The organism is Chryseobacterium carnipullorum (genome assembly GCF_003815695.1).
Lineage (GTDB): Bacteria > Bacteroidota > Bacteroidia > Flavobacteriales > Weeksellaceae > Chryseobacterium > Chryseobacterium carnipullorum.
In genome coordinates this window covers 3197211-3312553 of record NZ_CP033920.1, presented here as the reverse complement: position 1 = coordinate 3312553, position 115343 = coordinate 3197211, and the positions used below count along the sequence as shown (strand labels likewise).

The window sequence follows — 115343 nt, the reverse complement described above, 5'->3', positions numbered from 1 at the left end:
ATATCAGCGCTTCCTTGTGAAGTCCAGGTTTTAGTTACTCCGTCAAAAAGGGTTGCTTTTGCAGGTTCGCCAGTAACGTGGGCAAAATATTCAGTTCTGATGCCAGCTACAGACTGTGTTCCCGCCCCCTGGCTTTTATGTAAACTTCTGCTTAATCCTGCCAGTTCACCATAGCCCATTCCCAGTTGTGCATCATATTGCCCAACGGTAACTTTCAGTTGATTTTCAGCGGTCGTATTGACCCCACCAAAGCGGAAAGTATTCCACAATACGCGTTTTGGCTGCCATGCATTAACATATTTGAGTTGATCCGGGAAAGCCGTTTTATCGCCTGCCAGCTTAAAAGCTTTTTCCGCCACCACAGCCGAAGCCGCATGTTGTCCGTGACCTGCCGCAGCAGTGGGAGGAAAACGACAAATGATCACATCCGGACGAAATTGACGGATCACCCAAACGACATCCGCTATAATGCTATTTTCATCCCATTGTTTAAAAGTATCAGTCGTATTTTTAGAGAAACCGAAATCAATCGCCCGGGTAAAAAACTGTTGGGCGCCATCTAACTTTCTTGCTTCTAAAAGCTCATGCGTTCTGATTAAACCCAATGCAGCCCCTTGTTCTGTGCCCAATAAATTCTGACCACCATCACCTCTGGTTAAAGACAAATAGCCCGTTTCTACATTTTGGTCGTTGATTAACCAGGAGAGCAATCCTGTATTTTCATCATCAGGATGAGCCGCAAGGTATAAAACTTTAGGCAGCTGTTTAAGCGTTTTGAGCTCGCGGTAAATTTCAGATGATTTGGAAGGCCGGACCTGCTGGGCCGAACAAAAAACCGTATAAAAGCCAAGAATAAATACAGTGCTTACTTTTTTGAACATTTGAATTTGCTTTGCAGGGCAAATATAAGTAAATCATCTTTCTTTCAACCTTAAAAGATTTAAACTGTGAATTTCACAAAAAAAGCTGTTTAATTTTTTTATTAAACCAAAAAAGCCACAAAAGATTGAAACACATAAGTGAGCTTAAGAGAATATCCTGGCGCAAAATAAGTCCACATAAGTTTTAAAAAATCTTTGATTTTTTTCTTCAGTGTACTTTTATGCTGTATTATTTTAAGCTTTCTAAAGTGTACTAAAGTGTTCCAAATAATAGATTGTATGAATTTCATTGTGTTGGAAGAATTGGAAACCTGTAAAAGTGTAAACAGGTTTTTTATAAAAATGTTAATGCTACTTCTTATATCAATAAACCAGATTGATGATAAAACATACAGTACTCAATAGATCATGTTTGAAATTATTTTTTGATTAAAAAGATAAACGCAAAGTTCATTAATGATTCCGCTTTATTGTAAGTAGGCAAAGTGATGCGACTTTGTCGCTGATGAAGCGGTATGCGTGTACACCCACTTCGACGAATCAACGAAGTTGATTCTATCCTTTGTTCACTTACAATCAACAGTTTCAAAAATGAAAACTTTGCGTCAGAAAAACACATCATCATTATATTAATCACCTTTATCAACAACTCTCAATCTTTTTTATCCTGAATTGGTTTCAGCCATTTTCTTGTCTCTCCTCCTTTGAAGAATAAGGTGCGCCGCTTCCAGCATTTTAACCGTATGAATGTAGGGCATCACGATATTCCTTTCCGGTAGATTTTCATAGACGCCCATTGAGAAATAGACGATTCCGGACATAAAATAATCAAATTCTTTGAGGGTGTATTCCCTGAATGCTTTTTTGAAAACCAGCAGAGGATTCCGGTATTCCTTCTCCGAAAGCAGGCCAAGAACCAACGGAGAAATCTTCTCCGGCTGGTTATTGACAGCCCATTTCCTTTCCTTCAGCATGATGAGATACCCTGCCCGGATCAGCGACCTTATCGACTGATGAAACTGGAAGATGACCGCCGGATCTTCATGGATCCAACTATTCCTCTTTACCGCATAGTTCATCATTTTGCTTAGTATTTCTTTGGAAACATCCAGCTCATTGAACTGAAAGAAGGTTTCCATCAGCTGCAACCCGGAGTGCTTTTTATCTGCCCGAAACCGGGGAGCAAAATCTGTTTTTATCTTTTTCATTGTTTGTATTTTTTTATAAATGTAAGAAAAGAAATCTAATTACGGTCGATCGACCGTGATTTTTTATTATTTAATTATTTCATTTGCTTTATGACGGATATAAACGAAAAAATTTGTTTATACATTACAAAAAAATGGTTGATACCTTGGCTTCAAGAAGGCAAGTCACAAAATTCTTTTGCCAAAAATCATGGTGTAGAAGAAAGTACCATTAGAAAAATTAAAAGTGAAGAAACTTACAGAATACCCGTTGAAACACTTTTTAAAATATGTGAAGCAAGAAAAATTAGTTTATCTGATTTCTTTAAACTTATAAATGAATAAACCCGGCAACGTTTTAATCAAGCTACCACAAAAATGATTATAAAATTGTTATAAGACTTTTAATTTTATGAAGCCTTTATTTATAAATAAAGAACTGAAAGCAGACTCCAAATTAACCCGAGATTTAAATTCCCAAAATGGAAATGATTCAGAAGTTATTTCTGCTGCTAATCTTATTCAAGCTCTCAATGCTGAGTTAAGATGGGGAACTAGAAATGAAGATAATTCGAAAATTGATTTGCTTTTGTCTTTCAATCATCCTTGGATAATAGGAAAAAGAACACTTCTTCTATGTCAAGTAAAATCAGGTTCATCTTTTGGAAAAATCACTAACAATACAATTAAGTTATATTCAAAAGGAATAAAAGAAGCTCAAAAATCCCAAAATGATATTTGTTTAGTTTGGTACGACCATTTGACTAGAGAAAATTATTGGGCATATATTCATAGTAACAGTATACCAAAGGTTGTTGAACTTGGAAAAAACCATATTTTGTCTCCCGCAACTAAGTTTGAAGTTGCAAGATGTATAAGTAGAAGCAATAAGCTAAAAAATTTCAATTCAAGAGGAGTAATTCTAAACTTCAAGAAAATCAAACTAATCCCTATTTCCAAACACAGAAAAAATATTAGAACTTCATATAAAAATATTAAAAAAATCAATAATCCACTTTATGGTAATATAGAAATATCTAAATATGGATGGAAACATATGTTTAGAAAAACTCGATTAAAAAGCTACAAAAACGATTCTTTAATTGTAATTCCATATTTAAAACAGCTACTATCTTTTCAACCGGATAGACATTGGGTTATTTCATTTGAAAATAATAAGCATAATCAATTTACTATCTTAAAATATGAACATGTTCTCAGATATGAAAAAATAAAGAACAATGAGAATGATAAAACCTATGAGGTTGTAATAAAATTGATTGAAGAAGTTGGGTTTCCTACAAATTGGAAAAACGAAAACTTACTATCACAAAAAGTATTCAGAAAAACTGTATTAAAAAGTTGTAGTTTAAAGAAAATGGTCTAATGCAAGATGCAGATGTGTTCGTACAAATTTTGATTTAGCTATAAACAAATATTGTACACCTAAAGGTACCATTAAGCATCTTCCTTTAAAAGAATTCATTAGACCATAGCTAATTTAATAAAAAAAACAGATTGTTAGATATTTCAGAAATAAGGATGATGTAAATTGATATTATAAGATTTTTTGACACAAGCAATACACTACTCTCCAAAGTCTCCCAACTTTGAAGCAAGGCCATCTCCCTTTAAAATAAGCAAAAGCTAATAAGCAAATCCAAGTCTATTTTTAACATACTTACTTTCTTCCTCTCTTAATTTTTGATTGGTCATGATCTCATGTTCTTTATCTTTTTGAACAACCTTAAACCAACTTATGGCAGGAATCATCCCGCTAGAATGTAATTCTAGTCTGATGATGAACTCATCTGTTGGCTTTCGGTGATTATTAATATATTGGCTAAGTACAGTCGGCTTAACACCTACTTCAACAGCAAAGTCCTTATCTTTTTTATCCTGTCTGCTAACATATTCATTTAAAAAAAATCCAAAACTAAGAGCTTCCACATATTGGCTGTTATCTGTATAATCTTCCAATTGAAACTTTAGCTGTAACAATCCGGAATACATTTGTTGCCTGTGCGTACGATTTTCAAATTGGTTTCGGCGGGCTTTCCAAAAATCATCTTCCTCTTTTTTCTCCTTCGCGCTCAAAACTTTATCCGCAGGGAAGACAAAAGCATCCGCAAGTTCTTCACCTGTAAACTTTGAAAAATTGGTTTCCTTAATTTCTTTCCTGTTTGTCTTCATAATATTCCTGAATTAATTGTAATGAATTTTCTCCTTCAGTGATCAAATACATTTTAGTGGACTGTAGTCCATATTGCTGCATATAATGTCTCTCAAGCTTTGTTTTTGGCTTTAAGCAAACAAATCCTTCAAACCCTCTTTTAAATGCTTCTTTACAGACAAATGCAATAAGGCAGCCCGCAATCCGGCTAAATTCCTGCGCTTGACCAACATTTTCTTTGGAGGCCGCCAAAAGCCTGATTTCCAAAGCATAATCTTGAGACCGTTCCTCCATAGATAACAGCCCTATGGGTTCTTCTTTCCCCTCTACGGTTAATTTATAAACATGAAAGGCTTTTTCTTTGTTCCAATTAAAATCAAACCGTTTAGTTTTATTAATTTGCGAAATTTCAGCAGCAGCAATTTTAGTTATTGTTGCAGCCTGTTTCTCACCCGTAATTTTATTTAATACGTACATTGCTTAACAAATATACAAAAAAAAGTTTACATTATATGTAAACTTTATCACAAATTAATTCTTTTTCAGGCAGCTTGCTCAACTTCAGCTAAGGTATATTACCAGCTCTTCAAAGTCTCCTGACTTGAAGCAAGTGTAAAGGAAATGATCTTATTTACTACTTCAAAGTCGGGAGAATTTCCACACTGGAGCAAAATATTTTGTCTTATTTTTACAAAAAAACTAATGGACAAATTAAGTTTTCTGGAAGTTATTGCTGCGATGGCTGTTTTTGTATCGTTGCTGCTTGCCGTATTTTTGTTAACGGTAAAAACAGAAAGAAAACTGGAAAACAGATTATTTGCAGCGTTCCTTATCATTAATGCCATTGATATCAGCGGAATTTTTATGCATCTTTTTGTGGATAGTTATAATCTGAAAGCTTTCAAAATATCTGCTTACTTATTGGTCATGCCTCTTTTCTATCTCTACGTGAATGCCGTTTGTTATTCTGATTTCACCCTAAAAAGAAAGCATTTGCTGCATCTTATTCCTTTCATTGTTGCCAACTTAATGTTGGTTCCAAAGCTTTATCTGGCTGAAGGTACCGCAAAAGAAGACTTCTTTACAACGATGTGGAGCTCCCCTGAAATGTTGGTGTATCAGCTCATCGGGGAACTGCAGTTTTTCTTTTATATCGTTGCCGTATTCATGATCCTCAAAAGATACAAGAAGATTTATCTTGAAAACTACACGAATCCCAACACTTTGCTGTACCAATGGCTGTTTCAGCTTACCCTCATTTTCTTGTTCATCCATGTCTGTATTATTTTTAAAAATATCATACGGTATACCGCATACAACGATCTGTTTATCTGGCTGCACATTCTGGCAGGCACTTCCTTTTTATTGGCGGCCTGCTGGTTTATCTTAAAGGCATTACATTATCCTGAGCTTTTTCGCAGAATTGATTCCACCTTACAACCGACAAAAGATTTTGCAGAAACGCTGGAAACTGAAAATACAACCGACGAAACCAAAAGCTTTCAGATCGAACAGCTTAAAAAATTTATGGTTGAAAAAGAACCATTCTTAGAGCCTTCATTAACGATTCAGGAATTGGCAGATCAGGTGAATATCCCTGTTCGTGAGTTGTCTGTATTAATTAACCATCACCTCAATCAGCACTTTTTTGATTTCGTGAATGAATACCGCGTTAAAAAAGCAATGACCCTTCTGAAAGATCCGACAAAAAAAGAATATACGGTGCTGGAAATTTTATATGAAGTGGGTTTCAATTCAAAATCTTCTTTTCATACCTCATTTAAAAAATACACGAACACAACGCCAACCGCATTCAGAAACAGTTGATAATTAAACTATTGTAAATACTCAGACTTTGGATTGCAGATAATCGGACTCATTTTATTGATTAAAATGAGTCCGACTTTTTTATACGGACTTTTTCCAGGATTCTCCACAGCATATTTGCATCAGATTATCAATATCAAATTAAAATTCTGACCATGAAATATGTAACCCTTATTTTACTTTTTGCCTTACTTGGATGTAAAAGTGTTCAGCCCATCCATAACCAAAATGTTGAAGATGCCATTACAAAAAATGCGCTTCAGTTATTGGAGGACAAAAGATTTCATTCGGTTTCCATTGCCGTGCTTAAAGATGGAACATCCACCATCAAACATTTTGGAGAATTAACGATTGGAAAAGGAAACAAACCCAACGATTCTACCCTTTATGAGCTGGCTTCTGTAACGAAAACCTTTACCGGGTATATCGCCGCTAAAGCCGTACTTGATCAAAAAATACATTTAGAGGATGATATCAGAATCTATCTTGACGAACCTTATCCCAATTTAGCATTTAAAGGTGAACCTATAACAATCAAACACCTGATCACCCATACCAGTGGATTTCCAAACTTCCCTATAAAAAGTGAAAATAAAAAGGCATTTTTGGAAGGATTAAAACTCATCAACATTGAGACGAAACCCGGAGAAGTTTATTCCTATTCAAACACGGCTCCGGAGCTGACCGCGTACATCCTTGAAAAAGTGTATCAAAAACCATTTGAGGAACTGGTCATTGAATTTGTCTTGAAACCCAATAGTATGAATCAAACCAAGTTTACCCTCAATGAAAATGACAGAACAAGACTGGTCAAAGGCTATAACGATAAAAATGAATTAATGCCTAATTTCAACAGAACGTTATGGGGTGGCATTTCAGGATTGCACTCTACGACTACGGATCTGGTGAAGTATATGAAACTGCAACTAGACAAGTCGAATCCTATTGTCAATGAATCTCATACAAAATTATACAAAGAAGGTTCTGATTTTTGGGAAGGGTATCACTGGTACATCATAGAAAATGACCATCAATTAATATACAGACATCACGGAGGGATCTACGGAATGCAGAACTGGTTTGTGATTTATCCTAAACACAATATAGGGATATCCATATTGACCAACACCAGCTTTCATGAAACAGGAGAAATTTTAGAAAAAGTAGTGGATCAATTGTATGATGACATCAATGGAAACTAAAATTAAACAGCTCATAACAGCAGTTTGTAAAGTTTCATCATCTTCTTTTCCCTTTCACATAAAGGATCTGTAATCCTCTCTTGATCTGTTAATAATTTGACTTAAACGAACGAAATCATCAGTAAAAGAGTTTGAAGATCAATGTCGTAATAGAATCTAAATAAAAGAATCCGTCTCACAAATTGGTTGTGAGACGGATTCTTTTTTATCTGTTGATCCATCCAATTCGGATGATCTGTGAATTTTTGTAATTAAATTAACTTGTAATTTTTGCGGTTTTTTTTAAAAATTTAAACTTAAAGTAAGATACCGCGGAAAGTATGAACATAAAAGCCAAACCAAGATAAACCCATAGCGGAACCGGAACCGGATCTCCTGCTGCATAAGAATGTAAACCACTTAGGTAATAGTTGACCCCAAAATAAGTCATTACAATACTAGAAATAGCCAACATGGAAGCTACATGAAATGCCCATCGGCTTCTTAATCCCGGAACCAAACGCATATGCAGTACAAAGGCATAAACCATTACCGAAATAAAAGCCCAGGTTTCCTTTGGATCCCAGCTCCAATATCTTCCCCAAGATTCGTTAGCCCAAATACCCCCCATAAACATTCCTATAGTCAGAGCGTAAAGCCCTATCGTTAATGCCATTTCCGAAACGATGGTAAGTTCTTTTAAGGTATGATCGTTGTGCAGTTTGAAAGATTTTTTCCCTGCAACAATGTAAAATAGCAAACAAATAATGGCAATGACAAAAGATAATCCCAAGATCCCATAACTGGAAGCGATGATCGCAACGTGAATAATCAACCAATATGATTTCAGAACCGGAACCAGCGGTGTAATTTGCGGATCTAGTGCAGAACCTCCGTGAGCAAATCCCATCATCATCACTGCCACCGTAAATCCTGCTGCAGGAATCAGTGCATTAGAATTTCTGTAAAGTGCCAGACCTGCTGTAATTCCTACCCAGGATATAAAGATGATCGCTTCATAACCATTACTCCAAGGTGCATGGCCGGAGATATACCATCTTCCGATTAATCCTAAAAACTGGAAAAAATATCCAACGCAGCCAATAACGATCAGTACCTTGATGATTTTATTTAATATTTTATTTGGTTTGAAAAGCTCGATGAAGCCAAACAATAGAATTAAACCACCTACTAAGGTATAGAAAATCAAAAGTTTAAAATTGATATTTACTTTATTCATAAATACCTCCAGTTCCACTTTTGTTTTCGATGGAACTACATTTTTCCCCCATTTTTGCTGATAGTCTGACAGCTTTTGAAGTTCTGCATCTGCTTTAGCCCAATTTCCATCTTTCTGCGCTTCCAAAACTGCTGAGAAATACGGTCCCATAACGGCCTGACTTTCCGGATCCGGTTCAAAATTCTGACCCAGCCAAGAGTGCCAAGTAGAATTCGGATCGTTTTTAACAGGGACAATCCTCATAAACTGACCGCTAAAGAATTCGTTAAAGGCCTGAACACGATCGTTCAGATCGATTACTGCCAAATCATATTTTGACTGTTCTGCAGGTTTTTTACGGAAAGCTATATTGTAATCTTCTTCCAAAACGTAATGTAGCTGTCCATTTTCATCTACAGGGAACATATTCATTAAAGAAGTGTAGTCATCTTCGTTCGCTTTTACTTTTTTCTTCAGTATATCGCCACCATTAATAATTTTGATCATCGGAACCATTGTCCAGCTAGGCGTATCGGTGTTTATAGATAGAAACCACTGGTCTGCCGTTAAATATTTTCCGTCCGAACCTTTGAAGGTATCGCTTTTATAAAGTTTTCTTAAAACGTCAAGCGCTTGCGTACTCATAGGAACAATTCTTCCTTCATAATTCTGAACCAACAAATAAGAAAACTTCTCGGCATGCTCCTTAGAAATTTTGGTTTTTGCAATGGCTTCATCAGCAGAAATCGTTCGTATTTTATTGAAGGATTTTGCCACCGAATTCTGTTCAGAACCTGAATTTGCACTTTGCATTGCTTTTTCGTGCTCTGCCGTGGTGTGTACCGTTCCATCAGCATGACGATGTTGGTTTTGATCTCCTGCTGTTGTACTGATTGGTGTTTTCGACGATCCGTCGGAAGTGCCATGAGTTTCAATTTTTTGAGCATTCAATCCCAAAGAAAGAAGTAATGCTACGATGACAACCATTTTCTTTTGGCTCATTTTCTTCAGTTGCTGGTTAAGTTTCCAGAAATGAGTTCCTTTCCAGAAGAAGATCACAAACATTCCTGAGAACAGAAATGCGTATCCGATATAAGTAATAAGCGTTCCCCAGAAATCGTGGTTTACAGAAAGTACGGTCCCCATTCTGTCCGGATCAAAACTGGACTGGAAGAAACGGTAGCCTTTATGGTTAAGAACGTGGTTCATGTAAATTTTATATGGAGTTTCTTTTCCTTCTTCAATGATTTTTACGTGGCTTTCATAAGCACTTGGAGAGTTACTTCCCGGATAGGTTTCCATAACGAAATCATGAAGTTTCAAAGCGAAAGGCGTATTATAGACTTTAGGCCCGAAACCCACCATTATATTCAGTCCGTCCATGGTTACCTGCTTGAATGCGTTTGGATTTCCTTTTTCTACGGAAAGATCAACCAATTGCTTCGTTTTAGGTCCCTGAAGCTCGATTCTAAGCATGTCAGGTACCATAGCATCTTTCTTTCTGTCTCCCTCATACGCCATCAGTCTTCCTTTTTTAAGGCCTTCAGGAACAACCAGTTTCAATTCATTAATCGTATATAAGCTTCTCAGTACCAAAGGCTGGAATTCATCTTTCTTGGTACTTCCTGTAGCCTGGGTTGCCATGGTCATAAAGGCTGCATCAACAGGTGTTTTGATCAATATTTTCCCGTCTTCTTTTTTAAATTCTACAGCACCGTCAATCGCTCTGTTGAATGTTACCAAAGTTCCGTTAATAGATTTTGTTTCTCCCGGTTTGATGTAGATATTCTGTCTTCCTGTACTTCCTGTGGAAACCAGATGAAGATATTCAGTCCCATTGGGCTCAGCAATTAAGCTGTCTTTTTTTCTCTGGATGTAGTCTTTTGTAAACACCTTTACTTCCTTTCCGTGGAAATCATAGGTTGCTTTAAAGTCTTTATGCAGTGGAGACATCAGATAAGGAACATCCTGATAATTGAGAACGTCTCCTTTCTCTTCGACCTGGATCTTAAAGAAATTCTTGTCGGTCACAATTTCATTGGAAGTTTCGCCTTCCCTGATGTGCATTGTTCCTTCAAAGCTGATATATCTTGTAATAGCCCCTCCTACAAAAATAAGGATAAAAGAAAGGTGAAATACCAGAACAGGCCATTTTTCTCTTTTCCAAAGACGATACCTTGCGATATTTCCTACGAAGTTGAGAATAAGCAGAACCATGACTAATTCAAACCATTTTGCTTCATAAATTAAAGCTTTGGCGGTAGGGGTTCCGTAATCGTTTTCTAAAAAAGTGGCATAGGCCATGGAAAATGCGTAGACCAAAAGCAAAACCGCCATTGTCCTTGTAGAAATTAATATATTCTGGAGTTTTTTCATAATCAAATAGGAGTTTGATAAATTACTTATATATATTTGATTTTAAAGAGTTATAGAGGGAAGTTTTACCATGGAATCAAACGACTGCAAATATAAATATAATTTTCCAAAGCCGCTAGTGAAGTGATTACTTATTCTTCACGAAAATTTATCTTTTTCATCGTATGGGTTTTGAAGGTGCAAAAGTCTTTTATTCTTCAACAATCTTTCATGAAACAACCCTGGAAAGATGTGTGAACGTCATTTTACTCCTATTTAAACCCATCAGGTAAAAAACTTTCACGGCTTAGTTTTTGATTAGATTTTCGCGGATCTTTACAATACATTTTTGAATGAAGAGCCAGTCTTTAGATGTGCTATTCTTATACTCTATCCCCAGAGTTCTATTGCAGGAGTTTTCAGCGTATCTATTTGTCCCGGTTTCTGTTCATGATATTCACAATCTGCCCTGTCAATCAGTAATATCCAACTGTGCATGATTGAAGACAAAGATGATCGTTACAAAATTCTCTGATTTGATTTGTTTAGGTCGTTATCAAACTAAAAATTCTAAAAAGGACATCCCGGAAAAACGACAAAAGAAAAATTTTCAGAATAATTTTTCAGCTTACACAATTTGAGAGATACTTTGCATCATTTTTTGTGCAATAATCTTTGATTTTTCATGGATGAAAAAATGATTTCCTTCCAGGATTTCAAAAGTGCAATCAGCATCTGTTTCATTCCCCCAATCTTTCATCTCTTTTATTGAAGTCTTTTCTGCTTGTTCTCCTATTTCTTCGTTTCCCATTATTATATTCATGGGAATTGAAAAAGGTTTATCCATTTTAAAATAATTATAATTCTCAATCGCTCTAAAATCGTTCTTTAAAATGGGATAGAAGATTTCCAATAAGTCTTTTTGGTCAAAAAAATCATTGGGCATACCTCCCATTTTTTTTATCTCGTCCCAAAATAACTCTTGAGGAAGAGCTGATTTCTTATTCTTAAAACGATTATGCTCCGGCGCCCCTCTTCCAAGAAAAAATGTACATAATGGTAATTTCAAATTATTTTCGCGAAGCTTTTTCATAAGTTCATAACCAAGAAGACATCCCATACTATGACCCAAAAGCAGATATTCCTCTTTAATGATATGTTGACGTATCTTCACAAATAGATCGTCGACCATGTCAGGGAGATTGTCCAGTAAGGGTTCTGTAAACCGATCCCCTCTTCCTGGCAGCTCTAATGTAATCCATTCAAAACCAGGAGACATCTCTTTTTCTATTTTATTAAAACTGTATTTATTACCACCAGCAAAAGGAATGGCGATAATTTTCGGCTTAGCCGTCGTAGTACTGTTCATATATTTTCCCTGGAATGTATTCATAAATAGGCGATGGTTTTAGTCTTAGAAAGCAGGTGCAAATATAAGAATTTTAAGCATGTTTATTTTCGTAGGGCCCATTAATAGACCAATTTTAGTTTGCTTATAATGATGGACTCCCATAGTAACAAAGGGTATAGTTTATAGATATTCTTTCAACTCTGTAGCGGTTAATAACTAAACGTTATTAATTATTCTTATGCCGATTTCAGCTTATCATGTTTTATGTAATATCCCAACTCAATGGAAAACTTTTACTATTTGGTATTTGTATTGATTTTCATTACAAATGAAAATCAATATTGGTCTATTCAAAAGGTACAGATGGTCAATCTGTGCCTTTTGAATAGACCAATATAGTGCTCGTAAAGAAGTTGCTGCTCTTTATCAATCTAAATTCTTCCGGTCATCAACATTTTCGCTTTCTGATACAAGTGAATTCTATCTATTGCCGGCTGAAATCCTTAGTTTAAAGGCAGACTGTATTCTTTTGCCATCCCGACAAGTACTTTTCTTTTTCCTTCAAACGGTTCTCTACCGTGAGTGTATAACATATTGTCCAGCAATAACAAATCGTTTTCCTGCCAATCAAAACTTATCTTAGTTTTATCATAGACTTCTCTTATTACGTCTAATACTTTAGGATCGATCGGGCTTCCATCACCAAAGTAGGTATTTCTAGGTAAATTATCTTCCCCTAATATTGCGATTAAGTCTTCCCTCAATTCACTATCTAAATTGCTTACATGAAACAGATGTGCCTGATTAAACCATAATTTATCATTGGTATCAGGGTGAACAAGAGTAGCCTGATTTATTTGTTTTGTTCTGAGTCCATTGGGAGTCCATTCCGCTAAAATGTTATTGGCTTTACAATAAGCTTCTACTTCATTTTTATCATGAGTCTGAAATACTTCTTCCCAAGGCAGGTCAATATTAGAGTAGTTTCTAACATACATAATTTTTTTTCTTTCAAATTCCTCTCTGATTTCTGCCGGGATTTCGTTGTAGGCAATTCTACTGTCAGAAATAGGAGTATTCCCCATCTTATCTGCCTTTACTTTACATAAAAACCCTATTTTAGATGGCCATTTATTGGAGTAAGAATTCTCATTATGCTGTGGAATCCATTCGGTTTGATGGTATTCGGTAGCTGTGAAAATTTTATTTCCCAATTCTGTACGTGGGGTGGATCTGAATGTATAATCAATAAGCTCCGCTCCCAGCAATAAGGAAAGAATTCCCCCAAAATCATTTTCATTCACCTCATTAAAACCTCTGATAAGAAGAATTCCGGTCTTTTCTAAAATGGTTTTTACTTCTTCCTGATTTTCCTTTGCCCAATCCAATGGTGATACTTCCTTGTTTTCAACATGATACACCATATCAATCCCATTAAAGGATTCTAATTTCTCTGCGTCCATTTTTCGTTTATTTTCAGTTATTAATTTTATATTACTACTTTTTAAGGGGTTCCACTATGAGTTTTTAAGAGTTTTTAAATGTACACCTTGTTACAAAATAGGTCTTTTGGGTGGATTTAAATTTCACAATAACAGATTCCTGAAAGAATGCTCATCAGTAGGTGATTCTTCCCGATAATTTTGATTTATTGTAAAAATCTCCGGCATTGGCTATTTTTAATTAGACTAATTATTTGCCAATATGCTGTCAATACTCATTGTGTATTGTAACAGAAGTTGTTTAGCTCAACACAAACTGACGTATCCTGCTGACTATCAAACAAATACAGTTACAAACAACCGAAAAGCAATTTACAAATTTATTTTGAAAAAATTAATTAAAACACTAAAAACTGTGTTATTTTCAATCTGAATCTGTATAAGCAATTAACAAACAATTTATTACATAAATCATCTCAGCCAATTTAAGTCAACGCTATAGAGAAATAAGGTTTGGATGATGTAACTTTTTAAAAAGGTTTTTATGCCTGAAATGATCTGGAGCAACCGATAGCAGAAACCACCATTCCATACAATCTTTTCACCAGTTCGTGAAATAGTATATTTTCTCCAAATGAAACCCAAATAAAGAAAAAATATTCCGAATATTTCTGAGTCTCCAAACGGTATAAGTTTTACAAAAATATTTTTTTTTCTTATCTTTGAAGATTAAACGAAAAAGTATGCTTTCCTTGAAAAACAGGCATATTTATACACTTCAATAATTCTATGTACCATGAATAATTTAGATGAAATATTAAAAAAATTTGGTGAGTCCAATACCGACATCTGCTCTATTGTTACTTTTGGATCATTTTTCCATTTAGACCGTAAAAAATCTTCAGATTCTTTATCAGATTTAGATGTTTTTGTATTCACAGATGACGTTAAAAAATACAATAACCAAAATAAGACTGAATGGCTATCCAGTTTTCCAAATTCAGTCTTGTCAGTTTATCTTCAACAAGGTGAGGCTACGGTACGCCCACGCGTTTTGTTTGACAATCTTTTTTGCATGGATTTAACAATAATTGATAAAAAATTATTGGTGTTAGCAAAAAGATACATTCAATTGAAAAAATTCAAGGCTTTTCGTTTTTTATTTAAAGCACTGCGAGTAGACAACTATATTGCCTCGTTTTCATACAACTTGTCTTCAGGATACAAAATTGCTTACAGTCGTGATGAATTTTATCCGGTAATCAATCAGCTTGTTAAAGAGTATCAGTTTGAGACTATCGAATTTAATGAAGAAAATTTTAAGGTTAATTACAATGGATTTTGGCAAATGTGTTATAAGGTTTACATTGGAATTAAAAGAGATGATATGCTTTATGGTGTTCTGGCCAATGACAATGTTTTAAAAAAAATAATCATAGAACTTCTGGTTTGGAAGGAACAGCTAAATCCTCACAGAGAGTCTGCAATTTTTAAAGGAAAGCATATTAAAAAATGGGGAAATGATTACTACAAAGAGATCATGAATGATTTAATGTTTAATCATAAAAAAGAAGAAGCCTACGCAACGCTGTTAAAAAATATTTCATTTTACAAATCTGCTTGTAAAGGGGTAAGCGATTGGCATTTACCTGATCTTGAAAAAAGCATCATTTCTTTACTAGAAAGCGAAATCAAGACATTATCTATTCAAAATGAGCGTAATGATGCTCCCGTGCTCACAACAATATAATTTACCTTTTATTAAATAAATTTTTACTGGTCCTGCTGAGAAACAACCCACCAGTACCAACAATAATTTTTAAAGAACAAAAAAGGGCGATTTTTTTAAATCGTCCTTTTTTATATTCTTTGGTAAGCAAAACAGATAAAAAAACTACTTTTTATTTGAAAAATGAATATCCCATTCAATAAAATACATGCTGTTCTTAATGGTTAAACCGAACATTAATCTCTAAACTTTTTGTAGGACCAGCACCGCATTTTCCAGCCTTTTAAGACAAAGAAAAAGTTTTATGAAACGTGTTTCATAAAACTTCCTCATCTGAATTTATTCATAATGATTACAAAATCATTTTTCAGTTTTATGCCCCTTTTTGAGAGGGGCTTAAAATCTGTTTTCTTCTTTTCTGTTCTCACTGCAATCCTGACTGAATATCAATTCATTAAATTATTTTTAGTCAAAACCTTAGTATACAAACTTTTATTGTTTAATGTTTAAACAGGCTCTATCACGTCACTGAGACAGAGCTTGTCATATTATCCTTTTAATAATTCTGTAATCTGTTTTATATTATTCTTATTTGTTAAAATGTTATGGTGATTTGCAGGAATTGGATATACCGTTACTTGTTGGTGAGTATATTGATTCCAGTTATAATTAAATCCGATATTATCCACAATTACTGGTTCTCCGTTGATTTCTTCAGTCTTATGAATCGCTTTAAATAGTGAAATATCTGTATTTAATTTCTCTTTATTTATACATTGGTATGAGCGACTAAACTGATAATTGTTAAATCTTACTTTCAATCTTCCTTTAAATTCCTTTTCATTCTTTGGTCGTAATTTTTCACATATATGATTAATTTGCTCATCTACACTACCTTCAATAAATAAATCATTTGAATTGAAACTTTCACTATCAAAATCAAAGTCAAAACCAATCCCATCACCATCTTTAAAAAATTCAACTAAGGTCTCCAGCAAGTTTTTAAAAGCCTTGTCTTCTTCTTCGATGTTACCATTTATTTCAGATTCAGGTTTTCCGTCAAAAAAGATTAACTCATCAACTTCAAATCCTTTTTCTTTCAGTTGTAATGCCATTTGATAAGCTATTATTGCTCCAAAGGAATAACCTCCGAGTCGGTAAGGCCCATGCGGATCTACTTTTTGCATTTCATCAACAAACCGTGTTACCATTTCCTCAAGCGACTCTGCCAGCTTTGATTCTCCGTCTAAACCAGGACTATGAAACCCGTATACAGGTTGATTGCTTCCCAGAGATTCAGTTAGTCCCCCATAGACATGACATGTTCCTGATCCGTCTGGTGCTAAAAACAGCGCTTTTTTATTTCCGGATTTCTGTAGGGGAATCAGAATATCATTATCAAATAAGCTTTTTGCATTCATGTTAGCTGCTAGCTGGGAAATGGTTGGAAATTCAAAAAGTAAGGCGATCCTCATATCTGTATCAAATATTGTATTTATATGAGTAACTATTTTAAATGCCAATAAACTATGCCCTCCTAACTCGAAGAAGTTATCATGGATGCCGACCTTTTCAATTTTTAACAGTTCCTGCCAAATCTCAACCAATCTCTTTTCTGTTTCTGTTCTTGGCGCAACATAGTCTTTCGCAGATAATGCAGATGAGTCTATATCCGGCAATGCTTTTCTATCCAGCTTGCCATTGGAGGTCAACGGCATCTCGTCCAGTTTTACCCATAATCGGGGAATCATATACTCTGGCAGGATTTCCCCTAATTGTAATTGCAGCACTTCCTTATCCAGTTCTGTCTCCATGACTACATAAGCAACCAATCGGCTGTTCCCTTCATTGTCCTGCTTTGCCAAAACACAGGACTGTGTTACTCCCTGTAATCGGGACAATGTGTTCTCGATCTCACCAAGCTCGATACGGTAACCTCTTATTTTTACCTGATCGTCCTTCCTGCCTAAAAACTCAATATTCCCGTCAGGGAGCCATTTGGCTAAATCACCCGTCTTATACAAACGATCACCTTCTTTGAAAGGATTGGCAATGAATCTTTCATGGGTCAGCTCCTCATTGTTCCAATAGCCTCTTGCTACTCCTGAACCTCCTATGTACAATTCTCCGGCAACTCCTACAGGTAAAATATGATCGTTTTTATCCAATACATACAGATGGATGTTATTGATACCATTACCAATAGTTACTCTTTGTGAACTTCTTAGTTTCTGAGCAGTAACCCAAATAGTGGCTTCAGTAGGCCCGTATAAATTCCATACTGTTGTACTTATATCGGTAAGGTTATTTTTTAAGGATTCATTGATGGCTTCTCCCCCTGTTAAAATGCATACATCTTCCTTGTTTTCCCAACCATTATCTATCAACATTTGCCATGTAGATGGTGTCGCTTGCATAAAATCAGGCTGATAAGCTTCTATCGCTCCTTGAAGTTTATTCCCATCTCTAATGCTTAGTTTATCCAGTATTACCACTTTTGCTCCCAGTAATAATGGAGTGAACAATTCAAGATAGAAAATATCAAATGTATAGGTTGTCACCGAAAGAAAAACCTGTAAGTCTTTCATTTCTAAACGATCAACCATTCCCGAAAGGAAATTTGACAGATTAAAATGAGTGACAGCAACTCCTTTAGGTTTTCCAGTACTTCCAGAGGTGTATATAATATAGGCCAGGTTGGATGGAGAAGCCACCCTTTCTATTTTAGCCTTGGATACTTTATCAAAACGATCCCATTCACTATTCAACAGAATAACATCCAGGTTGTCTTTATATTGATCTGAATCGCTATCGCTAAGCAATATCTTAACCCCTGAATCTTCCAACATATACTCCTTACGGGATTGTGGATAATCAGGATCTATAGGAACATAAGCTCCGCCTGACTTCAGAATTCCCAGGATACCGATAATCATGTCCAGGCTGCGGTTCATGCAGATACCTACCAGATTTTCTGCAGAAACTCCTTTATTGATAAGGTCATGAGCCAGCTGATTGGAACGCTCGTCCAATTCCCTGTATGTAAGACCCTCACCTTCATAAACCACTGCTATAGCGTCAGGAGTTTTTACCGCCTGCGCTTCAAAAAGGTCAACAACGGTCTTGTCTTTCGGGTAGTCTACAGCGGTATCGTTGAACACCTCTAGTAACTGGTGTCTTTCTTGTCCGGTGAGCATCGATAAATTGCCTACCTGAGTGGCTGGAGATGCAACAATGGATTGTAAGATTTCCTGATAATGGAAGAACATTCTTTGGATTGTTTCTTCTTTAAACAGATCCGTACAGTAGTTCATATTCACAGAAAAACCAGCCTCACTCTCCTCTATGGTTATTGTTATGTCAAATTTTGCAGTGACCTGCCCTTGTGATTCATAATTGCTCAAAGTAAGCCCATCCATCTCTATCTGCACTGCATCCGGTGTGTTCTGTAAAACAAACATCACCTGGAACAGAGGAGTTATACTCATATCCCGTGTCCTTGTAACACGTTCTACGACCTTCTCAAAAGGAACCTGCTGATGGTCGTAGCCATCCAAAGTCGTTTTCCTGACCTCTTTCAGTAACTCCAGGAAAGATGCATCCCCTTTAATCTGGGTACGGAGAGCCAAAGTATTGACAAAGAAACCGATCATCCCTTCCAGTTCCTTTCGGGTACGGTTGGCTACTGAAGTGCCTACACAAATATCCTCCTGTCCACTGTATTTATTCAATACGACCTTGAAAGCAGCTAACAAAGTCATGAAAGAAGTAACACCTTCCTCCCGGCTCAAAGAGTTAATTCCTGTACTCAAGCTCCTGTCCAGCGCAAAAGAAAGAGTCGCTCCCGAGACACTCTGCAATGCAGGACGTCTGTAATCGGTGGGCAACTGTAATGTACCTACACCCTCTAATTGGTCCTGCCAATAAGATAACTGATCTTCGATGATAGCGCCTTCCAGATTCTTTCGCTGCCACAGTGCATAATCAATGTACTGCAAAGGCAATGTTGGTAAGGCTAATTGACTGCCAGAAACATAAGAGCGGTACAGTTCCACAAACTCACCGATCAATATTCCCTGGGACCAGCCATCACTGGCGATATGATGGAACACCCCTGCAAGGACGTACTCATTATTCCCCAAATCATACAGGCAAGAACGGAACATATAATCTGAATCGAGATCAAAAGGAGCTGATAAAAACGCTTTTAATTCTTCCGTTAATGCGGAAGCGCCATGAGCGATCTTTTTAAAAGAAAGTTCCCATTCATCCGGTGAAAGGACCTCCTGATAACCCACTCCTTCTTCTGAATAGATAATTGTGCGAAGTACTTCATGACGGGTAACGATTTCTTTAAGGCTCAGGAAAAGAGCGTTCTTGTCCAAATCACCCGAAAGTCTCAGCGCAAAGGGTATATGGTATTCCACACTCCCCTGCAATCGGTCTAAAAACCATAAACGTTCCTGACTAAAGGATAAGGGTATCCTGGCTGGTCTTTCCTCAACTTTGATAATCTCAGGCAGCAAAATTCCTTTTTCCTGTTGTAGCAGGTAAGCTCCCAAGGTCCCTATAGTAGTATAGGCAAAGACGTCGCGGATCGTCACTTCTACATCCATCTCCTTTCGTATCATGGATACCAAACGAGTGGCCAATAAACTATGGCCACCTAGTTCGAAGAAGTTATCATGGATCCCCACCTTTTCAATTTTTAACAGCTCGTGCCATATCGCTGCCAATTGTTCTTCTATTTCTGTTCTTGGGGCAACGTAGGCTTTGGTGGACAAAGCAGAGGAGTCTATATCCGGTAATGCCTTCCTGTCCAGCTTACCATTGGAGGTCAACGGCATCTCGTCCAGTTCTACCCATAATCGGGGAACCATATACTCTGGCAGTCTTTCCTCTAACTGGGATTGCAGCAATTCCTTGTCCAGGCCGTTCTCTCTGGCCACATAAGCCACCAATCGACTGTTCCCATCACTGTCTTGCTTTGCTAAAACACAGGATTGGGTTACTCCCGGTAATCCTGACAATATGTTTTCGATCTCGCCCAGCTCAATACGGTATCCCCTTATCTTTACCTGGTTGTCTTTCCTTCCTAAAAACTCAATATTTCCATCAGGCAGCCAACGGGCAAGATCACCTGTTTTGTACATACGCTCTCCATCTTTGAACGGATTGGAAATGAACCTATCATTGGTTAACTCTTCGTTGTTCAAATAGCCTCTTGCCACTCCGGAACCAGAAATAAACAATTCTCCTGTAGCTCCCACAGGTAATAATCTCCCTTCTTCGCTCAAGATATACATCTGTGTGTTGGCTACTGGTCTACCAATATCCGATGGCATAGTATCTTCGTCCAGCTCGTGTTCACTTGATGTTATCGTTGTTTCTGTAGGACCAAATTCATTGATAATTCTTATGCCTTTATTTCCCCATTTCTTATATATTTCTCTGTCAAATACATCTCCTCCACTGATTATTCTTTTCAAATAATTTCCTTCTACATACGGTAGCTCTCTTAAAAACGACGGCACTGCGTGTAAATGCGTAATCTTTTTTTCTACAAGTAATTGAACAACTTCTTCTACATTGAGCAATTTAACTTTGGGTACAATATGTAAAGTAGCGCCATTGAGCAATGGAACAAAAATTTGTTCTACTGACGGATCGAAAGAAAAACTAAAAAATAACAAAAACTGGTCTTCAGCAGTAACCTGGTAAAAATCTTTTTGACAATAAAGAAAGTTGGATATATTTTTATTCTCTACCATAACACCTTTTGGCCTTCCTGTACTTCCGGAGGTATAGATAACATAGGCCAGGTTATTTGGTGAAGCTATTCTTTCCGGCTTTTCTACCGCATACTTCCCCGTTATATTATCCCATTCATTATCCAAAGATATAATATGCAGATGATCAGTATTTGTGAATAGGTTTGCACAATTATGAGCACTAAGTAAAACTCTAACTTTTGAATCCTCTATCATGTAATTGATGCGGGATTGTGGATAATCGGGGTCTATAGGCACGTAAGCTGCTCCTGATTTCAAGATTCCCAGGATACTGATGATCACCTCCAGACTGCGCTCCATAGAGATTCCTACCAGATCTTCTACAGATACTCCTTTATCCATCAGGTAATGAGCCAACTGATTCGAACGCTCGTCTAATTCTCTGTAGGTCAGACTCTCGCCCTCATAAACTACGGCTACAGATTCCGGGGTGTTTTTCGCCTGCTCTTCAAACAGGTCAACCAGCGTTCTGTCTTGCGGATAGTCTACAGCGGTATTATTGAATACTTCTAATAATTGATGAGTTTCCTGTTTCGTTAGAATTGACAATTCCTCAACTGTTATTTGCGATGGCTTATCCATATGATTAAGCAATTCATTCAATGCTTCTTCCATGTAGAATACCATAGCAGAAGGATCAATTCCTACAGAAGATATATCGAATGTTAAACCAAAACCATTGCCGTAGTCTTCTACTGCTAAATTAATTGGATAATTTGTTCTTTCTGTAGCTAATAAAGATTTTATCCCTGTATCAAAAGGAGTATCCAAACTATAGGCTGATTTATCTTTTGTCTGATGGCGATAATTAAACAAGGCGCTGAACATCGGGATATCATTGGGAATCCCGCTCCAATTATGAACGTTTGATAAAGGAGTATGTTCATGATCCAAGAGCGATTGTAAACGGCTATTTGTTTGGGCAATGTATGAAGGGATATCTCCTTTGAGATCCAATAACACAGGCAGGGTATTCAGAAACAAGCCCATAGAAGATTCCGAACTTTTGGATCCTTGCAACCTTCCCATAAGTACCGAACCGAAAAGAGCATAAGCTGCACCACTGCATCTTCCCACAACAAGGCCAAAGGCCGCATGGAACACTACAGCCGGGCTCATCTGCAGGTCTTTTGATATTTTTCTAATACCATCACATAATTCAGAGGACAATATCGTTCTTGATGAAACAACATTGGTACTGCCATCCATCTTAATGCTTGATAAATTAAAAGGATAAGTGGGTGATTCAATCTTTCCGAATAGTTCACCAAAGTACTTTTTGCTTTCCTCCAATTTCTCCTTGTTCAAGGTATGCCCTATAAAATCTCGGTATAAAGCGGGAGTCGGGAGTAAATCTGCACGTCCTGACAGATAAAGCTCAATCTCCTCTATCATTTTAACTCTGCCTATACGGTCGGTCATCAAATGGTGATAATAGATCACCGCGTAATATGAATCATTAGCTACATCATCGGCTATTTTTGTTTGTAATATTGGTGCTTTTGATAGATCTATCCATAAATTTTTATGTTCAACTGCCTGTTCTACCTGTGGTAAAATTTCTTGAGTGGTATCTATAGTCAACTCCTCTACATTCAATTTCACCTCCCGCAATACGACCTGCACCGTTTTAGAAAGTTCATCGCTTAAAACACAGGTACGCAACACATCATGACGATTAATAACAAACCTCAAGGCATCGAAAAATCCTGAACGATTGTCTGATGATGGGAAAGATAATAAAATAGGTAATACATAAGGATCACCATTATTTCTATCACTCATCAGATGGTGAAAATAAATACCTTCCTGTAAAGGTGACAGTGGATAAATATCCTGAATATTGGCAGCGCCTCCCGGAACATGGTCCATGATGGTATCCAGTTCATTCTGGCTCAAATCCACCAGGGTTACCATCGAAGGAGTGATATACTCACAATCTTTTACAATACCATTCTCAGGAACCTTATATCCTTCTTCAGTAGAAGTTAATTTCGTACTCAACTGAGCGATTGTAGGATCTGTGTAAAAATCTCCAATATTCACCGTGTAGCCTAGCTTTCTTATCCTTGCTATCAAACGGATCGATAATAAGCTTTGCCCTCCCAGTTCGAAGAAGTTGTCATAGATACCTACCTTTTCAACTCCCAACAATTCCTGCCAGATCTCAGCTAATTTTTCTTCGATTGCTGTTCGTGGAGAAACATAGGCTTTCGCGGACAAGGCAGAAGAGTCTATATCCGATAATGCTTTTCTATCGATCTTGCCATTGACAGTAAGTGGCATTTCGTCTAGTCGTACCCACAACCTCGGAACCATATATTCAGGTAAACTTTCCTGTAATTGTGATTGCAATGCCTCTTTGTCAAGATCTCCATCCAGTACCACATAGCCAATCAGTCTTTTGTCGTCATGTTCGTCCTCTTTGGCCAAAACACAGGATTGGATGACTCCCGGTACTCCTGACAATACATTCTCGATCTCGCCCAACTCAATACGGTATCCGTTGATCTTGACCTGGTCATCCTTTCTGCCTAAAAACTCAATATTCCCATCAGGCAGCCATTTGGCTAAATCACCCGTCTTATACAAACGATCACCTTCTTTGAAAGGATTGGGAACGAATCTCTCAGCGGTTAATTCTTTCCGGTTCAAGTACCCTCTTGTCACTTGAGCACCGCCTATACATAATTCACCAACCGCACCTACGGTCACTAAATTTCCATGGGTATTGACTATATAAATCTGAGTGTTTGAGATGGGATGACCTATGGTGATATTTTCAATTGATTCGTAGTTGGTCACGTCAGAAACAACACATCCTATCGTAGCTTCAGTAGGACCATATTCATTGAATACTCTTGCTGACGGATGCAGGACTCCTAAATTTTTTAAATCTGAATGTGTTAACTGTTCGCCCCCTATAATGTAAGACTGTATCTTTGAGTTATCTAATTCCTTGAAAAAGGACAAATGAGCTGGAGTTAATTTGATGGAATTAATCAACTCGTTTGAAACTACATCTGCAAAAACATCACTCACATTATTATCCTTGTAAATATATAATGCCCCTCCTGTAAGCAAAGTTAAGTAGATACTTGTCTGTGTTAAATCAAAGGATAGAGAACTAAATAGAGGAAAGCTGTAACGATCATTACCGGTTCTGTAACGATCAATAGAATATAATACGTAATTGAGCAGATTCTTGTGCTCCACCATAACACCTTTAGGCTGTCCTGTACTACCGGAAGTATAAATGATATAAGTTAAATCATCTGGCGACGGGCTGTACTCAGCATTAGCGGTACCATTTGCCAAATGATCGAATTGAGTGTCAATAGCAAATACAGGCACTTCGTAATCCGATACATCAGATAAATTTTCGGATTCGATGATTAAGAGTTTAACCCGGGCATCTTCTACAATAAATTTTTTCCTAGCGGATGGATATGCCTTATCAATAGGTAAATAACATGCTCCTGATTTTAGAATTCCCAATATTGAAATAATTGACCAGGTGCTGCGATCTAATAAAATACCAATAATATCTTCCGATACGACTTCACATTCTGTCCTGAGATAATAGGCTAGCTGATTCGATTTTTCATCCAATTCTTTGTAAGTCAAGCTCTCTCTATCACAAACTACGGCTATGGCCTCGGGGGTTTTTGCCACCTGTGCTTGAAAAAGATCTACTACGGTCTTGTTTTTCGGGTAGTCTGCAGCGGTATCGTTGAACACCTTCAAAAGACGGTGTTTTTCCTCTCCGGTGAGCATCGATAGATTACCAGTCTGTGAAGATGGGGAGCTAACAATCGATTGTAATAGCTCTTGATAATCAGCGAACATCCTTTGGATCGTTTCTGCCTTGAATAAATCTGTACAGTAGTTTATACCCACATTAAATCCTTGAGCAGTTTCACTTACCGTTAGCGTCAAATCGAATTGTGAGGTATGCAGTTGTCGTTCTCCGTAACCAGATAACTTCAGTCCTTCTATTTTTTTAATTTCTGTATTTTCAGAATCTAACACATTCTGCAACAAAAACATCACCTGAAACAGAGGGTTTACACGGGTATCACGTGTTTTAACGACACGATTTACAATCTTCTCAAAGGGAACGTGCTGGTGAACGTAGGCATCCAAGGTCGTTTGCTTAACCGCTTGTAAAAGCTCGCGGAAAGATGAATCCTCTTTTACCTGGGTACGGAGAGGCAAGGTATTCACGAAGAAACCAATCATATTTTCCAGCTCCTTCTGGTTACGGTTGGCTACTGAAGTACCCACACAAATATCCTCCTGGCCGCTATATCTGCTCAACAGGACTTTAAAGGCAGTCAACAGGGTGATGAAAACGGTAACGCCCTCCTCCCGGCTCAAAGAGTTGACCTCCGCACTCAGGGCACTGTCCAGTGCAAAAGAAAGGGTCGCTCCAGAGACACTCCTCACGGCCGGACGTGCATAATCCTTCGTTAGTTCCAAGACACTTACCTCTTGTAGTTGCTGTTCCCAGTAGGATAATTGCTTGTCGATAACAGCACCTTCTATATGTTCTCTCTGCCACAGCGCGTAATCTGCATACTGTAGGGATAATGGCTGTAAATTGAATTCTTTACCAGAGACATAGGAGCGATAAAGCTGAATGAACTCACCAATTAATATATTTTGGGACCAACCATCACTGGCAATATGATGAAACACTCCTGCCAGGACGTATTCATTCCCTCCAAGATCATACAGGCACGAACGGAACATGTAATCTGAACCCAGATCAAAAGGCATTGACAGAAAAGATTTTAATTCTTCCGTCAATACAAAAGAATCGGTAGTTACATCTTTGAAAGAAAGCTCCCAATCATCCGGTGGAAGGACTTTCTGATAGCCCACCCCTTCTTCTGAATAGATAATTGTGCGAAGTACCTCATGACGGCTAACAATTTCTTTAAGGCTCAGGAAAAGAGCCTTTTTATCCAAATCACCCGAAAGTTTCAGCGCAAAGGGTATATGGTATTCCACACTCCCATACAATCCGTCTAAGAACCATAAACGCTCCTGACCAAAGGATAATGGAATATGCTCATATAAATTTCGATCGTAAACTTTTATTTCTTCGTATGAGGTAATAAATGAAGAACGATTTCTTTTTTTATAAATATTTAAGTAGTCGACTATGCTTGCTTTATTGTTTTTTAAAACTCCTAAGAAATCGGCATCTATATTTTTCTTTTCAGATTTTATAACTAAGCTTCCTTCTTTTAGTTTTACAGATATTCCTAATGTCTTTGCTTTTTCTAATATTTCAAAAACTTCCATATTTTTATTGTACTCTAATTATTTTAAATATAAATTTCATCATCAAAATCTCCGTCTTCCACTTCTAGAGCGAGATATTGAATATAATTGCCTAACTGCTCAATACAATTATATTCAAAAACGTCCTGAATTGAGATTTCCATCTCAAATTCTTTTTGAACACTAATAATCAACTTAACGGCTAATAGACTATGGCCTCCCAGTTCGAAAAAGTTATCATATATACCGACTTTCTCTACTCCTAAAAGCTCCTGCCAGATCTTAGCTAATCTTTCTTCTGTCTCTGTCCTTGGCGCAACGTAGGCTTTCGTGGAAAAAGCAGAGGAATCTATGTCCGGCAATGCCTTCCGATCCAGTTTTCCATTGGAGGTCAGCGGCATCTCGTCGAGTTCTACCCATAATCTCGGAACCATATATTCCGGCAAAGTTTCCTGCAATTGGGATTGCAGGGCTTCCTTGTCCAGCCCTCCTTCCATCACTACATAAGCGATCAGTCTTTTGTTACCCTGTTCATCTGCACTGGCTAAAACACAGGATTGAACGATTCCAGGTAATCCTGACAATGCGTTTTCGATCTCACCCAGCTCAATGCGGTAACCTCGTATCTTTACCTGATCATCCTTCCTGCCTGTAAACTCAATATTCCCGTCAGGAAGCCATTTGGCTAAATCACCGGTCTTATACAAACGATCTCCTGCTTTGAAAGGATTGGCTACGAACTTTTCATTGGTCAGCTCCTTATTATTCAAATACCCTCTCGCTACTCCTGATCCTCCGACAACCAGTTCACCGACAACCCCTATAGGAGCTGGATTCATGTGTTTATCCAGTATATAGGCATAACTGTCTTTGATCGGTTTACCAATTGGAAGCGTATGGCCTGTGATTTCGATAATATGGGATGTAGAGAAAGTGGTATTCTCGGTAGGCCCATATCCGTTAACCATCGTAAGTTCCGGGTATAGTTCTTTTACTTTATTTGTGTACTTGTATAAAACAGTATCTCCGCCCACCAATAAATACTTCAACGACTGGAAAACACTTACATCTTCCTCTGCGATTTGATGGAACCAAGAAGCAGTCATCCATAACGTGGTGATCTTATTCTCCAAGATCAATGTTTTGAAAAGTGTTATGTTCAATAGAGTATCAGTCGTTGTTAATACCAATTTCCCTCCGTTTAATAAGGTTCCCCAGTATTCTATGGTCGTTGCATCAAAGGATATCGACCCTGTGGACAGCCAGACTGTTTGATCAGTTAAACTGATATAATCACAAGTCGTAGATAAACTGACGATGTTTTTATGTTCAACCTGAACCCCTTTGGGACTACCCGTACTTCCGGAGGTATAGATCACATACGCCAGATTATCAGGAGAAATGGTTCTTTCTATTTTACCACTGGAAACTTTGCTTAAAGTATCCCAATCGCTATTCAATACAATAACGTCTATACCTTCTTTAAAAGTAATTGTAGAATCATTATCACTAAGCAATATCGTAACCCCTGAATCCTCCAGCATATACTCCTTACGGGATTGTGGATAATCAGGATCGATGGGTACGTAAGCTGCTCCTGACTTCAGGATTCCCAGAATACCGATGATCATCTCCAGGCTGCGGTTCATGCAGACCCCCACAAGATCTTCCAAAGACACTCCCTTATCCATAAGGTAATGAGCAAGCTGGTTGGATTTAGCATCCAATTCCCTGTACGTAAGACTATGCCCGTCATAAACCACGGCTATAGACTCAGGAGTCTTTGATGCCTGTGCCTCAAACAAATCAACTACCGTCCTGTCCTTGGGATAGTCTACAGCGGTATCGTTGAATACTTCTACCAATTGATGAGTCTCTTCTTGCCTTAAAATTGACAGTTCTTCAACGGTTGTTTGCGAGGGCGTATTCATATGGGTAAGCAGCACGGTTAATGCTTCTTCCATATAGAAAACCAAAGAAGAAGGATCAATCCCTATCGGTAAGATATTGAAGGACAGACCAAAATCATGACTGTAGTCATCAACATCCAAATAAAACGGATAATTGGTGCGGTAGTAACCAGATAACAATTCTCCGTCAAAACCAGAGACCTTATCTAAGTACCCTGCTTCAGAATGACGGTAGTTCAACAAGGCACTGAACATAGGAACATCATTGGGAATACCGCTCCAGTGATGAACACTCGATAAAGGAGTCTGTTCATGATCCAACAGGCTCTGCAAATGCTTATTCGTCCGGGAAATGTATGAAGGAATATCTCCTTTGAGATCCAATAAGACAGGAAGGGTATTCATAAACAGCCCCAAAGAAGATTCGGACCCCTTAGCTCCCTGCAACCTTCCCAAAAGAACTGAACCGAACAGAGCATAGTCTGTACCGCTGCATCTTCCCAAAACAAGACCAAAGGCTGCATGGAACAATACAGCAGGACTGATCTGAAGATCTGAAGACAACTTTCGGATACCATCGCGTAATTCAGCAGATAACATCACCTGGGAGGAAACGATCGTGGTACTCCCATCAATCTTCGTATCTACTAAATTGAATGGATAGGTGGGCGATTCAATCTTTCCGAATAATTCACTAAAGTATTTGTTACTCTCATCCAATTTATTTTTATTCAAGGTGTGCCCTATAAAATCTCTGTATAAAGAAGCTTTAGGAAGCAGACCTGACTGCCCGGACAGATAAAGACTAATCTCACCTATTATTTTTGAGGTCCCGACGTGGTCCATCACCATATGATGGTGGTTTAACACCAGATAATACTTCCCGTTAACCGCATCATCTGCGGCTTTCACTCTTATGGCAGGGGCTTGGGTAAGGTCCATATACAAGTTGCCGGATGTCTGCTCCTGCTCGACCTGAGGTAAAACATCCCATCTCTCATCTATGGCAAGTTCCTCTACCTTAAGTTCAGCTGTTCTCTGTACCACCTGGACAGCCTGAGCAAAACCTTCACTCAGAATACACGTGCGAAGAACATCATGACGATTGATAACAAACCTCAAGGCTTCAATAAATTCAGAGCGCTTTTCTAACGAGGAAAAAGACAATAACTGTGACAATACATAAGGATCTCCTTTGGTGGCATCGCTCATCAAATGATGGAAGTAAATACCTTCCTGTAAAGGAGCCAACGGATAGATATCCTGAATATTGGAGGGCCCTCCAGGAACATGGTCCATAATGGTATCCAGCTCATTCTGGCTCAAATCCACCAGGGGAACCATCGAAGGAGTGATATACTCACAATCCCTGACAATACCATTCTCAGGAATCTTATAGCCTTCTTCGGTAGAGGTTAATTTTGTGCTCAATTGAGCGATAGTGGGCCCATTGTAAAAATCGCCAATGTTTACCGTATACCCAAGCTTTCGGATCCTCGCTATCAAACGGATCGATAATAAGCTTTGGCCGCCCAGTTCGAAGAAGTTATCGTGAACGCCTACTTTATCAATTCCCAACAACTCCTGCCAGATCTCTGCTAAGCTTTTTTCGAGCTCTGTCCCTGGAGCAACATAGGCGTTCGTGGACAAAGCAGAGGAGTCTATATCAGGTAATGCTTTTCTATCGAGCTTACCATTGGAGGTCAATGGAAGCGCGTCCAGTTCTAGCCACAACCTCGGAACCATATATTCAGGTAAACTTTCATGTAATTGTGACTGTAGCGTCTCCTTGTCAAGATCTCCAGCCATTACCACATAACCAATCAATCTTTTGTCGTCATGTTCGTCCGATTTGGCCAAAACACAGGATTGGACAACTCCAGGTAATCCTGACAATACATTCTCGATCTCCCCCAACTCAATACGGTAGCCGCTGATCTTGACCTGGTTGTCCTTTCTGCCTAAAAACTCAATATTCCCGTCAGGCAGCCATTTGGCTAAGTCGCCCGTCTTATACAAACGATCTCCTGCTTTGAAAGGATTGGAGATGAACTTTTCATGCGTCAGCTCATCATTGTTCAAATAACCTCTTGCCACTCCTAAGCCTCCTATGCATAATTCTCCGGCAGATCCTATTGGACATAAACGATCTTCGGAATCCAATACATAAACACCCGTAGTCCCAAAAGGAACGCCTAATGGAATCGAACGGGACAATTCCCGGGTGAAATCAACTTGATGAATCAGTTTTCCTATGGTGGTCTCGGTAGGACCATAATGGTTGTAAACTTCACAACGCACATCATTTGAGGCCAAAAGAGAGAAAATACCATCGGTAAAGGCTTCGCCGCCCAGTATCAGGCACTTATTAGGAACAAGTAACGTATCATTAGATTGTAAGCTCTTCCAGTGAGAGGGAACCATTTTTAAACAGTCAATATCCAGAACGGAGATTCTATCTGCATCGATCAATTCATCGTCAGAGAGCACATAAAGCGTTCCTCCTGTTAACAATGAGGGATAAAGTATCGTATTTCCTAAATCCGTGGCGATACTGGAAGTGGAACCAAAACTGCGGCATGACGAAATATTGGTCTTGGACAAAAGTCCATAAAAATAATCTGTTAATGATCTGTGGGCGATCTCAACCCCTTTTGGCATACCCGTACTCCCGGAGGTATAGATGACATACACCAGATTATCAGGAGAAGCGATCCTGTCTAACCTGGCAACAGAATGATGACCCAGATTATCCTCCCAATCGGTATCCAGTTCTATAACTGCTAAAGATTCACGGGATGAGAAAACAGCGCTGTTGGCAGCATCACTCAGCAGGATCCTGACTCCGGAATCATCCAGCATATAATCAATACGGGACTGAGGAAAATCAGGGTCTATAGGAACATAGGCTGCTCCTGACTTCAGGATTCCCAAGATACCGGTGATCATCTCCAGGCTGCGGTTCATGCAGATACCCACTAAATCTTCTGCAGAGACTCCCTGATCCAGAAGGTAGTGAGCCAACTGGTTGGATTTTTCATCCAATTCCCTGTACGTAAGACTATGCCCATCATAAACAACAGCAGTAGTATCGGGAGTCTTTCCAGCCTGTGATTCAAACAAATCAACAACTGTCATGTCCTTAGGATAGTCTATCGTTGTAGTATTGAATTCCTCTAATAATTGATGGGCTTCTTCTTTCGTTAGAATTGACAGTTCCTCAACTGTTGTTTGCGATGGCTTATCCATATTTGAAAGCAATGCTTTCAATGCTTCTTCTATATATAATACCATAGCAGAAGGATCAATTCCTACAGATGAGATATTGAAGATTAAACCAAAGTCATGACCATAATCATCAACATCCAAAGAAAACGGATAATTGTCTCGGGTAAAGCTTGATATCAATTCTCCATCAAAGCCAGGAACCTGATCCAGATGGCCTGATCCAGAATGTCTGTAGTTCAATAAGGCACTGAACATTGGGACATCATTAGGAATACCGCTCCAATCGTGAACACTTGATAAAGAAGTCTGTTCATGATCCAAAAGCTTTTGCAAATGCTTATTCGTCTGGGAGATGTATGAAGGGATATCACCTTTGAGATCCAATAATACAGGAAGGGTATTCATAAACAGCCCCAATGAAGATTCCGAGCCTTTAGCTCCCTGCAACCTTCCCAAAAGAACTGAACCGAACAAAACATATTCTGTACCACTACATCTTCCCAAAACCAGACCAAAGGCCGCATGGAATAATACAGCAGGACTGATCTGAAGATCTGCCGACAGCTTTCGGATACCATCGCGCAATTCAGCAGATACCATCACCTTTGATGAGATGATTGTAGTATTTCCATCAATCTTGGTATCTATTAAATTAAAAGGATAAGTAGGTGATTCAATCTGTCCGAATAGCTCACTAAAATACTTTTTGCTCTCATCTAATTTATTCTTATTCAAGGTATGACCTATGAAATCTCTGTATAAAGCCGGAGTAGGAAGCAGACCTGTCTGCCCTGATAAATAAAGCCCAACCTCTTCTATTATTTTTAAGGTTCCAATGTGATCCATCATCATATGATGGTGATCCAACACCAAATAATACTTTCCATTGGCCACATCACTAGCTACTTTCACTCGTACTGCCGGTGCTTGGGTCAAGTCCATGTACAAGTTGCTTGTTTGCTCTTGTTCAACCTGAGATAAAATATCAAGCCTTTCATCTATTGATAACTCCTCTACTTTCAGGTCTACTTCTCTCAGTACGACCTGAACGGTCTGAGTAAATCCTTCATTCAGCACACACGTGCGAAGCACATCATGGCGGTTGATGACAAACCTCAAGGCATCTATAAATCCTGAACGCTTATCCGGTGATGAAAAAGATAATAGAACAGGTAATACATAAGGATCACCAGTATTTCTATCACTCATCAGGTGGTGAAAATAAATACCTTCCTGTAAAGGAGCCAATGGATAGATATCCTGGATATTGGCCGCACCTCCCGGAACATGGTCCATGATGGTATCCAGTTCATTCTGGCTCAAATCCACCAAAGTCACCATGGAAGGAGTGATATACTCACATCCCTCTACAATACCATTCTCAGGGATCTTATATTCTTCTTCGGTAGAAATTAACTTCGTACTCAATTGAGCAATAGTTGGGCTTGAAAAAATATCTCGAATAGGGATGCTATATCCTATTTCTTGAACCTTGGAAATCAACCGAACTGCCAATAAACTTTGGCCTCCCAGTTCAAAGAAATTGTCATGGATACCTACTTTTTCTACTCCCAAAAGATCCTGCCAGATCTCAGCTAATCGTTCTTCCATCTCTGTCCTTGGTGCCACATACTCTTTCGTGGACAAGGCAGATGGGTCCAGTTCCGGCAATGCCTTCCTATCTAACTTTCCGCTTGATGTCAGGGGCATCTCGTCTACTTGTACCCATAACCTGGGAACCATATATTCCGGTAAAATTTTCTGTAATTGTGATTGTAATGCCTCCTTGTCCAGATTTTCCTCCATAACCACATAGGCGACCAGCCGCTTGCTCTCTTTAATGTCGTGTCTGGCCACAACACAGGATTGGCTCACACCCGGTAAACGGGACAATACATTCTCGATTTCACCTAGCTCTATCCGGTAACCGTTGATTTTTACCTGATCATCTTTCCTGCCTAAAAACTCGATGGTACCATCAGAAAGCCATCTGGCCAAGTCACCAGTCTTGTACATCCGTTCTCCATCTTTGAAAGGATTAGATACGAATTTTTCATTGGTCAACTCCTCATTGTTCAAATAACCAACGGCTACATTGTCTCCTCCTATGCACAATTCTCCTACAACGCCTATCGGACTTATATAGTCTGATGAATCTAAAATATAGATACTTGTATTAGAAACAGGATACCCTATATAAATCTTTTCCAGAGAACTTATATCTTCTGGTACAGACCAACCACTTGCGTGTACAGATGCCTCAGTAGGACCGTATAAATTATCAAACCGTACTTTAGGGAATTGCGCCCTAAATGAACGAACCTGCTCTACAGTCAACGCTTCCCCACTACATAAAACCTTAGATAAAGAAGGACAATCACCGATAGCTATTTCTGCTAAAAAGACCTCTAGCATCGAAGGGACAAAATGAATGGTGGTCACTTTTTCCGTTTCTATCAAATCTTTTAGATAGGTAACATCTCCCTGTAATCCTGGACGTACAAAAATAAGTTTTGATCCATTGATCAGGGGCCATATCAACTCCCATATCGATACATCAAAACTAAAGCTCGTTTTTTGCAGGAGCACATCTTCTGATGTCAACCCGAAAGTATCCTGAGCCCACAGAAGACTATTTAACATCCCTTTGTGAGAGTTCATAACTCCTTTCGGCTTTCCTGTACTTCCAGAGGTGTATATAATATAGGCCAGGTTGGATGGAGAAGCCACCCTTTTTATTTTATCTCTGGATACTTTATCTAAAGTATCCCAGTCATTATTCAATAAAATAACGTCTATATCATCTTTAGCCTGAAGAGTAATTGCACTATCACTATTAGTAAGTAATATCTTAATCCCCGAATCCTCTACCATATATTCCTTACGGGATTGTGGATAATCAGGATCTATAGGAACATAGGCTGCGCCTGACTTCAGAATTCCAAGGATACCAGTGATCATCTCCAGGCAACGATCCATGCAGATGCCTATCAGATCTTCTGAGGAGACTCCTTTATTGATCAGGTAATGAGCCAGCTGATTGGAACGTTCGTCCAATTCCCTGTATGTAAGACTCTCACCTTCATAAACCACTGCTATAGCGTCAGGAGTTTTTACTGCCTGCGCTTCAAAAAGGTCAACAACGATCTTGTCTTTCGGGTAGTCTACGGCGGTATCGTTGAACACCTCTAATAACTGATGTCTTTCTTCTGCGGTAAGCATTGATAGATCACTTACCTGAGTGGATGGAGATGCAACAATGGATTGTAAGATTTCCTGATAATGGAAGAACATTCTTTGGATCGTTTCTTTTTTAAACAGATCCGTACAGTAGTTCATGTTCACAGAAAAACCGGCCTCACTCTCCTCTATGGTTATTGTTATGTCAAATTTTGCAGTGACCTGCCCTTGTGATTCATAATTTCTCAAAGTAAGCCCATCCATCTCTATCTGCACTGCATCCGGTGTATTCTGTAAAGCAAACATCACCTGGAACAGAGGAGTTGTACTCATATCCCGTGTCCTTATAACACGCTCTACCACCTTCTCAAAGGGAACCTGCTGGTGGTCGTAAGCATTCAAAGTCGTTTGCTTAATTTCCTGTAAAAACTCACGGAAAGATGCATCCCCTTTGATCTGGGAACGAAGAGCCAAAGTATTGACAAAGAAACCGATCATCCCTTCCAGTTCCTTTTGGGTACGGTTGGCGACAGGAGTACCCACACAAATATCCTCCTGGGCGCTATATCTGCCCAACAAAACTTTAAATGCAGCCAAAAGGGTCATGAAAACGGTAACGCCCTCCTGTTGGCTTAAAGCATTAATTCCTGTACTCAAGCTCTTGTCCAGTGCAAAGGAAAGGCTCGCTCCCGAAAAACTCTGTAAGGCAGGACGCCTATAATCGGTGGGTAATTCTAAAACATTTACTCCTTGCAATTGATTTTCCCAGTAGGATAATTGATTGTCGATAATAGTACCTTCCAAATGCTTTCGCTGCCACAGCGCATAATCAACATACTGCAAATACAATGACGGTAAACCGACTTCCTTGCCAGATACATAAGAACGATAAAGTTGAATGAACTCACCAATTAATATATTTTGGGACCAACCGTCACTGGCAATATGATGGAACACTCCCGCAAGGACGTATTCATTATTCCCCAAGTCATACAGGCACGAACGGAACATATAATCTGAATCCAGATCAAAAGGAGCTGATAAAAACACTCTTAAGTCTTCCGTTAGTGTAGAAGCGTTAGTTGTTATATCTTTAAAAGAAAGTTCCCATTCATCCGGTGAAAGGACTTTCTGATATCCTACCCCTTCTTCTGAATAGATAATTGTGCGAAGTACTTCATGACGGGTAACGATTTCTTTAAGACTCAGGAAAAGAGCCTTCTTATCCAAATCACCCGAAAGTTTCAGCGCAAAAGGGATATGGTATTCCACACTCCCCTGCAATCGGTCTAAAAACCATAAACGTTCCTGACCAAAGGATAAGGGTATTTTTTTGATAAGTTTTCTATCAAAAGGATTTATCTCTTCTTTATCAAGTCGTCTATAGGTGGTTTCGGTTGCATCAAATTTATTGAAATGTTCAATAATAAGTTCCTTATTAAGCTTTATCTCAACAAGCAAGGCATCATCGATATTTTCATTTTCTGAATTTAAAACCAGGGAGCCTTCCTCTAATTCTAATTTAATACCTTTATCATGAGCCTTTTTAATAATATTTAAAGCCTTATTCATTATATTGTAATTTTCTTTTTGTAAAACACATCTGAGCTTTCTTTTTCCTTTATTTTCTTATGTTCTATATAAGTAGCCAGTTCACCTATATTGACAAAATTGAAAATATCTTTAATCAAAATTTCAGTTTCAAATTCTTTAATAATAGTTGAAACCAAACGAGTGGCTAATAAACTGTGCCCTCCCAGTTCGAAGAAGTTATCATGGATTCCTACCTTTTCAATTCCCAAAAGCTCCTGCCAGATCTTAGCTAATCTTTCTTCTGTCTCTGTCCTTGGCGCAACGTAGGCTTTCGTAGAAAAAGCAGAGGAATCTATGTCCGGCAATGCCTTCCGATCCAGTTTTCCATTGGAGGTCAGCGGCATCTCGTCGAGTTCTACCCATAATCTCGGAACCATATATTCCGGCAAAGTTTCCTGCAATTGGGATTGCAAGGCTTCCTTGTCCAGCCCTCCTTCCATCACTACATAAGCGATCAGTCTTTTGTTACCCTGTTCATCTGCACTGGCTAAAACACAGGATTGAACGATTCCAGGTAATCCTGACAATGCGTTCTCGATCTCACCCAGTTCAATGCGGTAACCTCGTATCTTTACCTGATCATCCTTCCTGCCTATAAACTCAATATTCCCGTCAGGAAGCCATTTGGCTAAATCACCGGTCTTATATAAACGATCTCCTGCTTTGAAAGGATTGGCTACGAACTTCTCATTGGTCAGCTCCTTATTATTCAAATACCCTCTCGCTACTCCTGACCCTCCGACAACCAGTTCACCAACAACTCCTATAGGAGCTGGATTCATGTGTTTATCCAATATATAGGCATAACTGTCTTTGATCGGTTTACCAATTGGAAGCGTATGGCCTGTGACTTCAATAAGATATGATGTTGAAAAGGTGGTATTCTCGGTAGGTCCGTATACAATGATGACTGTAAGGTCCGGGTATAATTTTTTTACTTTATCGGTGTACTTGTATAAAACAGTATCTCCACCCACCAATAAATACTTCAACGACTGGAAAACACTTACATCTTCCTCTACGACTTGATGGAACCAAGAAGTGGTCATAAATAAAGTCGTGATCTTATTCTCTAAGATCAATGTTTTGAAAAGTGTTATGTTCAATAGAGTATCAGTCGTTGTTAATACCAATTTTCCTCCGTTTAATAAGGTTCCCCAGTATTCTATGGTCGTTGCATCAAAGGATATCGACCCTGTGGACAGCCAGACTGTTTGGTCAGTTAAACTGATATAATCACAAGTAGTAGATAAACTGACGATGCTTTTATGTTCAACCTGAACCCCTTTAGGTTTACCAGTACTTCCGGAGGTATAGATCACATACGCCAGATTATCAGGAGAAATGGTTCTTTCTATTTTACCACTGGAAACTTTGCTTAAAGTATCCCAATTATTATCCAATAGAATAACATCCAGGTTACTTTTATATTGATCTGAATCATTGTCAATAAGCAATATCTTAACCCCTGAATCCTCCAGCATATACTCCTTACGGGATTGTGGATAATCAGGATCGATGGGTACGTAAGCTGCTCCTGACTTCAGGATTCCCAGAATACCGATGATCATCTCCAGGCTGCGGTTCATGCAGACACCCACAAGATCTTCCAAAGAGACTCCCTTATCCATAAGGTAATGAGCAAGCTGGTTGGATTTAGCATCCAATTCCCTGTACGTAAGACTATGCCCGTCATAAACCACGGCTATAGACTCAGGAGTCTTTGATGCCTGTGCCTCAAACAAATCAACTACCGTCCTCTCATTAGGATAGTCTACAGCGGTATCGTTGAATACTTCTACCAATTGATGAGTCTCTTCTTGCCTTAAAATTGACAGTTCTTCAACGGTTGTTTGCGAGGGCGTATTCATATGGGTAAGCAGCACGGTTAATGCTTCTTCCATATAGAAAACCAAAGAAGAAGGATCAATCCCTATCGGTAAGATATTGAAGGACAGACCAAAATCATGACTGTAGTCATCAACATCCAAATAAAACGGATAATTGGTGCGGTAGTAACCAGATAACAATTCTCCGTCAAAACCAGAGACCTTATCTAAGTACCCTGCTTCAGAATGACGGTAGTTCAACAAGGCACTGAACATAGGAACATCATTGGGAATACCGCTCCAGTGATGAACACTCGATAAAGGAGTCTGTTCATGATCCAACAGCTTTTGCAAATGCTTATTCGTCCGGGAAATGTATGAAGGGATATCTCCTGTGAGATCCAATAAGACAGGAAGGGTATTCATAAACAGCCCCAAAGAAGATTCGGACCCCTTAGCTCCCTGCAACCTTCCCAAAAGAACTGAACCGAACAGAGCATAGTCTGTACCGCTGCATCTTCCCAAAACAAGACCAAAGGCTGCATGGAACAATACAGCAGGACTGATCTGAAGATCTGAAGACAACTTTCGGATACCATCGCGCAATTCAGCAGATAACATCACCTGGGAGGAAACGATCGTGGTACTCCCATCAATCTTCGTATCTACTAAATTGAATGGATAGGTGGGCGATTCAATCTTTCCGAATAATTCACTAAAGTATTTGTTACTCTCATCCAATTTATTTTTATTCAAGGTGTGCCCTATAAAATCTCTGTATAAAGAAGCTTTAGGAAGCAGACCTGACTGCCCGGACAGATAAAGACTAATCTCACCTATTATTTTTGAGGTCCCGACGTGGTCCATCACCATATGATGGTGGTTTAACACCAGATAATACTTCCCATTAACCGCATCATCTGCGGCTTTCACTCTTATGGCAGGGGCTTGGGTAAGGTCCATATACAAGTTGCCGGATGTCTGCTCCTGCTCGACCTGAGGTAAAACATCCCATCTCTCATCTATGGCAAGTTCTTCTACCTTAAGTTCAGCTGTTCTCTGTACCACCTGGACAGCCTGAGCAAAACCTTCACTCAGAATACACGTGCGAAGAACATCATGACGATTGATAACAAACCTCAAGGCTTCAATAAATTCAGAGCGCTTTTCTAACGAGGAAAAAGACAATAACTGTGACAATACATAAGGATCTCCTTTGGTGGCATCGCTCATCAAATGATGGAAGTAAATACCTTCCTGTAAAGGAGCCAACGGATAGATATCCTGAATATTGGAGGGCCCTCCAGGAACATGGTCCATAATGGTATCCAGCTCATTCTGGCTCAAATCCACCAGGGGAACCATCGAAGGAGTGATATACTCACAATCCCTGACAATACCATTCTCAGGAATCTTATAGCCTTCTTCGGTAGAGGTTAATTTTGTGCTCAATTGAGCGATAGTGGGCCCATTGTAAAAATCGCCAATGTTTACCGTATACCCAAGCTTTCGGATCCTCGCTATCAAACGGATCGATAATAAGCTTTGGCCGCCCAGTTCGAAGAAGTTATCGTGAACGCCTACTTTATCAATTCCCAACAACTCCTGCCAGATCTCTGCTAAGCTTTTTTCGAGCTCTGTCCCTGGAGCAACATAGGCGTTCGTGGACAAAGCAGAGGAGTCTATATCAGGTAATGCTTTTCTATCGAGCTTACCATTGGAGGTCAATGGAAGCGCGTCCAGTTCTAGCCACAACCTCGGAACCATATATTCAGGTAAACTTTCATGTAATTGTGACTGTAGCGTCTCTTTGTCAAAATCTCCATCCATTACCACATAACCAATCAATCTTTTGTCGTCATGTTCGTCCGATTTGGCCAAAACACAGGATTGGACGACTCCAGGTAATCCTGACAATACATTCTCGATCTCCCCCAACTCAATACGGTAGCCGTTGATCTTGACCTGGTTGTCCTTTCTGCCTAAAAATTCAATATTCCCGTCAGGCAGCCATTTGGCTAAGTCGCCCGTCTTATACAAACGATCTCCTGCTTTGAAAGGATTGGAGATGAACTTTTCATGCGTCAGCTCATCATTGTTCAAATAACCTCTTGCCACTCCTAAGCCTCCTATGCATAATTCTCCGGCAGATCCTATTGGACATAAACGATCTTCGGAATCCAATACATAAACACCCGTAGTCCCAAAAGGAACGCCTAATGGAATCGAACGGGACAATTCCCGGGTGAAATCAACTTGATAAATCAGTTTTCCTATGGTGGTCTCGGTAGGACCATAATGGTTGTAAACCTCACAACGCACATCATTTGAGGCCAAAAGAGAGAAAATACCATCGGTAAAGGCTTCGCCCCCCAGTATCAGGCACTTATTAGGAACAAGTAACGTATCATTAGATTGTAAGCTCTTCCAGTGAGAGGGAACCATTTTTAAACAGTCAATATCCAGAACGGAGATTCTATCTGCATCGATCAATTCATCGTCAGAGAGCACATAAAGCGTTCCGCCTGTTAACAATGAGGGATAAAGTATCGTATTTCCCAAATCCGTGGCGATACTGGAAGTGGAACCAAAACTGCGGCATGACGAAATATTGGTCTTGGACAAAAGTCCATAAAAATAATCTGTTAATGATCTGTGGGCGATCTCAACCCCTTTTGGCATACCCGTACTCCCGGAGGTATAAATGACATACACCAGATTATCAGGAGAAGCGATCCTGTCTAATCTGGCAACAGAATAATGACCCATATTATCCTCCCAATCGGTATCCAGTTCTATAACTGCTAAAGATTCACGGGATGAGAAAACAGCGCTGTTGGCAGCATCACTCAGCAGGATCCTGACTCCGGAATCATCCAGCATATAATCAATACGGGACTGAGGAAAATCAGGGTCTATAGGAACATAGGCTGCTCCCGACTTAAGGATTCCCAAGATACCGGTGATCATCTCCAGGCTGCGGTTCATGCAGATACCCACTAAATCTTCTGCAGAGACTCCCTGATCCAGAAGGTAGTGAGCCAGCTGGTTGGATTTTTCATCCAATTCCCTGTACGTAAGACTATGTCCATCATAAACCACAGCAGTAGTATCGGGAGTCTTTCCAGCCTGTGATTCAAACAAATCAACAACTGTCATGTCCTTAGGATAGTCTATCGTTGTAGTATTGAATTCCTCTAATAATTGATGGGCTTCTTCTTCTGGTATGATTGAAATATTGTTAATGGGTTTGTCAAGACAGGATTCAAATTGTCTAAGAATAAAAAGCAATCTATTAACAAGCAAATTTATTTCTGCATCATTAAAATATGTTTCCTGATAATCTATATGTAATTCTAAAGGTGCTTCCTGACCATAATCAAACCAACGAATTGCAAGAGGAATTCCCAAATCTGATGTACTTTTCAATTCTTTTACCTGTATCTTTAAATCAGAATCCACTGAATCTGAAAAAGGAAGGAGCTCATAGTTAATTAAAACATCAAAAAGTTGCAATCTATCCTTAGAAAGTAATTTCAAGGATCGATTTAAATGAGAAACAGGATACAATCCATGTCTAAAATCATTTCTTTGACTTTGTTTTACATTGGAAATGAGATCTGACAGTAGCTGATTTGGGATAAATTCGCCTTTAAAGGGAAGTATTCCTGAAAACATTCCCACTATTTTCCTATCATCCCTGCCTCTTCTTTTATGATTAGAAAGTCCGAAACAAAAACTCTTATGCCCGGTTGTTTTTCCAAAATATAATAACAGTGCAGCAATCGTTAACTGAGATACATTGGTTTTGGTCTGTTCGACCAGACGTTGTAGTAGTCTTTCATCAGATGTAGAAATTGGAACTAAAAACGAACGAGCATTATCATTTTTTTGCCCTTTCTGAGTCCATATTAAATCTGGAATATCTTTAAATTTCTCTTTCCAATAGGTTGCATCATTGCTGTATTGTATAGACTTCCAATAATCTAGATTTTGTCGCACCGCTTCTGCATATGAAGGATATTTTTCCTCCAATACATTATGCCCATCTAAAAATTTCCTATATTCAGATATAAAATAATTGGCAAAGATGGCAAATCCATATCCATCAATAATTAAATGATGAAAACAGAGGAAACAATAATGTTCATCTTCTGCTACTTTAATTAATGCAATACGATATAGTTTTTCCTGTTCAAGATCAAAGGCTATATTGAATTGATTTTGCATCCAATCCAAAGCTACTTTTTGAGCCTCCGGTATTGATGAAAAATCTAATGTATCGATATCTAAAGGTATAGGCGTATCAACTATATATTGAGCAGGTTCTGAGTCCGTAAAATCAAATTTGATTTTATGAAAATCAAAGATTTCTGAACAACCTTTTAAAATTAATTCAAATTTAACACTATCGAACTTCCCTTTATAAATGCCGTATCCACCTACATTATATAATGGGCTTTGCGGGTTGGTTATCTGCTTATAATATACATCTTGTTGTGAAAGATGTAACTTCATTTTTTCTTTCATTCTAATAAATTACCTGGGGTGTGTTGTTCTACAATAAAATATTTACAGAGATCACTATTTAAGGACATACTGTATATTAAGTACATGTTGTATTTTCAAAAGAAAGTATACTTTTTCTTGATGGATCTGGTTTTGCAATAGAAAAATACCGGAAAGCAAATGAAAGGTTTAAGCTCTTGAATCATCTGCTAAGTCAACGATAAATTGCTTTGCTAAATATTCTTTAACAAGGATTCGTAAACTGATCTGTTGAAAATGTTAACTTTTGTTATTGACCATTAAAAATCTATAAGATTAATTGCCTTCTGTTCTTAAAGGCAGTAAAATACCTACATTGATTTTTCAGGTATAGGATAAATGTTTTTTTTAATGGTTTATTAACAATTTACAATGAATCTGGAATTATATTGCTTCGAAAATAAAGTTGAGTGAGCCGTTTAATTTCATTATTGGGAATTCAAAAATTCTTTTCTTCACCATTAATGTTGTTACAGGGGTGTTATCCGCATCTGTATTGAGCTCTAAGTTTCGATGGACTTTTATTGCTTGTGCAATATCAGTAATTTTTTCCATGTGTTAAATAATAATGAGTTTCTATAGTAGCAGATTAATATTCTTACTACAAATGGTTTATAATTTTTTTTGACACTTGATCATTTGCTATTTTAGATTTTGAAAATCTATAAGAAATATGAATCTTGTCTCAGGGTCAAATATATTAAAAATTTTGTTGAATAACAGGTGAACAGGCAATAATTTAATCGTTTTTAAATTCATTCAGTCCTGTTTTCATAAACCAGAAATCATGATATTTTCATGTATAAGTCACTAAATCAAGACAAAAAACATCAACAATTACAACTTACTACGATTTCCTTATCAATAATCATAATTATTTAAAAATACATCGAAAAAACATCACTTCTGCAATAATAATACTAAGCCATGAGTGATATTCATCAAAAATCGTAGTTACGACAGTGCTTTTTGATGTTGAAAGAAAATCTATTTACAAAATCTAGAAAGATTGCGAACAATTTCTCCTATTCGAAAAATCCGACGGATTTGGGCGCAGCTTCAATTTTTACAGTATTGATAAAAAAAACAAATCACTGACTATAATTCACCGATATTCAACTTTTTTACATTAATAAAAACAGTACTTAAATCTTTCTCTGCAGCAATACAACAATGGTATTCCTTATGAATATCAAGTTTTTTGATAAAATATTTTACATTAGAAATACATGTTTGATGATTACATATTTCAAAGGATTTCAAAGGAATCTGGAGTCCCATTCCATTTGCTTTTATCAAAGATTCTTTTTCTGTCCAGTAATTAAAAAAGCTTTCAACATGATTCTCTGATTCCTGAATACGCAATAGCTCATTTTTTGTCATCTGATCGCAGAATTCCAGATAGTCTATACCATAATTTGAAAATTCAACATCAATTCCTACTGGAAATTCTGAGATAGCACAAACTACTAAATTTTTTGAATGGGATATATTGAAATATATTTGATGATCTTGTAAAAATGGTTTTCCATTGTTACTGACATTAATTTTAAAATCGTTGATATCGTAGTATTTACTTAGTCCATATTTTAAAAGAATCCTGCCCAATACAGAAAGCTGTGCGTCTTGCCATTTTCTATATTTTAAGAACTTTTTATCACTATTTCCCCCAAATATTTCCAGATATTTATTTAAAATATAATGGTGCTTTTCTTCCTCAATAAATACATACAGTACATTCATAAATCATTATCATAAAAACCGTTAAAAGCAGTACGAGAAACCTCATCATGAGTTACTGCAATAATTATTTTACCTTCTTTTATTAATTTCGGAATTACTCTTTTATAAAAATATTTTATAAAATAAGGATCCTGACCGGTAGCCATTCGGTTGGAACAATTATAGGCTTTTTTTCTATTATCGCAAAAAATCAGAGATATCTTTTTAGGCTACCCTTTGGAAAAACTAAGTCGGGTTGATTTATTCTGATCCTTTCCAATTACCGCTATCATTTCCATCATTTTCAACGCAATTAATATCCACTGAATTATGACTAATGACTTTATAAAAATGAACTTTGTCTTTGTGTTTTAATTCAGCTCCACCTGATTCCATAAAAGTGTTTAAAGATAATTCTGTTGAGATCACAAACTGCTAAGCGGCCCCTTTTTTAATCTCCGGATCTGTTATCTGTATTTATTGATTATACAAATTAATAATTCTATTTAGTAAAAATCATCTCTCAATCCCTTACAGCAGGCATTAGCATTAATATAAATTAGTTTTATCAATCCGCATGAAAGAGGTATATTTAAAAAATAATTACCATGACTTGCCAAAGCAATTCTTTAAAACAACTTTTATAAAAAATTGATTTACACAACACTTTTAAATATTGCTATTTTTCAGGGAATTGTATTAGGCCTGGTTATTTTAAGGTCTTCCCTATTCAATAGTCAATCCAATAAATATTTAGCCTATTTACTATTTGCTCTTTCCTTTGTTTTACTAAATTATGTTTTTGAAATAGAAGATACATTTACTGCGTATCCTTTTCTACATTTTTTTGACGATATCGAGTGGGTATTTTTATTGCCGGTTTTCATATTTCTGTTCATTATCAACCGGATTGACGATACAGTAAAGAGCAGGCAGAAGCATTATTTGTATTATATTCCATTTGCCTATTCTTCTATTGTAAGTATTACATACGATCTAAGTAATGTTGCAGGAATTTTTAAAATCCCGGATTCAAGCATTTTTATAGTCAATATATTTAGGCTGATTCAGCTTTTATTTGCCTTTATCATTATCCCGTTTCTGCCTCTTTACTCTTATTTTATGATCAGGCATTTAAAAGATTCACAAGAGAAAAAATGGGTCATTACTTTATTAACCCTTATCTATTTGTTGTTATTAGTCTGGCTTATTACCTATATGACTGGTCTTTTTTTTGGATTAGATATTTCCTCTACCATGAGCGTGCTGGCTTTATGTGCAACATTTGTAATGCACTGGACAGCCTATATTGGCATTTACAAATACAAACTTGCCAAAAACAAAGAGGCTATTTCCCATTTTCTAAATAATGATTCAGCGGTTTTGTATCCCAATCTGCCAATGGCAGAAGATAGTACACCACAAGAATATAAGGAATCTATCACGGCAGATAATCTTTATTTTCAAAAACTGGAACTTCTTTGCAAAGATGAGCACATTTATACGGACAGTACTTTAAACAGAGAAAAAGTCGCTGAAAAGCTGGGCATAAGCGCGGGATATGTTTCACAGATTGTGAACACAATAACAGGCGATAACTTTGCTCATTACATTAATCAATATCGTGTGGAAGCGGTAAAAGAAATGATATCAGATCCGGAATATGAAAACTACACTTTGCTGACGATGGGATTAGAATCCGGGTTTACTTCAAAAACAACTTTTTATAAAGCCTTTAAAAAAGTAACCGGTCAGACACCCAATGAATATAAAAATACCAGCAAATAGGTACCATTTTATCCATTTTTAAGGTTTTGAAACCCGTTCTAATTTGATTTATTTGAGTTTTGCAGTTAAATAATTCAAATTAATCTTTTATGAAAAAAACCTTCTTACTCCTCATCATTTTGTTTGCTTTTTATTCTGTGAAGGCTCAAAATGAAAACAGAACTGCTGCAAATCCTTATGAGAAAAAAAATGAAATTAAACTTAATCTTATCTCCCCGTTCATTGGTGCTGTGGAAGCAGGTTTTGAACGGCATCTCAACAAAAATTCATCATTGGGAATCTCTGCACTTATTGTGTATGATGATAAAAAAAATGAGGATATGAATTACTACGTCTCTCCTTATTACAGATATTATTTCGGAAAAAAATACGCTTCCGGTTTTTTTGCCGAAGGATTTGGAATGTTCACTTCCATTGACGGAAAAAAAATATATTCAGCAGATCAACTGACATTCACTGAAAATAAAGATGTTTACGATGCTGCACTGGGCGCCGGGCTGGGCTATAAACTGGTCACAAAAAAAGGATTGGTTTTTGAAGCCAATGCAAGCTACGGAAAACTCTTGTTCAATGCAGACAAAATAGATCATACCGTAGTTGCCAAATATGGGTTGAGTATCGGTTACCGATTCTAATATGAAATAGAGCTAAAAACTAAAGCATAACAATCCTTAGTTTTCGGTGAATCCAGTACAAAACTGAAATATGGATAACATCATCTGTAAAAGTGCTTGAAGTTATTCTACCAAGATCATATAAGTCAAATGACGCCACTTGAAGATAAAGTGGCGTCATTTTCCATGGTATCAGAGTGAGTGATTTTAATTACAAAAAATGAAGAAATACAAACCGAGCTTTTGAGCTTACTCATTTGCGAGACAATCTTGTTTTGTGAAAGATCTTGCTCATTTGTAAAAAATTACACTTTCTTACAATTTATAGACTGCTTGCCCTGGGTAAGTTTTATACCGATAACTTTTCCTTTTTCGTTAAGTAAAAACTTGAGTTCTGCTCCATTTTCAAAAGAATAGAACTCATTTTCGCCAGTTCTCTTCAGGAGTGCTTTTCTGCTTTCTTTACCTTGTTTTTCATGGTTGTACATGGCAATAAATAAATGATTTTTTCCTGCCTGCGTTATTTGAAATGTACCCACCGTAATAAGTCCTGCCAGTTTTGCTTTATAAATTCCCTTATATATTTCTGTAGAGGGTGCGGTTTCACTGGAATAGGCTGTGAAGTCTGGATTTTTATATTTTTTCTGATAGTATTTTGAAACAATCCCTACTACCATATCATTCAGTTTTATATTGGTTCCGTTTGCCAGAATAACAATACTAAAATTGTCTTCAGGAAAATAGGCAATACCTGAGTGGAATTCATCGATCCGTCCTGTATGCCCATATCCTGTTTTATTATAAAATGGTGTTCTAAATAAACCGTAGCCAAGGGCAACCTGAGGATTTGTCTTTTTCATTTGTTCCAACGAATTTTCGGAAATCAAAGTCCCTTTAAAAAGTTCGTGCATTAATTTCGATAAATCTTCAGTGGTAGAAACAATATTACCTGTTGCAAAAGTGAAACTTGGATGGGTATCAGATTCCTTTGACCAGTTTTCGCCATCAAACTTGTAAGATTTAGTTCTTTTACTATATTGGGTCTGGTCTTTTTCACAGTAGGTCCTGCGCATCCCTATTTTATCTAAGATTCTTGCTTTGATATTTTCTTCATAGGATCTCCCCGTAATATCTTCTATGATGTATCCCAGCAGCAAATAATTTGAATTACTGTAAGAACTCTCTTTTCCCGGTTTGAAATCTGGTTTTCCTTGTTGCAAGAGCTTCAACATATCGTCTCTGGTGTAATTCTTACTTTTTTGGTCATAGTAATCTTCCCATTCCAGATAATTGTAGATCCCGCTGGTATGGTTCAGCATATTTCCTATCGTAATCATTTCAGCATTTTTTATGCTTGGGAAATATTTACTGAGTCTGGAATCAAGTGATAATTTCCCTTCTTCGATCAGTTGAAAAGTAATAATGGCAGTGAAAACTTTTGTAATAGAACCAATCCTATATTGGTCCGAGCCCTCTGCAAACTTATTGAATTCGCCCTTGTAAATGGTTTCGCCATTTTTTTGAAGCAAAATATTTCCGGAAAAAGCATTATGCCTTTGAAAATTAGTCAATAAGCTGTCAATTGAACTTTTTAAATCAGGTTTTTGGGCTGATAATACACTAAAAAAATTCAGGATAAATAGCAAGCAGATCTTTCTCATGTTTTAATATTATTTTTTTATATCATGCAAATAACGAAAGCTTTGCACTGCCCTTTTTAATATTTTTGACCAACCACATGAAAATCCGGATATATAAATTAAGATATTCTTTCATTATTTTTGTCCCGAAATAATGCCTATTGGTGTAAAATGCGATACACCACTAAAGAAAATATTTAACTTTATGGTTTTTATTACAATATATGAAGTCACTGAAGGTATACACGATGCTCAGAATACTGCTTAATATACTTTTTATTGGATTTATTTTGTTTTCCAGCGCAAATAATAATGATAAAAATCTGCCTTTAGCTTTTATAGTATTGTACAACATGATGCTTTTTGTACCGGCCTGGGTTAATAATTTCTGGCTTCTTCCGGATCTTAGAAAAACAAAAAAAATAATACCCTATTTAATTTCGGTAATAGCTGCTTTTTTTATTTCAGTCCTGGTAACAGGATATTACCTGCAATGGCTTTATCATCGATTTAACACTAACGAATTAACGGATTTCACCTCATTAGCTGCAACATCTTCAGCTCCCGGATTATTAGAAAAGCATCAATCCTATTTTGATGTTTTTCCTGGAATGATTATCATCATGTTTGCTATGGCAATGGGGTATTCGCTACAGGAATATTTATTAAAAGCCAAAAGAAATGAACAGATTCAGGCACAACAAAGCATTGCTGAACTTAGTCTCTTAAAATCTCAAATCAGTCCTCATTTTCTTTTTAATGTATTGAATAGTTTATATGCCTTATCCCTGAAAATGTCAAAAGAAACCCCCGATATTATCTTAAAACTTTCCGACATTCTGCGGTATTCTTTATACGAATCTCAATCACAAGAAATTTCTATGACGAATGAGATCCATATTTTAAATACCTACATTGATATTGAACGATTGAGAATGCCTTCCCATGCGCAGATCTCTTTTTATCACGAAGAAATAACAGATGCGGTAAAAATTGCACCCATGCTTTTATTACCTCTAGTAGAAAATGCTTTTAAACATGGCACCGATTCTACGATTGGTACTTCTTATATCGATATTACTTTATATTGTGATGACCATAACCTTACATTTAAATGTACCAATAGTTACAAGGAAACCACCGCAAAGGATTTTGGGGGAATAGGAATTGAAAACATACAAAAACGGCTTACACTGCTGTATCCGTCAAAACATTTATTTAAAATTGAAAAAGGTAAAAGTGATTTTAGTGTTACCCTTGAAATAAAATTGTAAAGAATGATGAAAATAAGATGCTTAGTAGTAGATGATGAACAACTTGCTCAGGAAGTTTTGGTTCATCATATTTCGAAATTTGAAATTTTGCAGTTGGAAGGGGTTTGTAATAATGTCTTTGAGTTGATCAGTTTTTTAAATAAGAATAAAGAAATTGATTTGATCTTTTTGGACATCAAAATGCCTGAGATCAGTGGGACTGATTTTGTTTCTATTTTTAACAATCCTCCTGCCATTATATATACTACAGCCTACCATCAATACGCTTTGGATGCATTTAACCAAAATGCTATAGACTATTTATTAAAACCTATTTCTCTGGATCGTTTTTCTAAAAGTGTCCAGAAAGCAAGTCAGAATTTAGTAAAAAATCAGCAGTTCAATTCTATGATCAGTGGAAAAGATGATGAAAGTTTTTATGTAAAAAGTGATAAGCGACTGGTAAAAATCAATCCTGCTGACTTGATTTATATTGAAGGGATGCGCAATTACATTGGTTTATACACAGAAAACAGTAATGTGATCGTTCACGGGACCTTGACGACTATTGATGAAACCTTAAAACATCTCAGTTATATTTGCCGCGTACATAAATCTTTTTTTATTAACCTCAACAAAATTAATTACGTAGAGCAGCATGTGATATTGCTAACCAATAAAAAGACCATTCCTATAGGATTAAGTTATCGTGATGAAGTGTATAAAAAATTAAAAATAATGTAAGCTTAAGTCAACGAAACTTTATTGTACATCTGATTTTCTAAAATATTTGATGGCTGGTCTTCGGGATATTTTCTAAATAAGTAAAAACGGCAAACATCTGCGATATTTGCCGTTTTTAGTGCCTTATGCTTTCAACTTTAGAAGAAAAAGCGTTTATTACTGCTGAAGTATGGGACACTACATCTGTAACAAACCCCTCAGTTCAGGACTTATTATGAGTTACTTGAATAAATTGTATCTTTTTCAGACACCGCTTTTTCATTTTTATCCCCCACATATACACAGATACCTCCCACCCAGGTTTCCAACACCGGAATGTTCCGCATTTTCATATATTGCAGGGATGGTGTATTCAATGAAAGAGGATCTTGTTCCAATATAACAAAATCAGCAAAGTATCCTTTATTTAGTGAACCCACCCATTGATCTGCATAGCATTGCCATGCGGCATCATAAGTAACTGCAATCAACGCCTGCTCGGGAGTAAGGCGTTCGGTGCTGTTTAAAACTTCAATATCGTTTGGATTCTTTTCCATTATTCTGGTAATCGATTGTTCCATCATTCTTAATGGCCCTAGCGGGCTTACTTCATTGTCACTGTGAAGTGTAATTCTCATACCAGCAGCAAGCGTTGAACCGCAAAGATCCAGCATTTGGGCCTTTTCACCGAATATCACTTCTTTAAAAGCATATCCCCAGTAGCCTACATGCCCGATCAGGAAACTTGGCGACACTCCCATTTGCAGCATATTGGTTATATGATCTGCGGTCAGAAGGGAGCAGTGCTCAATACGGTTGCGAAGCTCGGGACCTCTGTATTGGGCAAGTGTACGCTGATAAGCATTGATTGCAAATGTCACCGCCTGGTCGCCATTGGCATGAACCATCAGCGGCCATCCTTTGCCAGCTACCACCGTATTGATTAATGTATTATAATTTGGAGGAATGGTTTGTGCGGGAATACCTGCCTGTGAAAAATTAAATACCCCTGTATTATTGGCAGGATCGCACAGGTATGGAGCACTTTGATAACCGGTAAGGCCCTGATTGGAACCATCTGAAACCACTTTAATATGTCCGCAATAGACCGGTTTGTAGTGATCCGGTTCTTTATAATGATCCAGTTTATCAACCTCTTCCTGACTGGAACAAAGATAAGCGCCGCCTGTTCTCACCCATTCCGTATGGGTCTCGAAATATTTGCTTAGAAGCATTTCTGATACTTTATTCAGTCCGGCATCATACATAAAGGTAACTCCTCTTGAATTGGCCAATTTAAAAAGATGGGTAAGATAACTATTAATCTGTATGCTCATCGCGATGATCTGCAGCTTTACTACGTTCAAGGCAGGGGTCATCTGCAAACCTTCCTGTAACTGACCTTTGGTCTCACTAATATACTTGTCAGCGCTGCCATATTGCTTCTGTATCTCACTGCTGTTCTTAAAAACATGCTCTAATGCCTTGGTATTCAGATAAAGCGTATGCATGGAAGCACTCAGCAGCATCATAGGCGTCTGATTATTGATACCATCAAGTACTGTATTATTAATTGTTATCAACTCTTTTTTTCCATTTTTCTCCTCAAAAGGCATTAATGACGGATCTAATCCTCTTCCTAAAATAACAGCTCCCGGAATTTTAGGAATATGTTTATTTATGATTATTCCCACAGAGGTCAAATCATATACAGCCAGCAAATCCTGCCCTTCAAAAGGACTTACATTTAGCCAGCCCTGCATCATGGCGGTAGGAATCATATGAACATGTGGCTCGATCAGGCCAGGGAGTAATGTTTGATTTTCAGTTAATTCCCTTTTTTGATATCCCGGATGATTTTTCTCCATATAGTCTTTTACATCTGCCTCTTGACCGGTTATCACGACATTTCCATCCGCTATTCCAATAGATTCCACGGTTTCTGTGGAGCCTCCAATCATAGGCCGGATAATTCCGCCACTAATCATCAGAGTTTGTGGTTTTTCGTGGGTTGCTTTTCCGGAACCTGGATTTATTTTCGTAAGATTCTCTGCACTGAAAAGTTCTTCTTTAAGGATTTCCAAAACAGGATTGTTGCAAGAGCAATGGGCGCACCCATGCGTGTGTTCATGTTGGTTTTTCATAGGAGTAATTTGGTTTTAGTTTTTATATCAATTGAATTCTGTCCTTATCCAATTTTAATTATAGACTGCTTTTATGAAAGAGCATAGCTTACTATATGATTAGAATCAAAAATATTTCAAGTATATTATATTTAAATAAATATTTATGGGTGAATAATTTTCATTCATTTTCATGTATTAGTTCATTTTATAAAAATAATAAAAATATTCTTTCGATCTGTATATTTTTCACTAAGTGTTGATTAATTTTTTCTATCCGGAACTTTAAATTACAGTGAACTGATGTATTTCTCAGTATTTCAAGAAAACTCATATTTCCAAATGTACCTACCTGATTTTACAATCTGATTATTAACAATCCTTTTTTTAGTTTTGAACGTTCTGGATTGCTCCCTTTCTCAGAAATACTACTTCCTGTTTTAGAAATCACCTATGAAAGATATCATCAACCGTATTTCTCTCTTCTGAAATAAGCGTAAAATATCAATTTCCGGAGTCTTTAAATGATTAAATTAGCACCGAATTAAAATGCGCTAAGATTTCTATGAAAAATATATTCTATGTTTTGCTTCTTTCAATGGTAACCCCTGTGCTGGCACAAACTAAATTGGAAAAAGCAATTACCAATCTTGAGAATAATTACAAACAGGAAAAAGTATATTTACTTACCGACAAATCACAATATGCAGCTGGTGATAAAATCTGGTTCAAAAGCTTTGTATTTGATGGGTATAACCGTTCTGCAGTATCTACTACCCTATTTGTTGAACTGTACAATTCTGACAAAAAACTGATAGACTGGAAAACGATACTTCTGACCAACGGTGAAGGCAGCGGAGATTTTCAACTAAAAGAAAACCTTCCTGAACAAATTTATTTTGTAAGAGCTTACACTCCCTACATGACGAATTTTAGTGAAGATTTTCAGATTGTAAAAACGATTCCGGTTTACAACCCTAACTCTACTGAATCATTGGTGATTTCAAAAAGCGCTGACTGGTCTGCAAAAGCAGTTCCGGAGGGAGGAACTTTTATTAATGGTATGCCTACAAAATTTGCCGTTAGATTATCAAGCAATACTTCTCTGCCAGACAACTGGACCGGAAAAGTAGTTGACAGCCAAAACCCTAAAGTACCGCTAGCTACCTTCAAATCTTTTGACAGAAATGTTGCCTCTTTTAAAATAACGCCTGCTTCAGGAAAAAAATACCAGGTGATCATTCAGGATAATGCAGGAAAAAGCAAAACAATAGAGCTTCCACAAGTTGCGGAAAGCGGTCTCAATTTAGAAGTTTACAGCTCTACGGAAGGGATTAAATATACTTTAAAAGGCCTCAATTTAAAACAACAGCTTCAAAATTATAAAGTTGTAGGAACAATCAGTAACCACCTTGCCTACAAAGCCAATATTAAAAATATGACCAATGAAGTTTCAAGCATTATCCCTACAAAAATCAGCAATGGCGCTAACGGTATTTTGCAATTAGCAATTTTTGATGAGCAAGATAATCTGGTGGCCCAAAGACTTTGCTTTATAAAACCCGGGCAATTAAAAATTGAGAAAGCAGAAATTATAGCTCAGAACATCAAACCAAACCCAAGATCTTTCAATAGTATTGATCTTTCCCCGGAGTCTTATTTTAAAAATTATACAGTTCTGGTAAGTGAGGAGGATGGCACCCGGAATCCGGAAGAAGAAAATATTCTGAGCGGACTTTGGTTGACAGGAGATTTTACTACAAAAATAGACAGTCCGGCGCAATATTTTTCTAAAGACGCCAATACTGAAGCGCTAGATGCGCTGCTTATTTCTGAAAACTGGAAAAGATTTGACTGGAATTCATTGCTGAGCGGAGCTGTACCAACCATTACGACCAATTCTCAAAAATTTCTTTCGTACAAGATAAAACCTATTAAAAACGGTTCCCAACTGATCAATACCAATGTCAGTTTACTATTGAAATTAGGAAAAGAGGAACCTGTCATTAACCAATTTACAACAGATCAGAACGGATATGCTTATCTAAATAATCTTAACTATGATGAACCTTTGGAGGTTTCATTATTTGTAAATTCAGAAGATAGCAAAGAATCAGGTACTGACAATTTATTTGTCACGATAGAACCATTAGTGACCCCCACCTCATTCAAAGGCAATTTTCCGGGTACAAAATATACATTGGTAAAAGCCGGTGCCAACCAACCTCTTTCTTCAAGCATTTCCAGAGCCATCAATACTCAGAAAAACATAAAAAAAACCGCAAGTACTGATGTACAAATTGAAGAAGTAAAACTGGTTGGGAAAAAGCAGGATCCTAAAGAAGAGTTAGACAAACAACTGTCCACCGGAATGTTTACTTCTATGAACTCTACTATATTTGACTTCTTGAATGAAGATCAACATGTTGCCGGATCCAGCAATATCTTAGACTGGCTACAGGGAAGAGCGGCCGGTTTAACATTTCAAAGAAATAATTCGGGAGTCAATGTCCCTTACATTCGCGGCCAGCAGGCCAAGCTTTATTTAGATGAAATCCCCACCGATGCTTCTATGATTGCGAATATACCCGTAAGCAATATTGCTATGGTAAAAATTCTTAAAGGCGCAGGATTAGTAGGCGATGCTGTTGCCATCTATACGATGAAAGGAAATATGAAGTCTAAAAATAATGAAAAAGATATAAAAAAGAACAACTCATCTGTCATCAAAGGATACGATCCACCTTCGGAATTCCCTGTTGAAATGCTGGATAATGATGATCCTGCAAAGAAAATTGAAAATGACACACGGGAAACCCTTTACTGGAATCCTAATTTATTCGACAGCGACTATGTTCCTCCAAGAATTAAATTTTTCAATAATGACAGCGCAAAACAATACAAAGTATTGATCATAAGCTTTGATGAAGAAGACAATCTTTTGTATGATCAGGAAATCTTCAAATAATATCCTTTTCTGTATTATAAAAGCTTTTCAGTTTTCCTGAAAGGCTTTTTTCTTTAATTTTTTAAAAGCCAAGGTTGTACAAGCTCCCTTATGATTTTAAGAAAAGTAAAGGGTGGCGGTTTCACCCCTGATGAAGCAGCCCGCTTCATCGAATCAATCCTTGATTGATTCACTCTTTTGCCTCCTATTATATACATGATCACCGTAGACCTTTGCGTCTATGAAATTTCTATTCATTTGTTCTATTTTTTTCCTCTCAACAATAAGATGTGCCACATCCAGCATTTTTCTCAGATGAATGTACGGACTGACGACATTTTATTATCCGTAGTTTGAAGAAGTAGGAACTTCAGATATATTGAGTCAACTCGACAATCTTATGCTTATTAAATATGAACATCCATTTTGGGAATCTTTGTAAATTCTAGATACTTTAATTCATCTCACTACCCTAAGAAACTGATTACACAGTGTTTATTAAGAACTATCTTCTCCAAATCACATTTTCACATCATTTATTTGTGTATCTTGTCTATCCATTTTTTACCAAAATATTTTAAAACCAAACACCTTATTTTATGAAAAATCTAAAAAACTTACCACGAAAGCTCACCAAAGGAGATCTGAAAAAAATTCTTGGCGGAGATGGTCCTATTCTGTCTCAACCAATGTGTACTCCAAGACAATGCGAACTTTTTGATAGGAGATGTGATTACCGTAACAGTTGCCCTCCCCTATATCCCGATCCGGTTTAAAATACAATCCGGTTCAAAGGAAAAATAATACATCGCCCGCAAAATATTATCTTATTGGCGGGCTTTTTTGTGAAATAAACCGGAGGCCTATTCTTTTGTGAACCTGAAGACTTACTCTTAAACGGCATCAGAAGCCAGCTCCCAAGAGCATTAATCAAACTTAATCTCGATTTATTTTTTAAATCCTTATTCCAAAGCGACTTGGAGCAGGATTTTCAGTCAATCGTAGTTTTACTACAATTTTACAGATTTAATGAAAAAGTACGGTTCGCAATCTATTTTTTATCTAAATTCGGTGACATAATACCAAATAAAACGCACAATATATTATGAAAAACACCTCAAATTCTGAGAAAGTTTCAGAAAACCATATTTCGGGTATCAACCGTGTGGTAAAACTGGAAATTGTGGTTGAGGGCAAGGCTATCAATCACTTTAAACACTTTCGTTTACAACAAAGTGCAAGAAAGCACCATGATTTTGAACTGATATTGGCGCATGATTCTTTAGGCGAAGTACAAAATCACAACCTTGAACAGGCGCAAAAGTTTTTGGGAAAAAGAATCACCATTGTTTTTAAATATAAAGATGCTGAAAGTGAAAGCCCCGAAAGAACATTTGTGGGTCTTATTACCAAAGTTGCCTTCAGTCAGGAAAAAATGAGTCTGGGAAATATTATCTTAAAAGGAAAAAGCCCCACTATTCTCATGGATTCAGCTCCCCATACCCAAAGTTTCGGGGGAGACCAAATGGTGAATACCAATATTATTGCGAACAGGATCATCAAGGAGACTCTGGGATCAAACAAATTTGATTTCAGGATAGATACGCAGAACAAAAGTTATATCAGCTACAGTTCACAATACAACGAAACCCATTACAATTACCTTACAAGGATTGCAGAAGCCTATGGAGAGCAGTTTTATTATGATGGTGAAATTCTACATTTCGGAAAACTTCCCTCTTCTGAAAAACCGATCCAGCTGGTGTATGGAAGCAATGTGAATGATGTGAATGTAGAACTGAAAGCCGTTCACACCAAGCCGGAATATTTCGGCTATAACAGCAGCAGCCATACTAAAATGGTGGGTGTGGATGACCGTATACAACATTTGGGAGAATTGTCTTCCAAAGCTTATGACCTTAATGACAGTATTTTTACAACCCGGTCACTGACTCCTACTCCCATCAATGCCAATATGTTTCGTGATGTGGATGATTCCCAGAAGAGTGCAAGAGGAAGTAAAGCCGTAGAGGTCTTTACCGTTTCAGGACATACAACAGTACCATTCCTCTACATTGGATGTGTTGCAGATCTGGCCATGAGAAAGACGGACAGCAATGACACTTCGCATTTTACAACCCTTATGGTTACGGAGGTAAGTCACGAAGTGGATGCAAGAGGATATTATACAGGAAGCTTTGAAGCCATCGCTGAAGGAACCGGTTTTATGCCAAAACCTGATTTTGAAATGCCTAAAGGAGAACCGCAGGTAGCCACCGTAATATCCAATGTAGATCCATTGAATCAGGGCAGAATCCAGGTCCGGTTTGACTGGCAGGTGAATGATACGACCCATTTTATAAGAGTGATGAGCCCGGATGCAGGAGGAACAGATGCCATCACCCAAAACAGAGGTTTTGTAGCCATTCCGGAGATTGGCGATCAGGTGATGGTGGGATTTGAATACCACAACCCTGATTTTCCATTTGCGATGGGCGGAATGTTTCACGGGAAGGTAGGCCTGGGCGGTGGTGTGGACAATCATTTGAAATCCATACAGACGAGAAGCGGTATTATGGTGCTAATGAATGATGCAGAAAAAAGTGTCACCATTAAAGATCCAAGCGGAAATACTTATTTTATGGATGGTCAGGGTAACATTCATGTTACTGCACCGAAGAACATGACTTTTACAGCAGGAGAAGATATGAAGATTTCAGTGGGAAGGAATATGATAACTAAGATCGGACAGGACAGCACCCTGAATATTGGAAATGACCATACCGAATCCATTACAAAGAGATACACCCAAACCTCTGAAAATAAAAGTGTAACCGTTAAGAAAGATCAAACCGAAAGCACAGGCAATACCTTTAAAAGTATTTCCGGAGAAGCCGATATACAGACTTCTAAGGGCGATTTAAAACTGAGAGGATCATCATTAGCCGTATTCCAGGGAGGAAAAGACGTAAAAGTAAGTAAAGGCTAAATGCATGGCGGACGATGAAAGTAAATTTTCATTGGTTGCCAGAGAATATAACTACGGCCTCAACAATTGAATGCAATCCAAAATAGTAACACATGGAAGATCAGAATACTTCAGCGCATGATCGTAAGCTTTCTGAAAAAAGAGCAGAAAAACAAAAAAAAGCTAACGAAGATTCTCCTTTAGAAAAAAGAGAAATGGTAATGCATGGAGCAAAATTAAAATGTCCCTATGCTCAGGCACCCGGAGATCTAAAAGTTACCTCTAACGAAATAAAGCTACAGGATCAGTTATGGGCTACAGATGGCGATGGAAACAACATGATAAACCTTCAATTTAAAGGAACTTGTGGACACCCCAAATGGCCTGCCAAAAACATGTCTCCTCCTCCCTGTATGAGCGTTATAAAATTAAGTCCATGGCAAAACCTGGGAACCTCTACTGTACAGGCACAAAAAGTTTTGGTAAAAGAGTCTTTTATTACTTGCAATCCTGAGTTTAATGCTGCTTCTCCAAAACCGGTTCCACAAGTGGAAAGTATAAAAAGTGAGATTCAAAATGATGAAACTCCTAAAATTATTGATGCCTATTTCGTTAAATGGATTTCAGAAAAAGGTGCTCCTGTTGAAAAGGAAGAGGAAGTGTACAACAAAAAACTGGGTAAAAAAGTTTCTGTAAAAAAGAAAATAGAAACAACTAAAATATCTACAGAAAAAATATCAGAACGGGGACTAAGTTATCAGGTTGCCTTAATTGTTGAGACTGAAGGTCTTTCAGGAAAAAAAATAAAAGTCAAGATTAAAAGCGGGAAAAATAAAGTCTTAACAGATGTTGATGCTGATGTGAGTTTAATTGATCTAAAAGATGTGGAAAAAGTTACAGATGCTTCAAAATATGCGGGCATAAAAGCAAAAAGTGAATTTGAAATAGAGGTTGATAATTTTGCAAATGATCCGACAGTCGAAAATTCAGCTCAATTCAAAAATAAAGCAGTTATTAAGCTGATGCTCAATCAGCGTGCTGATGATTTATCCTTTAATTTAGCAAAACTGATAGCAGCAAGTGCTGACAAAGAAGCATCGGTATATATTGAAGTAACTTCTGATGAACCAAAAATTGAATATCTGGGTACAGAAGGAAGCGGCAGCTTAAAAAACACCTTTTTAAATGGAAACTACTTCAAAATAAAATATTTTGAACAGCCATGGATTGTTAAGGCCCGTGAAGAACAGGAACTGGGCGTTTCAGAAGCCACGCATTGTAAAAAAATAATAGATGAATATCATGCCGTAAACCGACAGAATAAACCAACGGCCTGCGCCAATACCGATAATAGTTCCTGGTGTGCATCATTTGTGGGTTGGTGTTTAACAAACAGTAGATTTTCTGCCCAACTAGATCCGGGGGCCTATTCATACGGACATGAAAAAACAAGATATAGAGCAGGGTTTAAGAAAAATCCAACAGATAAAAAGGGTCTGGCAAAAGAAGAATTTGATGAGCCAATATGGGGAAAACTTATATCCGGTAATCAACCGTTATTAGGTTCAATATGTGTTTTATTAAATGGTCATCACGTAAGTATGGCTGTTGGAAAGAGTAATGACGGTAAAACAATATATTATTTGGGAGGAAATCAGGGAAACAAAGTTTGTGTAGGAACTTTTGGACAAAGAACTTCTACCATATATCCCACAGAATATACTAAAAAAGATGCAGATGATGAATTACCAATTTATTATACAAAAAATGAAAAACTTAGTAACTAGTTTTATATTATTTTTCTTTATTCCAGTTTATGGGCAAAACTCTGTTCATGACAGTTTGAAAATGTATTATCAGGATTCATTGCTTGTCAATAAGAATTTTAAAGACGGATCCATATCAAACAAACTTACTGTAAAAGTAATTAATCCCTGTAACTCTGAAAAAGAGAGATTTGACGGAGCTGTAACCATTATCATCGCCGCTATTAAAAATAAAAATTACAACGATAGTATAGTTTATAATTACCCCTATGCGCAATCCGGTTTAATCAATTTAAAGACAAATAATATATCTGTTTATACAGTAAATAAACATCAGGCTGTCTTAATACCTTTTACCTATTGCGGGAATTGGGACAACGACACAAAAGTCTCCTACATTGTATTTTATAACCGTAAAAATTATCTGTATCATATAAAATATTATTGTGGAGAAGATGGTAAATGTAAACTCAATGATAAGCTGAACATTACATTAAAAGACTTACCCTCAAAATTAAAATCAAAAATTATTAAAGACTTGCAAACAAAGTATCATAAATTAAGTGATTTTCAATAATGAGCTCAAAATAAAACATCATGAGTGAAGAACAACAAAAAGATGATTATTCTGCCAATCCCAATCAGAAGGTTTATGATATGCCGCACCAGGTGGATCATGAAGTGAATGTGATGAAAATATATTTTTCGAAGCAGGTTCCTAAAATGATTTGGGAAACGAAGGAAGAAACATATACCGTAAAAAGCGGAGGTAATGTATCTGACGTCAAAAAGAAGTATGAAAAAAAAGGAAGAAGGAACCTTAAGGCAGATAAAGAAGATTCTGTACAATTAAAGGCAAAAGAATCAGTGAAAATTACCTGGGAAGAGGAAGTACAGGAAATGAAAGATGGAAAGCCCGTTTTTGATTATGAAAGAATCGATAAAACAATCATTAAAAAGAAAGTATGGGTTGTAGCAGAATGTCAGGGAACCACTGGAAAACTCTCTGTTGAGATCCATGAAAATAAATTAACAAATCCGGAAAACGTATATGAAAACCCTGTCAAGTTTTTAGATGGGGAGGAAGAGAAAAGCAAAATTGAATTCAGTATCAATGGAACCTTAGTATACGCTAAAGAAATAATACTGCGTCCCAAAAGTGACCCAGATCTGAAAAAATTGATAGAAAAGTTTAGTAAAAGAGAGAATGTAAATGCTTTTTTATATTTCAAAGCTGAAGTAACAGGAACAGAAGATGAAGTGAAATTTCCAGATGAGACGCATGAGTTTTTAAATAAAGATAGCGAACGGTTTGAGATTACAGGAACTCCTTGTTATTGCAACAGAGATATCACCGTTGATGAGATGATAGACTTAATTTATCATTTGAGAGATAAACAAAATTACAAGTCAAAAAGAGATTCATTTTTTACTAGTGGCAAAGAAAAAATATTAGCCATCGGGATTACCAGCGGAAAGATCTCTGAAAACAGAGATAAAATAAAATTATTTACCGATGAAATGAACACGATGTTTAAGAAGTTCAAAATTAAAACATGTAAAAGAAAAATACATTTTATAGGTCAAATGTATCTGGAGACCATAAGCTTTACCTATACTTTTGAAAGTAGAGACTCCGTACCGGATAACTATAAAGGCGGTGTCGATTTTCAGGGGAGAGGGATGAAACAAATAACCCATGACTATAATTATCTGGCCTATTATGACTATGTCAATAGTACTACCCATTCAGAAACTTATATGAAATTCAGATCGGGCTATGAAAGCGTTGGCGAGTGTGTGAAAAACAGGCCTAAAGCTCAGGAAAAAGGTCTCGATGCAGCCTTTTATGAAGGATTGAAAACTTATGCTAAAAACATTTCTGAAAATTTATTCCATGCTTTTAATTCTGCCGGCTGGTATTCTACTATTTATAAAACCGCTACTATTAATGCCATGGATGAGGGATTGGAGGATTCAAATGTTGAAAAAGTAACAACAGCTATTAATGGAGGACAAACTAATATCGCTGAAAGAAAAAGTTATACCAAATGGACCAGAGAATTTTTTAAATATGATACAGAATGCGTAAACAAATAATATACCTGTTTTTCTTGCTTTTTTATTCTTTGCAAAGCTGCCAGAGTGTACCATTGAATAATGATATTCCGGTTTTACAGAATAAGAAAAAAGTAGGGTCTATCAATCAGGCTACTGATTTTAAATGTGACAGCTGTTACACTTTAAAAAAGATGAAAGTAAATGACAAAAATTTTACCTTCAAAATACCTGTCTCTCTAAATAATATTAATGATGAGAACATTCTTCAAGAGGATTATGAGCTTTTATCTGATCAATCGAAAGACGGTTTGGTAATCAAATATAACAGTCTCTATAATTCAGATTCATACATTTTCCGGATTGGAAAAAATAAAAACAATATTGCAATTACTAAAACAAGCAAGATCAGTTCTTCAGTTAATCATCATAAAATTGCCAAAGATGACTATGTAGATTATCCTGCAACTTCAATATGTGAAAAAGAAGGCAGTCATATTTTGTATGATGATCGGGAGATTAGCTTGAATAAGTATTTTATAAATTCTGATAAAAATTGTTTTTTATGCCCCTCAAAGTATAGTGTGAAAGAATGTTTGGAGAAAAAGAAAATCAATGCCAAATTTAAATGGCAATAGTAAGGTGGTAAATGAATGAAAAATTATAGACCAATGTTTCTCATAGATGTTAAATTAAACTTTTTAGAAGGAAAAACGCAAAAATAGTTCAACAGATGCAACAGGATTGTGACGGATCATGGAACAAAAAAAACCAGTGGGTTTCCTCTGGCGGGAAAGTCGTTTTTAAGTAAAAACAATGGTTTAATTGGCAGCAGCAAATTGTAAAATGAGTAAAAAATTATGGAGCCCGTATTTCCCATCAATATTAAATTGAACCTTACCGAAGGAAAGAAATTTTATCGATATTCCTATAATGAATATACCACCATCAACGGACAAACGCACAGAAGCGAGCTCAACAAAAATTTTCATGTTACGCTGAAGCTTTTAGAAAAAGAAAGATTTGAATACCATATCGAAATTTTCGACAGAGTGCACAGAGATAAGGAACTCTCACTTTCTGAAAAAGATTTTTTAGCCAGAATTGCAGAAATCAATGATGAGGTAGTGCTTATAACGGACGACTATGGAAAATTAAAAAACATACAGGAATTATCAGTTCTTCAGAATAAAGTAGAAAAAACGGTAGAAAAACTCTCCAGATCCTATGTGGGAAAACATGCAGAGGATACGTATCAATTTTTAAAAGAATTTTACCAAAAGGAACATTTAGTGGGCCAGGATTTTTTAAAAAATAATCATTTTGGAATGATCGTCCATCAATTTTACGGAAGGTATGACCGCGAAAATACAACTAAGTATACCGTACGCTACCGCAATTTTATGCCCCATACGGTAATAGATATAGAAGAGCGGGTACGGCCGGAGGACATGCGTTGTGATGATGAATTAATGCTCTTACAGTATAATGGTCATATTCCTTCAGATAAAAACTGGGAAATGTTTTATGGGGAAATGAAAAGAAAGGAAATTGCTTATCATCATGAAACAGACGTTCCGAAGCTGGACAAATATAAAGGGCAGATTTTACTGGATTTTAAAACCAAAGAAGTTTTGGAGCATAAACTTACGATAGAATTTTCCCTGGGAGAAAACTACCAAAAGAAAATCATCTATCATATCAAAGAAATAAGCGATGAAGAACTATAAAAAATAAGATGGATTGAAGAACTGCACGAGCAGCGGATGTCTGACCTCTACCTAATAAAACCTCAGATAATTCCCGTCAGGAAATAGCAAAAACTCCCGTATAAAAAAAGAAAAATAATATGGCGACACGTATTACAATAACAGATTCCGGGCAAACCCAAACTTTAAACGGCCCAGTGGCTCCGGATACTCCCGACAATTCATTGCAGCGTATTACTGAGGTTTATTTTGCCAAAAAAACCACAACAGACAATGGGACAAGAGTCAATTTCACGAAAATTGATTCTGCTCATGTACAGCAAGATGATCAGAATCAAAATATTCCCTACGATTCCATATTGGGAAAAACGGTGTATCTGGTCATAGAGACCAGCAATATGACCGACTTGAGTATCGATGCGGTGATAAGACCTTCAGCCAATACCATGACGGACAATACCGATACCTTACAGTTAATGCGTTTTGTATCCCCTGACCGGTATGAGGCACAGAGGTTATTTACCGTACGGGTAGGAAATCTTGATGCCCTTAACAACAGAAATGGCAGACATGATCATTACACGAATGTAAATGATCATATCAATAAGGCAATCATTAAACTTCAACTAAGGCCCGATGGAAGAGCTACTTTTGATGACTGGACCAGAAGACTGGGAGATCAAACTATTAATCTGGAAGTAGCGGTAGAAAGAACAGACAATAATCCCTGTGCGTATGGAGATGGGCAGGAAGAAGTCAATGGAGCCGGTATTTTCTTAAATGATGACCGGGGGAGATTCAGAGTGGTCAATAAAAATATATATACCATTTATCATGGCAGTAATACCTACAATACTTTACGGGTGATTACTCCAAATCCGGAAAGAAGAAGAAGGATTCAGAAAGTTCGCAATACCCATTCTACAGAGGTGATCTTTTTTTATTACGACCAAAACGATAATGAGCACAGGATCTGTGCCAGAACGAAGGAAAGTGTTACCAGAAAAAGAAGAGTCAATACAGTTCCACCGCTGGCCCAAAGAGGAAATCTTTTGGAAACAATAGATTTCACCGCAAACAGGGCTGCCGGAGAACAGATTGATGCCCATCAGTTATTGGTATATTCTAACGGAACCTTGGGTGATGGAGCAACGGACAAATGGTACGCCAATCAAACAGACAGTGTAGATTTGGTGAATATGGATATTTTAGGAAACCAGGGCGTAGGGCCACAGATTTTTGAGGCTTTCCATTACAATCAAAACGGAGTGGTCATCCGGTATGGATTTCAGCATACGCGAAGAAGAAGCATTCAGCCGGATTTATTTGCCGGTTTCTTAGGGGCATTGGCTCAGTTCAGACAGGAAGGACACGATCATTATATCGTATCTCAGGGCTTTTCTTATTCTGATGCTTCGTGCTATCCCAGTGCAGAACATGTGAACGGAGAAGCGGGAGACTTGAATTTATTGACGACTCTGCAAAATGGAGTCAATACCATCCTTACGGCTGCCAATTTTGATTATGACAATCAGGTTATTCTTCGGAATATTCTTTTTGAGTTTGGATTCGAATCCGGGCGATCAGAGAATTTTTCCAATACTTCCAATACCAGTGCGGAAGACAATGCGAGTACAAGATTACCTCACACCACGCATACCGCCACTCCGAGACATAATAATCATTTGCATGTTCACGGTTTCACCCCAATATCAGATATCTATGCCTAAAATTACTATCGCTTGCTTCAGCCTTTTGTTTTTCCTTTTTTCCTGCTACAGTAAGGCGCAGACAGAAAATAAGGTAACCAATAAAGAACCCCATTCAACGGATAAAGGATCAGTTTTATTTAACACCAATAAAGCGGATTGTATCAGTCTGCCATTCGGGTATTCAGATCTTTCAAAACGAAAAACTGTTGACTCAGTTCTGTCTGCGATACAGGATGAAAATAAATTAAAGGAAATCCATGGATTACAATTTGAAAAATTAATCCGGAAAGATCTTGTATGGCTTCCTGAAGCGTACGATGTTCTTCTGCCCTTCAGTACGAGTGTCAATGAAAAAAATGATCCTATTAAAACAGCCTCTCGCTTTCTGTGTAACGGAGACTATTCAGTGTACTTTATGGCGGTCTATAATACCGTCCGTTACGCCGAACCGTTTATCGAAAAAATATATTTGGTTTCAACGAAAGACGGTAAGCTGATCGATATGAAGAGAATCTATCTTAACCATCAGGGAGAAATGGGATTTGCCAACTATACTCTATTCAATATTGATGAAAATAAGATCATTGCTCTGCAGGATTATGAGCTGACTGAAAATCCTTTTCAATTAAAACCATTAAAAAAATACCAGATTCTGCCCTCCGGAAAATTTGCCCGATACTTTGATAAGGATGGTTCCTTTAAAAATGATGAAGAAAAAGGTCTGGTGAAAAATCACCATAAAGAAGGAAAATGGATCGAAACCCAACCCAACGGATCTCTGGATGCACAAAAATATCCGGAATTTACCGATTCGTATACGTATCTGGAAGCAGAATATAAAAAAGGTTTACCCACTGGAACATGGAAATTTCACAAATTACTGCAACAATATAATGAAAAAACAGGGGAACCTCTGCTGAATACCCGAAAGAAAGGATCATTGATCTATACAGAAACGTATCGGGAAGGCGCATTAGAAAAGCGTGAATTTCATTAACATTCCAGAACTTTAACAGTCTGATAAACGTATGCCTATTACTTTGTTGGAATATCGCAAAGGCGCAAGGTTTTTCAAGCTGTATAGATATTTAAGGCGCAAGAAAATCAAAGATTTTAAGCTAGGTATTTATTAAGGAATAAATCGTATTCGATTCTATCATATAAGCTCAAGCTTTTTTTAACGCAAAGTTCTTATAAGACACTGAAGATTTTAGGGAAGCAAAGGTGGCGGATGCTCCGCTGATGAAGCGGACAGATAAAACGATCGCTTCATCAAATCAATCATGGATTGATTTCCTCTTTGCCTCCTATTCTATGCATTATGATAGTAAACCTTTGCGTTAATGAAATTTCTATTATCATAAAACTTATGCCTATTACTTTGTTGGAACATCGCAAAGACGCAAGGTTTTTCAAGCTGTATAGATAGTTTAAGGCGCAAGAAAATCAAAGATTTTAAGCTAGGTATTTATTAGGGAATAAACCATAATCGATTTTATCAGATCAACTAAAGCTTTTTTTAATGCAAAGTTCTTATAAGACACTCAAGATTTTAGGGAAGCAAAGGTGGCGGATGCTCCGCTGATGAAGCGGACAGATAAAACGATCGCTTCATCAAATCAATCATGGATTGATTTCCTCTTTGCCTCCCATTCTATGCATTATGATAGTAAACCTTTGCGTTAATGAAATTTCTATTATCATAAAACTTGTGCCTATTACTTTGTTGGAACATCGCAAAGACGCAAGGTTTTTCAAGCTGTATAGATAGTTTAAGGCGCAAAAAAATCAAAGATTTTCAGCTAGGTATTTATTAGGGAATAAATCGTATTCGATTTTATCAGATCAACTAAAGATTTTTTTAACGCAAAGGTTTTATAAGACACTGAAGATTTTAGGGAAGCAAAGGTGGCGGCTTCACCGCTGATGAAGCAGCCTGATAAAACGATCGCTTCATCGAATCAATTAAGAATTGATTTCTTCTTTGCCTCCTACTCTATGCATGATTATAGTCAACCTTTGCGTTAATGAAATTCTATTCGTTAGTTTACTTCTTCCCTCTCCTTTCCAAAATAAGGTGTGCTGCATCCAGCATTTTAGTCAGATGAATGTATGGACTGATGATATTCCTCTCCGGCAGATTATCGTAGACGCCCATTGAAAAGTACACCATTCCGGACATAAAATAATCAAATTCCTGTACGCTGTATTCTCTGAATGCTTTTTTAAAGACCAACAGAGGATTTTGGTATTCTTTCTCCGAAAGCAATCCAAGAGCCAATGGAGAGACATCTTCCAACTGAGTATTGGCTGCCCATTTCTTTTCCTTCAGTGTAATGAGATACCCTGCCCGGATAAACGACTGTATAGCCTGCCGAAACTGAAAGATCACAGACGGATCTTCTTTGATCCAGCTATCCCTTTTTACCGCGTAATTCATAATGCTGGTTAATCTCTTTTTAGAGGCAGCCAGGTCATTGAACTGAAAAAAGGTCTCCATGAACTGTACTCCGGAGTGCTTTCTGCGAACGGCCCAAAGACGGGTTTCGAAGTCTGTTCTGTTCTTTTTCATAGGTGTATTTTTTAATAGGTGAAAAAATAAATGTGTGTTTTTTTAATTTGCTGGCTGTAAAGGAGGAAGTCCCACCAATGCCTGAACTTCCTGCCCATACCAACCAAGGATAATATGATAGAATTTGTGTTTTTCTGAAAGCCCGAAAGCCGCAATAGGTTGTACACCCCATTGTAACAGATCATGATACTTTATCTGGTAAAGCTGGCTTAGAAAAAGATGATTGTAGAAACGCAGAACAGCATGAAAATAAAAACGGCATGGGACTCTACAATATCCATTCTGAGGTACTGGTATACCTTACACACAGATAAGAGAGCCCACGCCTAGGTCGTGAGCTTCCTGCTTATCATCTCGTGTGTTAAAAATTACCAGTTTTCAGAATGAGATTCTAAGCAATAGCTTCTAATATTCTTTGAAGTATCGCAAAGTTACTTTTATTGTAACTTATTTTACAAATGTAATAAAAAAGATTTAAAGTGGGTAATTATACCCACTATTTTTTATACGTTTCTATTGAAATTGCTATCTATTTAATATTTACATGACTTTAACACCTGAAAAAATCGAGTTTCTAAAAAGTTTTGGGAAGAGAATCGAGACATTAAGAAATGAAAAAAAATTAAGTCTCAGACAATTATCACAAAATTGCGACATTGATTATAGTGACATTAGTAAGATTGAGAAAGGATTAAGAAATATTCAAATATCTACAATACTTGAGCTTGCAAAAGGTTTGGATATTCAACCTAAACAATTATTCGATTTTGAAACAGATAAAAGTTAAAAAATATTTTATTATTATAATTATTCAATAATTAATCTGACAGTTATAATCAAATTGTATAACCATAAAATAGATTAATTATTGAATAAAAATATACAAAACGATCACAATGTCGTCTTGTATATTTGATCTTAATTCGTAATTGCTACTACAGCGTTTGCAAAAGTAGTAAATGTTTTGTTAAATCCATCTCTAGAAATTACCATATTGTCCAAAACCTGTCCCGCTTGATTAATCTGTTGATTAGTTAGTCTAAATATTGGAGTATTATGTTGTTGACTTTGAGCGATTAAACTATTAAAGTCAGCAATATTTATTAGGTTGTATGGTTCTTCTGGTAAAACTAATTCCGTAAATCTTTCCTCTTCAATTATCATATTATTAGCTCTTAATGCTGGAACCAATCTGTTGATTACATTGTTGTTTATAATATTTATCCAACTTTGGAAAGATCTTGCGGGTTCCCCATTTCGTGGTCGATATCGTTGTTGAATAGTTCCAATAAATTTTGGTGTAGTATTAGGAAATTTATAAACGGCATCATTAAATGCAGGGTGCGTTTTGATTGTCTGATAAGTTGCATTCCAGTTAGGTAAAACTTCTGTTAAGGAACTTATTGCCATATTACAAAAATAATCTGGACTACAAGGAATCATAAAATAATCACTTAACATTAAAAGATTAGCGTTTGTGGCACTAACACTAGGACTCATATCAATTAAGATATAATCAAACTCATATCGTTCAGTAGTTAAGCGAAGTAATTCATTAATTGCTCCTGGGACATTTTGTACTAGTCGTAAACTACCTGTTAATTCTTGTGCAATACTTATTGTCACATCAAAATCTGAAACATTAATATGCCCAGGTAACAAGTATAACCCATCTCTATTTGGAAATTCATAGCAGGTTGCGGGCAGTAAAGGCTGCAAATTACCGCTAAAGATAGGATCTAATGCACTCTTCAAATTCGATATCCCACTTTGTTGATAAAACTCTTCAAAATTTGCATCATTTGTTAGGCTCAAACAAAGCCCTGTTAAGTTACACTGTGGATCAGTATCAACTATTAAAACTTTATAACCTAACTCAGATAACTTCCATCCTAGATTAAAAGTTGTTGTTGTTTTGCTCACACCCCCTTTGTGGTTGAACATTGCAATTTTTTTTGCCATGTGTATTAGTTTTTTTATTTCCCAAATGTACGAAATATTAAATTCTAATAATGAGTATGACCTGTAAGATATTGATTATTACGGAAAACCGTAAATTAAACTAAAATATTATTCATATAATTGTTTCTTAACTATTAATTATGGATAAAAAGATTTACATGCCTATATTGAAAGGCAAAAAAGGAGAATTCGATGCATTAAAAATGTTAACAGAAGATGTTCAATCGGTTATTTTACCCCTTATTGAAGTCCCCGCAATTCCTTGGGATTTTGTGAGCGAAAAAGAGGCTTCTTCTATAGATAAACAAATTTCCTCAACGGTTAAAAGTATTACATCTTCTTGGGACCCCAAAAATGAGATTCTAATTGATACAAATAGTTTGGATGAAAACTATAATGCAACAAAAAAAACAATCAATGTTTTAGCAGAAGCGTTGATTGAAGAAGGATATTTGCCCATTCCTGTTATTCATATTAGCGCAAGTGATGCGCTATTATCTAATTTAACTTATCAGAATTTTGTTTGTATTAGAATTAGTTTTGAAGACCAAGAAGCCTTTGATATTAACGATGAAATCGATAGGATAAAAAATATTTTAAATAGCGACTTATCTGATATTGTTTTACTACTGGATATGAATTATTTGTCTCCTGAAAATGGTTTAATGGGTCAAATGTCTTCAAAAGCACTAGTTAATTCTATACAAAATATAGGTGACTTTAAAGACTTTTATTTTGCATCAACAAGCTTTCCAATTAATTTAAGCGGATGCAAAACTAATTCAGTTACTGAGATTGAAAGAATTGAAGTTATAATTTATAACTACTTTAAAGCTAACAGTTCAAAATTAAATAGAATGCCTAAATTTTCCGATTATTGTATTTCTAACCCTGACGTTCAAGAAATGGATCCAAGATTAATGACAATAGGTGCCGCGGTTAGATACACGGGAGAAAATCATTGGTATATTTTTAAAGGAGCATCAATTAAAAAGCATGGTTCAGATCAATACTATAATTTATGTGCAGATATAGTTACATCACAAGTTTATAGTGGCAAAGAATATTCTTGGGGAGATCAGCAAATATACAATAAGTCAACTAGAACCGGAGGACCAGGCAATCCTACAATATGGAGACAGATCGGAACAAATCATCATATTACTTTAGTTGTAGATCAGCTTTCCAGCTAGTCCGAGATTTAAGATACTGGCGAACAGTATCTTTTATAACATCTAAAGCTAACATTTCAGATATATAAGTCCAAATTTCTTTTTTGGGCTTATTTTTTACTCTTTTATCCAAACCATAAACATCTATAATCTCAGAAAGTTCTTCCTTCCAAAGCAATTGAAGTAAAGAATATCCTGAAATATGTTTATTAAGCTTTGCTTTTCTTCTTTGATGAACTTTTACCTCATTACCTTTTTCTTCAACTTCTATTATTCCCCACCACTTTGGCACATAGTCTTTGATTACTGGAGCATACTTTTTAGACGTAACAATATTTAGAAAGTCGAAAACTTTATTATATTCAATAATTTGTTTCTCCAGTCTCCTTAAAGTATCATGATCGGATTTTATTTCATATCCCATCATACTTCCATTAATAACAGCAATGTCAATTATAGAGCTACCTAGATTAAGCCCCATTTCGTCAATAACTTTAGTATCTATTTCTTCGAAATGAGCACGAAATTCAATTTCCTTTATGGCTGTTCTTATTTTAAGATCGTTCATGATTAAACAAATATACTGTAATAAGTTGCAAAAATGCAACAATAATATTCTAACCAAATCACCCCACCGCACGAATCCCTTCGTATGGTTTTTAGCATTATAAATTCCCATGCTGGTGCGAGCCTCTGCTCGCATTCGTTTATACTTTTTGGAGACAACCAAAATGCTTTCGCCAACGGAGCATTATCAGAAGTTTTCATTTCACGATCTCCCGTTTTTTCCTTCCCATTACAACAAATTCTATTGTACTGCTCAACTGTATATCCAATAGCCAGAACCATCCTATAAAAAAATCATGTAAGTTTTTTTTACAACCATAATTTTCTTTAACATTGCAAAAAAAACCATGAAAAACTCAAAATTAGTATTAGCCGCTATTGTCATGCTGTTCTCGACAGTGAATGTAACCGCACAAAAAAAGAAACCGGCAGCTCCGTCACAACGTGGGCCTATGGAAATGCCTAAAGATGCTGAAGTTCAGGTGATGGCCGGAGGCGAGAAAGCCATAAGCTATTATTATAAGACCAACGATCGGGTTACCTTTACCTATGATGCCAGCTATAAAAATGCAGATGTATACATTACGGAAGACGGTACCAAAAAATTAATGTACAAAGCCAAACTGGATGGTACAGGCGTTGATACCAAGCTAAAAGCACGAATCTATCATTATAAAATATACAGTTTGGATCGTAAAACTCTTTTATTCACCTACGAAACAGAAGCATCAGCGACCAGCTTCATAAAAATGATCGCGGTATCTCCGGCAAAAACCTCTACCATTCTTGATTTCTCCCAGGCATTCGGTCCTGATGAATATACACTTGGTAAAACAGCAACGTTTGAGAAGTTTCCTGTTTTTTTATATTATTCCATATTTAATGCACCCAAAAAGTAGCTGTATTATTTAAAAAACATCCATATAATCTCTGAATTCTCCTGACTTTGGAGATTGTATTTCAAGACATTGCAACACAATATTGGGAAAAATGTGCTTTCCAAACCATCACCTATTACAAAAACCCGACTACTCCACTGTCTTAGCTACTTCTTATCATAGGGAAAAGACTCCCCGCTACTGCACGAATCCTTCGTGTAGTGTTTAGTATTATAAATTAAACATTATGATAATATAATCTAAAAACCAAAGCCACACGATATAATCGTGCGATAGCGAGGAAATATTAAATTGATCATCAATAACCTTGATTAAAATTAATTACGGCGACCCACAAAAAATCACCGCCCGGAATCTTTGGGAGTGTCCCCTATTTGCTTTTGTCAATTATTTTCACTATCTTGTAGCATGAAAAAAATTGAAAATCAAGGGAGTATAACCCATGCAGGCAGAATGAACGAACGAACAAGAGCGTTGGAAGTTCTTGAAAAAGCCAAGCAAACACAGGGGAAAATTACCTTTCTGAGACAGGGGGTCGGGAGAAACTTTAAGCCAAAAACTGAGGAATCTTAAATCTAAATTGATTGAATTGATACCTTCAAAAAATGGTCTATTATTTCGTGGAAAGAGAAGAAACCCGAAAATACTAAACCGGAAGTCTTAAAAGAAAAATACATCCGAACTGAAGGACATACCGGCAATAAGCTGGATATGCTGACAGGATCCTCAATATCTCAATCGACAATCATAACGCATTTCTTCAGCGATGATAACAAAATAATGATTAGAGATAGCGCCAACGGGCATATGATTATGCTGATAAAATAAAGCAAAGCCCCTGAATTATCAGGGGTTATTTTTATTTCATAAGAATCTGGAAAAACAAGTAGTTTTTCAATTATTTCCTTCGCAGCAAGGACACGTTTTTGATGTTTCCCGTTTTTTACAGTAATTAACATTATTAAAAAAATTACCTCCAGGAATTCATTTCATAGTTGTAAAAGTTCACTTTCATATCTTCTATCCTGTCTTCAAGGGCTTTAATTCCTGTATGCTCATAGTGTTCCTTCTCAGATTCGTTCAAGGTGTACACAACATCGAATCCTGGGGCCGGGCTGGGAATGGGAACTGATAGGGTAATCTTCCGGCCCTCTTCAAAAACAGAATATTCCCATTCTTTTTGTTCGGATACTTTCTTTTCGTTCATTGTTTCAGTTGATTTTTAAGATCCCTCCTTTTTTATTTCTCCCGGATGAATCTATACTTTCTTATTCATCCAATCCTGTTTTTTATGACGCCGTGTAATGACAGATCCCTTCTAAAAACAGCAGATGCCTCCCCGGCTGATATTCTCCGTAGGAAAACAGGTAGATCGCCTCATTTCTCTTTACATAATGAATTTCTAATCCATTTTCAGAGAGATACTTCTCCACAAAACTATTAACGAGACTGAATTGACTTTCTTTTATTATGATATCAAAACTTTGATCCCTTATTTGTTTTTTTAATGCTCTCAATGGATTGTTATAAAAATCCATCAGTTTGAACGCTTGATTTTCAATTGCAAAAACATGTTTGAGAGCTTTTTCTTCATCACCGTCAAATAATTTCCGCCTGATCATTTCAATGTTTTCAATCATAGCAGGATATAATGATATACCCCAAACGATATCTTGCAGCATCTTTGCATACTCCGTATCAGCTTCTTCACCGAGAAAATTCCTTACAACCATTAACGCCATGGGATATTTTTGATACGCTTCATCTTCCGTATACACTTCCTGATCATCAATGACTGTTTTTTTTATGTCCAGCAGTTGATGATAAAAAGAAATATTCATGCGATCATTGGGAAATTGCTCATATTCTTCCTTTGCCTGTGCTAAAGCTTTTTCAACAATTTCACGATAGTATTTTTTAGTTAATCGGTTTTCTAAATATGTATACATCTGTCTGTTCTCATTCATTGAAACTTTGTTTGGGGAGCTCAATTGGATTCGCCTTTTTTCTGCTCCCTGTATATGGTAAGCCACTCTGTTATCCTGATTGATCAACGTTTAAAAAAATAAAAAGGCTTAGTTTAAATTGGTTTTTTATTATCATTATTCAAAAAACTCAAGAGGTTTAAGGGTGATTTTTTCCCAATCGACAAGATCTGTTTTTTCAAAGTGAAAGGTAAACTCAGGATACCAGTAATCACCAGTATCTTTGCTTATATAAACATTTACCATCCATTTTCCTGGCGGCAGATCTATCTTCGGGCATTCTTCTTTCAAAATGGTTTCTTTATCTTTTGGGTGGTCCCGATTCAGAATATTTCTGATGAACAATGAACTTTCAATCTGGGCCTCCAAATCTCCATTATGATGATCGCACATCTGTGTAAAGTCGGCATGCGATACTAATCGTACCTCATCTCCTTCCGCTACATCCAAATAGTTATAGGAACCTTTATATTCCCATTCATCCAAATTAATTCTCGACGGATCAAACTCCCATATTATGGTCTCAATGCCTTCATCGGTTGTTATGATGTGAACGATTCCTTTTGTTATTAAATCTGCCAAGCCTTCCGGATAATCGTAATTAAAAGCTTGGTCTGCATAATATTGCTTACATTTTGAAATATTGACCATCATCAACACCCCTTCTGTGTTAAAACCTTCTACTATCATTTTCTGTTTTTTTTATGATTTAACTGTAGTTCTGAACAATTCTCAGGTTTCATCTGCCTGATAGCTCCTGATGGAAGGGAATTCTTCACTAATGAGTATACCGTCTTATGTTAATTTGATTTTTGTTGATTTCAACGCTGTCTGAAGACATCAATTCTATTCCGGAATCCATTTCCTCAATTGAAAAATAAGTGGGTATCGTGTTGCCTGTAATTTTTTGAGCTTCTTCCCAGCAGGAGGTAAACCAATCGTCAAAAATCTCATACTTTTCCTGCTCGTATTCTTCCATCATTTCTTCCCATTTTTCCTCATCCTCAAAGTCATCCTCAAGATCACTCACCGTGTCCATTAATACTTCTGATTTTGAAAAATAATTATTCAACTCACTTCTTAAGAAATCGTTTTTTTCCGTCATGGTAAAACCAGCTGAATTGGAGGCAAAAAACACCATGGTAAACCACTCGTGACGGTATTCAAAATTATGTACAGCAATATCCTCTTTGCTAAAATTGGGAAGCATCACAACAGCTTTTCCACTGAGGACATTCACCAACTCAGCAATTATTTTTTCTCGAATATCGTTTAAAGCTGACTGCAATATTGCGTTGGATTGTTTTAGTTCTTGTATGGGTTCCATTCGTTATTTTGTTAATTTTAAATACTCTCATTTAAAAATTGAATGATCATGCATTTTATGACAGAGGTTCATCGTCTTTTAGAAGATTATCAGCTGTTTTTTCTGCTTCCTGTATATTGTACGTAATCCTGTTATCCTGACTGATCAAAGACCGAAAAGTATCCAGGTATTTTCTCCATGTTTTTTTGTCATAATGAACAAGTACAGGAAATAACTGACTGGCCTGGTAATACCGTTTGTTTTCCAAAGCCTTTTGCATCGCCTGTTCCATTTCCTTCAAAAGCGGCCCGCAATCTTTCTTTAAGAGAAAATCCTTCAGGTTAGATTCAAACAAGCAGTCACCATACCGATGTAAAAAATCTTTGATAAAAGGATATAATTCCTGTTCGGTTTTTCCATTGAACGTTGCAATGTACAATGCATTGGTGATGACATCATAGACATTATCTTCACCATGGAGTCTGTGAGGTTCAAAGCTCTCTTTTTCTTCCCATTTTTCAGTAATGAACCGATCAAGGAGTTCAAACCCTTCCGGTATAGACCATGCAAGTAAAATAAGCATGGCATGATAAGCAATATACCGGTCTTCATGGTGAAGAAGCAGTTTTAATTTTTCAATCCTGTCAGAATCTTTTTTTTCAAGGAGTTGTACTTCATTTAAATCGTATCCTTCATATCCTTCCTCATTGTAGTAGTAAAGGAGTTTATGGAGTTCGTTATTCATTTTATCAGCTTTTATGATGGGGTTGAACAATAAAGGAATTATTCATTTCAATATTTTAAAAATACAATTTTTCTTTTTGGCAGGGCACTTGTATAATCTTTTGCAGATCAGCAATTCTTCAAACCCAATGAAGTTCATGCAACCTGTTATTTTAAAACACTTGAGTACACTTGAGAAAGGTTAATATCTTCTTTGATCAATAAGTTCACTTGAGAAAAAAATCAAAGATTTTTCTACAACTTAGGTGTACTTGATATTCGCAAAGTTTGAAACTTAAAATAACTTAAGTGTTTAAAAAAGCTTTTGTGACTTTTAATTTCGTTAAATCTTCGATTGAAAGTATATATAAAATAGCCTAAACAGCTTTGTGAATGATTCAGCTTAAACCACGACTTCCAGCAAATTAGATGTTCCCCCTAAAAAATTAAACATGAGATAAAATATTTCATTCCTTACGATCCTGAATGAGATTCCTTTGAAAGATAAAAGCAGCTCCCCGTCTTCTTCTATAATCTTACCTTGTAATTCAAACTGTCCGGTTTCATTGGGAGCCAACAGGTCAGCGCGTACCTTATCACCCGTATATATAGGCGATATAAAAGTTCTTTCATAAGGCTCTATCTGTTCATCCCTTGTATTAAAAAGTCTTATTCCGTTCCTGGCCAACGCGCCTGTGCCATTATAAAAGTAAAAGGTCTGGTCCTTATCGGTATCGTTAGTGATTTCTATAGGCAGTGTCAAGCGGTTTTCTTCAAGATGGTAAGAAATATTCAGTTTCATCTTTTAGTATTTATAATCTTTCAATAGAGGTTTTAAGGCAGTTCTTTAATCGATGACTAATCTAACTTAAAAAAGAAATACACGACCGCTGCCCACTCTTTTTTAATTCCTCTGGCATAGCCAATCGTGCTGCGACTGCTGTTTTCAACAGTTCCATCGTCTTTGATGTAACCAATGGTTGAACGGCTGTTGTTTTCTATAGTCCCGTCTTTTTTAACGTAACCTACCGTAGAACGGCTTTTGTTTTCTATGGTTCCGTCACTTTTGATATAACCGATGGTCGAGCGGCTTTTATTCTCGATGGTTCCGTCTGACTTGATGTACCCGACCGTGGAACGGCTGCTGTTTTCAATGGTTCCGTCTGATTTGATGTAGCCTGTTGTGCTTCGGTTTCCCGATTCTATGGTCTGTGCACTTATTATCGAAAGACTGAAGAGAAAAAAACCAATAATTCCTAATTTTTTCATGGTTTTAAAATTTTAATGAGTTATTATTTTAATTTTTTTGATGTTTTAAAAATAACGATTCGTTTTAAAAAAACAGCGCCACTTACAAATAAGTGGCGCTATTTTTTATAGATCCTGCTTCCGCACGATCATTGATCATGTTTATCGTTTGATCACTTTTACAGTTTTTGCAAAGCCGTTCACTGCATTTACTTTCACCAGATAAACTCCTGAAACGAATGAGGAAACATCAATAGTTCCTTTCGTATCATTGATATCTTTAGTAAGTACCTGTTGTCCTGCCATATTGTAAAGCGTAACGGAAAGTATCTTTTGGTCAAAAGAAACCGTTAGGATATCATTCACAGGATTCGGGAATACTTTCAGCAGATCTTTCTGTGTTGAAACCTCATCAGTTCTTAAAACAGCACCTGACGCACAGCCAATAGGACTAAAGATTCTTCTTTGGATAAGGGTCCCATCTCCGAGCTGGCTCTTTCTATTATCGCCGCTCCCTGATAAAAATCCGCTGTTACTGATAACGAATAAATTATTACTTCCTGCTACTGCCGTTTTTCTGTCGGTAGCTGTCCCAATAAGCACGGGGGATAGTCTCGATATGCCTGTACCGTCTCCTATTTCTCCTCCCTCATTACTTCCCCAGGACCACAGGGTTCCGTCTGTTTTGATGGCTATCCCATTAAAACGCCCCGTATCAAAACTTTTCCAATCGGTGGCTGTTCCTACCTGACCTGGCGATGTTCTGGAACTTCTAGATCCGTCACCCAGTTGCCCGGATAAATTATCGCCCCAGGTCCAAATAGTTCCATCTGTTTTCATAGCCATAGAGTGATCTCCGGCAGCATCAACACTTTTCCAGTTTGTCGCCATTGTTATTCTTACAGGCGTTGTTTTACTGGTTGTATTTTCGTTTCCTAATTGTCCGTCATAATTCTTACCCCATGCCCACAGGGTTCCGTCTGTTTTTATTCCTAAAGCATGATCGTCTCCGGCAGCAATACTTCGCCAGTCAGCGGCAGTTCCTACCTGTGTGGGTACAGTTCTGCTGTAGGTACTTCCGTCTCCGTAATTACCATAGTAATTATGTCCCCAGGCCCATAATGTTCCATTGGCTTTTAGGGCTAACGTAAAATAATCTCCAACGGCAACACTTACCCAGTCGTTTGCAGATCCTATTTTCAACGGAGTTGTTCTGTTGTTGGTAGTTCCGTCTCCTACTTGTCCGAATTGGTTATTACCCCAGGCCCATAGCGTTCCGTCTGTTTTAATAACCACTGTATGATTATATGCGGTAGCTATTTTCCAGATCCCTGAAATGGCTATAGGTGTTGGAGTCGCTCTATTGGTCGTCGTCCCATCGCCCAATTGTCCGTCTTCATTAATTCCCCATCCCCATAATGTTCCGTCTGTTTTCGTTGCTAAAGTATAGTCATTTCCTGAACTTATAATATTCCAGCAGCCTGTACCGCCCGAAAGTGTGGTAAAGGTACCACCCGGTATCCAGCTTGTCTGGCTCGTTGCGCAATGAGCTGCTACCCAGTAATAGTAAGTAGTCCCTGGCAACAGATTATCCAGATTGACTGTTGTAGAAGTCGTTGTTCCATTGATACCTCCAACAATTGGGTTGGTACTGTATGCATACAGATATCCGTTACCTGGTGCCGGTGTTGGTGCCGTCCAGTTAAGGGTAACCGTCCCCGAAGTAATATTAGTGGCAGAAAGCTGCGTTGGAACAGCACAGTTTGAAGGACAAGCTATAGATGTGAGTGTATTTTTTTCAACAAAGGTACCATCACCTAACTGACCATTGGTGTTGGCTCCTACAGTTCTTAAAGATCCGGAAAAAGTAAGGTTAAGAAAATGCGAGGATCCGCTGGAAATCATCATATTGTCCGTAGTGGAGCCCAATTGTGTAGGTGATGTAATGTCCGCTGTCCCGCTTCCAAACATTCCGGAGTAATTGCTACCCCAGCCCCAGAGTGTTCCTCCTGTTCTTATTCCCACAGATTCTCCTGATGCTGCAGCAATACGGATCCAATTGCTTCCTGTTCCGATTTGGGTTGGAACTTTTTTAGAAACTGTGGTTCCGTCTCCCAACTGACCTGATCCATTGGATCCCCATCCCCAAAGGGTTCCGGTAGATTTTAGAGCTAATGTATGGCTCCCTCCTGCGGATATCTTCAGCCAGTTCGTAGCAGTTCCTACCTGTTTTGGAGAACCATCATAGATCGTAATTACGTTAGTTCCATTCCCTAATTCTCCGTTGGCATTTCTCCCCCAGGTCCATAAGGTTCCGTCTGTTTTGATGCCTACAGAATAATAGTCTCCTGCAGATATTTTATCCCAATTGGTACCGTTTCCTACTTTGAACGGAATAAATCGATCGATTTTGGATCCATCTCCTAGCTGCCCGTCATAATTCCTGCCCCAGGACCAGAGGGTTCCGTCTGTTTTAAGGGCTAATGTATGGGAATCTCCGGCACTAACAGCTTTCCAATTGGTTGCTGTTCCTATTTTGATAGGAGTAGTCTTCATGATGGTCGTATTATCTCCCAACTGTCCATATCGGTTCGCTCCCCAGGCCCATAAAGTTCCATCGGTCTTAATGGCCACTGTATGATCATATCCGGTACTTACTGTTTTCCAGTTGCTTGCTGTTCCAACCTGCATCGGAGCATTTCTTCGGATAACTCCTCCGTCTCCAAGCTGGCTGGAAGAATTACTCCCCCATACCCATAAGGTACCGTCTGTTTTGATACCTGCGGAATAATAGTCTCCGGCACTGATCATTTGCCAGCAGCCTGTTGCGTTTTGAGGAACCGCTTTCACAAGTCCCTGCTGTGTATATCCTATCCAGATCGTATTGGTGTTCTGGGTTTTCACAACGTTGAGAGAGTTGTTGGGAAGGCCGGAACTGGCTGCGGTATAGGTAACGCAATCACTAAAGTTTTGCAATCCGCTTCCTCCATAGCCAATCCATACTTCATTGTTGCTATCCACATCAAGGGTATTTATTGAAGAATTTCCCACGCAAGAGCTCCCTATAGAATACGTGTTGAGTAAAGTTCCCGTAGTAGAGTAAGTAAGCATGCCGCTATTGGTGTCAACATACACGATATTATCATCAATTTTCACTACTTTTTCGGCATCCTGTACGATGAAATTAAAATTGGTTCCGTCAAATTTGTACAGTGCCCCGTTATTGGTAACCCAGACTCCACCATTAGTATCAGTCTTCAGGGAGTTTATATTGGGAAACGAGGAATTGGTAGTCCATGTGGTTCCATTAAATTTAGTAAGCCCATCTGTTGTGATTACCCACAAATTATTGGCCGTGTCTACAGCAATATTTTTAATCGCATTGCTGGGCAGTCCGGAATTGGCGATGGTGTAGTTCGTCCATGTCGTTCCGTTCAATAAGACAATCCCATTGTTCTGGGTGGCCATCCATTTTCTCCCTAGACCATCAATTTCTATTTCTTTGATAGCATTGGATGCAATCCCAGAATTACCTGTGTTGTAATTGGTAAAGACAGTTCCGTTGAATGTTGAGATTCCATTGTTGGTGGCTATCCACAGCAAACCGGTATTATCAATCTTAATATCACTGATGTTATTGCTGCTTATCCCGGAATTTGAAGTATTGTACGCCGTGTACGTAAATTGCGCAGAGACAATACTATAAAGGAAAATTAGCAATAAAAAGTATACTCTTCTCATTTTAATTTTATGTTAATATATTTTTTTAATTTTCAATTTTGTTCTCAATTTTTAAGTAAATACTATGGGGCTATTTCATTACAAGCCCGCTAAGGTTTAATGGATTCATTCTGTCTTTAAAAAAACATACCCCCCCAAAAAACCTTAGCTGTTGTATTAAAATTTTAACATTTATCTTTTAATGATTTTTACCGTTTTCAAAGTGTTACTGCCTGCATTTACTTCAAGGAGATAAACCCCTGATGCGAATCCAGAAAAATCAACCGTTCCTTTGGTATCATTGATCACTTTAGTAAGTACCAACTGCCCTGCCGCATTGTAAACCGTAACCGAAAGAATCTTTTGATCAAAAGAAACCGTCAGGATATCATGTACAGGATTCGGATACACTTTCAGCTGATCTGCTTGTGTTGAAACGTCATCCACTCCTAAAGCAGCACTTACAGGGCAAGCAACAGGCACAAAAATTTTCCTTTGAGTAAATGAACCATCCCCTATCTGACCATTGGAATTAGAGCCACAGCTGGATAAAAATCCATTGGTATTTATAGTAAATATACTAGAGGTACCTGCTGCAATACTTTGCTTGTCAGAAGCTGTTCCTGTTTGTACAGGAATAATTCTGTGCGTTAAAGTTCCATCTCCTAACTGTCCCACGTAATTATCTCCCCACGCCCAAAGTGTTCCATCTGTTTTTAATCCTCCAGAATGATCACTGCCTGTAGCAATACTTAGCCAATTTGTTGCTGTTCCTATTCTGACAGGAGTAAATCTATCGGTTCTGGTTCCATCTCCTAATTGTCCCAAGGAATTATATCCCCAACCCCAAAGCGTTCCATCTGTTTTTATGGCCAGCGAATGAGCATATCCGGCAGCAATATTTTTCCAGTTCGTAGCAATTCCCACTTGAAGAGGGGAAGTTCTTGTGGTTGTAGTTCCATCACCTATTTGCCCACGCCAGTTATATCCCCAGGCCCAAAGTGTTCCATCTGTTTTTATGGCGAGAGCATGTCTCCGTCCCGGTGCGATAATTTTCCAATTATTTGCTGTTCCAATTTGGATCGGTATATTTTTATCTATGATCGTACCGTCTCCTAATTGTCCTTTATCATTATGTCCCCAGGCCCAAAGTGTTCCATTAGATCTTAAGGCCAATGTATAATCTTCTCCTGCAGCAATACGTACCCAGTCTGATGCGGTTCCTATTTGCGTTGGGCTGGTTCTGTTAGTCGTCGTTCCATCCCCTAATTGTCCATAATTATTTTTACCCCAAGCCCAAAGAGTTCCATTAGATTTTAAAGCTAACGTATAATCATCTCCTGTAGTAACACTTGTCCAGTTTTTTGCCGTTCCTATTTGTTTCGGGGTATTTTGTGGACCTGAAATAGCAACTCCCAGTTGACCATAATTGTTATTTCCCCATGCCCATAGCGTTCCGTCTGCTTTTATTCCTGCCGAATGAAGACTTGCCGAGCTCACACTTTGCCAACATCCTGTTTCAGTTGTAGGAAGCGTAGTAAATGATCCTCCCGATGTCCAGTTACCCTGGCTGGTTGCACAACGAGACGCTACCCACCAATAGTAAGTGGTATCCGGTAATAACTTTGACAAATTAACGGCTGTAGAAAACGTACTTGTATTAATACCTCCAACAATTGGATGGGTACTATAAAGAATCATATACCCTCCATTTGGCGTTGGGGTTGATGCCGTCCATTTAATAGTAGCCGTTGAAGAAGTAACGTTAATGGTTGAAAACTGCATTGGAGCAGCACAATTGGAAGGACAAGCAATAGCAGTAAGTGTATTCTTCTGAGTGCCTGTACCGTCACCCAACTGTCCAAAACCACCTTGTCCAGAAGCTTTTAGGAAGCCGTCAGTATTTTTTACAAGAATATGATAAGATCCTGCAAAAATCTGTATGTTGTCTGAAGAGGAGCCGGCCTGTGTAGGCGATATAATACTTGCTCCACCACTTGTACCATTAGCTAACTGTCCACTGGAGTTGTTACCCCATGACCAAAGTGTTCCATCTGTTTTATTCGCAATAGTAAAAGCATTGGCAGCATCTACACTTAGCCAATTGGTGTCCATTCCTATTTTAGTTGGATTCCATTTAACAGTAGTGGTTCCGTCACCTACTTGCCCGTAGGTGTTATCTCCCCACGCCCATAGAGTTCCATCTGTTTTTATGGCAGCGGAATAGTGGGCACCTGCATCAACACTTTTCCAATTAGAAGCTGTTCCGATTTGAGTGGGAACAATTTTATTGCCATTGGTTCCATCTCCCAGCTGTCCATAAAAATTATATCCCCAACCCCAAAGTGTTCCATCTGTTTTTATCGCAAGAGTATGTATTATACCAGGCGTAACACTTTTCCAATTAGAAGCTGTTCCTACTCGGGTTGGAACAAGTCTCTCTATGGTGGTTCCATCTCCCACTTGTCCATAATAATTATGTCCCCAACCCCAAAGTGTTCCATCTGTTTTTATCGCAAACGTCCCGTAAGTTTCACCCTGAACACTTTGCCAGTCTGTTCCCTGTCCTATTTGAACAGGTGCAAATTTATCCGTTGTAGTTCCATCTCCTAGTTGTCCGTAATTGTTACGTCCCCATCCCCACATCGTTCCATCTGTTTTAATGGCGAATGTATGCTGAGCTCCAGCATCAACGCTTTTCCAATCCGTTGCTGTTCCTATTTGAGTAGCGATATCTCTGTCAATGGTGGTTCCGTCTCCTAGTTGCCCAAATTCATTATCTCCCCAGGCCCAAAGTGTTCCATCGGTTTTTATTCCCATTGAATACTGACCTCCTGCACTAAGACTCTGCCAACAACTTGAGGAAGCTGGCGTTTCTACTTTAATAACATTTTTAAAAACAGGTCCCCAGATACCGGTATTGTCTTTGATACGGACATTAAATATATGTAACCCATTAGAAGGTAATGCAATTCCTGTTTTGGTTAGTTGCTCAAAAGAGCTGTCAAAATTTCCATCGGCTGCCAAAACCGGAGTACCATTACCGGCTCCCGGATCGGTATCCCAGAAATACTCGGCTTGTGAAAGCGCCATGAGCGTAGAGGTCTGATTTTGCTGAACATTAATAATATTCGTAAAAACAGGTCCCCAAACCCCAGTATTGTCTTTAATACGGATATTAAGTTTATGCAAACCATTACCTGGTGTAGCAATCCCCGTTTTGGTCAATTGTTCAAAAGCACTGTTGAGATTCCCATCCGCAGCTAAAACGGCAGTTCCGTTTCCTGTTCCCGGATCGGTATCCCAAAAATACTCGGCCTGGCTGACGTACATCTGTGCCGGGCACAACATGAGCATAAGCAAAGCGATGATACTGTAGATATATTTATTCATCTTAGGTATGATTAAGAATTATTTAGAAAAACCAGTTCCGGTGATATTCAAGGTACCACTGGTAACCGTTCTCGGAGTTAGCAAATAGCTTACCTGAGGTTTACCACCGCTGTCTGCCGGCCAGTAATTCGCAAAACTGTTGGATCCTCCATAGTGACCTGCGTCATTTCTTGTTAAGTCTAAATCAGTGTAGCTTACGTCAGGATTTCCGGCATTGACATTCATTCCACTGATGGTGTAATCTGTATTGTTAAAGTTCATATTGACTGCTCCTGAATTGTTACTCTGGGTGATAGCACCTTCTGTTACAAACGCATTGGTAAATACATTATAAGAAGCTGTTACAGTAGCATTATTATTGTTTCTAATACAAACATCAGTTTGACCTACTACGAAAGAAGCTGCATTATTCATAATGGCAATGTTTCCAGTGTTTCCATTATTTAAGTTGATAAAAAATGGTGCTACATCACCGCCATTAGGATCATAGATGGTATTATTAATGATTTCGTTGCTGCTACCTGTTTTAATAGCATACACAAATACCCCACGACAAAAATTATTGTAGAATTTAAAATTATAATTGGATTGGGAGTGCGTCAACCCAAAATCGGATTTATTTCCATAGACTTCTACATCAGTTGTTGCAGGAACGGTATCTGTCGTGGTAGAATTGACGCTAATACCTTGTGCTTTATTAGCCGTAATTCTCCCATGAGAAAAACTAATACCTCCCGAAACCGTACACCCCGAAACGTTGGTGGTCGTGTTGGCTTGGTTGGTGGTAACATTATTCAAATAACAGTTATACAGATTGATGGTCGTTCTTCCTCCGGTTGTTGGTCCACTTGCCACTACGTTATAGATGGTAAAGTTCCCGGAACTCAAACTACTGATATTCACTATTCTTCCCGGTGCCGGATTGATCGTAACGGTTCCCTGAATAAAATATCTGTTGTAACTGGTTTCGGAAACAAAAGTCAGCGATTTGTTGATGGTAAGGTTTTCCACATACGCAGTCCCGTTGGTTTTGGGCTGAATGATGATGCGGTCTCCGTCTGAAGCAGCTGTAATGGCTGCACTTACGGTAGAATAAGCGCCGCCTGCCCCGCCATTTCTAACATAGAGGTCTGCCGCAAAAGCCGTCGTGCTGAATAAGCTTGTCAAGGCAATCGTAAATAGTTTTTTTGTCATAATAGTGTAAAAGTTAACAGTTTAATATTTAATATGTATTTGATTTTAAAACCCTTAAATTCATTTGAATGGTTTCTGAGCTCCATTAAAAATGATTAATACAAATCCGATGAATTCATACAAAAACAAAGGACTTAATCAATGAATCAACATTGATTTTAAAAGTATTTTGTAGATTAAATGGTGTGCCTCATCATTGGAACAACAGCAAGCTTCCTCCTGCATCGCAAGCCATTTCTTTTCCCGAACCGATAGCCGAATACCTGTGGTGTTTTTTTATGACCCGGTATTTTTTTCCTGATTTGAGGATCTGATTCAAATCATCCCTATGGGGTAAATACGGTTTGTGGCTCCAAAGAAATTTTGAGGAGTTAGCCTTGTTTTAAATTGTCGGAACAATTAGTTTTGGTGAGTTAGCAGAGATACCGTGTGGTTTTGTTCATGTTTAATAATTTTAATTCGTTTTCAAGTTTAGTTTGGTTTTTAGTTTTTTTAAGTAAAAACAACACTTCCATCGATTTAGATTTTATGTTGTTGAGTGCAAAAGTATATTTTTATTGTGAATCCATCAAATTGTTGATCAAAAAATAATAATTATTTGCTCATTTGTGGTATCTATTCATTTTCAGAGACTAAAAACAGGATTTAAACGAAATTTGGAAAGTATATTCATTTTTTTAACGAATTTTTTTTAATAACAGTAAACCTTTGCGTTAATGAAACCTCTATTCTAATAAATGTTTACTGATTGATGGGTTGGAACATCGTGAAGGCGCAAGGTTTTTAGCTTCATGAATAGGTTAAGGCGCAAGAAAATCAAGATTTTCAGCAAGGAATTCGTTATGGAATAAACTATATAAATATATCTAAGATGATGATTTTTTAACGCAAAGGTTTTATAAAATTCTGATGATTTTAGGAAAGCAAAGAGTTACGGTTTCACCGCGGATGAAGCAGATGGATAAAACGATCGCTTCATCAAATCAATCAAGGATTGATTTCCTCTTGGCCTCCTATTCTTTGCAGGATGATAATAAACCTTTGCGTTAATAAAACTTCTATTCTAATAAATGTTTGCTGATTGATGGGTTGGAACATCGTGAAGGCGTAAGGTTTTTTAGCTTTATGAATAGGTTAAAGCGCAAGAAAATCAATATTTTAAGCAAAGAATTCGTTATGGAATAAACTATATAAATATATCTAAGATGATGATTTTTTAACGCAAAGGTTTTATAAAATTCCAATGATTTTTAGGAAAGCAAAGAGTTGCGGTTTCACCGCGGATGAAGCAGATGGATAAAACGATCGCTTCATCAAATCAATCAAGGATTGATTTCCTCTTGGCCTCCTATTCTTTGCAGGATGATAATAAACCTTTGCGTTAATAAAACTTCTATTCTAATAAATGTTTGCTGATTGAGTGGTTGGAACACCGCAAAGGCGCAAGGGTTTTTAGCTTCATGAATAGGTTAAGGCGCAAGAAAATCAAGATTTTCAGCAAGGAATTCGTTATGGAATAAACTATATAAATATATCTAAGATGATGATTTTTTAACGCAAAGGTTTTATAAAATTCTGATGATTTTAGGAAAGCAAAGAGTTACGGTTTCACCGCGGATGAAGCGATCGTTTGATCCATCCGCTTCATAGAATCAATCAAAGATTGATTCCTTCTTTGCCTCCTACTCTATGCATCATGATCGTAAACCTTTGCGTTAATAAAAATTCTATTCTTTAGCAGCATTTCTTTCCTCTTCTTTCAAGAATGAGGTGTGCAGCATCCAGCATTTTAGTCAGATGAATGTATGGGCTCACGATATTTCTTTCCGGAAGATTGTCATAGACGCCAAGTGAGAAATAAACCATTCCGGACATAAAATAATCAAATTCCTGTACGCTGTATTCTCTGAAAGCTTTTTTAAAGACCAACAGAGGATTCTGGTATTCTTTCTCCGAAAGCAAACCCAGAAGAATTGGAGAGCTATCTTCCGTCTGAGTATTGACGGCCCATTTGTTTTCCTTCAACGTGATAAGGTAACCTGCCCGGATAAACGACTGCATCGACTGGCGAAAGTGAAAGATCACGGATGGATCTTCTTTGATCCAGCGATCCCTTTTTACCGCGTAATTCATAATGCTGTTGAGTCTCTTTTTAGAGGTAGCGAGATCAGTGATCTGAAAAAAGGTCTCCATCAGCTGGAGTCCGGAGTGCTTTCTGCGAACTGCCCAAAACCGGGTGTCAAAGTCTGTTCTGTTCTTTTTCATGAGTGTGTATTTTTTTAACAGGTGAAAAAATAAATGTGATTTTTCTTAACCATTAAGAACTTTTTAAGGGTTTAAGAATCGTTAAGTTCATAGCTGAAGCTATTGATTCAGCGAGTTGCTTCATCGATCTTTGAGGGAACTTAAGTCATCTTAATCTCTTCACGTTCTTTAATTGTTTGTACGGTGTAAGCATCGTTTCAACTTCCAGCCTACTGATCTATGCTGAGTCTTATGTAAATGATCACTCTATATGAAATTTGTGTTCCCGTGAAAGCCCTAAAGCCGCAATAGGTTGTACACCCTATTGTATGGTATCGTGATACTTGATGTTGAAAAGCGGCTTAGAAAAAGATGATTGTAGAAAAGCAGAACAGCATAAAATAAAAACGGCATGAGACTCTACAATATCCGTCTTAGAGGTACTGGTATACCCTGGAAACAGATAAGAGAGCTCACGCCTAGGTCGTGAGCTGTTTACTTATCCTCTTGTTTCCTTAAAAATTACCAGTTTTCTAATACAAGATTCTAAGCAATAGCTTCTAATATTCGTTGAAGTATCGCAAAATTACTTTAATAAGTAATCTTTTCCAAATATATATAAAAACCACAATGTAAACCAAATGGATTACAAATATTTTTATCAAATATTTTAAAATTGTTGAATGAGCAGCCTTAGCAAAGACGATATTGAACTTAGAAATAAAATAACTCAAAGATTAATTGATCTGAGAGCATCTACCGGATTGAATCAAAGTGATTTTGCCAAACTCCATGATATTGACAGACAACAAGTAAACCGATGGGAAAGTTTTGAAAGTGAAAGAGGAGTTACCATTTACACTATAAAAAGATTTTGTACACTTTTAAAAATGACACTTCAAGAATTTTTTAGTGATCCTTTATTTAGATAGCATTATTTTTTTGATTTGATTTAATAAAATTCTTCAACAGAGTTATATACCACTTAAAATATATCTATCGTAAAAACTTCAGATATCTTTTGTATATAAATTATGCTTTTTAGTATCACACTATATTTTTTCCTTTCTTAGTTTATGCGAATTTATAAATTATAGAAATTTTTTACCAATATTTTTATCTATCAATATTTCCCAATCATAGAAAAAAGTTTTATGCTTTTTGATTTTTTTATTTAGTTACGTATATTTATGCATTACAATAAAACGAACTAACCATTCAGATGAAAGAATTAGAATTTAAAAAGTTATTTTCAAAACTTAGCCACATTAAAGCTTTATCAATTGATAGCAAATTTGAAGAGATTGTACAAAATTTGGTGCTTTTTGTACTCTTTAACTCACAAGAAAAATCATTGAAAAATGATAATGATATTAAAAATTCAATAAATGATTATTATGGTATAAATATCAAGACATCATTAATTCAACCTGCCATAGATAAATTGCTTTTTTTAAACAAAATAGTTAGAGATACTTCAAATAGGAACTTATACTTAACAGAAGTATCTAAAATGGAAATTGGAAATAAAAACAGTGAAAATAGTAATATTGAACAAACAGTAAAAGAAAATTGGTTTAAGGAGGTTTTAAATAAATATAATTTTTTAGAAAAAAGAGATTTTGATGAATTATGGAAACTTTTGAACATATATTTAAGTTCAATATTCGAGAAAAATGGTGTCCAAACATTAAATTTTCTAAATCCTAGCATTGTAAAAGATGACTTAGACTATAGAAGTAATATACTAATATTAGAATCAAGTTATAATAATCAGCATAATAAAATTTCTTTTGAATTATTTAAGGATTCAGTAAATATGTTTATACAAAATGCTGACGAAATAAGAGCAAAATATACATCTCAATTAGCTGACGCTACCTTTACTAGTTTTGCTTTATTAAGTGATGATGAGACAAAAGGATTTCTAAATGGGAAGTTTTCAGAAATGAGACTTTTTCTAGATACAAATTTCATATTTGGCATCTTAGATCTTCACAAAAATAATGAGGATAGCTCTGCAAAAGAAATAATTGAAGAACTTAAAAAAAATGATCTACCTTTTAAACTAATGTATCATCCTGAAACACTTAATGAATTTAAAAGGACTTTTGATAGTAAATCGATATTTTTAAAAGAAACAAAATGGACAAAAGAAATTAGTAAAATTGCTTTGGAAATTAATCAATTAAGTCCGATTGAAGAACTATATCATAAACAAAATATAAATGACGAAATTGATCCATCATTATTTTTAGAAAAATACGATCAAGTGGATAAAATTTTGAGCAGTCTAGGTTTGATAGAATATAACCCAAAATTTCAATCAAATGATGAAAAATATGAAATCGAAATTGATGTAGATGAATTTCAAAAATTTTATGATGATAATAAGAACAGAAAGATTAAATCATTTCAAAGTTTTAAGCATGATATTACAGTTTTAAGAGAAGTTAGATTTTTAAATCCTAAGAAAACCAAATTTTTAGATTCAAAAGCTTTTTTTTTAAGTTCAGATTATATTCTTGGAAAATTCGAAAAATACTATTATAAAAGAGATTGGGAAATTAATTACCTTGTTAATCCTAGTGTATTTTTACAATTGATAAGGCCATTCATTGAAAATGATTATAATTCAAATAAAAAATTTATTGATACTTTTTCAATAAGTGATTTTAGAAGTTTTGACATTGATTACTCAGCAACAAAATCAAAGACATTACAAATTCTAAATGATAGTTATTTTGATGCATCATATGAACTTAAGGTACAAATATTAAGAGATCAAGTCTTATTAGCAAAATTAGAAAGAGCTGAGAATGACCATAATGAAAAAATTAAATTAATCGACACATATATTTCTGCCGAAAACTCAAAATTAGTTGAAGAAAACATTCAAATTAAAAAAAAGTTACAAGAATCACAACAACAACAAGATCAAATTTTCGATAAGAAACTTAGAGCAGAAGCATATATTAGAGAAATAAAGATAGAAAGCGAACTAAAAGATATAGACAAATCTAATTTAGAATTAGATTTAGAATTTATTAAAAATGATCTTGAATTTGAGAAAAAGAAACGGTTACATCGTGAAAATTTAGATAATTGGGAAGAATCAAAAAACAATTATTTAGACTTGCAAAAAACAAATGAAATAAAAAATTTTAAAAGCAGTAGTAAGTATTGTATTAGGCCAATAGTTACTCTATTCTGTACTATAGTTATATTGCCTTTATATCTAAAATTTTTTGATAAAATTAAAGATTTTTTTTCAGAATATAAACTTGGCCCTTATGGCGACCTTATAGCCACTTTAATAATTTTCATTTTACTATCGGGTACTGCATTATATGAAATTATAGGACGTACGTATTTTACAGATAAAGAAAAGGTTAAAAATGGATTATACTGGATATTTTCAAAAAGAAAAAAATTAATAGAAAAAAAAATATCAGAAATTGAGAAACAATATATTATCAATCATCCAAAACCTGAATTGTAATACTAGATTTATAAAAATAACATATAAATTCCAAATTGAAATCCCCACTACCTCACGATTATATCGTGTGATTTAAGTCTTATTAAATTATAATAATCTGTTGACATGAAGTATATTTTATATAAAGAGAATATTTTTAATTTGCTAAATTAAATTCAGTAAACTTTGCACAACCGAAATTTTAGCTACGAGCTAATTTTTTTTATCAAACTCTCCCATCATATCAAATTTAATAGTAACTTTTTACAACATAATCACAAAAAAATTAATACCATGAAAAATCTGAAAAAACTTTCCAGAGAAAAACTTGTTTCCATTAATGGTGGAATCGAAGTGTGTATTCAAAACTGTTTACCGGGATATCGGAAATGCTGTATTCCGCGTCAGCCTTATTACTGCCTTTCTGTCAATGAAATCTGCGTATAAAGGCTTATCTTATTTATCTCAAAATCTTGATCAGAGACTGTCACCTGGACAGTCTTTTTTTCAGAAATATTGGTGAACTTTGTTTAAATAATGAATGAAAACCGGGATGCAGAACTTTCAGGCAGACCAGAAAATTGAACTTACTGTTCCAAAAATCCAAACCATAAAACCAGATCACCATGAAACAAAACACAGCTAAAAAACCAGCCAAAACCTGCTACAACCATATTGGCGGAAAATTGGGAACGCTTCTCCTTGAAGAATTTATTCATAAGGGATGGATTGCAAAGGAAAACCCCGAAGCCAAACATTTTTACATTACTGAAGACGGCATAAAAGGATTGACAACGTTGGGAATTGATGTTTCAAAAATCCAGTCCGAAGAAATCTAAGAACCATTTTAATATTCCTGTTTCTATCCTAATACATGGAAACCGTCATCATTAAAATTTACTGTATCTTGGTACTACTCAACTCATATTTATGAAAATCATCAATTACACCAAAATTTTCAGAGAAGATTGTATCAAAATCTTCAGGAGCAATCTGCCTAAATTTTTTGCTATCGAAGAATTGCCGCTCTTTGAAAGCTTTCTGGACGATGATACGGAAGAGAACTACTTCGTGGTAAAAACGGATGAACTGATCATAGGATGTGGCGGATTTTTTCTAGATCCTAAAAATAATGTAGCAGGATTATCCTGGGGAATGGTTCGCGCCGATTATCATGGAAAAGGAATAGGAAAAGCCTTTACCCAATACCGGATTGATTTGCTAAAAAAAACGTATCCTGCCATCCCTTATAAAATTGAAACCTCACAGCACACGGCTGAGTTTTACAAAAAGAACGGTTTCAGAACGATAGAGATTGTGCCGGATGGATTTAGTGAGGGAATTGATAAATATACCATGATGATGGATAATACTGAAGCTTAATGGATTATATCACCTCTCTGAAGTTTCCTGACTTTGGAGCCTCTTTTTAAAAGGATTTTTTTTATTTTGCTGACTCAAAGCAGGAAGACTTTGTGCAGCGGATATTTTGTTTAAAACAGGATCTTTTACAAGAAATTCTTAAATATTCCGTTTAATTCTTAAATTTGGCTCATGCAAAAGAATCTTTATTTCATCATTATATTATTTTGTCTTAGCAGTTGCTATACGTATCAGGTAAAAAAGCAAGCAGATCCGGCGACCGCTAATAATGAAGAGTTAAAAAAAGGAGGAGCTCCTACCAATATCAGTTCAGCGCAAATGAAAACAGCTGAATCCCTAAACCCAAACGCACAGCAAGCGCCCGCTCCTATTAATATTCAGGAGAGACTTGCCCCTAATAAAAATGTTAAGATTAATGTTGACGGCAAAACCTATAAAGTAATCGTGGACAAGTGGGAAAGCGACAGTCTGGTGGTTCATCCCGTTCATCAGCCTAAAAAAATCCTGAAATTCCACAAGAACCAGATCAATGCCGAGAAAATTGGAGAAAAACGCTTTTCACAACCAATCGCTGATATTATTACCGTTACGGTGTATGCCGGAATTGCTGTTGGAATCTGGTCTCTTCTGCGCTAATTTTTAAAACTTTTGCAGTCATTTCAGAAAATATTTTATTCTTAAAAATTTTATGAATCTCTTTTGTTAAGGAGATACTCAGTTCGTTTATTTCATCTTTTGCACCAGAATTTCCCGATCAGAAAACCAATCGACGGAAACAGAAAAGAACTGCACATCAAAATCAATAAGAAGGTAAAATCACTGCTGAACCACGGAAGATTGATAAAACTTAAATAAGTCCAGTGCATATTAAGCCAATACTCTATCAGGAAAAATCCTAATGTCCAATCGTCGCCACCGAATAAAGAACTATTTCCAGTGCCTCCATTTGAAATAATATACCCCAATATTAACAGTAGATTGACGAAGAATATCCAAAGAACAGACCGGTATTTCATTTGATGTTTCGCATTAAGAAATCCTCCATAAAGGGTCATTAATAGGGCGATCATGAAACATACTGTCCGTAAAGCGGAAAAATTGCCATCAGCCGACAGAGAAAAATTATATCCTAATGGAATGCATAAAAGATACAGCAGAATGGAATAATTGATCTTCAAGTGGTATTGGGTTTTTAAGATGATCCCTTTTTTGATGACTAGCTGCTAAAAATACAGGGAACGAGTGGCATAGAACAGGATTGACTCTACTCCTGCTGTATCCAGTCAAATTTTCCGTTTTTCCAATAGATAACGCCACCGCCACAAGCTTCTTCCTGATGAATAAAAATACCGTCGTGGGGCAGTTTTATTTTATCAGATTCCTTTACGTCTTCATCGCTCATGATGTCTCCATCGTCATTGACGTTATTCCAGTAGAGTTCGCCTTTTGGGGCTTTTTCAAAAACTCCGACCCAATCCAGATCATCAAATCCCTGCCCCAAAATATCTTTGCCCATGCCGATATAGTCCACTTTTTTATTCCCTAAAATAATTTCCAAACCGTATTTTTTATTTTCTGTGTTTTGAACAATGTTCACGGTGTCCAGTAAATGATCTCCATCCAAATCGCAGGAAATTGAATTGGGACTGTGTTTTTGTGATAAAACGATGATGTCCTTGGTATTTAAATTTGGATTTGGTAAATGACTTTCCTGCGGTTGGCTGGCCTTTTTATGATAGGATGGTTTTCGGGTTATTTGGTTTATGGGTGGGTCCTTTTTTTCATTCTGACAGCTTAATATCGGCAATGCAGCTAAAAAAGATAGAATTAAAAATCTGGTATTGATCATGGTGACGGGGTTTCAAAAGTAGTTTCACATCAGTATTCCCTTCTTTGGAATGCCGATGTTTCAATGGTTGTTATCAGCACAATAGTTTATAAATATTCATAAAATTCATACTGAAGATCAGACTCCGTGATCAGCGTATTTGATGCATTGTAAGTATCGGGCTCCTGCGTTTCTGCAAGGACCTTGGAATCCTGAATCAGTTTTCCGTCACGATTATAAATCTTTATGATAATCCACTTTCCGTTGCGCTCCAGCTCCTTTACACCGGCTTCAGATTTGTATTTAAGTTTTCCGCTTTCAAGTACCCCGTCTTTTACCACCGCTTTACTGGCCGCTTTTCCTTTGGCATACTGTACAATCTGCGCGGTAAAACCTTCCCCCTGCTCTACCGGGTGGCTGTAGGTGTAAGCAATAGCTCCGTTTTCATCATAAACAGTAGAGTTGTATAGGGTTTGATCTGCATTGATCTTTGTTTCCGTTTTTAATTTTTCATCTGATGTGAAAAATTTTGAATGCACCAGTATTCCGTTTTTATACTGCTGTTCAGACAGTCCTTCGTACAAAGTCCCATCATAGGGCATATCATCTTTATAGGTCACTGCTCCTTTTAATTTTCCGTCCGGATAATAATATCTTATTTCCTGAGTCATCTCATCTTCTGATACCTGCTCGGAGGATAATTTTCCGTCTTCATCAAAATATTTATTCAGGACCGCTACCCCGTTTTTATACACTGTAATAGCAGTGAAACTGATAAAATTATAATTGAACTGATAATCTTCGCCGTCCTGCGGCTTGTACTCATTGGTTTCTTTATCATAAAGGTAGGTAAGATGACCAATCTGTTTACCCGTTTCGTCATAGGTTTTTTGATACCCTCCTTTTTTGTTTTTCTTTTCTTCCTGCAGAATTTCTCCTTTTTTGGAGTAGATAACGGTTTCTGTCACCTTTCCGTCTTTATCCTGCTTTTCGATTTTGGAGACTTTCATCGGATCCTGATAATAACCGACCATCACATTATTGCCGGAATCTCCGTAATGGTTGGTGCCAATATATTTTCCTTTATCACCATAAAATCTGGTTTCATACTTCTCTTTGCCGTCACTGATGATTTCATAGCGTATTCCTTTAGGATCTTCATCATAACCGACCGATTGAAAACTATCGGGGGAATCATACGTCGTCACAATATTAAGATAGGACATTTCTTCCGGATTTTTATAGGTGAATATTTTCCCTGTAAAGGTACCGTCTTCTTTATACATTAAATCCTCTAAAATCCTTCCCTGCGCATCAAAAGACTTAGCTGCTCCCACTTGCTTACCTCCTGAGAAAGTTCCCGTGCTCATCACTTTACCTTCAGGAGTATACCAGGTAATTTTACCTTCATACACTTCGCTGCCCGGCGTAGCATCCGAAACAAGACCTTCCATCTGAGGAGTTCCGTTTTTATAAAAATCTCTGATTAACGTGAGTTTTCCTTTGTTCTCAGTTTCCCGGTAGAATTCCATTTTGTCCTGAGTGGTTTTCTGCCAGTTTTCATCAAAATAAATTTTTTGCTGTGCTCCTGCGTGGATGTTTATGACCAGGGCAAAAACCGCTGACATCAATAATTTTTTCATGTTTTTAAAGGTTTAAGACGTAGGCAAAAGCCATAAAAAATAGCTTCTGTCATCGTTTGATATCTATTTTTCCAACAAAAGGAAAAATTTCATCATTGTGTTTTTTTTGTGTCCTGAAATAATTGAAACAAAGGTCTGCAAAATCACGATGACAGAAAATCCCTGTTTTCAGCTAATTTGTACCATCGCGAACACCCGACATAAAATGACAAAAGGTAAATGAATGCCTTAGTATAACCTTTCTTAATGAGAAAATAATGTTGATGAACTTGTAATAATTGTTTTAACAATCAAATTGAATCGCTATTTCTGCTGCTTTTTTAATCAGTTTTCCCTTTTTTGCCTGGGAAGAAAGATATAAAATCACCCGCTCCTCTTCATAATCTCTGTTCGCACCAAAGATAAAGTCCGGTTTTCCATCCCTGTCAATATCTCCTATGAAAAGTAACTCTACAAAAGTATCATTAAAGGATTCTTCCTCTAAAAATAAGGTTTCGGAAGAATTATTTGCAGACAGGTAGAGCTTATAATCTTTTACATTCTGGTAAAGTTCTTCTCCGTTATCAGTATGTACTTTTTCGGATGACAGCACTTTTCCTTCTGCACGCAAAGTGTACTCTTTATGTCCAAAACCGAATTTCAGTTTTTCCTTTGGCCAGATTTTATTTTTCACCAATTTCACCGTTTCTATTTCACCTTGTGCGAGTCGTGAGTTGCCTATTAGTAACAGACTCATATTTTTAGAATTGATGATTCTGGTAGAATCTCCTGAACATTCAGAATAACCTCTGCTAATAGTATAGTCAGCTTTACCCACGTAATACTTTCCGTTTTTTTGATATAAATCCAGCCATTTATTTGTGAGTCCGTTCACATCATTTTCTTTTCCAAAGTCCCGGTATTCTTTAGGGAGAAGGATTTCTAAAGTTTCATTTTTTTCTTCAACCAGATCAGGTTTGGGATCAGCAGATTTTTTATCGGACTGAACTTCGTTCCTATGCTGTACTCCTTTATTTTTTGTTTCCTGCGATTTATCCTTACATGAAATGATCACGATCAAGGATAAAAAAGTCCATATTGTTTTCTTCATTATTTAGTTTTTTTTGTTGATTACCTATTGATGAGATGAATAAAATTCCCGTTCACCTCATCATTTTTGATTATATTTTTTAATTCAGCGGCTGTATCAGTGGTCCTACTTTTTGTTTCTAAAATACAAAGAGCAAATTTGTTAAAAAAATGCCATTGCAAAACATCCCTGTTTTCAGCCAGTTTGTTTGATTATCCCATTGAAAAACAAAACTTATAAAGAACGAAAATTTAATTTCATCATCAAAATTAGCCGAAAACAGGGATTGAAAATTCTTATAAAAATACCGAGTTTTGACCATACCTATAAAGTGGCTCTTCTTTGTTGTTATCCGTGGTAATATTCTATAAATTGAATAGGAAACATAACCACTGAGAAATCGCAAAGTAATAACTTTGCCGGGTTGACAATCTAAAAAATGCTGATCAATTTTTTTTCTTTTTTACGCTTATATATAACCATTCTATGTTTTGTGTTAGCTGGTCAGGCTGCCTCGGCTCAGGAACTTCACCATAGTCTGGAACAGCAGTACAAAAAATATCGCCCGGGAAGTACGCAACGGATGTTAATGACCGGAAAATATGCACAAGCCCTTTTTTTCAATAAACAGCAGGATAAAGCTTTTGGCATTTTAAATGAAAACATTGCCTACGCCAGAAAGATAAAAGACGGAAAATATGCTGCGTACCTATATATTATTACGGCCATCAACTACAGATTGCTGGATGATGTGAAAGCTTATGAAAACGCTTCCAGACTTGCCCAATTCTATGAAGCAAAAACAAAAGACCCGGAAACAAAAGGATATGTAGCTTACGGAATTGGCTGGCTCCATGAACGTAATAACAAAGAAGCTGAAGCGGTTCGGTATTTTTTAAAAGCCCTTTCCTTTTATGAGAAAGCTCCCCATTCTGAAAGTTTAAATAGTAGAAAAGCATCTGTTTACCGGGAGCTCAACAGTATCTATGCAGACTGGAATGACTATGAACTGCAGGAGAAATACAGTAAGCTATCATTAGAAATTGCCATGCAGCAGAATGATCCCATGAGTTTGTTTGATTCTTATATGGCCATGGGATATCTGTATGAAAAGCGCTATGAATCTACTCGCAACAAAGCTTTCATTCACCAGGCGGAATCATACTATATTAGAGCAGTGGAGACCTATAAAGCCCATAAGGCAGATATGCCTATTCCTTCTAACCTCTCTTTTGTAGCCATCAATCTGGCCAATTTATATTTAAATTATTTCCCTGACTCCTATCAGGATAAAGTGCTGTATTATGCCAATTTAGCCAAAACGCAAGGAATCGCAACCGGAAATCATGATCACGCAGCCTCTGCGAATGGTCTTTTGGCGGAAATCGCTTTAAAGAATCATCATCCGGAACAAGCGAAACAATATCTTATGACCGCATTGGCAGAAGCAGAATATGACAAAGTGCCTGACCCTAATATCAAGCTTTCAATTTTCGAAAATCTCTCGCAGCTGTTTCAAAATGAAAATAATTTTAAAGAGGCTCTATTCTACCAGAAAGCTTATGTAGAAACCTTCAAACAAATTTACGATCAGAAAAGTGCTGCTCTGGGCAAAAAACTGGAGATCCAATATGAAAGGGAAAAGCAAAAGCAGCAACTGCTCCGGTTACAGTTAGCATCAGAAAAACAGGAACAGCGGCTGAAGGAAATGAGCTGGCACAGCCTGCAACAAACTCAGAAACTGGAGAATCTTGAATTAACGAAAGAGAATCAGTTCAGAAAATTAGAACTGACTGAAATAGAAAGCAGCAAAAAAGCCCAGGAACTTCGTTTATCACAACTGGAATCCTTTAACAGAAAACGAGAAGTAGAACTTTATAAAGCCAGAGTTGACTATAAGGAGAAAATAAACAAATTTTATATCGGGTTGACTGCCTCTGTCTCTTTACTGCTGATCCTGTTGCTTTATGCCTATTTTCAGAGAGCAAAAGGCATAAAGCAAAAAGAGAAATTACACCTTCTTGAAATGGAAAAAGTCAGACAGGACTCTAAAATATCCAACCTTACGGTGATGCTGGAAGGCCAGGAACAGGAGCGGGGAAGAATAGCCCGGGATCTGCACGATGGCCTTGGAAGTTTACTTTCCGGAACAAAAATGAATTTATTTTTATTAAAGAATCAATCTAATGATCATCATCAGCTGCAAATAGACCGATCAATGGAACAGATCGATATAGCGGTTGACGAACTTCGACATGTTGCGCATAATCTAATGCCGGATCTGCTGCTAAAGTACGGACTTCAGGAAACATTGATGGAGTATGTTTCCCGAATGACGACTCCAAACCTGGATGTTGATGTTCAGTTTTTATATTTTACCAATCAATTGCCACCAGAAAGTCAACTTCTTGTATATAGGATCATTCAGGAACTGGTGAACAATGCTGTAAAACACGCCACAGCTCATCAGATCATTATTCAGTTTATCGAAAATGAATCCGATTATGTCATTATCGTGGAGGATGATGGAAAAGGGTTTGACATCAACACTTTACATCACTCCCACTCTGCAGGATTTCACAACATCCGTTCACGCGTCGAATTCCTGAAAGGTATCATGCAAGTAGAATCTCAGATCAATATAGGAACCAATATTGAAATCAAATTTCCCAAATCAACAGATTATGATTAAAATCGCTATAACCGATGACCACCCATTATTGTTGGAAGGCTTAAAAAATATTCTCTCCCAACAGGAGAATTTTGCAGTAGTAGGCTGCTATTCTTCTGCACGTGAACTTTTTACAGGACTAGAAAGCCAGATTTTAGAGGTGTTGCTGCTGGATATTAATCTTTCCGATGGCAATAGTATCGACCTGATTAAACCGATACTAAAAAAATACCCTGACACTCAAATCATCATGCTGAGTGTGCACAATGAATTTGCAGTTATCAATAGTACTTTAGAAGAAGGCGCTATGGGCTATATCCAGAAGAATGCTCTGGTGACAGAAATAATTTCAGGAATACAGACAATACTTAGGGGAGAGAGATTTTTATGCCCTCAAACAAAAAAGATTGTAGAGATGAAAACGAATTCCGGACTCAATGCAGTACCCAAATTAACCCGCAGGGAAAAGGAAATTTTAATGGAAGCCTCTTTAGGTCTTACCACCATTCAAATAGCGGATAAGTTATGCATAAGCCCTCATACAGTAGAAAGTCACCGCAAAAACCTGATCGTCAAATTCAAAACCTCCAACTTAAGCACCGCAATAAAATTAGCAATGGAATATGGATTAGTGCGTCCTTAATCTGGAAATCTATAAAATTATCGGGTTAAAGCTGAGTCGGGTTAAAAAACTGATCGTATGCAACTAGGAAAAAAATTAGAAACTGGTTTTCCCTCGAATCCTTGGCAAGGTTTAAAACCTTGTCAAGGATGGTTAAAATAATCTTTCCCGGCTCAAACCTCATCCCCTATTTTCAGCAGTATTGATCAGAAGAAAACAAAAACTTTCAGTGATCCCAATAAAACAGACCAGAAATATGGTTTTCCATAAATTTTTTCATTTTAATATTAATATTTTTGACACAGGAATAATATGACATCGGATGATCTTTAGGATTACATCTTTTGATCATAATAAAGCCTGTCATTAAACGCATCCCAAATTATTTTCATCTGTTATGAAAGTTCTCCATACCGCAGACTGGCATATAGGCCAGCTATTTCACGAATACGACCGGACTTATGAGCATCAGCAGTTCCTGGACTGGCTGGTTCAGACTTTAGATCATGAAAATATTGATGTTCTGCTGATCAGCGGGGATGTTTTTGATATTTCCAATCCCTCTGCTGCCTCCATAAAAATGTTTTATACATTCCTGAACAAAGCGACCAAAAGGAATAAAAATTTACAGATCATCATCACTGCCGGCAATCACGATTCGGCATCCCGTTTAGAAGCCCCTAAGCCTTTGCTGGAATCCTCCAATGTGCATATTGTCGGATGGGTTGAAAAAGACGCGAAAGGAAATATAGACTATGAAAAACTACTTATCCCGATAAAGGATGCCTCGGGAAGTATCAAAATCTGGTGCCTTGCTGTTCCTTTTCTACGAATGGGCGACTACCCTTCGATATCGGGCAGCGAAAATCCTTACACAGAAGGCGTAACGGCATTATACAAGGAAGCATTTGAATATGCTACCCGGAAAAAACAGGAAGGACAAACGCTCATCGCGATGGGGCACCTTCATACCCATCATGCAGAACCCGGTGACATGAATAACTCAGAAAGACCTATTATGGGAGGCGTAGAATGTCTTCCGGCAACAGCTTTTCCTCAGGACCTTAAATATGTAGCGCTTGGACATATTCATAAAGCACAAAAAATAGGAGGAAAAGAACACATCCGCTATTCAGGAAGCCCGCTCCCGATGTCTTTTTCCGAACTTAATTACAAACATCAGGTGATTGTTTTTGAACTCGATGAAGAAATCAGCAATCTGAAATCGGTAGAGATTCCTGTTTTCGTACCGCTTCAGAGAATCCCAAAGACCGCTCAACCATGGCATGAGGTGGTTAAAATATTAGAGCAATTACCGGATATGGATAATGAGATCAGGGAAAAAGTACCTTATCTTGAAGTCCTGGTACTTATTGAAGAACCTGAACCAGCTTTGAGACACAAAGTAGAAACTTTACTAGCAGGAAAGAAAGTAAGACTTACTACAGTTAAGTCTCAGCAAAATGTTTCAACGAAAGAAACGCCAGAATTCATTACCCAGGAAAAACTGAGTGAACTACAACCTTTGGATGTATTTGGAAAGGTCTATCAATCCCGATACCATACAGAAGTTCCCGAGTCTTTGCTGCAGCTTTTTAAGCAAGCCGCAGAAGAAGTAAACCAAACTGCAGAATAACATGAAGATACTCGCTATACGCATAAGAAACCTGGCTTCCCTGGAAGGAAATACTGAAATTGACTTTACCACGGAACCTCTTCGTTCAGCAGGCATTTTTGCCATTACCGGAGCCACCGGAGCCGGCAAATCTACATTGCTGGATGCGCTGTGCCTTGCCCTATACGGTAAAACACCCAGATATCTGCAGGCGAAAGAAACAGGTATAGAAATCTATGATGTACAGGGAAGCACGCTCAGTCAGGGAGATGTCCGCAGTATTTTACGGGACGGAACTGCTGACGGATTTGCCGAAGTGGATTTCACAGGCACAGACGGGCAAAACTACCGCGCCACCTGGACTGTAAGGCGCGCCAGAAACAAAGCTGAAGGCAGCATGCAGTCTGATTCCATTACCTTAAAGAATATCACTGCCAACGCAGATATTCCGGGTAAAAAAGCTGAAACGTTAAAAGAAATCGAGCGCCTGATCGGATTGAATTTTGAACAGTTCACCCGATCTGTACTGCTGGCACAAGGGGATTTCACTGCCTTTATGAAAGCCAATAAGGATGAAAAATCTTCATTGCTGGAAAAACTCACAGGAACTCATATTTACTCGGAAATTTCTAAAAAGATTTATGAAAATTATAAATCCCAGGAACAGCAGCTCCGTGATCTCAATTTCAAAAAAGAAGGAATTGTTACCTTAACGGAAGATGAATTAAAAGCGCTGCAGGAAGAACAAAGTAGTTTAGAAGCGATCATTAAGATTTCAGAGAAACAAATAGAAGATCTGACCAGGGAAATTGGATGGCACGATCAGCTTACCGTACTACAAACTCAGTATGACCAGGCAAATACAGCGTTACAGCAGGCCAGTGAAATCAAAACAAATGCGTGGCCACGCAAACAAAAATTACACGTAGCAGAACAGGCACAGCAAACAAGAAGCTGGGCAGATGCGCTAAATTATGCCCAACAACAGCATAAGGAGAAATCCGAAACTCTGGTTGTTTTAAAAGAAACCATCGTAACGCTTCAAACCCAAAAGGAAAAACTCGAAACTCAGCTTGTGAAATCAGGAAATGAGCTTGCAGAGAAAAATAAAAACCTCAGTGATGCTTTACCCATGCTGGAGCAGGCCAGAAAACTGGACACCCTACTTTCTGAGAAAAAAGAGCAATTAACCAAAGCTAAAGATGAGGCAGAAAGTGCTTCAGAAAATAACAAAGGACATCAGAAACTACTGGAAGAAAAGCAAGCGGAATGCTCCGAACTTTCCGCTGAGATCAAAACAACAGAAAACTGGAAAACAGATCATGCTGAACGCAGACCCATTGCCGAAAACAGAGATCTTATTCTTTCTAAACTACAGGATGCCCGGAAACTTCTGGAAATCCAGCAGGTCTCGGCCAGCGGACTGGAGCAAGTAAGGAATACCCTAAAGACCAACGAAGCTCAGAAATTAAAATTAGAAACTAACCTGAGCCAACAGACCCCTGAATGGGAAAATCTAAAGAAATCCTATGACCTGCAGGCCAAAGAACTTCTGCTGGTTCCGATTGAAAAACTTACCACCGATAAGGCTGAGGTAGACCATGCGGTTGAGACCGCCATCAAAGCACAAGCCAGCTGGCAGCTCTTCTATCATTCTCATACGGAACTTGAGGTATTGAAGAATAAACAATTAAAAGATCAGGCTGATTACCTGGCCAGGCAGGAAACGTTACAGAAACTGACCCAGCAATTAACGATCGAAAAAGTCCAGAAAGAAACTTCTGAACAGCTGTTACAGCATGCGCGACTGGCATCAGCAGAAAATGTAGAAACCCTGAGAGCAGGTCTAACCGATCATGAGCCCTGTCCCGTCTGTGGCAGTACCCACCATCCTTACCAGGAACACAATCCACAACTGGAAAATGTATTGGTACAGCTTGAAAAGGCATATCAGGAAAGAGAAAATACCTATCTTACCAATTATCGCCAGCATACTGCGCTGGAACAGGCCTGTACCCTGCTTCATGAAACCATCCAGAGCCAGGCCAAAGCTATTTCGGTTCAACAGGACGCTTTGGTAAGCAAAAAGCAGGCATGGGAAGAACTGGGGATGCTTCAGGAATCTAACGCCATTGAAGATAAAAACAAAGAAGTCTGGATCCGTGAAAAACTACAGACCCTTAAAAACAAACAGGCTGATCTGCTGACCCAGATCCAAAATTATTCTACCCAAAAACAGAAACTGGATGCTGATAAAAGCAAAATCGATGAGCTCAAAGAAAATATAGACCAGATTACCGGGCAAATCAAGGACCTAAAAAGTGATACCTCTTTATTTCAGGAACAGGAAGGCAATAAAAAGAAGGAACTTGATAAGGCTGCATCTGACCTCAGCGAAGTGGAGAAAACACTTTCTCCCTATTTCATTACTCCTGACTGGATAGACAACTGGAAAGCAACCCCGGATGTTTTTACAGAACATATTGATGCATTCGCCAGAAAATGGAAAGAAAATACGGAGAAACTGGAACAAAATATCCGAATAAAAGGAGCACTGGAAGCGACATTAAAAGAACTGGAAAATCAGGGTAAAAGCTTGATAGAAGAAGTTACCAGAAAGAACGAAGCGTATCAAAGTCTGAACAAAAACTACCTCGATACTCAGCGGCAAAGAAATGGCATTTTTGATGGAAAACCAGCAGAAGAAGCAGAAGCAATGTTGAGAAAGGCCATCGATGAGGCACAGCAACAGTTTGACCAATTCAAAGAAGTACAGCAGCAACTGAACATCAACATGACCAGAGCGGATACTCAAAGGGATGAATTACTAAGCCTGTTAGCCAAGCTGGAAACAGAATCTAAAGCAGCTGTTCGAAAAATACAGGACTGGCTTCGTCATTTTAATGAAAAAAGCAACCGGACATTAACCCTTGCTGAACTCAATGAAATACTGGCATTACATAATGATTGGATTGATAGTGAACGTACTGCATTACAAGATATTGAAGAAGAAGTCACCAAAGCAGGTTCTATCCTCAGCGAAAGGAAACAATTGCTGGAGACTCACAAAGAGAAATTGATCTCTGAGCGCACTCCCGTTGAGCTGAATGCTTTGATTTCCACTGCAAAATCAGAAGCAGAACAAAGAAATCATAAAAAAGGAGAACTTAGATTTCAGCTGCAACAGGATAAAGAAAATAAAGATAAAATCGGCGGCTTGCTGAAAAGTATTGAAGCACAGGCAGCCATTACCGAAAACTGGAGCAAGCTGAATGAAATTATAGGATCCGCAGACGGTAAAAAATTCCGGCAAATTGCTCAGGAATATACGCTTGATGCCCTTCTCGGATATGCCAACATTCATCTGAAAGTGCTTACAAGCAGATATAAGATCGAACGAATTCCCTACACATTGGGACTTCAGGTCGTGGATCTTGATATGGGTGATGAGGTACGAACAGTCTATTCACTTTCAGGCGGAGAATCATTTCTGGTTTCTCTTGCATTAGCGCTGGGTCTCGCCTCTTTATCGTCCAGCAGGATGAAAGTGGAATCGCTGTTTATTGATGAAGGTTTTGGCTCATTGGATCCCACCACCCTCAATATTGCCATGGATGCGCTGGAAAGACTTCATAATCAGGGACGAAAAGTGGGCGTCATTTCCCATGTACAGGAAATGACAGAAAGAATACCTGTTCAGATTAAAGTAAGCAAACAACAGAGTGGAAAAAGCAAAGTAGAGGTAAGTACTATGATTTAACATTCATCTGAAGTCTGATTAAGAAATCAAATTAAAAGGCCGAAACTTCGAAGTTTCAGCCTTTTATTTTTACTTAAAAATCTTTTGTGCAAACTGGTACAGAGATCGTCTCCAGGTAAGCCATTCGTGGTAAGTATCCGGAGATTGATATAAAACGTACGGATAATGATTTTGGCTTAAAAAGCCGGTTAATATTTGATTAAATTCAATAAACATCGTACTCTCCTTCTCTCCGATTCCGATGAAGACCAAAGGTTTTTTCTTTGATGTTAATAAACTCCCGATAGGAAGCTCTTTAAAAGGTTCCGTTTTAGTCCCTTCATAAATAACCGGACTGAAGACTCCGATAGCCGAAAACAGTTCCGGATGGCTGAATCCGATCAGCATTGCCTGATAACTTCCGCGGGACAGCCCGGCAATGGCTTTTTGACCCGACGTTTTATATTTTTTATCGATGTAAGGAATCAGTTCCTGAATGACAATTCTGTCAAGATTTTTGGAAGAAATAACGGTTCTTGAATGATTGTCCGGCATTTTTACCTGTTCAGGGTTCAATGCCACTCCATAATCCATTACCACGATCATTTCCTTCGCTTTTTTTTCTGCAAAAAGGTGATCAAGAATATTCCGGATATATCCCTGTTTTTCCCATCCCGTAATATCTTCTCCGGTTCCGTGATACAAATATAAAACCGGGAACTTTTTAGATCCGTAATTCGGTGGAAGGTAGACTTTAAAATTTCGTTTTCCTTGTGTTATTTTTGAATCCAAACTGTCATCTACGATGGTACCGTGCTTCACACTCTTTTGCATGAAAAAATCTTCACCCGAAGAAACTTCAATTCCGCTGGTTGGCTGGCCATAGCCAAAATACAGCTGGGTATTGGGATCATTCGTCCTCTTTCCATCCACATTCAGCCAGTAATAATGAAAGCCTGTTTCCAGAGGCGACGTTGAAATATTCCAAAAGCCATTCTTATCTTTTGAAGCCGTGGATGATATACTTTGCATTCCGTCACCTCCTTCTAAAATCACCGATCTTGCCTCCGGGAAATACACCTGAAACAATGCTTTTCTCTCTGAATCTATTTTCGGAAACTCTTTTCCCGGTAAAGATGTTGAAGAAGTTTTATATGTTTGGGAAAATACAATGGAAGAAAATAAAACAAGAATTAAAGATATTTTTTGTGGATACTGCATTACTTTAGTTTAAAAAAATAAGAAAATAAGCTCTATAGCACGACCGGACAAGACTCGTTACATGGAATAACTTCCCATGATCTGTCCCAATAAAAGGTTGCTGTACTTCAATATTAAGAAAAATATTTCTTCTTTGCTGCAAAATGGTGTATTTAAAAACAGTCTTGTGAAGGTGAAAAATACATCTTACTTTTCCTATCTATTTCTGAATCAATACAATACATTTATGTAGCATGGATTTAACGATGCCTTGTATTTCAATTATTGTCTGTTCAACGTTATAAAGCGAATTAAATAAGAATCATTAAAAAAGATTACCGATGAATTTAAAAATAGGTCTAGCAAAAAAAGTCCTTCTCTTTTATTCAGTTATTGCCCCGTTCATTATTTTCGGGTCACTTTATAACCTCATTGAGGGAGTGATTTTACACTACGCTCCATCGTACAGAATCGGACTGTTCAGCTTATTCGGATTTGTTATCATGCCATTATTACTTATCGTCACCTACATCAAAAACAAGTGCATCATTTCGAGAGAGGGTGTACAAATAGGAAAAATTCTATATCCGTTTTCTGATTACCGCTTTAGTATCAGACAAAAAGAACTTCCTTTTAAAGACCGCCCGCTGACTTCTTTATGGAAAAAAAACTATGATGAATTGGTGATCACCAAAATAAATACCGGTGAAACAGTACTGGAAAAAGATCTGGACGTTTTTCAAAAGGACGTCAAAATATTAGAAAATATTCCGATATATCCTTCCTATTCAACGATTCTATTCCCGATAATTCCACCATTGAATGATTTTTAAACAACTGCACATCCTATGAGTTGCATAATATCAACCTCGCAGCGATTACGGATATTAAAAAAAAGTGTTACTTTTGCTTGAGCTAACAAAATTGTTTTAGAGCATTTTTATTAGTAATTTTAAAACACAAATTTATAAACATTAAAATCCCCTCTACATGAGAAAAATAATTCTACTCATTACATGTATGTTCGGCATTTCAGTTTTCTCACAGATCAAAGTGCTGAAAAATGAAAGTTTGGTGGAAATTGGCAAAGATAATTCCGTAGGTTTATATAAAAAGGAGGATAAATTTACCATCAACTATCAGGATCTCAATACCAGTAACCTGAATACGATCCGGTCTTTTTCATTCCAGAATCTGGATGGCGATGTAGCAGGTCTGTACAAGCTGATCACAGATGGTTTTTTGACTACTCCCGATGAAAACATCATTCTGGAGCTTCCCAATGATATCATCGAGCTTCATTATGAGAAAAACTACGGACAGCCAACGGTTCAGTTTATCCAGTACATTAATAAAAACCGTAAATATGTTGGAAAATCACAGTTTTTGAATCAGAAACAGGTGGAGAAGATCTTTGGAAAGATGAACGGAAAATCCGCAATGTATGATAAGGCTTCCACCATTAATCATAACAATGGAGTAAAATCGGGTTCAAACCAGGCTTCTACTGCTGCTCCCGCATCAAACGGCAGCAACAAAAACAAGAAACCAAAAAAATAATACGATTATTTTTGAATAATACTGAACTCATTCCGCCGAATGAGTTTTTTTATTTTTACTTTTGTACAAAGACATTAAGAATTATGCCACTTCAGATTATCAATTTAACAAAAAAGTTTGGCGAACAGACTGCCCTGGACAATATCAATATTTCTATTGATCAAAATGAAATCATTGGCCTTCTCGGTCCAAACGGAGCCGGGAAATCTACGCTGATGAAATCTATTGTCGGTGCACTGAAAATTGATCAGGGTGAAATCATCTTTAATGGAATGAATATTTCCGAAAACGAGATCGAAAGCAAGAAAAAAATAGGCTTTCTTCCTGAAAACAATCCGCTGTATCTGGAAATGTATGTAAAAGAATACCTTCAGTTTGTAGCGAACATTCATAAAATACATTCAGCCAGGGTAGATGAAGTAATCAAACTGGTAGGCATTACCCCTGAAAAGTCAAAAAAAATAGGACAGCTTTCGAAAGGATACAAACAGAGAGTGGGACTTGCACAGGCGATCATCCACCAGCCGGATCTTCTGATTCTGGATGAACCTACCAACGGACTGGATCCTAACCAGATCATTGAAATCCGGAATGTAGTGAAAGAAATCGGGCAGCAGAAAACCGTTCTTCTGTCTACTCACATCATGCAGGAGGTAGAAGCTTTGTGTTCACGGGTTATTCTGATTCATAAGGGAAATATTCTTCAGGATTGCCCTATCGATGAGTTTAAAGGTAGATTTAACAGTTTAGAGGAAGCTTTTGCAAGCTACACCGCCGTTTCTTAATTTTTTTCAATGGAAATTCACATCACTCACGGACAGGGCATCATCAAAGCTCTGTACGATGGTTTTGCCAGCTGCTTAATCATCAGACGTCCTGTGGCCGTCAACTGGCCGGACTCACGGGGAAGTGTAGGTGAATATTATGCCGTTTCTGAACTTTCGGAGAATGATAAAATAACATTATCTGATGATCTTAACCGGGCGCTTACGGATGGAAATGAAGCTGAAATACTTTCCGGGATTGAGGATTTTCTTCAACTTTTTGAAAATGGCAGCTACCAGGTCAATCTGGGTCAGATCCTGTTCGAACATTCCAACTTTTATATGAGCAGACCTTTACCTGCTGATGAACATTCTGATGGCAGCAAGAAATTTTCCGGATGGTTCTACCCTTTTGAGGATTTTAATTATCTGTATACGCTGGAGAGTAAAAGCATTGACCCCAAAAGAGTAGATTATTATACCGATCTTATCAAAAAAGGGAGCCGCCCAACACCTGTGATCTTTTACAGTCTGTATCATCAGGATCCGATGATGAGCAGCGCATTTGTTTTAGACGGACATCATAAAATTGAAGCTTACACAAGGCTTAAAATGGACATCCCGGCGGTTTTCATTGCCAAGGATCATAATGACTATAACTCTGCTTCAGAAATCATGCATGGAGCACACGAGCTGCTTCATGACATTGAATTTGAACATCTTTTTCAGAACAATGACGACAATCTGCCTCACATTAATTTTCTTAATGATGAAGTGCTGACCAACGCGCTGGACAAAATGCTGAAAGAGTCTGAAAGAATTGATACCTCCATCATTGAAGTACTGATCAGGCATCACAAGTCCGGTTCTTCGGATGAACGAAGATGGCTGAACAAGCGTCTTGAATTTTTAAGAGAAAACATCCATCTTAGCTTTTTCAATTTCAGAAAAGGATTAAATGTATATATTCCTCAATCTGTTAAAGATTATAAAACGAATACCTGGTTTCTGAAGACCCTAAGAAATACGATGGAGCTGAATACATGGATCAATGAAACAGTCCTGAGATAAGATCAAATGGCTTCATATTTGATTGGAATTAAATCTAACCAAAAACTGATATTATAATGATCAAAAAGATTGTATTAGGCGCATTCTGCATCACACAGTTTTCTTTAGCGTATGCGACAGAAAAGCCATCATCAACACTCAATACCTATCGTGCATCTTATGAGGGACAACCTTTTCAGAAGGTTCCTAAAACGGTGATCATCAAAACGAAAAAGTTTAAGATCAGAATCGATAAACAGCCTAACGGAAAATATCTGTATCAGGCATGGGCTTCCACTGCCAAACTTACCTCCAAGCCGAGCATGATCATCACAGACGGAGAATTGATTCCTGACGGTTCAGGAGGAAATTACTACTTCAACTTCGTGAATGAAGGGCACACCTATCAGGTTTGGAGAAATTACCTTACCGATTCAGCTTCTAAAGCACCCTATACTTTAACGGTCACTGATGAAAACGATCATGAAATTGTTCGACAGGACGGACAGGTTGTAAAAAACTAAAAGACAGAAATCCATTTTAAAAAATGGATTTTTTTTATCTTTTTTCCTGAACAGATTATTCCTGTATTCCTGCCTTTTCACCAAAACTAATTATCCTGAAGAAATTCCTTGCCGGCAGATGATTATTTTGTGATTAATCCTTATATTGAAACCTCATACTAAATTGAAAGAAATGCTATTTTCAGTGAAATCAAATCTGATCGATGTTGTCTCCAGAGAAATCTACCCTGCAGAAGTAACGGTAAGTAATGGAGAAATTATTTCGATAAAAAGAGTTGATGCTATTTTTGACACTTATATTTTACCCGGTTTTATCGATGCGCATGTTCATATTGAGAGCAGCATGCTTCTTCCTTCAGAATTTGCGCGGATTGCAGTGAAACACGGAAGTGTGGGAACGATTTCTGATCCGCATGAAATAGCCAATGTTTTGGGTATCGCCGGGGTTGAATACATGATTGACAATGCCCGACAGGTTCCCTTTCATTTTTATTTCGGGGCACCTTCCTGTGTTCCGGCTACGAGCTCTGAAACTGCAGGTGCGGTGATTGATTCCGAAGATATTGATCATTTGCTTTCCCGTGAGGATATTGTCTATTTAGCAGAAATGATGAATTTCCCCGGCGTCATTTACAAAGATCCGGAAGTCCTGAATAAAATAAAAATTGCAAAAAAATACAAAAAACCTATAGATGGACATGCTCCCGGACTGATGGGTGAAAGCATGGAAGCCTATTTCAGGGCGGGCATTACCACGGATCACGAATGTTTCACTTATCCTGAAGCACTGGAAAAACTGAAATTCGGGGTTAAGGTCCTTATCCGTGAAGGAAGTGCCGCCAAAAACTTTGACACTCTTATTCCATTGCTGAAAGAGTATCCTGAACAAATTATGTTTTGCTGTGATGACAAACATCCTGATGATCTCATAGAATCCCATATGAATGACCATGTAAAGCGGGCCCTGAACCTGGGCTATGATTTGTATGATGTTTTGAGGGCTTCCTCTTACAATGTAGTCAAACATTATCAGCTTCCGGTGGGTTTATTGCAGACGGGTGACCAGGCAGATTTTATCGAAATTGACGATCTGGAAAATTTTAAGATCTTAAAAACGTATATCAAAGGACAACTGGTTGCAGAAAATAACAGATCTCATATCGAATCCGTTCCGGCTGCTGTAGTGAACAATTTCCACTGCAGCCTTAAAGAACCTTCGGATTTTAAAATAAACAGTACAGGCAGTCATATACGTGTGATAGAGGTTTTAGACAGGCAACTGATCACGAACGAAATCCATGCACCGGCTTTAACGATCAATGGCTATGCAGAATCTGATATTGAAAATGATGTGTTAAAAATCGCAGTAGTCAACCGGTACAGAGATGAAAAACCAGCTGTTGCTTTTATTAAAAACATGGGACTTAAATCTGGTGCGATAGCGTCCTGTGTAGCTCATGACTCCCATAATATTGTGGTTACAGGCACCAATGATGAGGATATGTGCAAAGCAGTGAATGCCATCATCAAAGCACAGGGCGGGATTTCCCTGGCCACCCAAGAGGAAGAAATGGTTTTGGAATTGCCTATTGCAGGAATTATGACGAACCTAAATGCCGAGGAGGTGGCTGCTCAATATATTAAACTGGATCAATATGCCAAAACGTTAGGAAGCACCCTTAAAGCTCCTTATATGAGTTTGTCTTTTATGGCATTGCTCGTGATTCCTGAACTGAAACTAAGCGATAAGGGATTATTCAATGGAAAAGAATTTCAGTTTACTGAGGTGTTTATTTAAATTGTGGATAGGAGGTTTTCATTCAACTTCACACAATCTTCAGATCAGAGAGTTTGCTGTTGGGGAAGCTTTCTTCGGCCATGGTATACCCGATATTGAAAATCTCTTCCAAACGATCTTTTCCTCTTTCAAAAGTTCCGTAACTCGATAGTTTCTGAGAGGAAATAAACCAGTCACAGTAATCGAATTTCCCTTTTTCTATTCTGTAGGATAGAAGATCATAGGAACGGGAAACAATGGCTTTAATTGATTTTAAGTCTTTGATATCAATATTATGGGGAGGAGAGACAAAAACCCCAATCAGCTGATCACATTCGTCTCTAATGATATCTGCGGGAAAGTTATTCAGGACTCCTCCGTCGCAGTACATTTCCTCACCAATGATGTAGGGAGTGGTCACTCCCGGGATGGAACATGAAGCAATAATAGCATCCACAACTTCAAAATTCTTATCAAATATTTTCTGAGTTCCGGACACGAGTTCAGTTGCAACGATTTTTACTTCCTTATTCAGGTCTCCTAATTTCATATCATGGAAGATCGGTTTAAGGTAATTTCTGAAAATAACGGAAGAAACGAGTCCCGGCTGATTGAACGTGAAATGTTTCCAGTTGAAAAAATAAACCGAGTTGAAGAAATCCAGGATTTCATCAGGCGTTTTTCCCACTGCATATAAACATCCTACGATAGATCCGGCACTACAGCAGGATAGCACGTCTATATCAATATTCTTTTCGTTCAAGAATTTTAATACTCCTGCATGGGCGATTCCTTTGGTACCGCCGCCTGACAAAACCAGCCCTTTTCTCTGAAAATTCATAGAATAAATGTAAGAAAACCGGGTGAGAAAATGAGGTTAAATTTTATAAATATTATATTTTATACCGATTCTATATGATTCAATTCTTTAAACACAAATATAAGCCTGAAAAATTTCAGGCTTATATAGATTGATATGGAATATATTTACTTCAGCAGATACTCCTGCATGAATCTGATCACTGCCAAACGCTGAAAATCTACATTCTCTTTTTTTCTGAATCCGTGACCTTCATTTTTAGCTTCCAGATACCATACTGTTTTTCCCTGGGCTTTAAGCTTATCTCTCATCTGAACAGCTTCAGTAACGGGAACCCTCGGATCATTCGTCCCCTGAATGATAAACATGGGCTTTTTGATCTTGTCAATATTGTTCAATGGAGCAATTTTAGTAAAGAATTCAGCCATTTTAGGGATTCTTTCGTCTCCGTACTCTACCCTTCTTAAATCTCTTCTGTATTCTTCCGTATTTTTAAGGAAGGTATTAAAATCTGAAATTCCGACAATATCTACGGAGCATCTGATTTTATCGGCATATTCATAAGCGGTGGCTAATGTCATGAATCCTCCGTAGCTTCCGCCCATGATCATAATCCTGTCTTTATCCAGTTCAGGCTGTTTTGCAATCCAGTCCAGAAGAGCTCCGATATCTTTCACGGAATTCATTCTCAGATCCCAGTTGTCGGCCGCAATAAATGTTTTCCCGAAACCTGAAGACCCTCTTACGTTGGGATAGATCATGGCAACACCCATTTCATTGGTAAAATAGTTGGAAGAACCTATAGAGGAGGCCATAGACTGCCCTTCCGGCCCCCCGTGAATGTTGATAATCACCGGTCTCTTTCCTGTAAA

Annotated in this window: 75 protein-coding genes (2 of these 75 cut by a window edge); 38 read left to right on the top strand and 37 right to left on the bottom strand. The window is 37.3% G+C overall.

The features are described from left to right. Positions 1–881: the beginning of a PIG-L family deacetylase gene (locus tag EG346_RS14920; RefSeq protein WP_123879642.1), read on the bottom strand. The gene continues 1624 nt to the left of window position 1, outside the view; 881 of the gene's 2505 nt are visible here — the first part of the coding sequence; it begins with the start codon at positions 879–881; its stop codon lies off the left edge, out of view. A 662-nt stretch (positions 882–1543) separates the two neighbouring features. Next, positions 1544–2089 (bottom strand): hypothetical protein, encoded by a 546-nt coding sequence (locus EG346_RS14915; RefSeq protein WP_123879640.1) that lies wholly within the window; start codon positions 2087–2089, stop codon positions 1544–1546. 90 nt (positions 2090–2179) lie between these two features. Here EG346_RS14915 and EG346_RS14910 point away from each other — a divergent pair, with 90 nt between their 5' ends. Together EG346_RS14910 and EG346_RS14905 are read left to right on the top strand one after the other, a co-directional pair. Further along, complete coding sequence (locus tag EG346_RS14910; protein ID WP_047486272.1) at positions 2180–2413, top strand: helix-turn-helix domain-containing protein; 234 nt, start codon at positions 2180–2182, stop codon at positions 2411–2413. A 67-nt stretch (positions 2414–2480) separates the two neighbouring features. Next, on the top strand, positions 2481–3455 hold the full coding sequence (locus EG346_RS14905; RefSeq protein WP_123879638.1) for a hypothetical protein: 975 nt from the start codon (positions 2481–2483) through the stop codon (positions 3453–3455). 260 nt (positions 3456–3715) lie between these two features. On the opposite strand, the gene EG346_RS14900 is transcribed toward EG346_RS14905, so the two are convergent. Then, a complete protein-coding gene (locus EG346_RS14900) occupies positions 3716–4261 on the bottom strand; it encodes a helix-turn-helix domain-containing protein (RefSeq protein WP_123879636.1) in 546 nt (181 codons plus the stop codon). Beyond that, positions 4236–4718, bottom strand: a complete 483-nt coding sequence (locus EG346_RS14895) for a hypothetical protein (protein WP_123879634.1) — start codon at positions 4716–4718, stop codon at positions 4236–4238. The genes EG346_RS14900 and EG346_RS14895 overlap by 26 nt, the downstream gene beginning before the upstream one ends. A gap of 225 nt (positions 4719–4943) precedes the next feature. Between EG346_RS14895 and EG346_RS14890 the strand changes: the two genes are divergently transcribed. Next, positions 4944–6068: a helix-turn-helix domain-containing protein gene (locus EG346_RS14890; protein WP_123879632.1), complete on the top strand. Its 1125-nt coding sequence runs from the start codon at positions 4944–4946 to the stop codon at positions 6066–6068. A 155-nt stretch (positions 6069–6223) separates the two neighbouring features. Further along, complete coding sequence (locus EG346_RS14885) at positions 6224–7270, top strand: serine hydrolase domain-containing protein (protein WP_123879630.1); 1047 nt, start codon at positions 6224–6226, stop codon at positions 7268–7270. 256 nt (positions 7271–7526) lie between these two features. Here the strand turns inward: EG346_RS14885 and ccsA are convergent, their stop codons facing one another. From ccsA to EG346_RS14870, 3 genes are all read right to left on the bottom strand, one after another. Then, positions 7527–10844 (bottom strand): cytochrome c biogenesis protein CcsA, encoded by a 3318-nt coding sequence (gene ccsA, locus EG346_RS14880; protein ID WP_123879628.1) that lies wholly within the window; start codon positions 10842–10844, stop codon positions 7527–7529. A gap of 607 nt (positions 10845–11451) precedes the next feature. Then, positions 11452–12216 carry a thioesterase II family protein gene (locus EG346_RS14875; protein WP_123879626.1) on the bottom strand — a complete coding sequence of 255 codons (765 nt, stop codon included), beginning with the start codon at positions 12214–12216 and terminating at the stop codon, positions 11452–11454. Positions 12217–12677: 461 nt separating this feature from the next. Next, entirely contained in the window at positions 12678–13637 is a 960-nt protein-coding gene (locus EG346_RS14870; RefSeq protein WP_123879624.1) for a TauD/TfdA family dioxygenase, read from the bottom strand. Positions 13638–14412: 775 nt separating this feature from the next. On the opposite strand from EG346_RS14870, the gene EG346_RS14865 reads away from it, so the two are divergent. Further along, positions 14413–15366 carry an aminoglycoside 6-adenylyltransferase gene (locus EG346_RS14865; RefSeq protein ID WP_073335670.1) on the top strand — a complete coding sequence of 318 codons (954 nt, stop codon included), beginning with the start codon at positions 14413–14415 and terminating at the stop codon, positions 15364–15366. A gap of 527 nt (positions 15367–15893) precedes the next feature. Here EG346_RS14865 and EG346_RS14860 read toward each other — a convergent pair. From EG346_RS14860 to EG346_RS25370, 7 genes are all read right to left on the bottom strand, one after another. Then, positions 15894–26450: a non-ribosomal peptide synthetase gene (locus EG346_RS14860; protein WP_123879622.1), complete on the bottom strand. Its 10557-nt coding sequence runs from the start codon at positions 26448–26450 to the stop codon at positions 15894–15896. Between the two features lie 23 nt (positions 26451–26473). Continuing rightward, complete coding sequence (locus EG346_RS14855) at positions 26474–36319, bottom strand: non-ribosomal peptide synthetase (protein WP_123879620.1); 9846 nt, start codon at positions 36317–36319, stop codon at positions 26474–26476. Beyond that, complete coding sequence (locus EG346_RS14850) at positions 36319–42687, bottom strand: non-ribosomal peptide synthetase (RefSeq protein ID WP_164466160.1); 6369 nt, start codon at positions 42685–42687, stop codon at positions 36319–36321. Before EG346_RS14850 ends, EG346_RS14855 begins: the two co-directional genes overlap by 1 nt. A gap of 414 nt (positions 42688–43101) precedes the next feature. Next, positions 43102–43272, bottom strand: a complete 171-nt coding sequence (locus EG346_RS24850) for a hypothetical protein (protein WP_164466158.1) — start codon at positions 43270–43272, stop codon at positions 43102–43104. 543 nt (positions 43273–43815) lie between these two features. Continuing rightward, entirely contained in the window at positions 43816–44460 is a 645-nt protein-coding gene (locus EG346_RS14845) for a 4'-phosphopantetheinyl transferase family protein (RefSeq protein ID WP_123879616.1), read from the bottom strand. Then, the gene (locus tag EG346_RS24845) at positions 44457–44606 is read right to left on the bottom strand and encodes a hypothetical protein (protein ID WP_164466156.1); all 150 of its coding nucleotides are present in this window, start codon (positions 44604–44606) and stop codon (positions 44457–44459) included. Before EG346_RS24845 ends, EG346_RS14845 begins: the two co-directional genes overlap by 4 nt. Positions 44607–44700: 94 nt before the next feature. Then, positions 44701–44835: a hypothetical protein gene (locus tag EG346_RS25370; RefSeq protein ID WP_262511542.1), complete on the bottom strand. Its 135-nt coding sequence runs from the start codon at positions 44833–44835 to the stop codon at positions 44701–44703. A gap of 255 nt (positions 44836–45090) precedes the next feature. Here EG346_RS25370 and EG346_RS14840 point away from each other — a divergent pair, with 255 nt between their 5' ends. Next, positions 45091–46227, top strand: coding sequence for a helix-turn-helix domain-containing protein (locus EG346_RS14840; protein ID WP_123879614.1), 1137 nt, complete (start codon positions 45091–45093; stop codon positions 46225–46227). A gap of 89 nt (positions 46228–46316) precedes the next feature. Further along, positions 46317–46862, top strand: a complete 546-nt coding sequence (locus EG346_RS14835) for a DUF3575 domain-containing protein (protein ID WP_123879612.1) — start codon at positions 46317–46319, stop codon at positions 46860–46862. Positions 46863–47146: 284 nt separating this feature from the next. Here EG346_RS14835 and EG346_RS14830 read toward each other — a convergent pair whose 3' ends face one another. Further along, positions 47147–48502, bottom strand: coding sequence for a serine hydrolase domain-containing protein (locus EG346_RS14830; protein WP_123879610.1), 1356 nt, complete (start codon positions 48500–48502; stop codon positions 47147–47149). Positions 48503–48705: 203 nt separating this feature from the next. Between EG346_RS14830 and EG346_RS14825 the strand changes: the two genes are divergently transcribed. Continuing rightward, positions 48706–49755, top strand: a complete 1050-nt coding sequence (locus tag EG346_RS14825; RefSeq protein ID WP_123879608.1) for a sensor histidine kinase — start codon at positions 48706–48708, stop codon at positions 49753–49755. Between the two features lie 3 nt (positions 49756–49758). Beyond that, positions 49759–50478 carry a LytR/AlgR family response regulator transcription factor gene (locus EG346_RS14820; RefSeq protein WP_123879606.1) on the top strand — a complete coding sequence of 240 codons (720 nt, stop codon included), beginning with the start codon at positions 49759–49761 and terminating at the stop codon, positions 50476–50478. A gap of 212 nt (positions 50479–50690) precedes the next feature. Here EG346_RS14820 and EG346_RS14815 read toward each other — a convergent pair whose 3' ends face one another. Further along, positions 50691–52601, bottom strand: a complete 1911-nt coding sequence (locus EG346_RS14815) for an amidohydrolase (protein WP_123879604.1) — start codon at positions 52599–52601, stop codon at positions 50691–50693. A gap of 544 nt (positions 52602–53145) precedes the next feature. Here EG346_RS14815 and EG346_RS14810 point away from each other — a divergent pair. From EG346_RS14810 to EG346_RS14770, 9 genes are all read left to right on the top strand, one after another. Next, the gene (locus EG346_RS14810) at positions 53146–55548 is read left to right on the top strand and encodes a TonB-dependent receptor plug domain-containing protein (protein WP_123879602.1); all 2403 of its coding nucleotides are present in this window, start codon (positions 53146–53148) and stop codon (positions 55546–55548) included. Positions 55549–56632: 1084 nt separating this feature from the next. After that, on the top strand, positions 56633–58516 hold the full coding sequence (locus EG346_RS14805; protein WP_123879600.1) for a type VI secretion system Vgr family protein: 1884 nt from the start codon (positions 56633–56635) through the stop codon (positions 58514–58516). 92 nt (positions 58517–58608) lie between these two features. Then, positions 58609–60282, top strand: coding sequence for a PAAR-like protein (locus EG346_RS14800; RefSeq protein WP_123879598.1), 1674 nt, complete (start codon positions 58609–58611; stop codon positions 60280–60282). Then, on the top strand, positions 60263–60838 hold the full coding sequence (locus EG346_RS14795; RefSeq protein WP_123879596.1) for a hypothetical protein: 576 nt from the start codon (positions 60263–60265) through the stop codon (positions 60836–60838). Before EG346_RS14800 ends, EG346_RS14795 begins: the two co-directional genes overlap by 20 nt. A 20-nt stretch (positions 60839–60858) precedes the next feature. Beyond that, positions 60859–62361, top strand: a complete 1503-nt coding sequence (locus EG346_RS14790) for a hypothetical protein (protein ID WP_123879594.1) — start codon at positions 60859–60861, stop codon at positions 62359–62361. Then, positions 62346–62957, top strand: coding sequence for a hypothetical protein (locus EG346_RS14785; RefSeq protein ID WP_123879592.1), 612 nt, complete (start codon positions 62346–62348; stop codon positions 62955–62957). Before EG346_RS14790 ends, EG346_RS14785 begins: the two co-directional genes overlap by 16 nt. Positions 62958–63179: 222 nt before the next feature. Beyond that, positions 63180–64049 (top strand): hypothetical protein, encoded by an 870-nt coding sequence (locus EG346_RS14780; RefSeq protein WP_123879590.1) that lies wholly within the window; start codon positions 63180–63182, stop codon positions 64047–64049. Positions 64050–64168: 119 nt separating this feature from the next. Beyond that, entirely contained in the window at positions 64169–65758 is a 1590-nt protein-coding gene (locus EG346_RS14775) for a hypothetical protein (RefSeq protein ID WP_073336070.1), read from the top strand. Beyond that, positions 65751–66737: a hypothetical protein gene (locus tag EG346_RS14770; RefSeq protein WP_123879588.1), complete on the top strand. Its 987-nt coding sequence runs from the start codon at positions 65751–65753 to the stop codon at positions 66735–66737. Before EG346_RS14775 ends, EG346_RS14770 begins: the two co-directional genes overlap by 8 nt. A 1050-nt stretch (positions 66738–67787) precedes the next feature. Here EG346_RS14770 and EG346_RS14765 read toward each other — a convergent pair. Then, positions 67788–68312 carry a hypothetical protein gene (locus EG346_RS14765; RefSeq protein WP_123879586.1) on the bottom strand — a complete coding sequence of 175 codons (525 nt, stop codon included), beginning with the start codon at positions 68310–68312 and terminating at the stop codon, positions 67788–67790. A 544-nt stretch (positions 68313–68856) separates the two neighbouring features. On the opposite strand from EG346_RS14765, the gene EG346_RS14760 reads away from it, so the two are divergent. Beyond that, on the top strand, positions 68857–69099 hold the full coding sequence (locus tag EG346_RS14760) for a helix-turn-helix domain-containing protein (protein ID WP_123879584.1): 243 nt from the start codon (positions 68857–68859) through the stop codon (positions 69097–69099). 131 nt (positions 69100–69230) lie between these two features. On the opposite strand, the gene EG346_RS14755 is transcribed toward EG346_RS14760, so the two are convergent. Further along, on the bottom strand, positions 69231–70274 hold the full coding sequence (locus EG346_RS14755) for a ParA family protein (protein WP_123879582.1): 1044 nt from the start codon (positions 70272–70274) through the stop codon (positions 69231–69233). Between the two features lie 140 nt (positions 70275–70414). On the opposite strand from EG346_RS14755, the gene EG346_RS14750 reads away from it, so the two are divergent. After that, the gene (locus tag EG346_RS14750; protein WP_123879580.1) at positions 70415–71467 is read left to right on the top strand and encodes a beta family protein; all 1053 of its coding nucleotides are present in this window, start codon (positions 70415–70417) and stop codon (positions 71465–71467) included. Here the strand turns inward: EG346_RS14750 and EG346_RS14745 are convergent. Further along, positions 71436–72014, bottom strand: a complete 579-nt coding sequence (locus EG346_RS14745; protein WP_123879578.1) for a sce7726 family protein — start codon at positions 72012–72014, stop codon at positions 71436–71438. The two genes, EG346_RS14750 and EG346_RS14745, sit on opposite strands and share 32 nt — an antisense overlap. A 346-nt stretch (positions 72015–72360) precedes the next feature. Between EG346_RS14745 and EG346_RS14740 the strand changes: the two genes are divergently transcribed. Together EG346_RS14740 and EG346_RS24840 are read left to right on the top strand one after the other, a co-directional pair. Next, on the top strand, positions 72361–72912 hold the full coding sequence (locus tag EG346_RS14740; RefSeq protein ID WP_123879576.1) for a hypothetical protein: 552 nt from the start codon (positions 72361–72363) through the stop codon (positions 72910–72912). A 408-nt stretch (positions 72913–73320) separates the two neighbouring features. Next, positions 73321–73485 (top strand): hypothetical protein, encoded by a 165-nt coding sequence (locus EG346_RS24840; protein WP_164466151.1) that lies wholly within the window; start codon positions 73321–73323, stop codon positions 73483–73485. A 397-nt stretch (positions 73486–73882) separates the two neighbouring features. Here the strand turns inward: EG346_RS24840 and EG346_RS14735 are convergent, their stop codons facing one another. From EG346_RS14735 to EG346_RS14685, 11 genes are all read right to left on the bottom strand, one after another. Beyond that, positions 73883–74119 (bottom strand): hypothetical protein, encoded by a 237-nt coding sequence (locus tag EG346_RS14735; protein WP_123879574.1) that lies wholly within the window; start codon positions 74117–74119, stop codon positions 73883–73885. 82 nt (positions 74120–74201) lie between these two features. Next, positions 74202–74879, bottom strand: a complete 678-nt coding sequence (locus EG346_RS14730) for a hypothetical protein (protein ID WP_123879572.1) — start codon at positions 74877–74879, stop codon at positions 74202–74204. Positions 74880–75014: 135 nt separating this feature from the next. Continuing rightward, positions 75015–75587: a hypothetical protein gene (locus EG346_RS14725; protein ID WP_123879570.1), complete on the bottom strand. Its 573-nt coding sequence runs from the start codon at positions 75585–75587 to the stop codon at positions 75015–75017. An 88-nt stretch (positions 75588–75675) separates the two neighbouring features. Then, positions 75676–76224, bottom strand: coding sequence for a hypothetical protein (locus EG346_RS14720; protein ID WP_123879568.1), 549 nt, complete (start codon positions 76222–76224; stop codon positions 75676–75678). Between the two features lie 55 nt (positions 76225–76279). Then, complete coding sequence (locus tag EG346_RS14715) at positions 76280–76948, bottom strand: hypothetical protein (protein WP_123879565.1); 669 nt, start codon at positions 76946–76948, stop codon at positions 76280–76282. A gap of 381 nt (positions 76949–77329) precedes the next feature. After that, positions 77330–77728: a hypothetical protein gene (locus EG346_RS14710; protein ID WP_123879563.1), complete on the bottom strand. Its 399-nt coding sequence runs from the start codon at positions 77726–77728 to the stop codon at positions 77330–77332. Positions 77729–77784: 56 nt separating this feature from the next. Further along, positions 77785–78195, bottom strand: coding sequence for a 5-fold beta-flower protein (locus tag EG346_RS14705; protein ID WP_123879561.1), 411 nt, complete (start codon positions 78193–78195; stop codon positions 77785–77787). Positions 78196–78336: 141 nt separating this feature from the next. Further along, positions 78337–81915 carry an RCC1 domain-containing protein gene (locus EG346_RS14700; protein WP_123879559.1) on the bottom strand — a complete coding sequence of 1193 codons (3579 nt, stop codon included), beginning with the start codon at positions 81913–81915 and terminating at the stop codon, positions 78337–78339. A gap of 171 nt (positions 81916–82086) precedes the next feature. Further along, positions 82087–85287, bottom strand: a complete 3201-nt coding sequence (locus EG346_RS14695; protein ID WP_123879557.1) for an RCC1 domain-containing protein — start codon at positions 85285–85287, stop codon at positions 82087–82089. Between the two features lie 18 nt (positions 85288–85305). Next, on the bottom strand, positions 85306–86481 hold the full coding sequence (locus tag EG346_RS14690) for a hypothetical protein (RefSeq protein ID WP_073336042.1): 1176 nt from the start codon (positions 86479–86481) through the stop codon (positions 85306–85308). 1734 nt (positions 86482–88215) lie between these two features. Further along, complete coding sequence (locus EG346_RS14685; protein ID WP_123879555.1) at positions 88216–88746, bottom strand: hypothetical protein; 531 nt, start codon at positions 88744–88746, stop codon at positions 88216–88218. Positions 88747–89408: 662 nt separating this feature from the next. On the opposite strand from EG346_RS14685, the gene EG346_RS14680 reads away from it, so the two are divergent. The 6 genes from EG346_RS14680 to EG346_RS14660 all read left to right on the top strand — a co-directional run bounded on the left by EG346_RS14680 (position 89409) and on the right by EG346_RS14660 (position 94225). Further along, on the top strand, positions 89409–89657 hold the full coding sequence (locus EG346_RS14680) for a helix-turn-helix transcriptional regulator (RefSeq protein WP_123879553.1): 249 nt from the start codon (positions 89409–89411) through the stop codon (positions 89655–89657). Between the two features lie 290 nt (positions 89658–89947). After that, positions 89948–92227: a hypothetical protein gene (locus EG346_RS14675; protein ID WP_123879551.1), complete on the top strand. Its 2280-nt coding sequence runs from the start codon at positions 89948–89950 to the stop codon at positions 92225–92227. Positions 92228–92500: 273 nt separating this feature from the next. Next, the gene (locus EG346_RS24835; protein ID WP_164466149.1) at positions 92501–92653 is read left to right on the top strand and encodes a bacteriocin-like protein; all 153 of its coding nucleotides are present in this window, start codon (positions 92501–92503) and stop codon (positions 92651–92653) included. Positions 92654–92832: 179 nt separating this feature from the next. Next, entirely contained in the window at positions 92833–93045 is a 213-nt protein-coding gene (locus tag EG346_RS14670; RefSeq protein WP_073336030.1) for an ArsR family transcriptional regulator, read from the top strand. 91 nt (positions 93046–93136) lie between these two features. After that, entirely contained in the window at positions 93137–93589 is a 453-nt protein-coding gene (locus EG346_RS14665) for a GNAT family N-acetyltransferase (RefSeq protein ID WP_123879549.1), read from the top strand. Positions 93590–93760: 171 nt separating this feature from the next. Next, entirely contained in the window at positions 93761–94225 is a 465-nt protein-coding gene (locus EG346_RS14660; RefSeq protein WP_123879547.1) for a hypothetical protein, read from the top strand. Between the two features lie 92 nt (positions 94226–94317). On the opposite strand, the gene EG346_RS14655 is transcribed toward EG346_RS14660, so the two are convergent. The 4 genes from EG346_RS14655 to EG346_RS14640 all read right to left on the bottom strand — a co-directional run bounded on the left by EG346_RS14655 (position 94318) and on the right by EG346_RS14640 (position 98150). Continuing rightward, positions 94318–94659: a hypothetical protein gene (locus EG346_RS14655; protein WP_123879545.1), complete on the bottom strand. Its 342-nt coding sequence runs from the start codon at positions 94657–94659 to the stop codon at positions 94318–94320. 194 nt (positions 94660–94853) lie between these two features. Next, on the bottom strand, positions 94854–95438 hold the full coding sequence (locus EG346_RS14650) for a hypothetical protein (protein ID WP_123879543.1): 585 nt from the start codon (positions 95436–95438) through the stop codon (positions 94854–94856). An 86-nt stretch (positions 95439–95524) separates the two neighbouring features. After that, positions 95525–97060, bottom strand: a complete 1536-nt coding sequence (locus tag EG346_RS14645) for a toxin-antitoxin system YwqK family antitoxin (RefSeq protein WP_123879542.1) — start codon at positions 97058–97060, stop codon at positions 95525–95527. Positions 97061–97343: 283 nt separating this feature from the next. Continuing rightward, positions 97344–98150: a hypothetical protein gene (locus EG346_RS14640; RefSeq protein ID WP_123879540.1), complete on the bottom strand. Its 807-nt coding sequence runs from the start codon at positions 98148–98150 to the stop codon at positions 97344–97346. A 418-nt stretch (positions 98151–98568) separates the two neighbouring features. Here EG346_RS14640 and EG346_RS14635 point away from each other — a divergent pair, with 418 nt between their 5' ends. The 4 genes from EG346_RS14635 (at position 98569) to EG346_RS14620 (ending at position 106797) form a co-directional block, all read left to right on the top strand. Further along, complete coding sequence (locus EG346_RS14635) at positions 98569–100821, top strand: tetratricopeptide repeat-containing sensor histidine kinase (protein WP_123879538.1); 2253 nt, start codon at positions 98569–98571, stop codon at positions 100819–100821. Next, positions 100814–101443: a response regulator transcription factor gene (locus EG346_RS14630; RefSeq protein ID WP_073336018.1), complete on the top strand. Its 630-nt coding sequence runs from the start codon at positions 100814–100816 to the stop codon at positions 101441–101443. The genes EG346_RS14635 and EG346_RS14630 overlap by 8 nt, the downstream gene beginning before the upstream one ends. A 376-nt stretch (positions 101444–101819) precedes the next feature. Further along, positions 101820–103058 carry an exonuclease SbcCD subunit D gene (locus EG346_RS14625; RefSeq protein WP_123879536.1) on the top strand — a complete coding sequence of 413 codons (1239 nt, stop codon included), beginning with the start codon at positions 101820–101822 and terminating at the stop codon, positions 103056–103058. Position 103059: 1 nt separating this feature from the next. Continuing rightward, positions 103060–106797 carry an AAA family ATPase gene (locus tag EG346_RS14620; protein WP_123879534.1) on the top strand — a complete coding sequence of 1246 codons (3738 nt, stop codon included), beginning with the start codon at positions 103060–103062 and terminating at the stop codon, positions 106795–106797. 69 nt (positions 106798–106866) lie between these two features. Here EG346_RS14620 and EG346_RS14615 read toward each other — a convergent pair whose 3' ends face one another. Then, positions 106867–107997, bottom strand: coding sequence for an alpha/beta hydrolase-fold protein (locus EG346_RS14615; RefSeq protein WP_123879532.1), 1131 nt, complete (start codon positions 107995–107997; stop codon positions 106867–106869). Positions 107998–108317: 320 nt separating this feature from the next. Here EG346_RS14615 and EG346_RS14610 point away from each other — a divergent pair, with 320 nt between their 5' ends. The 6 genes from EG346_RS14610 (at position 108318) to ade (ending at position 113672) form a co-directional block, all read left to right on the top strand. Continuing rightward, positions 108318–108809 carry a hypothetical protein gene (locus EG346_RS14610; protein WP_123879530.1) on the top strand — a complete coding sequence of 164 codons (492 nt, stop codon included), beginning with the start codon at positions 108318–108320 and terminating at the stop codon, positions 108807–108809. A gap of 157 nt (positions 108810–108966) precedes the next feature. Continuing rightward, the gene (locus tag EG346_RS14605; RefSeq protein WP_123879528.1) at positions 108967–109536 is read left to right on the top strand and encodes a hypothetical protein; all 570 of its coding nucleotides are present in this window, start codon (positions 108967–108969) and stop codon (positions 109534–109536) included. 83 nt (positions 109537–109619) lie between these two features. Further along, a complete protein-coding gene (locus EG346_RS14600) occupies positions 109620–110321 on the top strand; it encodes an ABC transporter ATP-binding protein (RefSeq protein ID WP_123879526.1) in 702 nt (233 codons plus the stop codon). 9 nt (positions 110322–110330) lie between these two features. Next, a complete protein-coding gene (locus tag EG346_RS14595; RefSeq protein ID WP_123879524.1) occupies positions 110331–111371 on the top strand; it encodes a hypothetical protein in 1041 nt (346 codons plus the stop codon). 56 nt (positions 111372–111427) lie between these two features. After that, entirely contained in the window at positions 111428–111874 is a 447-nt protein-coding gene (locus EG346_RS14590) for a hypothetical protein (RefSeq protein WP_123879522.1), read from the top strand. 172 nt (positions 111875–112046) lie between these two features. Further along, the gene (gene ade, locus EG346_RS14585; RefSeq protein WP_123879520.1) at positions 112047–113672 is read left to right on the top strand and encodes an adenine deaminase; all 1626 of its coding nucleotides are present in this window, start codon (positions 112047–112049) and stop codon (positions 113670–113672) included. 28 nt (positions 113673–113700) lie between these two features. On the opposite strand, the gene EG346_RS14580 is transcribed toward ade, so the two are convergent. Continuing rightward, complete coding sequence (locus tag EG346_RS14580; RefSeq protein ID WP_073335995.1) at positions 113701–114492, bottom strand: patatin-like phospholipase family protein; 792 nt, start codon at positions 114490–114492, stop codon at positions 113701–113703. Positions 114493–114638: 146 nt separating this feature from the next. Next, positions 114639–115343 carry the 3' end of a S9 family peptidase gene (locus EG346_RS14575; protein ID WP_123879518.1) on the bottom strand. Its footprint extends 1236 nt past the window's final position, so the window shows 705 of its 1941 coding nt (coding positions 1237–1941); its start codon lies off the right edge, out of view; the stop codon is at positions 114639–114641.

Excerpts from the sequence above, each read along its gene's own strand:
- EG346_RS14730 (WP_123879572.1), bottom strand. The coding sequence starts at position 74,879 with ATGAATGAGAACAGACAGATGTATACATATTTAGAAAACCGATTAACT.
- EG346_RS14590 (WP_123879522.1), top strand. The coding sequence starts at position 111,428 with ATGATCAAAAAGATTGTATTAGGCGCATTCTGCATCACACAGTTTTCT.
- EG346_RS14790 (WP_123879594.1), top strand. The coding sequence starts at position 60,859 with ATGAGTGAAGAACAACAAAAAGATGATTATTCTGCCAATCCCAATCAG.
- EG346_RS14805 (WP_123879600.1), top strand. The coding sequence starts at position 56,633 with ATGAAAAACACCTCAAATTCTGAGAAAGTTTCAGAAAACCATATTTCG.
- EG346_RS14830 (WP_123879610.1), bottom strand. The coding sequence starts at position 48,502 with ATGAGAAAGATCTGCTTGCTATTTATCCTGAATTTTTTTAGTGTATTA.
- EG346_RS24845 (WP_164466156.1), bottom strand. The coding sequence starts at position 44,606 with ATGGCTACCGGTCAGGATCCTTATTTTATAAAATATTTTTATAAAAGA.
- EG346_RS14770 (WP_123879588.1), top strand. The coding sequence starts at position 65,751 with ATGCCTAAAATTACTATCGCTTGCTTCAGCCTTTTGTTTTTCCTTTTT.
- EG346_RS14615 (WP_123879532.1), bottom strand. The coding sequence starts at position 107,997 with ATGCAGTATCCACAAAAAATATCTTTAATTCTTGTTTTATTTTCTTCC.
- EG346_RS24840 (WP_164466151.1), top strand. The coding sequence starts at position 73,321 with ATGAAAAAAATTGAAAATCAAGGGAGTATAACCCATGCAGGCAGAATG.
- EG346_RS14900 (WP_123879636.1), bottom strand. The coding sequence starts at position 4,261 with ATGAAGACAAACAGGAAAGAAATTAAGGAAACCAATTTTTCAAAGTTT.
- EG346_RS14720 (WP_123879568.1), bottom strand. The coding sequence starts at position 76,224 with ATGGAACCCATACAAGAACTAAAACAATCCAACGCAATATTGCAGTCA.
- EG346_RS14640 (WP_123879540.1), bottom strand. The coding sequence starts at position 98,150 with ATGAAGAAAACAATATGGACTTTTTTATCCTTGATCGTGATCATTTCA.
- EG346_RS14755 (WP_123879582.1), bottom strand. The coding sequence starts at position 70,274 with ATGGCAAAAAAAATTGCAATGTTCAACCACAAAGGGGGTGTGAGCAAA.
- EG346_RS14655 (WP_123879545.1), bottom strand. The coding sequence starts at position 94,659 with ATGATCGCCCTATTAATGACCCTTTATGGAGGATTTCTTAATGCGAAA.
- EG346_RS14675 (WP_123879551.1), top strand. The coding sequence starts at position 89,948 with ATGAAAGAATTAGAATTTAAAAAGTTATTTTCAAAACTTAGCCACATT.
- EG346_RS14600 (WP_123879526.1), top strand. The coding sequence starts at position 109,620 with ATGCCACTTCAGATTATCAATTTAACAAAAAAGTTTGGCGAACAGACT.
- EG346_RS14845 (WP_123879616.1), bottom strand. The coding sequence starts at position 44,460 with ATGAATGTACTGTATGTATTTATTGAGGAAGAAAAGCACCATTATATT.
- EG346_RS25370 (WP_262511542.1), bottom strand. The coding sequence starts at position 44,835 with ATGGAATCAGGTGGAGCTGAATTAAAACACAAAGACAAAGTTCATTTT.
- EG346_RS14595 (WP_123879524.1), top strand. The coding sequence starts at position 110,331 with ATGGAAATTCACATCACTCACGGACAGGGCATCATCAAAGCTCTGTAC.
- EG346_RS14625 (WP_123879536.1), top strand. The coding sequence starts at position 101,820 with ATGAAAGTTCTCCATACCGCAGACTGGCATATAGGCCAGCTATTTCAC.
- EG346_RS14820 (WP_123879606.1), top strand. The coding sequence starts at position 49,759 with ATGATGAAAATAAGATGCTTAGTAGTAGATGATGAACAACTTGCTCAG.
- EG346_RS14795 (WP_123879596.1), top strand. The coding sequence starts at position 60,263 with ATGAAAAACTTAGTAACTAGTTTTATATTATTTTTCTTTATTCCAGTT.
- EG346_RS14825 (WP_123879608.1), top strand. The coding sequence starts at position 48,706 with ATGAAGTCACTGAAGGTATACACGATGCTCAGAATACTGCTTAATATA.
- ccsA (WP_123879628.1), bottom strand. The coding sequence starts at position 10,844 with ATGAAAAAACTCCAGAATATATTAATTTCTACAAGGACAATGGCGGTT.
- EG346_RS14760 (WP_123879584.1), top strand. The coding sequence starts at position 68,857 with ATGACTTTAACACCTGAAAAAATCGAGTTTCTAAAAAGTTTTGGGAAG.
- EG346_RS14685 (WP_123879555.1), bottom strand. The coding sequence starts at position 88,746 with ATGAAAAAGAACAGAACAGACTTTGACACCCGGTTTTGGGCAGTTCGC.
- EG346_RS14735 (WP_123879574.1), bottom strand. The coding sequence starts at position 74,119 with ATGAACGAAAAGAAAGTATCCGAACAAAAAGAATGGGAATATTCTGTT.
- EG346_RS14865 (WP_073335670.1), top strand. The coding sequence starts at position 14,413 with ATGAATAATTTAGATGAAATATTAAAAAAATTTGGTGAGTCCAATACC.
- EG346_RS14800 (WP_123879598.1), top strand. The coding sequence starts at position 58,609 with ATGGAAGATCAGAATACTTCAGCGCATGATCGTAAGCTTTCTGAAAAA.
- EG346_RS14855 (WP_123879620.1), bottom strand. The coding sequence starts at position 36,319 with ATGAATAAGGCTTTAAATATTATTAAAAAGGCTCATGATAAAGGTATT.
- EG346_RS14765 (WP_123879586.1), bottom strand. The coding sequence starts at position 68,312 with ATGAAAAAGAACAGAACAGACTTCGAAACCCGTCTTTGGGCCGTTCGC.
- EG346_RS14910 (WP_047486272.1), top strand. The coding sequence starts at position 2,180 with ATGACGGATATAAACGAAAAAATTTGTTTATACATTACAAAAAAATGG.
- ade (WP_123879520.1), top strand. The coding sequence starts at position 112,047 with ATGCTATTTTCAGTGAAATCAAATCTGATCGATGTTGTCTCCAGAGAA.
- EG346_RS14915 (WP_123879640.1), bottom strand. The coding sequence starts at position 2,089 with ATGAAAAAGATAAAAACAGATTTTGCTCCCCGGTTTCGGGCAGATAAA.
- EG346_RS14740 (WP_123879576.1), top strand. The coding sequence starts at position 72,361 with ATGAAAAACTCAAAATTAGTATTAGCCGCTATTGTCATGCTGTTCTCG.
- EG346_RS14815 (WP_123879604.1), bottom strand. The coding sequence starts at position 52,601 with ATGAAAAACCAACATGAACACACGCATGGGTGCGCCCATTGCTCTTGC.
- EG346_RS14750 (WP_123879580.1), top strand. The coding sequence starts at position 70,415 with ATGGATAAAAAGATTTACATGCCTATATTGAAAGGCAAAAAAGGAGAA.
- EG346_RS14580 (WP_073335995.1), bottom strand. The coding sequence starts at position 114,492 with ATGAATTTTCAGAGAAAAGGGCTGGTTTTGTCAGGCGGCGGTACCAAA.
- EG346_RS14890 (WP_123879632.1), top strand. The coding sequence starts at position 4,944 with ATGGACAAATTAAGTTTTCTGGAAGTTATTGCTGCGATGGCTGTTTTT.
- EG346_RS14660 (WP_123879547.1), top strand. The coding sequence starts at position 93,761 with ATGCAAAAGAATCTTTATTTCATCATTATATTATTTTGTCTTAGCAGT.
- EG346_RS14705 (WP_123879561.1), bottom strand. The coding sequence starts at position 78,195 with ATGAAAAAATTAGGAATTATTGGTTTTTTTCTCTTCAGTCTTTCGATA.
- EG346_RS14700 (WP_123879559.1), bottom strand. The coding sequence starts at position 81,915 with ATGAGAAGAGTATACTTTTTATTGCTAATTTTCCTTTATAGTATTGTC.
- EG346_RS14785 (WP_123879592.1), top strand. The coding sequence starts at position 62,346 with ATGCGTAAACAAATAATATACCTGTTTTTCTTGCTTTTTTATTCTTTG.
- EG346_RS14745 (WP_123879578.1), bottom strand. The coding sequence starts at position 72,014 with ATGAACGATCTTAAAATAAGAACAGCCATAAAGGAAATTGAATTTCGT.
- EG346_RS14860 (WP_123879622.1), bottom strand. The coding sequence starts at position 26,450 with ATGGAAGTTTTTGAAATATTAGAAAAAGCAAAGACATTAGGAATATCT.
- EG346_RS14695 (WP_123879557.1), bottom strand. The coding sequence starts at position 85,287 with ATGAATAAATATATCTACAGTATCATCGCTTTGCTTATGCTCATGTTG.
- EG346_RS14710 (WP_123879563.1), bottom strand. The coding sequence starts at position 77,728 with ATGAAACTGAATATTTCTTACCATCTTGAAGAAAACCGCTTGACACTG.
- EG346_RS14690 (WP_073336042.1), bottom strand. The coding sequence starts at position 86,481 with ATGACAAAAAAACTATTTACGATTGCCTTGACAAGCTTATTCAGCACG.
- EG346_RS14810 (WP_123879602.1), top strand. The coding sequence starts at position 53,146 with ATGAAAAATATATTCTATGTTTTGCTTCTTTCAATGGTAACCCCTGTG.
- EG346_RS24850 (WP_164466158.1), bottom strand. The coding sequence starts at position 43,272 with ATGGAAAAAATTACTGATATTGCACAAGCAATAAAAGTCCATCGAAAC.
- EG346_RS14780 (WP_123879590.1), top strand. The coding sequence starts at position 63,180 with ATGGAGCCCGTATTTCCCATCAATATTAAATTGAACCTTACCGAAGGA.
- EG346_RS14775 (WP_073336070.1), top strand. The coding sequence starts at position 64,169 with ATGGCGACACGTATTACAATAACAGATTCCGGGCAAACCCAAACTTTA.
- EG346_RS14870 (WP_123879624.1), bottom strand. The coding sequence starts at position 13,637 with ATGGACGCAGAGAAATTAGAATCCTTTAATGGGATTGATATGGTGTAT.
- EG346_RS24835 (WP_164466149.1), top strand. The coding sequence starts at position 92,501 with ATGAAAAATCTGAAAAAACTTTCCAGAGAAAAACTTGTTTCCATTAAT.
- EG346_RS14635 (WP_123879538.1), top strand. The coding sequence starts at position 98,569 with ATGCTGATCAATTTTTTTTCTTTTTTACGCTTATATATAACCATTCTA.
- EG346_RS14610 (WP_123879530.1), top strand. The coding sequence starts at position 108,318 with ATGAATTTAAAAATAGGTCTAGCAAAAAAAGTCCTTCTCTTTTATTCA.
- EG346_RS14885 (WP_123879630.1), top strand. The coding sequence starts at position 6,224 with ATGAAATATGTAACCCTTATTTTACTTTTTGCCTTACTTGGATGTAAA.
- EG346_RS14605 (WP_123879528.1), top strand. The coding sequence starts at position 108,967 with ATGAGAAAAATAATTCTACTCATTACATGTATGTTCGGCATTTCAGTT.
- EG346_RS14630 (WP_073336018.1), top strand. The coding sequence starts at position 100,814 with ATGATTAAAATCGCTATAACCGATGACCACCCATTATTGTTGGAAGGC.
- EG346_RS14665 (WP_123879549.1), top strand. The coding sequence starts at position 93,137 with ATGAAAATCATCAATTACACCAAAATTTTCAGAGAAGATTGTATCAAA.
- EG346_RS14715 (WP_123879565.1), bottom strand. The coding sequence starts at position 76,948 with ATGAATAACGAACTCCATAAACTCCTTTACTACTACAATGAGGAAGGA.
- EG346_RS14905 (WP_123879638.1), top strand. The coding sequence starts at position 2,481 with ATGAAGCCTTTATTTATAAATAAAGAACTGAAAGCAGACTCCAAATTA.
- EG346_RS14680 (WP_123879553.1), top strand. The coding sequence starts at position 89,409 with ATGAGCAGCCTTAGCAAAGACGATATTGAACTTAGAAATAAAATAACT.
- EG346_RS14725 (WP_123879570.1), bottom strand. The coding sequence starts at position 75,587 with ATGATAGTAGAAGGTTTTAACACAGAAGGGGTGTTGATGATGGTCAAT.
- EG346_RS14650 (WP_123879543.1), bottom strand. The coding sequence starts at position 95,438 with ATGATCAATACCAGATTTTTAATTCTATCTTTTTTAGCTGCATTGCCG.
- EG346_RS14895 (WP_123879634.1), bottom strand. The coding sequence starts at position 4,718 with ATGTACGTATTAAATAAAATTACGGGTGAGAAACAGGCTGCAACAATA.
- EG346_RS14850 (WP_164466160.1), bottom strand. The coding sequence starts at position 42,687 with ATGAAGTTACATCTTTCACAACAAGATGTATATTATAAGCAGATAACC.
- EG346_RS14835 (WP_123879612.1), top strand. The coding sequence starts at position 46,317 with ATGAAAAAAACCTTCTTACTCCTCATCATTTTGTTTGCTTTTTATTCT.
- EG346_RS14670 (WP_073336030.1), top strand. The coding sequence starts at position 92,833 with ATGAAACAAAACACAGCTAAAAAACCAGCCAAAACCTGCTACAACCAT.
- EG346_RS14875 (WP_123879626.1), bottom strand. The coding sequence starts at position 12,216 with ATGAATACATTCCAGGGAAAATATATGAACAGTACTACGACGGCTAAG.
- EG346_RS14645 (WP_123879542.1), bottom strand. The coding sequence starts at position 97,060 with ATGAAAAAATTATTGATGTCAGCGGTTTTTGCCCTGGTCATAAACATC.
- EG346_RS14620 (WP_123879534.1), top strand. The coding sequence starts at position 103,060 with ATGAAGATACTCGCTATACGCATAAGAAACCTGGCTTCCCTGGAAGGA.